Source organism: Sphingomonas sp. CL5.1, assembly GCF_013344685.1.
Classification (GTDB): Bacteria; Pseudomonadota; Alphaproteobacteria; order Sphingomonadales; family Sphingomonadaceae; genus Sphingomonas.
The window spans coordinates 2,110,656-2,220,000 of the sequence record NZ_CP050137.1; the positions used below are offsets into that span (position 1 = coordinate 2,110,656).

115 protein-coding genes and 1 tRNA gene (2 of these 116 only partly in view) are annotated in these 109,345 nt (G+C 69.0%); 69 read left to right on the plus strand and 47 right to left on the minus strand.

Going from position 1 to position 109,345, the window contains the following annotated elements; translation table 11 throughout:
• The 3 genes in view from F9288_RS10175 to F9288_RS10185 are tightly spaced (at most 3 nt apart) and all read right to left on the minus strand, a layout consistent with a single transcriptional unit that may run on beyond the window.
• Positions 1 to 206: the beginning of a hypothetical protein gene (locus tag F9288_RS10175; RefSeq protein ID WP_174836551.1), read on the minus strand. The gene continues 916 nt to the left of window position 1, outside the view; the window shows 206 of its 1,122 coding nt (coding positions 1–206); it begins with the start codon at positions 204 to 206; the stop codon falls past the left edge of the window.
• A gap of 3 nt (positions 207 to 209) precedes the next feature.
• Positions 210 to 1,748: a 2-polyprenylphenol 6-hydroxylase gene (gene ubiB, locus F9288_RS10180; RefSeq protein ID WP_174836552.1), complete on the minus strand. Its 1,539-nt coding sequence runs from the start codon at positions 1,746 to 1,748 to the stop codon at positions 210 to 212.
• Positions 1,745 to 2,476 (minus strand): class I SAM-dependent methyltransferase, encoded by a 732-nt coding sequence (locus tag F9288_RS10185; RefSeq protein WP_174836554.1) that lies wholly within the window; start codon positions 2,474 to 2,476, stop codon positions 1,745 to 1,747. The genes ubiB and F9288_RS10185 overlap by 4 nt, the downstream gene beginning before the upstream one ends.
• 49 nt (positions 2,477 to 2,525) lie before the next feature.
• Here F9288_RS10185 and mutM point away from each other — a divergent pair, with 49 nt between their 5' ends.
• The 3 genes from mutM to dnaA all read left to right on the plus strand — a co-directional run bounded on the left by mutM (position 2,526) and on the right by dnaA (position 5,469).
• Complete coding sequence (gene mutM, locus F9288_RS10190) at positions 2,526 to 3,341, plus strand: bifunctional DNA-formamidopyrimidine glycosylase/DNA-(apurinic or apyrimidinic site) lyase (protein WP_174836555.1); 816 nt, start codon at positions 2,526 to 2,528, stop codon at positions 3,339 to 3,341.
• Between the two features lie 91 nt (positions 3,342 to 3,432).
• On the plus strand, positions 3,433 to 3,696 hold the full coding sequence (rpsT, locus tag F9288_RS10195) for a 30S ribosomal protein S20 (protein ID WP_174836557.1): 264 nt from the start codon (positions 3,433 to 3,435) through the stop codon (positions 3,694 to 3,696).
• Positions 3,697 to 4,119: 423 nt separating this feature from the next.
• The gene (gene dnaA / locus F9288_RS10200; protein WP_254621157.1) at positions 4,120 to 5,469 is read left to right on the plus strand and encodes a chromosomal replication initiator protein DnaA; all 1,350 of its coding nucleotides are present in this window, start codon (positions 4,120 to 4,122) and stop codon (positions 5,467 to 5,469) included.
• 19 nt (positions 5,470 to 5,488) lie between these two features.
• Here dnaA and F9288_RS10205 read toward each other — a convergent pair whose 3' ends face one another.
• The 4 genes from F9288_RS10205 to secB form a co-directional block, all read right to left on the minus strand.
• The gene (locus F9288_RS10205) at positions 5,489 to 5,785 is read right to left on the minus strand and encodes a PspC domain-containing protein (protein WP_174836559.1); all 297 of its coding nucleotides are present in this window, start codon (positions 5,783 to 5,785) and stop codon (positions 5,489 to 5,491) included.
• Between the two features lie 322 nt (positions 5,786 to 6,107).
• On the minus strand, positions 6,108 to 7,115 hold the full coding sequence (gene trpS / locus F9288_RS10210) for a tryptophan--tRNA ligase (RefSeq protein WP_174836560.1): 1,008 nt from the start codon (positions 7,113 to 7,115) through the stop codon (positions 6,108 to 6,110).
• Positions 7,116 to 7,129: 14 nt separating this feature from the next.
• Complete coding sequence (gene murJ / locus F9288_RS10215) at positions 7,130 to 8,689, minus strand: murein biosynthesis integral membrane protein MurJ (protein WP_174836562.1); 1,560 nt, start codon at positions 8,687 to 8,689, stop codon at positions 7,130 to 7,132.
• A 24-nt stretch (positions 8,690 to 8,713) separates the two neighbouring features.
• Complete coding sequence (secB, locus tag F9288_RS10220) at positions 8,714 to 9,220, minus strand: protein-export chaperone SecB (protein ID WP_174836563.1); 507 nt, start codon at positions 9,218 to 9,220, stop codon at positions 8,714 to 8,716.
• Between the two features lie 160 nt (positions 9,221 to 9,380).
• On the opposite strand from secB, the gene F9288_RS10225 reads away from it, so the two are divergent.
• From F9288_RS10225 to F9288_RS10240, 4 genes are all read left to right on the plus strand, one after another.
• Complete coding sequence (locus F9288_RS10225; RefSeq protein ID WP_174836565.1) at positions 9,381 to 10,025, plus strand: Tim44/TimA family putative adaptor protein; 645 nt, start codon at positions 9,381 to 9,383, stop codon at positions 10,023 to 10,025.
• 11 nt (positions 10,026 to 10,036) lie between these two features.
• On the plus strand, positions 10,037 to 11,317 hold the full coding sequence (locus F9288_RS10230) for a murein transglycosylase A (protein ID WP_174836567.1): 1,281 nt from the start codon (positions 10,037 to 10,039) through the stop codon (positions 11,315 to 11,317).
• Positions 11,292 to 11,861 (plus strand): Smr/MutS family protein, encoded by a 570-nt coding sequence (locus F9288_RS10235; protein ID WP_174836568.1) that lies wholly within the window; start codon positions 11,292 to 11,294, stop codon positions 11,859 to 11,861. The genes F9288_RS10230 and F9288_RS10235 overlap by 26 nt, the downstream gene beginning before the upstream one ends.
• Before the next feature lie 71 nt (positions 11,862 to 11,932).
• Positions 11,933 to 13,639 carry a bifunctional diguanylate cyclase/phosphodiesterase gene (locus tag F9288_RS10240; protein ID WP_174836570.1) on the plus strand — a complete coding sequence of 569 codons (1,707 nt, stop codon included), beginning with the start codon at positions 11,933 to 11,935 and terminating at the stop codon, positions 13,637 to 13,639.
• Here F9288_RS10240 and dapE read toward each other — a convergent pair.
• The 8 genes from dapE to F9288_RS10280 form a co-directional block, all read right to left on the minus strand.
• A complete protein-coding gene (gene dapE / locus F9288_RS10245; RefSeq protein WP_174836572.1) occupies positions 13,617 to 14,780 on the minus strand; it encodes a succinyl-diaminopimelate desuccinylase in 1,164 nt (387 codons plus the stop codon). The two genes, F9288_RS10240 and dapE, sit on opposite strands and share 23 nt — an antisense overlap.
• Positions 14,738 to 15,406, minus strand: a complete 669-nt coding sequence (locus F9288_RS10250) for a glutathione S-transferase family protein (RefSeq protein WP_174836574.1) — start codon at positions 15,404 to 15,406, stop codon at positions 14,738 to 14,740. Before F9288_RS10250 ends, dapE begins: the two co-directional genes overlap by 43 nt.
• Positions 15,407 to 15,482: 76 nt before the next feature.
• Positions 15,483 to 16,118 (minus strand): ribosome biogenesis GTP-binding protein YihA/YsxC, encoded by a 636-nt coding sequence (gene yihA, locus F9288_RS10255; protein WP_174836576.1) that lies wholly within the window; start codon positions 16,116 to 16,118, stop codon positions 15,483 to 15,485.
• A complete protein-coding gene (gene yidC, locus F9288_RS10260; RefSeq protein WP_174836577.1) occupies positions 16,115 to 17,812 on the minus strand; it encodes a membrane protein insertase YidC in 1,698 nt (565 codons plus the stop codon). Before yidC ends, yihA begins: the two co-directional genes overlap by 4 nt.
• A gap of 27 nt (positions 17,813 to 17,839) precedes the next feature.
• Positions 17,840 to 18,052 carry a membrane protein insertion efficiency factor YidD gene (gene yidD / locus F9288_RS10265; RefSeq protein ID WP_174836579.1) on the minus strand — a complete coding sequence of 71 codons (213 nt, stop codon included), beginning with the start codon at positions 18,050 to 18,052 and terminating at the stop codon, positions 17,840 to 17,842.
• Positions 18,049 to 18,393 carry a ribonuclease P protein component gene (gene rnpA, locus F9288_RS10270; protein ID WP_302675333.1) on the minus strand — a complete coding sequence of 115 codons (345 nt, stop codon included), beginning with the start codon at positions 18,391 to 18,393 and terminating at the stop codon, positions 18,049 to 18,051. Before rnpA ends, yidD begins: the two co-directional genes overlap by 4 nt.
• Positions 18,390 to 18,524 carry a 50S ribosomal protein L34 gene (rpmH, locus tag F9288_RS10275; protein WP_028056723.1) on the minus strand — a complete coding sequence of 45 codons (135 nt, stop codon included), beginning with the start codon at positions 18,522 to 18,524 and terminating at the stop codon, positions 18,390 to 18,392. Before rpmH ends, rnpA begins: the two co-directional genes overlap by 4 nt.
• A gap of 86 nt (positions 18,525 to 18,610) precedes the next feature.
• Positions 18,611 to 18,943 carry a hypothetical protein gene (locus F9288_RS10280; RefSeq protein WP_254621159.1) on the minus strand — a complete coding sequence of 111 codons (333 nt, stop codon included), beginning with the start codon at positions 18,941 to 18,943 and terminating at the stop codon, positions 18,611 to 18,613.
• Between the two features lie 55 nt (positions 18,944 to 18,998).
• Between F9288_RS10280 and F9288_RS10285 the strand changes: the two genes are divergently transcribed.
• Together F9288_RS10285 and F9288_RS10290 are read left to right on the plus strand one after the other, a co-directional pair.
• Positions 18,999 to 20,507, plus strand: a complete 1,509-nt coding sequence (locus F9288_RS10285) for a YifB family Mg chelatase-like AAA ATPase (protein WP_174836580.1) — start codon at positions 18,999 to 19,001, stop codon at positions 20,505 to 20,507.
• 12 nt (positions 20,508 to 20,519) lie between these two features.
• Positions 20,520 to 21,002: a GNAT family N-acetyltransferase gene (locus F9288_RS10290; protein ID WP_174836581.1), complete on the plus strand. Its 483-nt coding sequence runs from the start codon at positions 20,520 to 20,522 to the stop codon at positions 21,000 to 21,002.
• Between the two features lies 1 nt (position 21,003).
• Here F9288_RS10290 and F9288_RS10295 read toward each other — a convergent pair whose 3' ends face one another.
• From F9288_RS10295 to F9288_RS10310, 4 genes are read right to left on the minus strand one after another with little or no spacing between them, the layout of a single operon-like run.
• Positions 21,004 to 21,636, minus strand: coding sequence for a L,D-transpeptidase family protein (locus F9288_RS10295; RefSeq protein ID WP_254621160.1), 633 nt, complete (start codon positions 21,634 to 21,636; stop codon positions 21,004 to 21,006).
• Between the two features lie 46 nt (positions 21,637 to 21,682).
• Positions 21,683 to 22,630: an aldo/keto reductase gene (locus tag F9288_RS10300; protein ID WP_174836585.1), complete on the minus strand. Its 948-nt coding sequence runs from the start codon at positions 22,628 to 22,630 to the stop codon at positions 21,683 to 21,685.
• Positions 22,627 to 22,809: a hypothetical protein gene (locus F9288_RS10305; protein WP_174836586.1), complete on the minus strand. Its 183-nt coding sequence runs from the start codon at positions 22,807 to 22,809 to the stop codon at positions 22,627 to 22,629. The genes F9288_RS10300 and F9288_RS10305 overlap by 4 nt, the downstream gene beginning before the upstream one ends.
• Complete coding sequence (locus F9288_RS10310) at positions 22,806 to 23,165, minus strand: hypothetical protein (RefSeq protein ID WP_174836588.1); 360 nt, start codon at positions 23,163 to 23,165, stop codon at positions 22,806 to 22,808. Before F9288_RS10310 ends, F9288_RS10305 begins: the two co-directional genes overlap by 4 nt.
• Before the next feature lie 123 nt (positions 23,166 to 23,288).
• On the opposite strand from F9288_RS10310, the gene F9288_RS10315 reads away from it, so the two are divergent.
• The 4 genes from F9288_RS10315 to metH are packed head-to-tail and all read left to right on the plus strand — an operon-like array spanning position 23,289 to position 28,953.
• Positions 23,289 to 24,248, plus strand: a complete 960-nt coding sequence (locus tag F9288_RS10315) for a metalloregulator ArsR/SmtB family transcription factor (protein WP_174836590.1) — start codon at positions 23,289 to 23,291, stop codon at positions 24,246 to 24,248.
• Positions 24,245 to 25,186, plus strand: a complete 942-nt coding sequence (gene metF, locus F9288_RS10320) for a methylenetetrahydrofolate reductase [NAD(P)H] (RefSeq protein ID WP_174836592.1) — start codon at positions 24,245 to 24,247, stop codon at positions 25,184 to 25,186. Before F9288_RS10315 ends, metF begins: the two co-directional genes overlap by 4 nt.
• A 9-nt stretch (positions 25,187 to 25,195) precedes the next feature.
• On the plus strand, positions 25,196 to 26,242 hold the full coding sequence (locus F9288_RS10325; protein ID WP_174836594.1) for a homocysteine S-methyltransferase family protein: 1,047 nt from the start codon (positions 25,196 to 25,198) through the stop codon (positions 26,240 to 26,242).
• Positions 26,243 to 26,295: 53 nt separating this feature from the next.
• On the plus strand, positions 26,296 to 28,953 hold the full coding sequence (metH, locus tag F9288_RS10330; RefSeq protein WP_174836595.1) for a methionine synthase: 2,658 nt from the start codon (positions 26,296 to 26,298) through the stop codon (positions 28,951 to 28,953).
• A gap of 9 nt (positions 28,954 to 28,962) precedes the next feature.
• On the opposite strand, the gene radC is transcribed toward metH, so the two are convergent.
• The gene (gene radC, locus F9288_RS10335; protein WP_174836597.1) at positions 28,963 to 29,658 is read right to left on the minus strand and encodes a DNA repair protein RadC; all 696 of its coding nucleotides are present in this window, start codon (positions 29,656 to 29,658) and stop codon (positions 28,963 to 28,965) included.
• A gap of 62 nt (positions 29,659 to 29,720) precedes the next feature.
• Here radC and F9288_RS10340 point away from each other — a divergent pair, with 62 nt between their 5' ends.
• The 12 genes from F9288_RS10340 to F9288_RS10395 all read left to right on the plus strand — a co-directional run bounded on the left by F9288_RS10340 (position 29,721) and on the right by F9288_RS10395 (position 39,487).
• Positions 29,721 to 32,879, plus strand: a complete 3,159-nt coding sequence (locus tag F9288_RS10340) for a YdbH domain-containing protein (protein ID WP_174836599.1) — start codon at positions 29,721 to 29,723, stop codon at positions 32,877 to 32,879.
• 59 nt (positions 32,880 to 32,938) lie between these two features.
• Entirely contained in the window at positions 32,939 to 33,100 is a 162-nt protein-coding gene (locus tag F9288_RS10345; RefSeq protein ID WP_174836600.1) for a YnbE family lipoprotein, read from the plus strand.
• A gap of 2 nt (positions 33,101 to 33,102) precedes the next feature.
• Positions 33,103 to 33,483 carry a YdbL family protein gene (locus tag F9288_RS10350; protein ID WP_174836602.1) on the plus strand — a complete coding sequence of 127 codons (381 nt, stop codon included), beginning with the start codon at positions 33,103 to 33,105 and terminating at the stop codon, positions 33,481 to 33,483.
• A gap of 199 nt (positions 33,484 to 33,682) precedes the next feature.
• Entirely contained in the window at positions 33,683 to 33,997 is a 315-nt protein-coding gene (locus F9288_RS10355) for an AtpZ/AtpI family protein (protein ID WP_174836604.1), read from the plus strand.
• 58 nt (positions 33,998 to 34,055) lie between these two features.
• Positions 34,056 to 34,814: a F0F1 ATP synthase subunit A gene (locus F9288_RS10360; protein WP_174839018.1), complete on the plus strand. Its 759-nt coding sequence runs from the start codon at positions 34,056 to 34,058 to the stop codon at positions 34,812 to 34,814.
• Between the two features lie 44 nt (positions 34,815 to 34,858).
• Entirely contained in the window at positions 34,859 to 35,086 is a 228-nt protein-coding gene (locus F9288_RS10365; protein ID WP_137785819.1) for a F0F1 ATP synthase subunit C, read from the plus strand.
• Positions 35,087 to 35,158: 72 nt separating this feature from the next.
• Positions 35,159 to 35,653 carry an ATPase gene (locus tag F9288_RS10370; RefSeq protein ID WP_174836605.1) on the plus strand — a complete coding sequence of 165 codons (495 nt, stop codon included), beginning with the start codon at positions 35,159 to 35,161 and terminating at the stop codon, positions 35,651 to 35,653.
• Positions 35,646 to 36,197: a F0F1 ATP synthase subunit B gene (locus tag F9288_RS10375; protein WP_174836607.1), complete on the plus strand. Its 552-nt coding sequence runs from the start codon at positions 35,646 to 35,648 to the stop codon at positions 36,195 to 36,197. Before F9288_RS10370 ends, F9288_RS10375 begins: the two co-directional genes overlap by 8 nt.
• A 162-nt stretch (positions 36,198 to 36,359) precedes the next feature.
• On the plus strand, positions 36,360 to 36,722 hold the full coding sequence (hisI, locus tag F9288_RS10380; protein ID WP_174836609.1) for a phosphoribosyl-AMP cyclohydrolase: 363 nt from the start codon (positions 36,360 to 36,362) through the stop codon (positions 36,720 to 36,722).
• Positions 36,719 to 37,222: a hypothetical protein gene (locus F9288_RS10385; protein ID WP_254621161.1), complete on the plus strand. Its 504-nt coding sequence runs from the start codon at positions 36,719 to 36,721 to the stop codon at positions 37,220 to 37,222. Before hisI ends, F9288_RS10385 begins: the two co-directional genes overlap by 4 nt.
• A gap of 42 nt (positions 37,223 to 37,264) precedes the next feature.
• Entirely contained in the window at positions 37,265 to 37,684 is a 420-nt protein-coding gene (locus F9288_RS10390) for a MerR family DNA-binding transcriptional regulator (protein WP_174836611.1), read from the plus strand.
• Between the two features lie 3 nt (positions 37,685 to 37,687).
• Positions 37,688 to 39,487 carry an acyl-CoA dehydrogenase C-terminal domain-containing protein gene (locus F9288_RS10395; protein ID WP_174836612.1) on the plus strand — a complete coding sequence of 600 codons (1,800 nt, stop codon included), beginning with the start codon at positions 37,688 to 37,690 and terminating at the stop codon, positions 39,485 to 39,487.
• A gap of 55 nt (positions 39,488 to 39,542) precedes the next feature.
• Here the strand turns inward: F9288_RS10395 and F9288_RS10400 are convergent, their stop codons facing one another.
• Positions 39,543 to 40,463, minus strand: a complete 921-nt coding sequence (locus F9288_RS10400) for a neutral zinc metallopeptidase (protein ID WP_174836614.1) — start codon at positions 40,461 to 40,463, stop codon at positions 39,543 to 39,545.
• A gap of 109 nt (positions 40,464 to 40,572) precedes the next feature.
• Between F9288_RS10400 and F9288_RS10405 the strand changes: the two genes are divergently transcribed.
• The 3 genes from F9288_RS10405 to F9288_RS10415 are packed head-to-tail and all read left to right on the plus strand — an operon-like array spanning position 40,573 to position 43,153.
• The gene (locus F9288_RS10405) at positions 40,573 to 41,706 is read left to right on the plus strand and encodes a patatin-like phospholipase family protein (RefSeq protein WP_174836616.1); all 1,134 of its coding nucleotides are present in this window, start codon (positions 40,573 to 40,575) and stop codon (positions 41,704 to 41,706) included.
• 8 nt (positions 41,707 to 41,714) lie between these two features.
• Positions 41,715 to 42,500 carry a 3-hydroxybutyrate dehydrogenase gene (locus F9288_RS10410; RefSeq protein ID WP_174839020.1) on the plus strand — a complete coding sequence of 262 codons (786 nt, stop codon included), beginning with the start codon at positions 41,715 to 41,717 and terminating at the stop codon, positions 42,498 to 42,500.
• Entirely contained in the window at positions 42,497 to 43,153 is a 657-nt protein-coding gene (locus tag F9288_RS10415) for a DUF4893 domain-containing protein (RefSeq protein WP_174836618.1), read from the plus strand. The genes F9288_RS10410 and F9288_RS10415 overlap by 4 nt, the downstream gene beginning before the upstream one ends.
• Before the next feature lie 13 nt (positions 43,154 to 43,166).
• Here F9288_RS10415 and trpE read toward each other — a convergent pair whose 3' ends face one another.
• Both trpE and F9288_RS10425 read right to left on the minus strand, forming a co-directional pair.
• Positions 43,167 to 44,672 (minus strand): anthranilate synthase component I, encoded by a 1,506-nt coding sequence (trpE, locus tag F9288_RS10420; protein ID WP_174836620.1) that lies wholly within the window; start codon positions 44,670 to 44,672, stop codon positions 43,167 to 43,169.
• Positions 44,656 to 46,593, minus strand: a complete 1,938-nt coding sequence (locus tag F9288_RS10425) for a peptidylprolyl isomerase (protein WP_174836622.1) — start codon at positions 46,591 to 46,593, stop codon at positions 44,656 to 44,658. The genes trpE and F9288_RS10425 overlap by 17 nt, the downstream gene beginning before the upstream one ends.
• 119 nt (positions 46,594 to 46,712) lie before the next feature.
• On the opposite strand from F9288_RS10425, the gene tpiA reads away from it, so the two are divergent.
• Both tpiA and F9288_RS10435 read left to right on the plus strand, forming a co-directional pair.
• Positions 46,713 to 47,450 (plus strand): triose-phosphate isomerase, encoded by a 738-nt coding sequence (gene tpiA / locus F9288_RS10430; RefSeq protein ID WP_174836624.1) that lies wholly within the window; start codon positions 46,713 to 46,715, stop codon positions 47,448 to 47,450.
• Positions 47,447 to 48,007, plus strand: a complete 561-nt coding sequence (locus F9288_RS10435) for a cupin domain-containing protein (protein ID WP_174836626.1) — start codon at positions 47,447 to 47,449, stop codon at positions 48,005 to 48,007. The genes tpiA and F9288_RS10435 overlap by 4 nt, the downstream gene beginning before the upstream one ends.
• Here the strand turns inward: F9288_RS10435 and F9288_RS10440 are convergent.
• Together F9288_RS10440 and F9288_RS10445 are read right to left on the minus strand one after the other, a co-directional pair.
• Complete coding sequence (locus tag F9288_RS10440; protein WP_174836628.1) at positions 48,004 to 48,312, minus strand: DUF1905 domain-containing protein; 309 nt, start codon at positions 48,310 to 48,312, stop codon at positions 48,004 to 48,006. The two genes, F9288_RS10435 and F9288_RS10440, sit on opposite strands and share 4 nt — an antisense overlap.
• Entirely contained in the window at positions 48,309 to 49,688 is a 1,380-nt protein-coding gene (locus F9288_RS10445; protein ID WP_174836630.1) for a M17 family metallopeptidase, read from the minus strand. Before F9288_RS10445 ends, F9288_RS10440 begins: the two co-directional genes overlap by 4 nt.
• Before the next feature lie 79 nt (positions 49,689 to 49,767).
• Here F9288_RS10445 and trxB point away from each other — a divergent pair, with 79 nt between their 5' ends.
• Entirely contained in the window at positions 49,768 to 50,736 is a 969-nt protein-coding gene (trxB, locus tag F9288_RS10450; protein WP_174836632.1) for a thioredoxin-disulfide reductase, read from the plus strand.
• A 62-nt stretch (positions 50,737 to 50,798) separates the two neighbouring features.
• The gene (locus tag F9288_RS10455; protein ID WP_174836633.1) at positions 50,799 to 52,337 is read left to right on the plus strand and encodes a S10 family peptidase; all 1,539 of its coding nucleotides are present in this window, start codon (positions 50,799 to 50,801) and stop codon (positions 52,335 to 52,337) included.
• On the opposite strand, the gene F9288_RS10460 is transcribed toward F9288_RS10455, so the two are convergent.
• From F9288_RS10460 to F9288_RS10470, 3 genes are read right to left on the minus strand one after another with little or no spacing between them, the layout of a single operon-like run.
• Positions 52,321 to 53,106, minus strand: coding sequence for a hydrolase 1, exosortase A system-associated (locus F9288_RS10460; protein ID WP_174836635.1), 786 nt, complete (start codon positions 53,104 to 53,106; stop codon positions 52,321 to 52,323). The two genes, F9288_RS10455 and F9288_RS10460, sit on opposite strands and share 17 nt — an antisense overlap.
• Positions 53,094 to 53,702, minus strand: a complete 609-nt coding sequence (locus F9288_RS10465; protein ID WP_174836637.1) for a hypothetical protein — start codon at positions 53,700 to 53,702, stop codon at positions 53,094 to 53,096. The genes F9288_RS10460 and F9288_RS10465 overlap by 13 nt, the downstream gene beginning before the upstream one ends.
• Before the next feature lie 47 nt (positions 53,703 to 53,749).
• Positions 53,750 to 54,022, minus strand: a complete 273-nt coding sequence (locus F9288_RS10470) for an acyl carrier protein (protein WP_174836639.1) — start codon at positions 54,020 to 54,022, stop codon at positions 53,750 to 53,752.
• A gap of 76 nt (positions 54,023 to 54,098) precedes the next feature.
• On the opposite strand from F9288_RS10470, the gene F9288_RS10475 reads away from it, so the two are divergent.
• The 12 genes from F9288_RS10475 (at position 54,099) to F9288_RS10530 (ending at position 69,138) form a co-directional block, all read left to right on the plus strand.
• Complete coding sequence (locus F9288_RS10475; RefSeq protein WP_174836641.1) at positions 54,099 to 55,589, plus strand: AMP-binding protein; 1,491 nt, start codon at positions 54,099 to 54,101, stop codon at positions 55,587 to 55,589.
• The gene (locus F9288_RS10480) at positions 55,586 to 56,815 is read left to right on the plus strand and encodes a pyridoxal-dependent decarboxylase, exosortase A system-associated (RefSeq protein WP_174836642.1); all 1,230 of its coding nucleotides are present in this window, start codon (positions 55,586 to 55,588) and stop codon (positions 56,813 to 56,815) included. The genes F9288_RS10475 and F9288_RS10480 overlap by 4 nt, the downstream gene beginning before the upstream one ends.
• 93 nt (positions 56,816 to 56,908) lie before the next feature.
• A complete protein-coding gene (locus tag F9288_RS10485) occupies positions 56,909 to 57,559 on the plus strand; it encodes an XrtA/PEP-CTERM system exopolysaccharide export protein (RefSeq protein ID WP_174836644.1) in 651 nt (216 codons plus the stop codon).
• 10 nt (positions 57,560 to 57,569) lie between these two features.
• Entirely contained in the window at positions 57,570 to 59,087 is a 1,518-nt protein-coding gene (locus F9288_RS10490) for an XrtA system polysaccharide chain length determinant (protein WP_174836645.1), read from the plus strand.
• Entirely contained in the window at positions 59,084 to 60,103 is a 1,020-nt protein-coding gene (locus tag F9288_RS10495) for an AAA family ATPase (RefSeq protein ID WP_174836647.1), read from the plus strand. Before F9288_RS10490 ends, F9288_RS10495 begins: the two co-directional genes overlap by 4 nt.
• On the plus strand, positions 60,100 to 61,701 hold the full coding sequence (locus tag F9288_RS10500; protein WP_174836649.1) for a hypothetical protein: 1,602 nt from the start codon (positions 60,100 to 60,102) through the stop codon (positions 61,699 to 61,701). The genes F9288_RS10495 and F9288_RS10500 overlap by 4 nt, the downstream gene beginning before the upstream one ends.
• Positions 61,702 to 61,737: 36 nt before the next feature.
• On the plus strand, positions 61,738 to 62,757 hold the full coding sequence (locus F9288_RS10505; protein ID WP_174836650.1) for an ExeA family protein: 1,020 nt from the start codon (positions 61,738 to 61,740) through the stop codon (positions 62,755 to 62,757).
• Between the two features lies 1 nt (position 62,758).
• Positions 62,759 to 63,589 (plus strand): XrtA system polysaccharide deacetylase, encoded by an 831-nt coding sequence (locus F9288_RS10510; RefSeq protein WP_174836652.1) that lies wholly within the window; start codon positions 62,759 to 62,761, stop codon positions 63,587 to 63,589.
• Positions 63,586 to 64,587: a FemAB family XrtA/PEP-CTERM system-associated protein gene (locus F9288_RS10515; protein WP_174836654.1), complete on the plus strand. Its 1,002-nt coding sequence runs from the start codon at positions 63,586 to 63,588 to the stop codon at positions 64,585 to 64,587. The genes F9288_RS10510 and F9288_RS10515 overlap by 4 nt, the downstream gene beginning before the upstream one ends.
• The gene (locus F9288_RS10520; RefSeq protein ID WP_174836655.1) at positions 64,584 to 65,729 is read left to right on the plus strand and encodes a TIGR03087 family PEP-CTERM/XrtA system glycosyltransferase; all 1,146 of its coding nucleotides are present in this window, start codon (positions 64,584 to 64,586) and stop codon (positions 65,727 to 65,729) included. The genes F9288_RS10515 and F9288_RS10520 overlap by 4 nt, the downstream gene beginning before the upstream one ends.
• Positions 65,726 to 67,246: an exosortase A gene (gene xrtA, locus F9288_RS10525; RefSeq protein WP_174836657.1), complete on the plus strand. Its 1,521-nt coding sequence runs from the start codon at positions 65,726 to 65,728 to the stop codon at positions 67,244 to 67,246. Before F9288_RS10520 ends, xrtA begins: the two co-directional genes overlap by 4 nt.
• A complete protein-coding gene (locus tag F9288_RS10530) occupies positions 67,246 to 69,138 on the plus strand; it encodes an XrtA/PEP-CTERM system amidotransferase (RefSeq protein WP_174836659.1) in 1,893 nt (630 codons plus the stop codon). The genes xrtA and F9288_RS10530 overlap by 1 nt, the downstream gene beginning before the upstream one ends.
• Before the next feature lie 77 nt (positions 69,139 to 69,215).
• Here the strand turns inward: F9288_RS10530 and F9288_RS10535 are convergent, their stop codons facing one another.
• Positions 69,216 to 70,295 (minus strand): deoxyhypusine synthase, encoded by a 1,080-nt coding sequence (locus F9288_RS10535; protein WP_174836661.1) that lies wholly within the window; start codon positions 70,293 to 70,295, stop codon positions 69,216 to 69,218.
• A gap of 105 nt (positions 70,296 to 70,400) precedes the next feature.
• The gene (locus F9288_RS10540) at positions 70,401 to 71,633 is read right to left on the minus strand and encodes a type III PLP-dependent enzyme (protein WP_174836663.1); all 1,233 of its coding nucleotides are present in this window, start codon (positions 71,631 to 71,633) and stop codon (positions 70,401 to 70,403) included.
• 139 nt (positions 71,634 to 71,772) lie between these two features.
• Here F9288_RS10540 and F9288_RS10545 point away from each other — a divergent pair, with 139 nt between their 5' ends.
• Positions 71,773 to 72,777, plus strand: coding sequence for a threonine/serine dehydratase (locus tag F9288_RS10545; protein WP_174836665.1), 1,005 nt, complete (start codon positions 71,773 to 71,775; stop codon positions 72,775 to 72,777).
• Here the strand turns inward: F9288_RS10545 and F9288_RS10550 are convergent.
• Positions 72,743 to 73,258 (minus strand): TlpA disulfide reductase family protein, encoded by a 516-nt coding sequence (locus F9288_RS10550; protein WP_174836667.1) that lies wholly within the window; start codon positions 73,256 to 73,258, stop codon positions 72,743 to 72,745. The genes F9288_RS10545 and F9288_RS10550 overlap by 35 nt on opposite strands.
• Positions 73,259 to 73,389: 131 nt before the next feature.
• Between F9288_RS10550 and F9288_RS10555 the strand changes: the two genes are divergently transcribed.
• Entirely contained in the window at positions 73,390 to 74,298 is a 909-nt protein-coding gene (locus F9288_RS10555) for a class I fructose-bisphosphate aldolase (protein ID WP_174836669.1), read from the plus strand.
• A gap of 5 nt (positions 74,299 to 74,303) precedes the next feature.
• Positions 74,304 to 74,987, plus strand: coding sequence for an O-methyltransferase (locus tag F9288_RS10560; protein ID WP_174836671.1), 684 nt, complete (start codon positions 74,304 to 74,306; stop codon positions 74,985 to 74,987).
• 22 nt (positions 74,988 to 75,009) lie between these two features.
• On the opposite strand, the gene F9288_RS10565 is transcribed toward F9288_RS10560, so the two are convergent.
• From F9288_RS10565 to yaaA, 5 genes are all read right to left on the minus strand, one after another.
• Entirely contained in the window at positions 75,010 to 75,363 is a 354-nt protein-coding gene (locus F9288_RS10565; RefSeq protein WP_174836673.1) for a DUF952 domain-containing protein, read from the minus strand.
• Entirely contained in the window at positions 75,360 to 78,065 is a 2,706-nt protein-coding gene (gene gyrA / locus F9288_RS10570; protein WP_174836674.1) for a DNA gyrase subunit A, read from the minus strand. The genes F9288_RS10565 and gyrA overlap by 4 nt, the downstream gene beginning before the upstream one ends.
• Positions 78,066 to 78,201: 136 nt before the next feature.
• Positions 78,202 to 78,510: a hypothetical protein gene (locus F9288_RS10575; protein WP_174836675.1), complete on the minus strand. Its 309-nt coding sequence runs from the start codon at positions 78,508 to 78,510 to the stop codon at positions 78,202 to 78,204.
• A 94-nt stretch (positions 78,511 to 78,604) separates the two neighbouring features.
• Complete coding sequence (locus F9288_RS10580; protein WP_174836677.1) at positions 78,605 to 79,261, minus strand: SDR family NAD(P)-dependent oxidoreductase; 657 nt, start codon at positions 79,259 to 79,261, stop codon at positions 78,605 to 78,607.
• On the minus strand, positions 79,258 to 80,004 hold the full coding sequence (yaaA, locus tag F9288_RS10585) for a peroxide stress protein YaaA (protein WP_174836679.1): 747 nt from the start codon (positions 80,002 to 80,004) through the stop codon (positions 79,258 to 79,260). The genes F9288_RS10580 and yaaA overlap by 4 nt, the downstream gene beginning before the upstream one ends.
• Positions 80,005 to 80,156: 152 nt before the next feature.
• Between yaaA and F9288_RS10590 the strand changes: the two genes are divergently transcribed.
• Positions 80,157 to 81,434 carry a tetratricopeptide repeat protein gene (locus tag F9288_RS10590; protein WP_174836680.1) on the plus strand — a complete coding sequence of 426 codons (1,278 nt, stop codon included), beginning with the start codon at positions 80,157 to 80,159 and terminating at the stop codon, positions 81,432 to 81,434.
• A 69-nt stretch (positions 81,435 to 81,503) separates the two neighbouring features.
• Here F9288_RS10590 and F9288_RS10595 read toward each other — a convergent pair whose 3' ends face one another.
• A complete protein-coding gene (locus tag F9288_RS10595) occupies positions 81,504 to 81,965 on the minus strand; it encodes an Lrp/AsnC family transcriptional regulator (RefSeq protein WP_302675326.1) in 462 nt (153 codons plus the stop codon).
• A 179-nt stretch (positions 81,966 to 82,144) separates the two neighbouring features.
• Between F9288_RS10595 and F9288_RS10600 the strand changes: the two genes are divergently transcribed.
• Both F9288_RS10600 and F9288_RS10605 read left to right on the plus strand, forming a co-directional pair.
• The gene (locus F9288_RS10600; protein WP_254621162.1) at positions 82,145 to 83,839 is read left to right on the plus strand and encodes a histidine kinase dimerization/phospho-acceptor domain-containing protein; all 1,695 of its coding nucleotides are present in this window, start codon (positions 82,145 to 82,147) and stop codon (positions 83,837 to 83,839) included.
• A 5-nt stretch (positions 83,840 to 83,844) separates the two neighbouring features.
• The gene (locus tag F9288_RS10605; RefSeq protein WP_254621163.1) at positions 83,845 to 84,855 is read left to right on the plus strand and encodes a WalW protein; all 1,011 of its coding nucleotides are present in this window, start codon (positions 83,845 to 83,847) and stop codon (positions 84,853 to 84,855) included.
• Positions 84,856 to 84,857: 2 nt separating this feature from the next.
• Here the strand turns inward: F9288_RS10605 and F9288_RS10610 are convergent, their stop codons facing one another.
• Positions 84,858 to 86,963 carry a penicillin acylase family protein gene (locus F9288_RS10610; protein WP_254621164.1) on the minus strand — a complete coding sequence of 702 codons (2,106 nt, stop codon included), beginning with the start codon at positions 86,961 to 86,963 and terminating at the stop codon, positions 84,858 to 84,860.
• Between the two features lie 173 nt (positions 86,964 to 87,136).
• Between F9288_RS10610 and F9288_RS10615 the strand changes: the two genes are divergently transcribed.
• Complete coding sequence (locus F9288_RS10615; protein ID WP_254621196.1) at positions 87,137 to 88,363, plus strand: amidohydrolase family protein; 1,227 nt, start codon at positions 87,137 to 87,139, stop codon at positions 88,361 to 88,363.
• 36 nt (positions 88,364 to 88,399) lie between these two features.
• Positions 88,400 to 89,356 carry a rhodanese-related sulfurtransferase gene (locus tag F9288_RS10620; protein WP_174836686.1) on the plus strand — a complete coding sequence of 319 codons (957 nt, stop codon included), beginning with the start codon at positions 88,400 to 88,402 and terminating at the stop codon, positions 89,354 to 89,356.
• A 5-nt stretch (positions 89,357 to 89,361) separates the two neighbouring features.
• On the opposite strand, the gene F9288_RS10625 is transcribed toward F9288_RS10620, so the two are convergent.
• The 3 genes from F9288_RS10625 to F9288_RS10635 form a co-directional block, all read right to left on the minus strand.
• Positions 89,362 to 89,985, minus strand: a complete 624-nt coding sequence (locus F9288_RS10625) for a cell wall hydrolase (protein WP_368076232.1) — start codon at positions 89,983 to 89,985, stop codon at positions 89,362 to 89,364.
• A gap of 167 nt (positions 89,986 to 90,152) precedes the next feature.
• Positions 90,153 to 90,229: transfer RNA gene (locus F9288_RS10630), tRNA-Pro, on the minus strand.
• 89 nt (positions 90,230 to 90,318) lie between these two features.
• On the minus strand, positions 90,319 to 91,614 hold the full coding sequence (locus tag F9288_RS10635) for an FAD-dependent oxidoreductase (protein ID WP_174836691.1): 1,296 nt from the start codon (positions 91,612 to 91,614) through the stop codon (positions 90,319 to 90,321).
• 71 nt (positions 91,615 to 91,685) lie between these two features.
• Here F9288_RS10635 and pnuC point away from each other — a divergent pair, with 71 nt between their 5' ends.
• The gene (gene pnuC / locus F9288_RS10640) at positions 91,686 to 92,270 is read left to right on the plus strand and encodes a nicotinamide riboside transporter PnuC (RefSeq protein WP_174836692.1); all 585 of its coding nucleotides are present in this window, start codon (positions 91,686 to 91,688) and stop codon (positions 92,268 to 92,270) included.
• The gene (locus F9288_RS10645; RefSeq protein ID WP_174836694.1) at positions 92,267 to 92,788 is read left to right on the plus strand and encodes an AAA family ATPase; all 522 of its coding nucleotides are present in this window, start codon (positions 92,267 to 92,269) and stop codon (positions 92,786 to 92,788) included. Before pnuC ends, F9288_RS10645 begins: the two co-directional genes overlap by 4 nt.
• A 46-nt stretch (positions 92,789 to 92,834) precedes the next feature.
• Here the strand turns inward: F9288_RS10645 and F9288_RS10650 are convergent, their stop codons facing one another.
• Complete coding sequence (locus F9288_RS10650; protein WP_174836696.1) at positions 92,835 to 93,803, minus strand: CsgG/HfaB family protein; 969 nt, start codon at positions 93,801 to 93,803, stop codon at positions 92,835 to 92,837.
• A 145-nt stretch (positions 93,804 to 93,948) separates the two neighbouring features.
• Between F9288_RS10650 and lepA the strand changes: the two genes are divergently transcribed.
• The 5 genes from lepA to F9288_RS10675 all read left to right on the plus strand — a co-directional run bounded on the left by lepA (position 93,949) and on the right by F9288_RS10675 (position 98,747).
• Positions 93,949 to 95,745: a translation elongation factor 4 gene (lepA, locus tag F9288_RS10655; RefSeq protein WP_174836697.1), complete on the plus strand. Its 1,797-nt coding sequence runs from the start codon at positions 93,949 to 93,951 to the stop codon at positions 95,743 to 95,745.
• Between the two features lie 141 nt (positions 95,746 to 95,886).
• Positions 95,887 to 96,582, plus strand: a complete 696-nt coding sequence (locus F9288_RS10660; protein ID WP_254621165.1) for a PEPxxWA-CTERM sorting domain-containing protein — start codon at positions 95,887 to 95,889, stop codon at positions 96,580 to 96,582.
• A 134-nt stretch (positions 96,583 to 96,716) separates the two neighbouring features.
• A complete protein-coding gene (gene modA / locus F9288_RS10665) occupies positions 96,717 to 97,469 on the plus strand; it encodes a molybdate ABC transporter substrate-binding protein (protein ID WP_174839024.1) in 753 nt (250 codons plus the stop codon).
• Positions 97,469 to 98,155, plus strand: coding sequence for a molybdate ABC transporter permease subunit (gene modB, locus F9288_RS10670; RefSeq protein ID WP_174836699.1), 687 nt, complete (start codon positions 97,469 to 97,471; stop codon positions 98,153 to 98,155). The genes modA and modB overlap by 1 nt, the downstream gene beginning before the upstream one ends.
• Entirely contained in the window at positions 98,145 to 98,747 is a 603-nt protein-coding gene (locus F9288_RS10675; protein ID WP_174836701.1) for an ATP-binding cassette domain-containing protein, read from the plus strand. Before modB ends, F9288_RS10675 begins: the two co-directional genes overlap by 11 nt.
• Positions 98,748 to 98,839: 92 nt before the next feature.
• Here F9288_RS10675 and rpsI read toward each other — a convergent pair whose 3' ends face one another.
• From rpsI to F9288_RS10695, 4 genes are all read right to left on the minus strand, one after another.
• Positions 98,840 to 99,388 carry a 30S ribosomal protein S9 gene (gene rpsI, locus F9288_RS10680; RefSeq protein ID WP_174836703.1) on the minus strand — a complete coding sequence of 183 codons (549 nt, stop codon included), beginning with the start codon at positions 99,386 to 99,388 and terminating at the stop codon, positions 98,840 to 98,842.
• Positions 99,388 to 99,867: a 50S ribosomal protein L13 gene (rplM, locus tag F9288_RS10685; protein ID WP_174836704.1), complete on the minus strand. Its 480-nt coding sequence runs from the start codon at positions 99,865 to 99,867 to the stop codon at positions 99,388 to 99,390. Before rplM ends, rpsI begins: the two co-directional genes overlap by 1 nt.
• A 118-nt stretch (positions 99,868 to 99,985) precedes the next feature.
• Positions 99,986 to 100,303, minus strand: coding sequence for a divalent-cation tolerance protein CutA (gene cutA / locus F9288_RS10690; RefSeq protein WP_174836705.1), 318 nt, complete (start codon positions 100,301 to 100,303; stop codon positions 99,986 to 99,988).
• On the minus strand, positions 100,300 to 101,328 hold the full coding sequence (locus F9288_RS10695) for a COX15/CtaA family protein (RefSeq protein ID WP_174836707.1): 1,029 nt from the start codon (positions 101,326 to 101,328) through the stop codon (positions 100,300 to 100,302). The genes cutA and F9288_RS10695 overlap by 4 nt, the downstream gene beginning before the upstream one ends.
• A gap of 98 nt (positions 101,329 to 101,426) precedes the next feature.
• On the opposite strand from F9288_RS10695, the gene F9288_RS10700 reads away from it, so the two are divergent.
• The 9 genes from F9288_RS10700 to F9288_RS10740 all read left to right on the plus strand — a co-directional run bounded on the left by F9288_RS10700 (position 101,427) and on the right by F9288_RS10740 (position 107,939).
• Positions 101,427 to 101,807: a MerC domain-containing protein gene (locus tag F9288_RS10700; protein WP_174836708.1), complete on the plus strand. Its 381-nt coding sequence runs from the start codon at positions 101,427 to 101,429 to the stop codon at positions 101,805 to 101,807.
• A 48-nt stretch (positions 101,808 to 101,855) separates the two neighbouring features.
• The gene (locus tag F9288_RS10705; protein WP_174836710.1) at positions 101,856 to 102,332 is read left to right on the plus strand and encodes a Fur family transcriptional regulator; all 477 of its coding nucleotides are present in this window, start codon (positions 101,856 to 101,858) and stop codon (positions 102,330 to 102,332) included.
• Between the two features lie 52 nt (positions 102,333 to 102,384).
• The gene (gene dxs, locus F9288_RS10710; RefSeq protein ID WP_174836711.1) at positions 102,385 to 104,307 is read left to right on the plus strand and encodes a 1-deoxy-D-xylulose-5-phosphate synthase; all 1,923 of its coding nucleotides are present in this window, start codon (positions 102,385 to 102,387) and stop codon (positions 104,305 to 104,307) included.
• On the plus strand, positions 104,304 to 104,447 hold the full coding sequence (locus tag F9288_RS10715; protein ID WP_174836713.1) for a hypothetical protein: 144 nt from the start codon (positions 104,304 to 104,306) through the stop codon (positions 104,445 to 104,447). Before dxs ends, F9288_RS10715 begins: the two co-directional genes overlap by 4 nt.
• A gap of 453 nt (positions 104,448 to 104,900) precedes the next feature.
• On the plus strand, positions 104,901 to 105,635 hold the full coding sequence (locus tag F9288_RS10720) for a TlyA family RNA methyltransferase (protein ID WP_174836715.1): 735 nt from the start codon (positions 104,901 to 104,903) through the stop codon (positions 105,633 to 105,635).
• Between the two features lie 112 nt (positions 105,636 to 105,747).
• Entirely contained in the window at positions 105,748 to 106,269 is a 522-nt protein-coding gene (locus F9288_RS10725) for a TspO/MBR family protein (protein WP_254621197.1), read from the plus strand.
• 23 nt (positions 106,270 to 106,292) lie between these two features.
• A complete protein-coding gene (locus F9288_RS10730; RefSeq protein ID WP_174836733.1) occupies positions 106,293 to 106,544 on the plus strand; it encodes an accessory factor UbiK family protein in 252 nt (83 codons plus the stop codon).
• Between the two features lie 91 nt (positions 106,545 to 106,635).
• Positions 106,636 to 107,148 (plus strand): YbjN domain-containing protein, encoded by a 513-nt coding sequence (locus F9288_RS10735; RefSeq protein WP_254621166.1) that lies wholly within the window; start codon positions 106,636 to 106,638, stop codon positions 107,146 to 107,148.
• Positions 107,148 to 107,939 (plus strand): pyrroline-5-carboxylate reductase, encoded by a 792-nt coding sequence (locus tag F9288_RS10740; RefSeq protein ID WP_254621167.1) that lies wholly within the window; start codon positions 107,148 to 107,150, stop codon positions 107,937 to 107,939. Before F9288_RS10735 ends, F9288_RS10740 begins: the two co-directional genes overlap by 1 nt.
• Positions 107,940 to 107,950: 11 nt before the next feature.
• Here F9288_RS10740 and F9288_RS10745 read toward each other — a convergent pair whose 3' ends face one another.
• Positions 107,951 to 108,439 (minus strand): MarR family winged helix-turn-helix transcriptional regulator, encoded by a 489-nt coding sequence (locus tag F9288_RS10745; protein ID WP_174839026.1) that lies wholly within the window; start codon positions 108,437 to 108,439, stop codon positions 107,951 to 107,953.
• A gap of 83 nt (positions 108,440 to 108,522) precedes the next feature.
• Between F9288_RS10745 and F9288_RS10750 the strand changes: the two genes are divergently transcribed.
• Positions 108,523 to 109,345, plus strand: the 5' portion of a protein-coding gene (locus tag F9288_RS10750; RefSeq protein ID WP_174839027.1) for a branched-chain amino acid aminotransferase. It continues 257 nt past the right edge of the window; only the first 823 of its 1,080 coding nucleotides appear in the window; the start codon lies at positions 108,523 to 108,525; the stop codon falls past the right edge of the window.

Sequence of the window (109,345 nt, forward strand, 5' to 3'; positions counted from 1 at the left end):
TCGTAGAGCATCCGGTCGGTCATGCCGCCCGCCGCGCCGGATTCGCCGGCGGCATCCGACGCCAGCCTAGGCCCCGGCGCATCGATCACGCTATAGCAGGCGAGCAGCAGCAGGAGCGCTGCGAGCGCCAGCACGATCCGCGCGGCGCGGTTCGACAGCCCGGCGAACCGGGTCGGTGCCGCCAGCCGGATTCCCGCCGCCGCCATGATCTAGAGCCAGAGTGCGGCCAGCGCCGCCCCGGCGCCGGCCAGCGCGGCGACCAGCGCCACCGCCGCATAGCGCCAGCCGCCGCCGATCCGCACCACCTCGATCTGGCGCAGCGGCGGGGCGGGGGGCGCGCCGCCGGGGGCGGGAAAACGCTCCTCGATGCGGCGCACGAGTTCCGGCAGACGGGCGAGGGTGCGGAAATCGGCGATCAGCCGGTCGGCCACCGCCGCTTCCGGGCCGAGCTCGGTCCTGATCCATTCCTCCACCACCGGGCCGGCGGTGTCCCACATGTTGATGTCGGGATCGAGGCTGGTCGCCACGCCCTCCACCATCACCATCGTCTTTTGCAGCAGCAGCAGGTGCGGCTGCGTCGCCATGTCGAAGTCGCGGGTGATCGAGAACAGGCCGTCGAGCATCATGCCGATCGACATCTCCTTCACCGGCAGCCCGCGCATCGGCTCGCCCACCGCGCGCAGGGCGGTGGCGAACTCGGCGACATTGTGATGCGGCGGGACGTAGCCGGCCTCGAAATGGATTTCCGCGACGCGGCGGTAATTGCCGGTGATGAGGCCGTAGAGGATTTCCGCCAGCCATATCCGCGCGCGGCGGTCGATCCGGCCCATGATGCCGAAGTCGATCGCCACGATGCGGTTGCCGGGGACGGCGAACAGATTCCCCTGGTGCATGTCCGCGTGGAAGAAGCCCTCCGCGATCGCCTGCCGCAGGAAGGCGTGGACCAATGTGCGGGCCAGCGCCGGCAGGTCATAGCCCTGCGCGACCAGCGCGGCGCGGTCGGAGAGCTTGATGCCGTCGATCCACTCGATCGTCAGCACCTTGCCGGTGGTGCGCTGCCAGTCGACCTTCGGGACGATATAGCCCGGCTCCGCCGTCATCCCCTCGGCCAACTCGGAGGCGGAGGCCGCCTCGCGCCGCAGGTCAAGCTCGCGCGCCGTCCAGCGCTTGAACGTCTCGATGACGAGGCGCGGCTGGAGCCGGGCGATCTCGCCGCCCATCGGCTCGGCCTGCGCGGCCGCCCATTCATAGGTCTCGATCGCGCGGGCGAATTCCTCCTCCACGCCGGGCCGCAGCACCTTGACCGCCACCTCGCGTCCGTCGGTCGTCACCGCGCGATGCACCTGCGCGATCGAGGCGGCGCCGACCGGCACCTCGTCGATCCGCGCGAACAGATGGTCGAGCGGACGGCCGAAGCTCGCCTGAAGCTGCGGGCGGATTTCCGCGAACGGCACCGGCGGCAGCGCGTCCTGAAGCCGCAGCAGGTCCGCCGCCGCCGCCTCGCCGACCAGATCGGGCCGGGTCGCGAGCGTCTGGCCGAGCTTGATCGCCGCCGGACCGATCGCCTGGAACGCATCGGCGTAGCGCGGCACGTCCGGCGTGCGCGCGCCGAACCGCGCGATGCGCAGCAGGCGGCGCAGGCGCGGCGGCGTGTTCGGGTCGCGCTCGATCCCGCGCAGCGCCCCGTGCCGCGCGAGGATGCGACCCCATTTCAGGAGCCGCCAGCTATGGACGATCGGGGAGGTCAAATCTTCCAGCCGCTATGGATCGCCACCAGCCCGCCGAGCAGCGGCTCGACCTTCGTCTGGACGAACCCGGCGTCGCGGATCATCCGCTCGAACGTCGGCATGTCCGGGAAGCGGCGGATCGATTCGACGAGATAGCGGTAGCTGTCGCGGTCATCCGCCAGAAGCTGGCCGATGCGCGGCACCAGATGATGCGAGTAATTGTCGTAGATTTCCTTGAATCCCGGCCATTGCGTGGTCGAGAATTCAAGGCAGAAGAATCGCCCGCCGCGCCGCAGCACGCGGTGCGCCTCGCGCAGCGCCGCCGGGATGTCGGTGACGTTGCGGATGCCGAAGGCGATCGTATAGGCGTCGAAGAAGCGGTCGGGGAAGGCCAGCGTCTCGGCGTTCGCCTCGGTCCAGACGAGGCCGTCGATGCCGCGTTCCTGCGCGCGCTTCATGCCCACTTCCAGCATCGCCGGATTGATGTCCGCCACCGTCACGCTCGCGCCGTCGCGCTGGAGGCGGAAGGCGATGTCGCCGGTGCCGCCGGCCATGTCGAGGATCTGCTCGCCCGCGCGCGGCTTCACGCGGCGGACGAAGCGGTCCTTCCACAGCCGGTGCATCCCGCCCGACATGGCGTCGTTCATCAGGTCGTAGCGGCTGGCGACGCTGGCAAAGACCCCGCCGACGCGGGCGGTCTTTTCCTCTGGCGTCACTTCCTCATAGCCGAAGGAGACGGTTTCGCTCATGGCGTGCAGCCCTAGCGGGGGCGGTGCCTTCGGGCTAGTGGGGTTGCAGATGCCCGAGCTTCCCGAAGTAGAAACCACCGTCCGCGGCCTCGCCCCGGTGCTGGAGGGCGCGTCGATCGCCGCGATCGAGACGCGCCGTGCGGACCTGCGGCGGCCGTTCCCCGAGGACCTGCGCCAGCGGATGACCGGCGCGCGCGTCACGTCGCTCGGGCGGCGGGCGAAATACGGGCTGGTCGCGACCGATCGCGGCGACACGATGATCTTCCATCTCGGCATGTCCGGGCGCTGGCGGATCGATCCGGGGGAACTGCTGCCGCACGATCATCTGCTGATCGAGACGGGGGCGGGGCGGCGCGTCGCGCTCAACGATCCGCGCCGATTCGGCTCGGTCGACCTGTGGCGCAGCGACGCGCTGGCGGGCTTCCCGGCCTTCGCGGCGCTGGGGCCGGAGCCGCTGGGGCCGGAACTGACCGCCGCTTACCTCTACCGGATGCTCGCCGGCCGCCGCGCGTCGATCAAGCTGATGCTGCTCGACCAGCGGATCGTCGCGGGGCTGGGCAACATCTACGTCTGCGAGGCGCTGCATCTCGCGCGCATCTCGCCGAAGCGCGCGGCGGGCGACGTGTCGCGCGCGAAGCTCGGGCGGCTGGTCGAGGCGATTCGCGCGGTGCTGCTCTCCGCGATCGAGGCGGGCGGATCGACGCTGCGCGATTATGCCCGACCCGATGGCGAGCTTGGCTATTTCTCGAAGCAATTCCTCGTCTACGGGCGCGAGGGGCTGCCGTGCGCATGCGGCGGCGTGGTGGAGCGTTATGCCGAGGGCGGGCGCTCGACCTTCTGGTGCCCGGCCTGTCAGCGTGGTTGACCGGGAAGGGACGGCGCGCTAAGGGCCGCGCTTCCAGGGCGAAGGGGATACCCGGCGCCCTTTTTTCATCGACCATATTTCGAGGACGACAATGGCGAACACGCCGCAAGCGAAGAAGCGCATCCGCCGCAACCAGCGCCGGGCCGAAGTCAACGGTGCCCGCGTGGGCCGTATCCGCACCTTCGTGAAGCGGGTGGAAGCCGCGCTCGCCGCCGGCGACAAGACCGCCGCAGCGGCCGCCCTCGCCGAGGCGCAGCCGGAGCTGGCGCGCGGCGTCGCGCGCGGCGTGCTGCATCGCAACACCGCCAGCCGCAAGTTCTCGCGCCTGACCAAGCGGGTTGCCGGGCTGGCCTGACGGCCGATCACGGTTACTTCGATGTTAAGCCCGCCGGCCATCCCGGCGGGCTTTTTGTCGTTGCCGGCGCTGTAACCAAAGAGTCATGGATTTCCCGCGATTCGCGATGCTCCGGGTAGTGAGTGTTTCGGAATATCCTATATATTTCAGTTAATTGTGCGATTTTCGACGCATTTGCGCGAGTCAACCGTGTTTATTTCGGGATTGTGTCAGCTCCCGCTCTTGATCGACTCACCGGCTTGTTCCTAAACCTTGCCCTGTCGCGATGGCCGCAGCCGCGCGCTCAATGATACATTCTATTCCGACCGTGGTGGGGACCACATCGGGGGACTTTTTTTGTCGGTCAGGAAAATGGCCGCGACGCCTGTGTCGCAGCCGAGGGGAGAGATGTGCGTGGTGGCAACCGGTCGAGGTTCGGAGCAGATGAGCGAAGCGGCGCGTGCCTGGGCACGCGTGCGCTCGAATCTGCGCGAATCGGCCGGGGCGCGGCTGTTCGAGCAATGGCTGAAGCCGATCGAGCTGGTCGAGAGCGGCGACGCCGATTCGATTCGCCTGACCTTGCCGTCGGCGTTCATGACCAACTGGGTCCGCAACCATTACGCCGACCGGCTGCTGCATGAATTCCGCGCGCTGCTGCCCGAGGTGCGCACCGTCGCGATCGAGACCGCGCGGGCGCTGGCCGCGCCCGAAGTGATCGCGCCCGTGGCCGCGCCCGTAGCTCCGGCCGCGCCGGCGCGCGCGGCGGGCGAGCGGCCGGTGCTCGATCCGCGCTTCACCTTCGACCGCTTCGTCGTCGACGCCTCGAACAAGGTGGCGTTCAACGCCGGCCGCGCGCTCGCCGCGCCGGGGCCGGTGCGCTTCAGCCCGCTGTTCCTCCATTCGGGCACCGGGCAGGGCAAGACCCATCTGATGCACGCGATCGCGCATGAGTTCCTCGCCGCCCGGCCGGACGCGCGGGTGATGTTCATGTCGGCCGAGCGCTTCATGTTCGATTTCGTCGCCGCGCTGCGCGCGCGCGACACCTTCGCCTTCAAGGCGCGGCTGCGCGGCTGCGACCTGCTGCTGATCGACGACCTGCAATTCATCGCCGGCAAGGATTCGACGCAGGAGGAATTCTTCCACACCGTCAATGAGATCATGGCGGCGGGCAAGCGCCTCGTGATCTCCGCCGATCGCTGCCCGCAGGCGCTCGACGGGATCGAATCGCGTATCGTCGGCCGGATGGCGATCGGGCTGGTCGCGGACATCAAGGCGCCGTCGCTCGAGCTGCGCCGCGCGATCCTCGATCGCAAGCTGGCGGACCTGCCCGACGCGCGGGTGCCGCGCGAGGTGCTCGACATGCTCGCCGGGCGCATCCGCACCAACATCCGCGAGCTGGAAGGCGCGCTCAACCGCGTCGTCGCTTATGCGCAGCTCACCGGCGACGCGGTCGACCTGGATTTCGCGATCGGCGTGCTCGGTGACGTGCTGCGCGGTGGCCAGCGCCGGGTGACGATCGACGAGATCCAGAAAGCGGTGTCGACGCATTTCGAGCTGAAGCCGATCGACCTCGTCTCCGCGCGCCGCGCGCGCGCCGTGGCCCGGCCGCGCCAGATCGCCATGTACCTGGCCAAGCGTCTCACCACGCGCTCGCTGCCGGAGATCGGCCGCAAGTTCGGCGGGCGCGATCACTCGACGGTGATCCATGCGGTGCGGCGGATCGAGGAATTGCGCGACAGCGACCACGATATCGACGGCGCCGTCCGCGCCCTGATGCACCAGCTCGAAAGCTGACGCACAGGGCAGGTGGGGATCAGGCCGCCCGCGACAGCGCGGGGGCGGGGGTGTTGTTCTGCTCGGTCGCGGCCGCGGGGGCTTCGCTGGCGCTCGCGGTGGCGCGCTTCGGCTCCGGGGCGATCAGCCGGCTGACAACCACGATCGCCGCCAGCGCGAGATAGGCCGCCGCGACGCCCTCGATGCTCCACACCAGCCCGACCGCGAGCGCGACGCGCAGGATATTCGGGTGGAAGCCGAAATCGTCGCCGAGACGGCGGCAGACACCGAAAATCTCGGGCTTCTGGGCGGCGGCGTTGGCGTCGGTGGCGGGCATCTGGGTCGGCTCCATTCGGATGGCGGAGCGGCGCTCCGCGTTATATCCGGCATTAAGCAGGAGCCATGCCAGTTTTATAAGTTATTGAAAATAATGTGTTTATTAAGGAGGGCAAAGGAGGGACGCATCGGAAGCAGGTGGCGCACGCCAATAGTTGGCGAATTTCGCGCGCGCGTTTTCCCACATCGACGGCCCGGTCTTGCGCCAGCCACCAAGCCGCGATCGCGCCGGCCGGTCCCTTGATGCCGCGCCCGCAAATCCGTGGACCCCGGCACGAGGCCGGGTGGCGGAGCGGGCCGGGTCGGCCCGCTCCGTTCGCGCTTTACGCCACCAGCCCCATCGTCTCCTGCGCCGCGCGCAGCGTCGGCGCCGCCAGCGCGCGGGCCTTTTCGGCGCCACGCGCGAGGATCGCGTTGATCGCCGCGCGGTCGGCAAGCAGGCGCTGCATCTCGTCGCGGATCGGGCCGAGCCTGGCCACCGCGAGATCGGCCAGCGCGGGCTTGAACTGGCCGAAGCCCTTGCCGGCGAACTCCGCCACCACGTCCACCGGCGTGCGGTCGGCGAGCGCGGCGAAGATCGTGACGAGGTTGCGCGCCTCGGCCCGACCCTCCAGCGCCTCCCACGTATCGGGCAGCGGCTCGGGATCGGTCTTGGCCTTGCGGAGCTTGTCGGCGATCGTCTCGTCCGAATCGATCAGCTTGATGAGCGACATCTCCGACGGGTTCGATTTCGACATCTTGGCCGAAGCGTCGCGCAGCGACATGATGCGCGGCGCTTCCTTGCTCACCAGCGGCTCGGGCAGGGTGAACAGCTCGCGCTCGTAATCCATGTTGAACTTGGCGGCGATGTCGCGCGCCAGCTCCAGATGCTGCTTCTGGTCCTCGCCGACCGGGACGTGCGTGGCGTTGTAGAGCAGCACGTCCGCCGCCATCAGCACCGGATAATCGTACAGCCCGACCGACGCGCCCTCGCGGTTCTTGCCCGCCTTGTCCTTGAACTGCGTCATGCGGTTGAGCCAGCCGACCCGCGCGACATTGTTGAGCAGCCACGCCAGCTCGCTGTGCGCCGGCACGCGCGTCTGGTTGAACAGGATCGAGCGCTCGGGATCGATCCCGGCGGCGACCAGCGTCGCGGTCATCTCGATCGTGTTGGCGTTGAGCGTGGCGGGCGCGATCCACTGCGTCAGGCCGTGGAGATCGGCGATGAAATACATCGTCTCGCCGCCGGCCGCCTGCACCTCGTCCTGCATCGCCACCCACTGCTTCACGGCGCCGAGATAATTGCCGAGGTGGAGATTGCCGGTGGGCTGGATGCCGGAAACGACGCGCATGATGTCCTTCTATCCTATCGACGGATCAGCCTTCGCGCATCGGCGAGCCGGAACGCGCCGAACAGGAAGGTCGCCGCCACGTAGACCAGCCCGCCCAATGCCACCAGCACGAACATCGCGCCCCAGCGCTCGAGGCTGGGGCCGGTGGTGTAGGGGCGGAACAGGTCGTTGGCGAAATACATCACCGCGCCCATCAGCAGCGCCGCCGCCGCCAGCCGCCACGCGCGGCGGCGGAGCTGCGCGTCGGGCATGAAATGTTCGCGGCGGCGCAGCTCGCGCCACAGCATCCACACGTTGACGGTGGAGGCGAGCGCGGTCGCCAGCGGCGGCCCCATATGGCCGAGCGGCAGGATGAAGGCGAGGTTGAGGACGAGGTTCACCGCGATCGAGATCGTCGCGAAACGCACCGGCGTCTTCGTATCCTGCCGCGCGTAATAGCCGGGGGTCAGCACCTTCACGAGGATGTAGCTCGGCAGCCCGAGCGAGAAGGCGGCGAGCGACTGCGCGGTCGCCACCGTGTCGCCGGGGTTGAACTTGCCGTGCTGGAACAGCGCCGCGACGATCGGCTCGCCGCACACGATCAGCGCGATCGTCGCGGGCAGGGTGAAGAACAGCGCCAGCTCCATGCCGCGGTTCTGCGTCTCCATCGCCGCCGCGTCCTCGCCGCGCCCGAGCTGCGAGGAGATGGTGGGGAGCAGCACCGTGCCCAGCCCGATCCCGATCAGCCCGAGCGGAAGCTGGTTCAGCCGGTCGGCGAAATAGATGTAGCTCACCGATCCCGCCGAGAGCAGGCTGGCGGCAAGCGCGGTGGAGATGACGAGGTTGATCTGCACCGCGCCCGCGCCCGCCGCCGCCGGCCAGATCAGCGACAGCAGCCGCTTCACGTCCGGGTTGAGCGTCGGCCGGCGGATGCGCAGGCGCACGCCCGCGCGGCGGCATGCCCATGCCAGCCACAGCAATTGCAGCGCGCCGGACACCGTCACCGCGATCGCCTGGTTGCGCGCGGTGAACAGCGGCTCGTGTTTGTGGAAGAACAGCAGCGCGACGATCAGCGTGAGGTTGAGCAGGATCGGCGCCGCCGCCGCGACCCAGAAGCGGTGCAGCGAATTGAGGATGCCGCCGAGCAGCGAGACGAGGCTGATGAGCAGCAGATACGGGAAGGTGATCCGCGCGAGCTGCACCGCGAAGGCGAACTGCTCCGGCGTCGCGTCATGGAAGCCGCCCGAGAGCAGCCACGTCACCGGCCACGCCGCGACCTCCATGAGCACGGTCATGCCGATCAGCACGGGCAGCAGCACCGACAGCGCGTCCTGCGCGAAGCCCACCCCGTCGTCGAGGCCGCGCCCGTCCGGGTTCGCGACCTTGTGGTTGAACATCGGGATGAACGCGGCGGAGAAGGCGCCCTCCGCGAACAGGGCGCGGAACATGTTCGGCAGGCGAAAGGCGATCAGGAAGGCGTCGGACGCGAAGCCCGCCCCGACGAATCGCGCGAACAGCGAATCGCGCACCAGCCCGAGCACGCGGCTCGCCAGCGTAAGGCCGCCGACCGAGCCGAGCGCACGGGTCAGGTTCATGGGATCAGCCGGTCGCGGGCAATGTCAGGCGTTGCCGACGGTGCCCGCTTCCTGCGCGCGCGCCTCGGCCTGCTGCAAGTAGAGGCCGTTGAAGTCGATCGGCTCCAGCAGCAGCGGCGGGAAGCCGCCGTCGCGCACGGCATCGGCCACCACGCGGCGGGCGAACGGGAACAGCAGGCGCGGCCCCTCGCCGAGCAGGAACGGCTGCACCGCGTCGAGCGGCACGTTGCGCAGCCCGAACAGCCCGGCATAGGCGAGCTCGACGAGGAAGGCGACGGTGCCGGCGCTCTCGGCGCGGATCTCCACCTTCAGCGTCACCTCATGCACCTCGTCCGCCACCTGCTGCGAGCCGATGTCGAACTGCACGTTGATCTCGGGCGCCTGCTGGCTCTGGTAGATCGCCGGGGCGTTCGGATTCTCGAACGACAGGTCCTTCACATATTGCGAGATCAGCCCGACCTGCGGCAGCGTGTCGGCGCCGTTGGGCAGCGGCTCGTTGCCGGTCGTCACGCCATTGTCCTGTTCGGCCATCTCGAATCTTTCCCCAAATGATGCGATTAAGGAGCGTCGGCGACGCCCGGAAATTGTGTTCCGCGCGCCTAGCAGGCGTATTGCGCCGATTCAACGCCGCGAAAAATTGAATCGCGGGAGCTTAACGCTTATGTTGGGCGTTCAGCGTATTGGAGGCCGGGTGTTCTATATTGTCCTTCTAGCGATGGTTGCCGGGTTCCTGGCATTGCGTCTCTACTCGGTGCTCGGCAAGCGTACCGGGCATGAGCAGCCGTTGCCCAAGCCGGCTGACGATCGCGTTCCCGCCGCCGCGCTGCCGCGCACCATCGACGTGACGCCGGAAGTGCGCGAAGCCGCCGTCCGCCCGATCGAGGGCGGGGCGGAAAGCGGCCTGCGCGCGATCGTCTCGGGCGAACCGGGCTTCGACGTGCCGCGCTTCCTCGAAGGGTCGCAGGCGGCCTATCGCATGATCCTCGAGGCATTCTGGCGCGGCGACGAGAAAGCGCTGGCCGATCTGGTCGAGCCGGACGTCGCCAATGCCTTCGGCGAATCGATCGCCGCCCGCAAGGAAGCGGGCGAGGTGCTGGAGAACCGCCTCGTCTCGATCGAGCGCGCGACGATCGTCGGCGCGTCGCTCACCGGCCGCGACGCGCGGATCACCGTGCGCTTCGACGCCGACATCGCCGCCGTCACCCGCAATGCGGACGGGCAGGTGATCGCGGGATCGACCAGCGACGCGGTCGAGACGCATGACGTCTGGACCTTCGCGCGGACGCTCAAGAGCAGCGATCCGAACTGGAAGCTCGCCGACACCGACGAAGCCTGAGGGAGCGCGGCATGATCCGTCGGGGGGGACTGGCGCTCGTCGGCGCTTTCGCTCTGTCTGTCCTGCTGTCCGCCTGCGTCGGCGGCGTCGCGCCGCCGCCGCGTCCGGGCGGCCAGTCGCCGCCGTCGCGCGGGGGCGAGGTTCCGGTGCGCCAGCCGACTCCCGCCACGCCGCTGCCGCCGGTGGCGCAGGTCACGTCGCCCGGCGCGGGCACCGCCGCGAGCGCCGGGCTGACGCGCGGGCCGGATATCGCGACGCTGCCGATCACCCCCGATAGCGCCGCGCAGGCGCTGGCCGCGTTCAGGCTGAGCTGCCCCTCGCTCGTCCGGCGCGCGGACGTTTCGGGCCTGACCAGCGGCGCGGACTGGCAACCCGCCTGCGCCGCCGCCGCCTCCACCGCGCCGGGCGATGCGCAAGGGTTCTTCACGCGCTGGTTCGAGGCGGTGCAGGTAGGCGACGGCCGCGCCTATGCCACCGGCTATTACATCCCGGAAATCGCCGGCTCGCCGAGCTATCGCGACGGCTATGCCCCGATCTATGCCCGGCCCGACGACCTGATCGACGTCGATCTCGGCCAGTTCTCCGACAGCCTGAAGGGCAGGAGCATCCGCGGCCGTGTCGACGGAACGAAGCTCGTGCCTTATTACGACCGCACCGCGATCGAGCAGGGCGTGTTGCAGGGCCGGGCGCGCATCCTCGGCTATGCGGTCGATCCGGTCGAGTTCTTCTTCCTTCAGGTGCAGGGTTCCGGGCTGGTGCGGATGCCGGACGGGCGCGTGCTGCGCATCGGCTACGATTCGCAGAACGGCCGCGATTATACCGGCATCGGCGCGCTGATGCGGCAGCGCGGGCTGCTCGGGCCGAACCAGCTTTCGATGCAGGGCATCGTCGCGTGGCTGCGCGCCAATCCCGATCAGGGCCGCGCGATCATGCGCGAGAACAAGAGCTTCGTGTTCTTCCGCGTGCTCGACGGGCCGCCGGTCGGCGCGCTCGGCCTGCCCGTCGCCGGCGGGACGACGGTGGCGGCCGATCCGCGCTTCATCCCGCTCGGCGCGCCGGTGTTCCTGTCGATGGACCGCGCCGACGCGACCGGCCTGTGGGTGGCGCAGGATACCGGCGGCGCGATCAAGGGCGCGAACCGCTTCGACACCTTCTGGGGGGCGGGCAATGATGCGCGCGCCATCGCCGGCGGGATGAGCGCGCGCGGCACCGCCTTCCTGCTGCTGCCGGTCGGCACGCTGGATCGGTTGCAGGGAGGGGCGGCCGGTGGCCGGCCGGCGTCTCGACGCTGAGGAGGCGGCGCTGTGGGCGCGGGTGAAGGCCAGCGTCCGCCCGCTTCATCCCCGTCCGCCGCGCGCGGTCGCGAAAGCGCCGCCCGAGCCTGAGCCGGCGCCGCCGCTCCCCGGCAAGCGCCGCGTGGCCACGCCGTTGCCGCGTCCGGCGACGTCCCCGCGCGTGGCGGCCACGCCGGCCGCTCCCGCCCCGGCCACGCTCGACGGCAGCTGGGACCGCAGGATCACGCGCGGGACGGTGCAGCCGGACGCGACGCTCGACCTCCACGGGCACAATCTGCGCTCGGCCCATGCCCTGCTCGACGCCGGGCTGGAGCGGTCGATCGCGCGCGGCGACCGCGTGCTGCTGCTCGTCACCGGCAAGCCCCCGCGCCCCGGGAGCGAGCGGCCGCACGCGCGCGGCGCGATCCGCGCGGCGGTGGCGGACTGGATCGCCGCCTCGCGCCATGCGCCGCACATCGCCGCGCTGCGCAACGCCCATCCGCGCCACGGTGGCAATGGCGCGATCTACGTGGTTTTCCGCCGATCCCGACCTAAACATTAACCTTTATGTGCCAGCAGTAACCTGTGCTGGCGCGATCCCCGCGCCGCCTGGGCGGAGATCGGGAAACCATAATGGCAAGGGGCGAAACGCTGAAGGACAGGGCGGTGATGTTCGCGCTGTGCGCGGGCGGCGTCGCTTTTTTCCTCGCGTTGCTCGTCACTTCCCGCGACAATTTCGGCGCCGGCTCCTATGCCAGCGCGCTCATCCCGGCGATCGTCTGCGCGACGATGTGCTGGGCCGCGACTCAGCGCGCCGTCGCCACCACCGCCGAGGCGATCGACCGCGCCGTGGACCGGCTGGCCGAAGCCGCCAATGGCGAGATCGACCCGCGCGTGCCCGACGAGATCCGCGTCGCCGTCCCGCAACTGGCGACCGCGATGGATCGGCTATTCGCTCAGCTAGCCGACAACCTGGACAGCATCCAGCGGCTTGCGCTGTTCGATCCGGTTACCGGACTCGCCAACCGCACCAATTTCCGTACCGGCGCGGAGCGGCTGTTGGCTGAAACGTCGCGCGAGATGGGGGCACTATTCTTCATTGACCTCGATCGCTTCAAGGCGGTCAACGACACGCACGGCCATGCGTGCGGCGACATGCTGCTGGCGATGGTCGCCGATCGCCTGCGCGGCGTATCGGATCGCGCGGTGGCGGAGGCGGACATCTATCCTCCGCTGATCGGCCGGCTGGCGGGCGACGAGTTCACCATGCTGTTCCCGTTGCTCGCCGATCCGCGCGATGCCGGCTGGATCGCCGCGCAGGTACTCGACGCACTTGCCGCGCCTTTCCCGCTGATGGGCGGGGAGGCTTCGATAGGCGCCTCGATCGGCATCGCGCTGCGCCCCGATCACGGCATCACGCTGCACGACCTGATGCGTTGCGCCGATGCCGCGATGTATTGCGCCAAGTCCGACGGGCGCGGGCGGTTCGAGCTGTATAGCGACGAACTGGCGGAGCAGATGGCCAGCCGCGTGCGCCTCGACGCCGAATTGCGCGATGCGCTCGATCGCGACGAATTCACTTTGGTCTTCCAGCCCGAGGTCTCGCTGTCGGACGGCAATGTCGTCGCGGCGGAGGCGCTGCTCCGCTGGCGCCATCCGCGCGATGGGCTGCGCCTGCCCGGCACCTTCATCGGCCGCGCGGAGGAAAGCGGGCTGATGGTGGAGATCGGCGACTGGGTGCTGGCGCGCATCGCGCGGACGGTCGCGCATTGGGCATCGCTCGGCTTCGCCGGAAGGCTGGCGATCAACGTCAGCGCGCGCCAGATCGATCGTGTCGATTTCTTCACCCGGCTGCGCGCGGCGATGCGCGATGCGCGCGCGCCGGCGCGGCTGCTGGAACTGGAGATCAACGAGACGGTCGCCGCCCATGCCCGCGCCGATGCCATCGCGGCGTTGGCGCAACTGCGCGAGGAGGGCGCGAAGATCGCGATCGACGGCTTCGGCACCGGGCTTTCCAGCGTCGCCCGGCTGCGGCAATTGCCGATCGACCGCATCAAGCTCGATCGCGGCCTGATCGCTGCGGTCGCGCAGGATCATGCGGCGCGGATCATCACCGGCTCGCTCGTCGGGCTGATCCACGGCCTCGGCTGCGAGGCGGTGGCGGAAGGCGTGGAGACACCCGATCAGGTCGAGCTGCTGCGCATCCTCGGCTGTGACGCGATCCAGGGCTATGGTGTCGCGCGGCCGATGGGGGAGGAGGATTTCCTTGCCTGGTCCGCCGCGCTGGCAGATCTCGAACTGGAAATCGAGCCGGAGATCAGGAGCGTGTCGCTCGGGTGATGATGTCGGCGTAGATATCGGTCAGCGTCGCCAGATCCTCGATCGCCACCGCCTCGTCCAGCTTGTGCATCGTCGCGTTGGTCAGGCCGAATTCCACCACCGGGCAGATCGCCGCGATGAAGCGAGCGTCCGATGTGCCGCCGGTCGTCGACAGCGCCGGGGTGAGGCCGGTCCGCGCGAGGATCGCCGCCGAAACCAGCGCGGAGAGCGGTCCCGGTTCGGTCAGGAACGCCTCGCCCGAGATGCGCGCCTCCACCTTCGCCTCCGGCGCGTGGGAATGGACGATCGCCTCGATCCGCCGCGCAAGGGCGGGTCCGTTCTGTTCGTCGTTGAAGCGGATCGACAGCCGCGCGGTGGCACGCGCCGGGATGACATTGGTCGCCGGATTGCCGACCGTGATGTCGGTCACCTCGATATTCGACGGCTGGAACCAGTCATTGCCGTGATCGAGCGTGATCGCGTCGATCTCCGCCAGCGCGGCGACCAGCTTGGGGATCGGATTGTCGGCGAGGTGCGGATAGGCGACATGGCCCTGCCTGCCTGGCACGTCGATCCAGATGTTGACGGAGCCGCGCCGACCGATCTTTATCATGTCGCCCAGCCGGTCGACCGACGTGGGTTCGCCGACGAGGCACATGTCCGGCTTCAGCCCGCGCGCCGCCAGCCGGTCGAGGATCGCGCGGGTGCCGTGGATCGCCGGGCCTTCCTCATCGCCGGTCAGCAGTAGGCTCACAACGCCTTGCGCGGGTGCGCGGGAGACGGCGGCGATGAAGGCGGCGATCCCGCCCTTCATGTCCACCGCGCCGCGCCCGTGGAGCAGCCCGCCGCGCACCTCCGGTGCGAACGCGCCCGAGGTCCAGCCCTCGCCGGGCGGTACCACGTCGAGATGGCCGGCGAAGGCGAAATGCGGGCCTTCCGTGCCGCGCACCGCGATCATGTTCTCGACCGGGCCGTCCGGCGCCTCGCCGACGGTGAAGCGGTCGACCGCGAAGCCGAGCGGCGCCAGCATCGCCTCCACCAGGTCGAATACGCGGCCGGTCGCCGGGGTGACGCTTTCGCAGGCGATCAGCGCTTCGGCGAGCGCCAGCGGATCGAGCGTCACGCCTTGCCCGCCGGCTGCTCGAACTTCTCGATCACCCATTCCTCTTCCTGCGCGGCGGCGATCCAGTCCTGCATGAAGGGATGGTTGAGCACCGCCTCGATATAGCCGGTGGCGAAACGCGCGACGGGCAGCGAATAGGTGACGATCCGCGTGCAGACCGGCGCGAACATGATGTCCGCCGCGCCGAATGCGCCGAACAGGAAATCGCCGTCGCCGCCGAAGCGCGCGCGCGCCTGCGCCCATAATTCCATGATGCGTGTTAGGTCCGCGACCACCTCGTCCGACGGGCGGCGCGGCGGATAGACCTGGCGGATGTTCATCCCGCATTCGCGGCGCAGCGCGGCGAAGCTGGAATGCATCTCAGCCGCCATCGATCGCGCCATCGCGCGTGCGGCATTGTCCTCCGGCCAGAATTTCTCGCGGCCGACCTTGTCGATGAGATATTCGATGATGGCGAGGCTGTCCCATACCACCACGTCATCGTCCCACAGGATCGGCACCTTGCCGGAGGAGGGGGCGAATTCGTCGCCCTCGCGGCGCTTGTCCCAATCCTGATCGTAGAGCGGGACGACCATCTCCTCGAACGGCAGGCCAGACTGGCGGCACGCCAGCCAGCCGCGCAGCGACCACGACGAATAGGCCTTGTTGCCGATGATGAGCTTCATGCGCCGCTGCCCGCCTTCATGTGATGTCGCGGACAGGCGATAGCCTATTTTTCAGCTATCGCGAGAGGAAAGGCGGTCAGCCGATCGCCTCCATCACCGCCGCGCGCAGCTCGGGGATGCCAAGGCCGCCCTCCGACGAAGTGGCGATGATATCGGGATGCGCCGCCGGGCGCTTGCGCGCTTCCTCGGCGGTGCGCTCGGTGACGGCGGCCAAGTCGGTCGCCTTCACCTTGTCCGCCTTGGTGAGGATGAGGCGGTAGCTCACCGCCGCCTTGTCCAGCATCTCCAGTATCTCGCGATCGACGTCCTTGATGCCGTGGCGGCTATCGATCAGCATCAGCGCGCGCTTGAGCTGCTGGCGGCCGCGCAGATAGTCGTTCACGAGGAAACGCCACTTCTTCACCATGTCCTTCGGCGCCTTGGCGAAGCCGTAGCCGGGCATGTCGACCAGGCGGAAGGAGAGGGGATATCCGATGTCGAAGAAGTTCAGCTCCTGCGTCCGCCCCGGCGTGACCGATGTACGGGCGAGCGCCTTGCGCCCCGTCAGCGCGTTGATGAGCGACGATTTGCCGACGTTCGACCGGCCCGCGAACGCCACTTCCGGCACGATCGCTTCGGGCAGGAAATTGAGCGCGGGGGCCGATTTCAGGAACTCGATCGGGCCGGCGAACACCTTTCGCGCGGCCTCTATCTGATCGTCGTCGAACGTCACTTCGATGTCGCCTCCAGCAGCGCCGGGTGGCGCGCGTAGAGCACGCGCTGCTGGATGATCGTGATGATGTTGGTGGTGATCCAATAGACCTGAAGGCCCACCGCGAACGGCGCCATCACGAACATCAGCACCCACGGCATCAGCGCGAACACCTGCTTCTGCGTGTCGTCCATCGGCGTCGGGTTCAGCTTGAACTGGAAGAACATGCTGATGCCCAGGATGATCGGGATCACGCCGATCGCCATGAAATGCGGCGGGGTGAAGTTGAGCAGGCCGAACAGGTTGACGGGCGTGAGCGGATCGGGCGCCGACAGATCCTTGATCCACCCGACGAACGGCTGGTGCCGCATCTCGATCGTCAGCATCAGCACCTTGTAGAGCGCGTAGAAGATCGGGATCTGGAGCAGGGTGGGCAGGCAGCCCGCCAGCGGATTGACCTTCTCCGCCTTGTAGAGCGCCATGATCTCCTGCTGCTGACGCTGCTTGTCGTCCTTGAAGCGTTCCTGGATCGCCTTCATCTTCGGCTGGATCGCGCGCATGTGCGCCATCGACGCATATTGCCGCTGCGCGATCGGGAAGACGAGCGCGCGGATCGTCAGCGTCAGGATGATGATCGCCACGCCGAAATTGCCGACCATGCGGAACAGCCAGTCGAGATAATAGAAGATCGGCTTCTCGATGATGCGGAACCAGCCCCAGTCGATCGCATAGTCGAGCTTCGTCGCGCCCTCCTTGTCGGTGTAGCGGTCGAGCAGCTTCACTTCCTTCGCGCCGGCGAAGAAGCGCGTGGTCTGGGTGATCTCGCGGCCCGGCGGCAGCACCTGCGGCGCGGCGGTGAAGTCCGCCTGATAGCTGGTGTTCGCGCCGGCGCGGAACTGGCCGTCGAAGCTGCGCGCCTGATCGGGCAGCAGCGCGGTGAGCCAGTATTTGTCGGTGAAGCCGAGCCAGCCGCCGGTCGAGGTGAACTTCTGCGGCTCCTTATCCAGATCCTTGAAGTTCGGCGCATAATTGGCGCTGCCGTTGGCGACCGACATCGGGCCGGTGTGGATCGTCCAGCTCGCCGGGTCCTTTGAAACACCGCTGCGATTGACGAGGCCATAAGCGGCCACCGGCACCGCATTGGCACCGCCATTGGCGACCGTCTGCCGGATCGAGAACATATAATCCTTGTCGACCGACAGCTCGATCTGGAAACGCTGGCCCCTGGCGTTGGCGGCGGAGAGCGTCACCGGCTTGCCCGGTGCGAGCGTGTCGGACGAGGCGGCCCAGAGCGTATCGGCGGCGGGCGGCGCGAGGCCGTCGTCGCGCCAGCCGAACGCCGCGAAATTGGCGTCGGTCGTGCCGGCGGGGGAAAGGAGGCGGATCGGCGGCGAATCCTTCGCGATCGTCTCCTTGTAATTGGTCAGCACGAGATCGTCGATCCGGGCGCCCTTCAGGTTGATCGAGCCCTGCATGGTGGGGGTTGCGATCTTCACGCGCGGCGTTTCCGCGAGCACCAGCTTGCGGTCGCGGATCGTGCCGGGTGCGTCGACGGTGGCGGCGGCCTTGCCCTCCACCACCTTGGTCTTGCCGCCCTCGATCTTCGTCACCGCCGGGTTGGCCGGGAAGAAATGGCTCACCAGCCACTGCCCGCCGAACAGGATCAGCACGGCCAGCACCGCGAACAGCACGAAATTCTTGTTGTCTTCGCTCACGTCAGATCCTGTCTCTGGCGATTCGGGTCAGGGCACGGGGTCATAGCCATGCCCGCCCCACGGATGGCAGCGCGCGATGCGTTTGGCCGCGAGCCAGCTTCCACGCGCAGCCCCATAGCGGCGAAGCGCCTCGATTGCATAGGCGGAACACGAAGGTTGATAGCGGCAGGTGGGCGGCAGCACCACCGACGGGCCGATCTGCCACGCGCGGACGAGCAGCACGAGCAGCCGCGCGATCATCGCCGCTTCGCCTTGGCCAGCGCCTTCGCCAGCTCGTCGCGCAGCGTGGCATAGGGGCGCTCGACACCGGTTTGACGGCCGATCAGCACATGGTCCGCGCCGTTGATCCCCTCGGCCGGCATCAGCTCGCGGGCAAGCGCGCGGAAGCGGCGCTTCATGCGGTTGCGCACCACCGCGTTGCCGATCTTCTTCGTCACGGTGAAGCCGACGCGGATCGTCTCGTCGCCGTCCTCGCGCGGGCGGACAAGCAAGACAAAGCCGGGCATCGGCACGCGACGCCCGGCGTTGGCAGCCAGAAATTCCGATCGCCTGGTCAGCCGCGAGAGCGGCCGCCGGTTCAGGCCGACAGCTTCTTGCGGCCCCGCGCGCGACGCGCCCGGATCACCGCGCGACCGCCCACCGTCGCCATCCGCGCACGGAAGCCGTGACGGCGTGCCCGCACCAGGTTGCTCGGCTGAAAGGTCCGCTTCATCGCTCATTCCCGAATCTGAAAAACTAAAGGCCGTCACGCAGGGACGGCCCGAACGGTGCGGCGCATAGGCCAATGCCCGCACCAAGTCAACGTGATCGCGCCCGTTGCTCTGCGCGCCTGCGGGCGTGGCGGCGCAGGGCGCTCGGCCGGCGCATCGTGCGATCGACCAGATGCCCGGTGCGCGGCCAGCGTCGCTTCAGCCGCGCCCAGCGCACCTGCGCCCAGCGCGAGTTGCGCAGGATCAGGATCATGCCGCCAGCGAACAGGAAGATGCCGCCCGGCCCCGGCAACGGTCCCAGCAACGCGGCCCCGACCAGCAGCAGCGCGCCGAGCGTGAGCTGGATGATCCGCGAGACGGGATGGCGCTGGGACATGGGGGGCATTTGGGGCAGGTCGATCCGGTTCGCAAGGCGGTTCAAGAGAGGTTTCCGTTCGTGACGAATCCGGTATGAACGCTTTGTTACCGGGGGAAAAATGGCAGCAATAGTCGCGACGGTCGCGTATATCGGGCTGGAGGCGCGCGGGGTGGAGGTGCAGGTGCAGCTCATTCCCGGCCTTCCCGCGTTCAATCTCGTCGGGCTGGCCGACAAGGCGGTGGGCGAAAGCCGCGAGCGCGTGAGGGGCGCGATCGCCGCGATGGGGCTGGCGCTGCCGCCCAAGCGGATCGCGGTGAACCTGTCGCCAGCCGATCTGCCCAAGGAAGGATCGCATTTCGATCTGCCGATCGCGCTCGGGCTGCTCGCGGCGATGGGCGTGGTCGACGCGGAGTCGCTGGCCGATTACGTGATCGTCGGCGAACTGACGCTCGACGGGCGGCTGGCGTCGTCGTCTGGCGTGTTGCTCGCCGCGCTCCATGCGGCGGAGACGGGGAGGGGGCTGATCTGCCCCGCCGCGCAGGGGCCGGAAGCGGCGTGGAGCGGCTCGATCGAGGTGGTCGCCGCGCCGGACCTGATATCGCTCATCAACCATCTGAAGGGCCAGCAATTGCTCGCCGCCCCCGCACCCGGCGAGGTGGACGAGGCGCGGGCCGGACCCGATCTGCGGCAGGTGAAGGGGCAGGAGGTCGCCAAGCGCGCGCTGGAGATCGCGGCGGCTGGCGGGCACAACCTGCTGTTCGTCGGGCCGCCGGGGGCGGGCAAGTCGCTGATGGCTGCGTGCCTGCCGGGCATCCTCCCGCCGCTCGACGCCGCCGAGGCGCTGGAGGTGAGCATGGTGCAGTCGGTCGCCGGCACGCTGTCCGGCGGCCAGCTCACCCGCGCCCGCCCGTTCCGCAGCCCGCATCACAGCGCCTCGATGGCGGCGCTGACCGGCGGCGGGCTGCGCGTGAAGCCGGGGGAGGTGAGCCTCGCGCATCTCGGCGTGCTGTTCCTCGACGAATTGCCCGAGTTCCAGCGCGCGGTGCTCGATTCGCTGCGCCAGCCGCTCGAATCGGGGGTGGTGAGCGTCGCGCGCGCCAATGCGCATGTCACCTTTCCCGCGCGGGTGCAGCTTGTCGCGGCGATGAACCCGTGCCGCTGCGGGCATCTCGGCGACGCGAGCCTCGCCTGCGCCCGCGCCCCGAAATGCGCGGCGGATTATCAGGCCAAGGTTTCCGGCCCGCTGCTCGACCGCATCGACCTGCATGTCGAGGTGCAGGCGCTGTCCGCCGCCGATCTGGTGATGCCGCCGCCCGCCGAAGGCTCCGCAGAGGTGGCCGCGCGGGTCGCGACGGCGCGGGCGGTGCAAGCCGGGCGCTATCGCGACGTGGCGGCGCGCACCAATGCCGAAGCCGACGGCGTGGTGCTGGAACAGGTTGCGACGCCTGACGAGGCGGGCCGCGCCTTGCTGGCGCAGGCGGCGGAAGCGTTGCGGCTTTCCGCGCGCGGCTATACCCGCGTGCTGCGCGTCGCGCGGACCATCGCCGATCTCGCCGGCGCGGAAGCGGTCGGCCGGGCGCATGTCGCGGAGGCGCTGAGCTATCGGCGGCAGGCGCCGCGAAACTGAGAGACGATTGCGATGCTGATCCGCCCCGCCACCGCCGCCGATGCGCCCGCCATCTGGCCGATCATCGGCCCCACGATCCGCGCGGGCGAGACCTATGCGCTCGATCCGGCGATGAGCGAGGCGGAGGCACTGGCCTATTGGCTGGGCGCGGACAAGGAGACGTTCGTGGCGGAGGAGGATGGCGCGATCCTCGGCACTTATTATCTGCGCGCCAACCAGGCGGGCGGCGGGGCGCATGTCGCCAATTGCGGCTATATGACCGCCGCGGCCGCCGTCGGGCGCGGGGCGGCGCGGGCGATGTGCCGCCATTCGCTCGATCATGCCCGCGCGCGCGGGTTTCGCGCGATGCAGTTCAATTTCGTCGTCAGCACCAACGAGCGCGCGGTGAAGCTGTGGGAATCCGAGGGCTTCGCGATCGTCGGGCGGCTGCCGGCGGCGTTCGCGCACCCGGCGCGCGGGCTGGTCGACGCGCTGGTGATGTTCCGCGCGCTCTAGGTCAGGCCGCCGTCACCGGCTGGCCGACGCTCAGTTTCTCGCCGTGCGTCACGATCACCGTGTCGCCCAGCTTCACCGCGTCGAACAGCTTCTTCGCGAACGGTTCGGGCACGCCGATGCAACCGTGGGTCATATAGCCGTCGCGCACGTTGCTGGCGTGGATCGAGATGCCGTCGTTGGTCAGTCGCAGCATGTATGGCATCGGCGCATCATAGATGTTCGAGACGTGATGCGCGTCCTTCTGCGTGATCGGATAGACGCCGGTCGGGGTGGGTTTGGCGTCCGCGCCGTAGAGGACGGCGGCGGTGCCGATCTCATAGCCGTCGCGGAAGATGCTGAGCACCTGCGCCGCGAGATCGACGGTGATGACGATCCGCCCCGCCTTGGGCGCGCCGTTTTCGTCCCAGTGGAAGTCGCCCATCCGCATCGCGCCCTTGATCGGGAGGACGTGCCGGATCGTATAGGCGCCCGGATCGGGAGTCGCCGCCGCCACCTGCGCCAGAGGCTTCGTCACCGGCGGCACCGCGCGAGAGACGAGGATATGACGCGGCGTCGGCCGGGTCGCCGCGACGGTCACCGACCCCGCGGCGCAGACCGCCGCCACGCCCAGCGCGATATAGGAGGGATGGATCATTCCCGACGCCATAGCGGGAAAGGCGTTGCCATTCCGCTACCGCGCGTCACGCTCCCGCGTCGGTGAGGCGCGCGAGCTGGTCAGGGGTGAGCGTGAGCGTCGTCGCCGGCATCAGCTCGGCGAGTTGCTCCACGCTGGTGGCGCTGGCGATCGGGGCGGTGACGCCCGGTTGCGCCATCAGCCACGCCAGCGCGATCTGCGCCAGCGTCGCGCCGCTTTCCGCCGACACCGCGTCGAGCGCGTCCAGCACCTTGCGGCCCTTGCCCTCCAGCAACTCCCCCAGCCGCCCGCCGCGCACGCTTTTGCCGAGATCGTCGCGTGAGCGGTACTTGCCGGTCAGGAAGCCCGACGCCAGCCCGTAATAAGGCACGACGCCGATATTGTGGTCGATGCAATAATCCTGAAGCTCGCCTTCGAATTTGTGGCGGCTGACGAGATTATATTCCGGCTCTAGGACATGGTAACGCGGCAGCCCGGCGGCCTCCGCCGCCTCGTTCGCGCTCTTGAGCCGTGCGGCGTGGAAGTTCGACGCGCCCAGCACGCGCACCTTGCCGGCGTCGACCAGCTTGCCGAACGCCTCCAGCGCGGCTTCCTGCGTGGTCGCCTCGTCGTCCTGATGCGCGAAATACAGGTCGATGCGATCGGTGCCCAGTCGCTTCAGCGAAGCCTCGCACGCCGCCGCGATTCGCGCCGGCGCCAGCTTCTCGCCGCCTTCGCCCGGCAACATGCCGACCTTGGTGGCGATCAGCACCTTGTCGCGCTTGCCGCCGGCGCGCAGCCATTCGCCGATCACGCTTTCGGATTCGCCGCCCTTATGCCCCGGCACCCAGGCGGAATAGACGTCGGCGGTGTCGATCATCGTGCCGCCGGCATCGACGAAGGCGTCGAGCAGCGCGAAGCTGGTCGCGCGGTCCGCCGTCCAGCCGAACACGTTGCCGCCGAATACCAGCGGCGTGATCTCCAGATCGGTGGCGCCGAGCCGTCGCTTGGTCATTGTCCGTCCTCATCGTTCCCGGCGACCACCGCCGCGCTGACGCTGTTGGCATCGAGCATCGCGGCGGCGTCATTCAACTGCCGTTCCTCGTCGGCGCTCACCGCGCCCGGCGCGGCCGGCTGCGAGGAGCAGGCGGCGAGGAGCGCCAGCGCGATCCCCGCCGCGAGTCTCCCGATCAATTCCTGTCGATCGCGTTGCCGGCATCCTTCAGCGCGTTGCCGGTGGCGTCGCGCGCCTTGTCGGCGCCGTTCCTGATCGCGTCGCCGGCCTTGTCGAGATGCTCGTCGAGCTTCTTGTCGGCCTTGTCCGCGCCGCTCTTCATCTTGTCGCCGGCATTGTCCAGCGCCGCGCCCGCGCTGTCCAGCGCCTGATCGGTCGCGGCCTGCACATCGTCCACCGCGTTGCGGGTGGTGGCGGAAACGTCCGCGCCGATCGCATTGGCTGCTTCCGCGCTCTGATCCTGCGCGTTCTTGCTGCACGCGCCGAGGCTCGCGGCGGCGGCGAGCGCGAGGAGGGTGGTGGCGATACGCTTCATCTCGTCATTCCCTATTCCCGGTAATGGGGCGCACAACGTGGCCCAGCCGCCTTTGCTCCGCAAGCATTGCTCGACGGATAGCGCGTTGACCTCATATAAAGATATCTTTATATCTTCATCTCCATGATCGATGCGCTCGAAATATTCCGTGCCCTCGCCGATTCGTCGCGGCTGCGCATCCTGCGCCTGCTGCGCACGATGGAGCTTTCCGTGGGTGAACTGGCGCAGGTGCTGGGGCAGAGCCAGCCGCGCGTCTCCCGCCATGTGAAGATCCTGTGCGACGCCGGACTGGCCGAGCGACGCAAGGAAGGAAGCTGGGTGTTCGTCGCGCTCGGCCCGGCGGAGGCGGTGGCGCCGGTCGCGGCGGCGCTCGACGGCTGGGAGGCGGCGGCGCCGGACCGGCAGGCGGCGGCCGACGTGGCGCGGCTGGCGGCGGTGCGCGCCGATCGCGCCGCCTCGGCGGCGGCGTGGTTCGAGGCCAATGCCGGGCAGTGGGATGCGATCCGCTCGCTCCATGTCGCCGAGGAGCAGGTGGAGGCGGCGATGCTCGCCGCGCTGGGCGACGCGCCGGTCGGGCGGCTGATCGACATCGGCACCGGTACCGGGCGGATGATCGAATTGTTCGCGCCGCGCGCCGACACCGCGCTGGGCATCGACCGCAGCTCGGAGATGTTGCGCCTCGCCCGCGCCAAGCTGGGCGAGCAGGGACTGGCGAATGTCGAGCTGCGGCAGGCCGACCTCTACGCCCTGCCGATGGGCGACGGCGAGGCGGACGTGGCGATCATCCATCACGTCCTCCATTTCGCGCAACAGCCGGGCGCGGCGATCGTCGAGGCGGCGCGGGTGCTCGCGCCCGGCGGCCGGCTGCTGATCGCGGACTTCGCGCCGCACGACCGCGAGGAATTGCGCGCGCAGGACGCGCACACCCGGCTCGGCTTCTCCGACGCGCAGATCGAGCGCTGGTTTGCCGCCGCCGGGCTGACGCTGGCGAAGGTGGAGACGCTGGCGGGGGGAGAACTGACGGTGAAATTGTGGCTCGGCGTCCGGCAGGGCGCGGCGCTCAGAGAGGTGAAGGCGGCATGACCCTGTCATTCAATCAGCTTGAGGAGGCGCGCCGCGCGCTCGACGCGCCGCTCTATGCCGACGTGGCGGGCGATATCGACGTAAGCTTTGAATTCTTCCCCCCCAAGACGGAGAAGATGGAGGAGACGCTCTGGCACTCGATCGGCACGCTCGCGCCGCTCGCGCCGCGTTTCGTTTCGGTCACTTATGGTGCGGGCGGATCGACCCGCGAGCGCACCCACGCCACCGTCGCCCGCATCGCGCGCGAGACGGCGATCCCGGCCGCCGCGCACCTCACCTGCGTCGAGGCGACGCGCGAGGAGATCGACGCGGTGGCGCGCGAATATTGGGCGGCGGGCGTGCGCCATATCGTCGCGCTGCGTGGCGATCCGCCGGTGCAGGGCGCGCGTTATCAGGCGCATCCGGGCGGCTATGAGAATGCCGCCGCCCTGGTCGAGGGGCTGCGGCGGCTGCATCCGTTCGAGCTGTCGGTCGCGGCCTATCCGGAGAGCCATCCGGATTCGGCCGACGCCGCCGCCGATCTCGATAACCTCAAGCGCAAGATCGACGCCGGGGCGACCCGCGCGATCACGCAATTCTTCTTCGAGCCGGAGACGTTCTTCCGCTTCCGCGATCGCGCCGCGGCGGCGGGAATCGCGGCGGAGGTGGTGCCGGGGATCATGCCCGTCTCCAATTTCGCCGCCGTCCAGCGGATGAGCGCGATGTGCGGCACCGCCGTGCCGCCGTGGATGGGGCGGCTGTTCGAGGGACTGGACGACCTGCCCGACGCGCGCCAGCTCGTCGCGGCGACGCTGACGGCGGAGCTGTGCCGCAAGCTCTATGCCGGGGGGGTGAAGCAGTTCCACTTCTACACGCTGAACCGCGCCGAACTCTCCTTCGCGATCTGCCATCTGCTTGGCCTGCGCGCGAAGATCGGTGCGCAAGCCGCTGCGGCGTAAGGATTTGTCATGAGTGTTCGTGAGCGTTTCAATGCCGAGGCTGCCAGGCGCATCCTGATCACCGACGGCGCGTTCGGCACCGAAATCCAGAACTGGAAGCTCGCCGAGGCGGATTATGCCGGGTCGCTCGGCCTGTCGCGTGACCAGAAGGGCAACAACGACATCCTCGCGCTCACGAAGCCGGAGGTGCCGGAATCGATCCACCGCGCCTATTTCGAGGCGGGGGCGGATATCGCGGAGACCAACACCTTCTCCGCCAACCGCATCAGCCAGGCCGATTACGGCGCCGAGCATCTGGTGCGCGAGATCAACGTCGAGAGCGCCAGGATGGCGCGCCGCGTCGCCGACGAATATCAGGCGAAGGACGGCCGTCCGCGCTTCGTCGCCGGGGCGATCGGGCCGACCAACAAGACGCTGTCGCTCAGCCCGGACGTTAACGACCCCGGCTATCGTGAGATCGACTTCGATTATCTGAAAGACGTCTATCGCGAGCAGATCGACGCCTTGGTCGACGGCGGCGTGGATTTCGTCCTGATCGAGACGGTGTTCGACACGCTGAACGCCAAGGCCGGCATCATGGCCGCGATCGAGGCGGGGGAGGCGCTGGGCCGCGACCTGCCGATCATGCTGTCGATGACGCTGACCGATCTTTCGGGGCGCAACCTCTCCGGCCACACGGTCGAGGCTTTCTGGCATGCGGTGCGCCATGCGAAGCCGATCACGATCGGCCTCAACTGCTCGTTCGGCGCGGAGCAATTGCGCCCGCACGTCAAGGCGCTGAGCGAGATCGCCGACACGCTCATCATGGTCTATCCCAACGCCGGCCTGCCCAACGAGCTTGGCGCCTATGACGAGGCGCCGCCCACCACCGCCGCCCTCGTCGGCGAATGGGCCGAGGCGGGGCAGGTCAATGTGCTCGGCGGCTGCTGCGGTTCCACGCCAGCGCATATCAAGGCGATCGCCGACGCGGTGCGGGGCCTGCCGCCGCGCGCGCTGCCGACCCCGCCGGTGCGGACGCGCCTCGCCGGGCTGGAGCCGTTCACGATGGCGGGCTGACCCATCCGCCGCCGCGACACGCCCCAGCCAAAACGGAATCGAATCGACCGCTCATGACCGCCACCGCATCCTCCACCTTCTTCGTCAACGTCGGCGAGCGCACCAATGTCACCGGATCGGCGGCGTTCAAGAAGCTCATCATGGCGGGCGACTATGCCCGTGCGGTGGAGGTCGCGCGCCAGCAGGTCGAGAATGGCGCGCAGGTCATCGACGTCAACATGGACGAAGGCCTGCTCGACGCGGTCGAGGCGATGACCACCTTCCTCAAGCTGATCGCCGCAGAGCCGGATATCGCGCGCGTGCCGATCATGATCGACAGTTCCAAATGGGAGGTGATCGAGGCCGGGCTGAAATGCGTCTCCGGCAAGCCGATCGTCAATTCGATCAGCATGAAGGAGGGCGAGGAATCCTTCCTGCATTATGCGCGCAAATGCATGGCCTATGGCGCGGCGGTGGTCGTCATGGCGTTCGACGAGACCGGGCAGGCCGACACGCAGGCGCGCAAGATCGAGATCTGCGAGCGGGCCTACAAGCTGCTGACCGGGATCGGTTTCCCGCCCGAGGACATCATCTTCGATCCCAACGTGTTCGCGGTGGCGACCGGGATCGAGGAGCATAACAATTACGGCGTCGATTTCATCGAGGCGACGCGCGAGATCAAGCGGCGCTGCCCGCACGTCCATATCTCGGGCGGCCTGTCGAACCTCAGTTTCTCGTTTCGCGGCAACGAGCCGGTGCGGCGCGCGATGCACTCGGTGTTCCTCTATCACGCCATCCCCGCCGGCATGGACATGGCGATCGTCAACGCCGGGCAGCTCGACGTTTACGACACGATAGACCCCGAACTTCGCACCGCGTGCGAGGATGTGGTGCTCAACCGCGATCCAGAGGCGGGCGAGCGGCTGGTCGCGCTGGCGGAGAAATTCCGGGGCACCGATGCGGCGGCGGAAAGGGCGGCGGAGGAATGGCGCGGCTGGCCGGTCGGCAAGCGGCTGGAGCACGCCCTGGTCAAGGGCATCGACGCTTATATCGTCGAGGATACCGAGGAGGCGCGCCTGTCGCTCCCGCGCCCGATCGAGGTGATCGAGGGGCCGCTGATGGACGGCATGAACGTCGTCGGCGACCTGTTCGGCGCCGGCAAGATGTTCCTGCCGCAGGTGGTGAAATCCGCCCGCGTGATGAAGAAGGCCGTCGCCCACCTGCTCCCGTTCATCGAGGCGGAGAAGGAGGAAGGCGCCAAGGCCAAGGGCCGGATCGTCATGGCGACCGTGAAGGGCGACGTTCACGATATCGGCAAGAACATCGTCGGCGTGGTGCTCCAGTGCAACGGCTTCGAGGTGGTGGACCTCGGTGTGATGGTGCCGTGGTCGACTATCCTCCAGGCGGCGAACGAGAATGACGCCGACATGATCGGCCTGTCCGGCCTCATCACCCCCAGCCTCGACGAGATGGTGACGGTGGGCGAGGAGATGGAGCGCGCCGGCATGACGATGCCGCTGCTGATCGGCGGCGCGACCACCTCCAAGGTCCATACCGCGCTGCGCATCGCGCCGGCCTATTCCGGGCCGGTCGTCCATGTGCTCGATGCGAGCCGCGCGGTTGGCGTCGCGACCACGCTGGTCAGCGACACGCAGCGCGACGATTATGTGACGAAGGTGGCGGAGGAATATGCCGCCGTCCGCCGCGCGCGCGAGGGCAAGGGACAGAACGAGCTGCTGCCGCTGGAGAAGGCGCGCGCCAACGGCTTCAAGGCGGACATGGCGCTGAAGCCGCCGGCGCCGCTCCAGCCCGGCGTCCACGTCTTCCGCGACTGGGATTTGAGCGACCTGCGCGACTATATCGACTGGACGCCGTTCTTCCGCGCGTGGGAGCTGGCCGGGGTGTTCCCCGCCATTCTCGACGATGCGATCGTGGGAGAGAGCGCACGCTCGCTCTACGACGATGCGCAGAAGATGCTCGATCGCATCATCTCGGAAAAATGGCTGACGGCGCGGGCGGTCGCGGGGCTGTGGTCGTGCGCGCGGCACGGCGACGACGTGATCGTGGACCTAAAGAGCGATTTCAACGCCGAGGAACTGAAGGGACTCGATCTGCTCAATCTGGTCGAGGGGACGGATGTGGTGCGCCTGCCGTTCCTGCGCCAGCAGATCGTCAAGCGCGAGGGGCGGCCGAACATGTGCCTCGCGGATTTCGTCGACCCGAAGGGCGACTGGATCGGCGGCTTCGCGGTGTCGATCCACGGCATCGAGCCGCACCTCGCCCGCTTCAAGGCGGCGATCGACGATTATTCCGATATCCTGCTGAAGGCGCTGGCGGACCGGTTCGCCGAAGCGCTGGCGGAGGCGATGCACCGGCACGTCCGCACGACCTTGTGGGGCTACGCCCCCGACGAGCAGCTCGACAATGAGGCGCTGATCCGCGAGCAATATCGCGGCATCCGCCCGGCGCCGGGCTATCCCGCCTGCCCGGAACACAGCCTCAAGACGCAATTGTTCGAGATGCTGGGCGCGCATCAGGCGACAGGCATCTCGCTGACCGAGAGCTTCGCGATGCTGCCGACGGCGGCGGTCTCCGGCTTCTATTTCGGACATCCGCAGGCCGAATATTTCGGCGTCGCGCGGATCGGCGAGGATCAGGTGGCGGATTACGCCGCGCGGCGCGGGGTTGACCTCGACCGCGCGAAACGGCTGCTGCGGCCGAATCTGGATTGAGGAGGGGGACTAGATCAGCCCTTTCGAGCGCAGGCTGACATGGCCCTGCGCGCCGATCACGATATGGTCGTGGACGGCGATGCCCAGCCCCTTCGCCGCATTGGCGATCGCACGGGTGATGTCGATGTCCGCGCGGCTTGGCGAGGGATCGCCCGAAGGATGGTTGTGCACGAGGATGATCGCCGCCGAGCCGAGGTCGATCGCGCGGCGGATCACCTCGCGGACATGGACGGGCGCCTGGTCGATCGAGCCTTCGCTCATCACCTCGTCGCGGATCAGCATGTTGCGCGTGTTGAGGTGGAGCACGCGGAAACGCTCGACGACGTGATGCGCCATGTCGGCGTGGAGATAGTCGAGCAGCGCCTGCCAGTTGGCCAGCACGGGGCGCGCCGCGACCTCGCCGTGGAGCAGGCGGAGCGCGGCGGCGTGCGCGATCTTGATCGCGGCGGCGGATGTCTCGCCCATGCCCGGCACGCGCGTCAGCGCCGCCGCGTCGGCGGTCAACAGCCCGCCGATCCCGCCGAACTCGCGCAGCAGCGCCTTGGCAAGCGGCTTGGTGTCGCGGCGGGGGATGGCGAGGGTGAGAAGATATTCGATCAGCTCGTGATCCAGCAGCGCGTCGCCCCCGCCGCGCGCCAGCAGCCGCTGGCGCAATCGCGCGCGATGGCCGGCGGCATCGGGGGAAGGTGGGTCGCCATCGGCCATCGCTGCGAAGCGTAAGGCGGCGTGCGGCTCCATGCAATTGCGCGCGCGTTATGTCGGTGGCTATGAATCGAACTCCGAACGAATGGAAAGGGTTGCGCGTAGCGGTGGAGGAGGAAGGTGAAACGCCGCGTCCTCGCCGCCGGGGGAGGCGCATCGGGGTCGCGCTCGGCGCGACCGCCGTCGCGGCGCTCGGCGCCCTGTGGCTGGAGCGGGTGCCGATCGCGACCGGCTTCATCGATCGCGAGCTGGGCCGCAGCGGGGTCGCCGCGCGCTATCGGATCGCCGATCTCGGGCTGGGGCGGCAGCGGCTGACGAATGTGGTGATCGGCGACCCGGCCGATCCCGATCTCGTCGCCGACTGGGTGGAGACGCGGATCGATCTCGGCGTGACCGGCCCCTATCTCGCCGCCGTACGCGCCGGCCATGTCCGCGCGCGGGCGCGGTTGGTGAACGGCAGGCTCTCGCTCGGCGCGATCGACCGGCTGCTGCCGAGCAGCGGGCCAAAGACCGCGACGTTCACGCTGCCGGCGCTCGATCTGGCGCTGGAGGACGGGCGGGTGCGGCTGGAGACGCCTTACGGCATCGTGGCCGCGAAGATCACCGGAGAGGGCTTTCTCGACAGAGGGTTCAGCGGAACGATTGCCGCGCTGAGCGAGAAGATGACGGTGGCGGGCTGCACGCTTGGCCGCCCCACGGCCTTCCTCAAGATCACGATCGGGCGCGCCGGGCCGCAACTCACCGGGCCGGTGCGCGTGGCGGAGGCGCGCTGCGGCGATGCCGTGGCGAGAGACGCGCGCGTCAACCTCGACATGCTGCTCGGGCCTTCGCTCGATCACTGGTCGGGGCGTGCCGCGCTTGCCGCCGGCGCGGTCGGCGGCGGCGGCGCGCGGGCGGCCGACGTGGGTGGGACGATCGACTTCGCCGGTGATGAGCGCCGGACCGAGGGACAGGCGGATATCGCCGGCGGCGTGTTCGCGCTGCCGGGCGCGGCGGGTGAGCGGATCGGCTTTCGCGGCAGATGGCGGCTGATCGAGGGCAGGCCGATCGTCGCCGGAACGATGCGCGCGGGGGGCGTGACGCTCGACCAGCGACTGCGTGAGCGCGTCGCCGGCGGCGCGGCGGCGGCGGCAGGCACGCCGCTCGGCCCGATCGCGCGCGGGCTGGCGGCGGCGGCGGATCGCGCCGCACGCCGCTTCGACGTGACGGCGCAGGCGGGCGTCACGAATGGCGGTCTCCTCGCCCTCTCCAGCCTGACCGCCGACGCGGCGAGCGGCGCGCGCCTGAAGCTCGGCGAGGGGAGCGGCATCTCGCTCGGCGATCCCGCCGGTCCGCGTATCGACGGCACCGCGTCCCTCTCCGGCGGTGGTTTCCCCGCGACGCGGATCACGGTGCGGCAGCGTGCCGCCGGTGCCCCGATCGTCGGCACGGCCGCGATCGCCCCCTATGAAGCCGGCGGCGCGCGGCTGGCGCTGTCGCCGGTGACGTTCGCGCGGACCGCGCGTGGGGCGATCACGCTCCGCACGACGGCGGCATTGTCCGGCCCGCTCGGCGACGGGCGGGTGGAGAATCTGCGCGTGCCGCTGGTCGCGACGATCGGCGCGGAAGGCGTGACGCTGAATCCTGGCTGCACGCCGCTGGCCTTCGATCGGCTCGCGGCCGGCGGCCTTGCGCTGCATCCGGCGCGGCTGACCTTGTGCCCGACCGGCGCGGCGCTGTTCCGTGCGACCGGCAAGGAGATCGATTATGGTGCGCGAATCGCCACCCCGCGCCTTGAAGGGGCGATCGGCGCCAGCCCCCTGACGCTCGCCGCCGATACGCTGATCGCGCGACGCGAAGGCTTTATCGCGACCGGCATGAAGGCCCGGATCGGGCAGGTCGGGCAGCAGACGCGCCTCGATTTCGCGACGCTCGACGGTGGCTTCCGCGCTGGCGGCCTCTCCGGCGCCTTCTCCGGCGGCGCGGGGCGGATCGGCGCGGTCCCGCTACTGCTCGGCGAGGCGGCCGGCCGCTGGCGGTTCGCCGGCACGGCGCTCGACGTCAACGGTGGACTGACGGTGAGCGACGCAGCGCCCGCTCCGCGCTTCCGCCCGCTCGTCGGGAGCGATGTGACGTTGCGGCTCGCCGCCGGGGTCATCACCGCCGGCGGCGTGCTGCGCGAGCCGAAGAAGGGGGTGAAGGTCGCGGATGTCACGATCCGCCACGCGCTTGGCAGCGGCGCGGGCGAGGCGCGACTCGCCGTGCCGGGCATTACCTTCGGCAAGGAGTTCCAGCCGGACGAGCTGACCCCGCTCACCTTCGGCGTGATCGCCGACGTGAATGGCACGGTGAGCGGCGAGGGCGATATCCGCTGGGGCGCGGCGGGCGTCACTTCCACCGGCACCTTCCGCACCGCCGGGACGAACCTCGCCGCCGCCTTCGGCCCCGTCACCGGGCTGAAGGGCGAGATCCGCTTCACCGACCTGCTCGCGCTGGAAAGCGCGCCGGGGCAGGTGGCGACGGTCGCCTCGATCAACCCCGGCGTGCCGGTGAATGAAGGGCGCATCGCCTATCAGACGCTCGCCGGCACCCGTATCCGCATCGAGGGCGCGCGCTGGCCGTTCGCCGGCGGGGAACTGACGCTCGATCCCTCGCTGCTCGATTTCTCGGTGCCCGAGGCCCACCGGCTCACCTTCCGCGTGAAGGGAGCGGAGGCGGCGCAGTTCCTCCAGCAATTCGATTTCAAGAACCTCGACGCGACCGGCACGTTCGATGGCGTGCTGCCGATCGCCTTCGACCAGTCCGGCGGGCGGATCGAAGGGGGGCATCTGGTGGTGCGCGAGGGCGGCGGAAGCATCGCCTATGTCGGGGAACTGACCGAGAAGGACCTCGGCACCTGGGGCAATATCGCGTTCCAGGCGCTGAAATCCTTGCGCTACAGGAGCCTCGACATCGTGATGAACGGCCCGCTGGCCGGGGAGATGGTGACGGAGGTGCGCTTCGCCGGCGTGTCGCAGGGTGCGGGCGCGAAATCGAACTTCCTCGTGCGCCGGCTCCAGAAGCTGCCGTTCGTGTTCAACGTCCGCATCAAGGCGCCCTTCCGCGGGCTGCTCGATTCGGTCGCTTCCTTCTACGATCCCAGCCGGCTGATCGAACGCAACCTGCCGACCCTGCTGGAGGAGCAGCAGAAGCGCGGCAAGCCGCCCGCGCCCGTTCAGCCCACCGTAAGCGAGAAGATGCCATGAGGACGATGGAATTGACGAAGTACGAAAGGCGCGCGACCCTAGGCACGATGCGACGAGCGATGATGATCCTGCTTGCGGGCGGCACGGCGGCGTGCGTCAACGTCACCGCGCCCGACAAGCCGATCGTCATCAATCTCAACATCAACGTGACGCAGGAAGTGGTATATCGCCTCGACAGCGACGCGAAATCGCTGATCAAGCAGAATCCGGGGATTTTCTGACCATGACGAACAGGGCTTTGCTGATGGTTGCCGGCGCGGTGGCTCTCGCCGGCCTTTCCGCCACCGCCTTCGCGCAGCGCGATCCGGCCTATGCCGCCGCGCGCGCCGAGGGGAAGGTGGGCGAGCAGCCGGATGGCTATCTCGGCATCGTCGGCGCCGCGACGCCGGAGCTCCGCGCTTTGGTCAACTCGATCAACATCCAGCGCAAGGCGGCCTATACGCAGAAGGCGCAGGCGGCCGGCGCGACGGTGGAGCAGATGGCCTTCACCTCCGGCTGCAACCTGATCCTCCAATTGTCGCCGGGCGAGAAATACAAGACGCCAGGCGGCATGTGGGAGACGCGCGGGGCCGGCGCGCCGCAACGCGATTCGCGCTGCATCTGATTCGAGGCGGCGCTCGTTTTCCCGCGTCGTCATTCCGCCGCGCGAGCGGGTGACGGTCGCAGGCGCCTTCCCCTGCTTCGACCATTACGGAAGGGTGACCAAGTGTTGACACCCCCGGACCCCCCGGCTAACCGGTCCCGGCCTTGGCGGGCTCGCCTTTCGGCCTGACAGCGCCTGTCCGTCGCACGGGAGAGCGCGAATGGCCGAAAACGAGTCCGGACCGGAAACCCTCGGCGAAGATGCGCGCCTCAAGTCGCTCGATGAGCGGCTGCGGGCGGCGCGGAACGACGAAGCGCTTCGGGCAGGCGCGGGCAAGGCGGCGGACGATGCGGGGTATCGCCTCGGCAATCGCGTGCTCGCGGAGCTTGTGGGGGGAATGGCGGGCGGCGCCCTGATCGGTTGGGTGATCGATCGGTTCGCCGGCACTTCTCCCTGGGCACTGTTGGTGATGCTCGCCCTCGGGACGATCGTCGCCTTCAGGAACATCATTCGGATTTCACAGCGCCCGAAGTGACTTCGGGCGCTTTGTTCAAGGATTGAGCGAAGTGGCAGCCGGCGGCAAGATCGATCCGATGCACCAGTTCCTGGTGGAACCGCTGTTCGGAACCCAGAACTGGTCGATCGCGGGCTACAACGTGGCCTTCACCAACTCGGCCGCGTGGATGTGCGTGGCGACGATCGCGCTGATCGCCTTCATGACGATGGGCACGCGCGGCGCGCTGATCCCCGGTCGCGGGCAGGTGATGGTGGAAGGCTTCGTCCGCTTCGTCGACAACATGCTGTCGGCAAACGTCGGGCCGGAGGGGAAGCGCTACGTCCCCTATATCTTCTCGCTGTTCATGTTCATCCTGTTCGCCAACGTCCTCGGCCTGTTGCCGCTCGGGCTGTTCGGCATCCATCCGTTCACCTTCACCAGCCATTTCACGATCACCGGCGTGCTGGCGATCATGAGCTTTTCGATCGTGCTGATCGTCGGCTTCTGGCGGCACGGTTTTCACTTCTTCAGCCTGTTCGTGCCGCACGGCACGCCGGTGTGGCTGCTGCCGCTGATCCCGCTGATCGAGTTCGTCTCGTTCATGGTGCGCCCGTTTAGCCTCGGCCTGCGACTGTTCGTCGCGATGACGGCGGGGCACGTGCTGCTCAAGGTGCTGGCGGGTTTCATCATCAATTCCGGCACCGCCGGGATCGCGCCGGGCCTGTTCGTCGGCGTCCCCTCGTTCATCCTGATGGTCGGCATCTCCGCGCTCGAGCTGCTGGTGGCCGGTATCCAGGCCTATGTCTTTGCGCTGCTGACCTCGCTGTATCTCAACGACGCGGTCAACCTGCACTGAGTTTTTCCAAGCGTTCCAACCCTTTCAACACTGGAGTTAAAATTATGGATCCCGCAGCCGCCAAGCTCATCGGTGCCGGTCTCGCCGCGATCGGCGCCGGCATGGCCGCCATCGGCGTCGGCAATGTGTTCGGCTCGTTCCTCGAGGGCGCGCTGCGCAATCCGGGCGCGGCCGACGGCCAGCAGGGCCGCCTGTTCATCGGCTTCGCCGCCGCCGAGCTTCTCGGCCTGCTGTCGTTCGTCGTCGCGATGATCCTGATCTTCGTCGCGTAACGAACCTCGCAGCTTTTCCTTGGGCGGCCCGGTGCGCGCGTAGGCGCGCCGGTCCGCCGAGGCAGGACGAACATGCCACAGATATCCCAGCTCGCCGCCACTTATGCGTCGCAGATCTTCTGGCTGCTGCTGACGTTCGGCATCGTCTTCTTCATCGTGGGTCGCGGGATGCTGCCCAGGGTGCAGAAGACGATCGATTCGCGCGACAGGTCGATCGCCGACGATCTCGCCGCCGCCAGCCGTGCGCGCGACGAAGCCGACAAGGCGGAGGAAGCGTGGCGCCAACGCGACCATGCCAATCGCGAGAAGGCGCAGGCGCTTGTCGCCGAGGCGCGCGCCCGCGCCGCCAAGGCGACCGAGGCGACGCTCCACGCCGCCAACGAGGAGCAGGTCGCGAAGATCGCCGCCGGCGAGGCGGAGGTCCGCGCGGCCACCACCCGTGCGCTAGACGAGATCGAGGCGGTGGCCGCCGAGGCCGCGCAGGATATCGTCGCCCGCGTCTCCGGTGCTAGCGTGACGGTGGACGAGGCGAGGGGGGCCGTGAAGGCGGCGATGGCGAATGGCTGATCTGGTTCTTCTCTCCGCTGCCGCCGAGGGCGCGGAGCATGCCGCCGATCCGGCGCTGTTCGGTGTGCTGAACGGCACCGTCTGGGTCTCGATCGCGATGGCCGCGTTCCTCGCGATCGTGATCTGGAAGGGCGGCATCCGCGCCGTCACCGGGATGCTCGATCGCCAGATCGCCGACATCCGCAAGCAGCTCGACGATGCGAAGCAACTTCGCGCCGAGGCGGAGGCGCTGCGCGACGAATATACGCGCAAGATCGCCGACGCCGAAAAGAACGCCGCCGAAATGGCGACGCAGGCGGAGCATGAGGCCGAGGCGGTCGTCGCGCAGGCCAGGCTCGACGCCGCCGAACTGGTGCAGCGCCGCGCCCGGATGGCGCAGGACAAGATCGCCGCTGCCGAGCGCGCCGCGATTGCCGAGGTTCGCGCCAGGACCGCTGACGCTGCGGCGAAAGCGGCGGCTGCACTGATCGCCGAGCGCCACGGCAAGGACGCGGACAAGGCGCTGATCGACCGCACCATCGCCGGGCTGAGCCGTCCGCACTGAGCGTTCTCCCGAACGACTGACTCGAACGGGGCGGCCTGCGGGTCGCCCCGTTTCGTTTGGGGCCGGGAGGTGGCCGGGGTGCCGAGGCCCGGTGACGGACGAAGGTGTCCGCTATCACCGACCAGTTGTCGCGATCGCGATTGCCCCGCTAGACCGGCGCATATGAGCGACCCACGCGAATCGGGCCTTGCCCTCGATCCGAAATATGATGCCAACGGACTCGTCACGGCGGTCGTCACCGATCGCGTCGGTGGCGGGGTGCTGATGGTCGCGCATATGAACGCCGAGGCGCTGGCGGCGACGCTCGCCAGCGGCGAGGCGACCTTCTGGTCGCGCAGCCGAGGACGGCTGTGGAAGAAGGGCGAGACCTCCGGCAACGTGTTGCGCGTCGCGGAAATCCGGATCGATTGCGATCAGGACGCTTTGTGGCTGATCGCCGATCCCGCCGGCCCGGCCTGCCACACCGGCGCGCCGAGTTGCTTCTATCGCCGCATCGCCGATGGCGCGTTGGAGCGCGTCGATTGAGGCGAGCCGTGCTCGTCGCGTCGCTGGGCGTGCTGCTGGCGGGATGCGGACGGGCAGCGCATGAGCCGGAGATCGATCGCAACGGCGCCGGCGCGCGGCTCGAACGTGCGGCGATTTCAGCGGGTGTGGTGGCCGATCCCGCGCTGCTCGATCCGATTGGCGCTTACGGCAAGGAAAACGACCGCGCCTGCATCGTCCGTGCCGGCAAGGATTATCGCATCGGCGCGAGCGTGGATTATGGCGACGGGCACGGCTGCCTTGCGCGCGGTTCCGCGAAGGGGGCGGGCAAGCTCGCCGTCACGCTGGGCGAGGGATGCCGCTTCGACGCGCGGTTCGACGGGCGCCGGCTAACCTTCCCGCCGGTGCTGCCCGCTGGATGCGATGGTTTCTGCACCGGCCGGGCCTCACTCACCGCCCTGTCGGTCGAATGGCTGAGCGGCGCGGAATCCGAGGCGGCGGCGCTGCGCGGGACCGATGGGAAGCCGCTGTGCGGCGAATGATCGCAAGTTGACGTTCACGTAAGGGTGAGCTAACTTCCCGGCATGTCGAGCGTCTCCGCCTACGCCCCGATACCGTCGCTGCCCGATCGCACCAGCTTCACGATCACCGATCTCGCCGCCGAGTTCGACGTCACGCCGCGCGCGCTGCGTTTTTACGAGGACGAGGGGTTGATCGCGCCGGAGCGGCGCGGCACCGCGCGCATCTATTCGCATCGCGATCGCGCGCGGCTGGCGTGGATATTGCGCGGCAAGCGCGTCGGCTTCAGCCTCGCGGAGATCCGCGAGATGATCGACCTCTACGACATCGACGACGGCCGCCACACCCAGCGCGCCGTCACCATCGAGCGTTGCCGCGCGCGCATCGCCACGCTGGAAGCGCAGAAGAAGGACATCGACGCCGCGATCGACGAACTGGGCGAATTCGTCGCCTTGCTCGAAACCGGCGCAACCAGGGAAGCCTGAACAATGCCGCAATATACGCCCCCCGTGCGCGATACGCGCTTCGTGCTCGACCATGTCGTCAGGCTCGGCAATTATGCGAACCTCCCGCCCTTCGCCCCCGCGACGCCGGACATGGTGGACGCGGTGCTGGAGGAAGGCGGCCGCTTCGTCGCCGAGGTGCTGTTCCCGATCAACCAGTCGGGCGATCTGGAGGGCTGCACGCGCCATCCGGATGGCAGCGTGACGACGCCGAAGGGGGTCAAGGAAGCCTATGCGAAGTTCGTCGAATCCGGCTGGGGCACGCTTTCCGCGCCGGAGGAGTTCGGCGGGCAGAACATGCCGCATGTCGTCTCGACGGCGTTTCAGGAATATATGATCTCCTCGAACATGGCCTTCGCCATGTATCCGGGGCTGGCGCATGGCGCGATCGCGGCGCTGATGGTGAAAGGCTCGCCCGAGCAGCAGCGCACCTATCTGCCGAAGATGGTGTCCGGCCAGTGGGGCGGCACGATGAACCTGACGGAGCCGCAATGCGGCACCGACCTCGGCCTCATAAAGACCAAGGCAGAGCCGCAGGCCGACGGATCGTACAACGTCACCGGCACCAAGATCTTCATCTCGGCCGGCGAGCACGACCTGACCGAGAACATCATCCATCTCGTGCTCGCCAAGACGCCGGGCGCGCCGGACAGCTCCAAGGGCATCTCGCTGTTCGTGGTGCCGAAGTTCCTCGTCAATGCGGACGGCTCGCTCGGCGAGCGCAACGCGGTGTCGTGCGGCTCGATCGAGCACAAGATGGGCATCCACGCCAACGCCACCTGCGTGATGAACTATGACGGCGCGAAGGGCTGGCTGGTCGGCGAGGAGATGAAGGGCCTCGCCGCGATGTTCATCATGATGAACGCGGCGCGGCTCGGCGTCGGCTTGCAGGGCCTCGCGGTGGGCGAGACGGCCTATCAGAACGCGGTCGTCTATGCCGGCGACCGGCGGCAGGGCCGCGCGCTGACCGGCCCGGCCGAGCCGAACGAGAAGGCGGACCCCTTGTTCGTCCACCCGGACGTGCGGCGGATGCTGATGCACGGCAAGGCGTGGACCGAGGGGCTGCGCGCGCTGTGCCTGTGGGGCGGGCTGCTGGTCGATCTGGAGCATGGCGCGGCGACCGAGGAGGAGCGCCAGTCGGCCGCCGACCTGATCGGGCTGCTCACCCCGGTCATCAAGGGCGTCGGCACCGACAAGGGCTATGAGATCGCCACCAATGCGCAGCAGGTCTATGGAGGCCACGGCTACATCCAGGAATGGGGGATGGAGCAATATGTCCGCGATGCGCGGATCGCGATGATCTACGAAGGCACCAACGGCGTGCAGGCGATGGATCTCGTCGGCCGCAAGCTGGCGATGAACGGCGGTCGCGCGGTGCAGGCGTTCTTCGCGCTGGTGGCGGGCGAATGCGCGGCGGCGAAGGGCGATGCCGCGACCGCCGATCTCGCGACGCGGCTGGAGAAGGCGCTGGGCGAGATGCAGGCCGCGACGATGTGGTTCATGGGCAACATGGCCAACCCGAACAATATCGGCGCGGGCGCGGTGCCCTATATGCACCTCACCGGGCTGGTCGCGGTCGGGCTGATGTGGCTGCGCATGGCGAAGGCAGCGGTTGATCTGAAGGCGGCGGGGGAGGGCGATGCGGCGTTCCTCGACGCCAAGCTCGTCACCGCGCGCTTCTTCGCCGAGCGGATGCTGCCCGACGCCGGCTCGCTGCGGCGGCAGATCGAGGGCGGGGCGGATGCCGTGATGGCGATCCCGCCGGAGATGTTCCGGGCCGGGTGAAAAGCGAACGAGAGACTCCCCCTTTCTTTCAGGGAGGGGAGTTGAAAGTGCGCGCTCAGATCGCCCCAGAGAACGTATCGCACTGCGCCGGGTCGCCGCTGTCCAGCCCGCGCTTCAGCCACGCCTGCCGCTGCGCCGAGGTGCCGTGGGTGAAGCTGTCGGGCACGACGCGGCCCTGCGCTTCCTTTTGCAGCGTGTCGTCGCCGATCGCCTGCGCGGCGGTCATGCCCTCCTGCACGTCGCCCGGATCGAGCCGGTCGCGGTTCTGCGCGGCCCACACGCCGGCATAGCAATCCGCCTGCAACTCCAGCCGCACCGACAGATGGTTGCCCTCCACCTCGCTTGACCGCGCCTGCTGGCGCTGCACCTGCTCCGAGGTGCCGAGCAGGTTCTGGATGTGATGGCCGAATTCGTGCGCGATCACGTAATCCTGCGCGAAATCGCCGGCGGCGTGGAAGCGATCCTGCAACTCGCGGAAGAAGCTGGTGTCGAGGTAGATGCCCTGATCGGTCGGGCAATAGAACGGCCCCATCGCCGATTGCGCCGCGCCGCAGCCGGACTGGCCCATGCCGGAATAGAAGACGAGCTTCGGCTGCTGGAACCGCTCGCCCGAGCGGGAGAAGATCGCCGCCCAGGTCTTGTCCGCCGAGCTGAACGCATTGCAGGCGGAGCGGCTCGATGCGTCGACCGAGCAGGCCGCCGTCGCGCCGCCCGCGCCGGGCGGCGGGCGCTGGCCGGTCTGCACCTGCGGCGTGTTGCCGGTCCCGCCGCCGAGCATCGACCCGAGGTTGCCCAGCCCGCCGAACACCGCCAGCAGCAGGAGCACGACGACGATGCCGCCGCAACCGAAGCGGCTGCCGATCAGCGGCAGCAGCCCCAGCAGCATCCCGCCACCGCCGCCAAAGCCGCCGCCGCCGAAGCTCTGGCCGCGCTGATCCTCGACATTGATGTCCGGGTCGAAATCGTCGAGCCGCATCGCGCTATCCCCTGCCGCCGTGCATCACGCGTACCTGAATGCGCGAAGCGAGCGGGCGGTTGCAAGGGGCGAACTTGATCGCGGGCCTCCACCCGTGCAGGAACGGCGCATGGCAGATGTAGAACCCCGCCGCCGCCGCTCCCGCGCGCTGCCGTTGCCCGATACGGTGGCGCTGGTGCTGCAAGGCGGCGGCGCGCTCGGCAGCTATCAGGCCGGCGTGATCGAGGCGCTTAGCGCCGCCGCGATCGAGCCGGACTGGGTGGCCGGAATCTCAATCGGCGCGATCAACGCCGCGATCGTCGCGGGCAACCCGCCGGAGCGGCGTGTCGAGCGGCTGCGGCAATTCTGGAACCAGGCGACGAGCTGGCTGCCCAGCTTCCCGATCCTGCCCGACGACATGGTGCGCGAGTTCGTCCACGAATGGTCGGCCGGCTTCGTCGCGATGGCGGGGGTGCCGGGCTTCTTCGGCCCGCGCTTCATCCCGCCGTTCATGGCCGTGCCGGGGACGCCGGGGGCGCTGAGCTTCTACGATTCGACGCCGCTGCGCGACACGCTCGACGAGATGGTCGACTGGGATCTGCTCAACGACGGGCCGGTCCGGCTTTCGGTGGGCGCGGTCGATGTCGAGAGCGGCAATTTCCGCTATTTCGACACGCATGACGAGCGGATCGACGCGCGGCACGTGATGGCGTCCGGCGCGCTGCCGCCGGGCCTGCCGCCGGTCGAGATCGACGGGCGCTGGTATTGGGACGGCGGGCTGGTCTCCAATACCCCGCTCCAGCATGTGCTCGACAACCAGCGCGCGGAAATGATCGTCTTCCAGGTCGATCTGTTCTCCGCCGCCGACGAACGGCCGCGCACGATCATGGATGTGCTGGCGCGCGCCAAGGAGATCGCCTTCTCCAGCCGCACTCGGCAGGTGACCGACCAGATGATGCGCCTTCGGAAGGAGCGCGAACTGGTGCGCCGCGTGCTCGCCAAGCTGCCGCCGGAACTCGCCGCCGATCGCGAGGTCGAGACGCTGTCGGCGATGGCGGCGGAACAGCCGGTCAGCCTCGTCCACCTCATCTACCGCGCCAATGCGTGGGAGGGCGGCGCGCGCGACTTCGAATTTTCCACCCGCACGATGCGCGAGCATTGGGCGGCGGGCCGCGAGGCGGTGGAGGCCACGATGGCCAATGCCGAGCTGGTCGCGGAGAATATCCTCACCGGCCGCACCGCGGCCTTCGACCTGGCGAGATAGGAGTGACCATGTTTCTCAAGGGCAAGAGCGCGATCGTCACCGGTTCGACCTCCGGCATCGGCCTCGCGCTCGCCAAGGCGCTGGCGGCCGAAGGCGCGGCGGTGGTGATCAACGGCTTCGGCGATGCCGATGCGATCGAGAAGGAACGCGCCGGGCTGGCGGCGCTGAGCGGCGCGCAGGCGCTGTACGATGCGGCCGACATGACGAAGCCCGATGAGATCGAGGCCATGGTCCGCCGCGCGCATGATGAGCTTGGCGGGCCGGATATCATCATCAACAACGCCGGCATCCAGCATGTCGCGCCGGTCGACCAGTTTCCGATCGACAAATGGAACGCGATCATCGCGATCAACCTGACCAGCGCGTTCCACATGATGCGCGCCGCGGTGCCGTTCATGCGCGCGAAGAAATGGGGGCGGATCATCTCCACCGCCTCGGCGCACAGCAAGGTCGCCAGCCCCAACAAGTCGGCTTATGTCGCCGCCAAGCACGGCATCGACGGGCTGACCCAGACGGTGGCGCTGGAGACCGCTACCGACGGCATCACCGTCAATTGCATCTCGCCCGGCTATGTCTGGACGCCGCTGGTCGAGAACCAGATCCCGGACACGATGAAGGCGCGTGGGCTGACGCGCGAGCAGGTGATGAACGACGTGCTGCTCGCCGCCCAGCCGACCAAGCAGTTCGTCACGCCAGAGCAGGTCGCGGCGTTTGCGGTGTTCCTTTGCCGCGACGAGGCGGCGCAGGTCACCGGCGCGAACCTCTCGATCGACGGCGGCTGGACGGCGGCGTGAGCCTGTTGTTCGGTCTTGCCGCGCTGGCGGCGTGTCAGGCCGCCGCGCCCGACGCGGCCGCCGCCGTGGTACCCGAACATGCGGCCTCCGAGCGCGCCGACACCTGCGGCGGCGCGGAGGTGGCGTGGCGCCGCGCGGCGACGCAGAACGATCGCGTGCGGCTGCGCAACTGGCGTACCTCATGGCTGGACGCGGTGGCGAAAGCCAAGAGCGACGGCGGGGCGGAGGCGATCGCGCGGGACGATGCGCTCTACGATCCCGATCGCGCGCTCGATCATCCGATCCCGCCCGCCGGCGATTATCGCTGCCGGATCGTCAAGCTCGGCGCGAAGCGGGCGGTGAACAAGGATTTCGTGGAGCTGCCGGCGAGCGCCTGCACCGTGGGGCGCAACGGCGACGAGACGTGGTTCACGATCAACGAGGGAAAGCAGCGCCCGATCGGCCGCTTCTTCGCCGGCCCGCCGGGGCGCGGCGTGTTCCTCGGCACGCTGGAGCTGGGCGACGAGCGCCTTCCGCTCGAATATGGGCTGGATGCGCGGCGCGACATGATCGCCTATCTCGATCGCGTAGGTGACGCGCGGTGGCGGCTGATCGTGCCGCAGCCGCATTTCGACTCGATCGCCGAGCTGGTGGAGATCGTCCCGGCGCGCTGACGGGCGGAAGGACTTATTGCCCGAAGTCCGCCGCGCTGGCCTGCGCGATCGCCTCGCGCGCGGCGGCGACGAGCGCGCTGGCCTTGGCCTCGCATTCGCGCTGCTCATAGGCCGGGTCCGAATCCGCGACGATGCCCGCGCCGGCCTGCATGTGGATCGTCCCGTCCTTCACCACGGCGGTGCGCAGCACGATGCACGAATCCATCGACCCGTCCGGCGAGAAATAGCCGACGCCACCGGCATAGGCGCCGCGCTTCTCCTGCTCCAGTTCGGCGATGATCTGGCAGGCGCGTACCTTGGGCGCGCCGCTGACCGTGCCGGCCGGAAAGCCGGCGAGCAGCGCGTCGATCGCGTCGTGCGACGGATCGAGCCGGCCGACCACGTTCGACACGATGTGCATCACATGGCTGTAGAATTCGACCATATAGCTGTCGGTCACCGTGACGCTGCCCGCCGTCGCGACGCGGCCGACGTCGTTGCGGCCGAGATCGAGCAGCATCAGATGCTCGGCGCGCTCCTTGGGATCGGCAAGCAGGCTGGCGCGGTTCGCCTCGTCCTCGCTGGCGGTCCTGCCGCGCGGGCGGGTGCCGGCGATCGGGCGGATCGTCACCTCGCCGTCGCGCGCGCGGACGAGGATTTCCGGGCTGGAGCCGATCAGCGCGAATCCCGGCAGATCGAGGTGATAGAGGAACGGCGACGGGTTGATCCGCCGGAGCGCGCGGTAAAGCTCGAACGGCGGCAGCGCGAAGGGCGCGGTGAAGCGCTGCGCCAGCACGACCTGGAAGATGTCGCCGGCCGCGATATATTCCTTCGCCCGCGCGACCATCTCGCCATAGCGGCCGGGCGCGAGCACGGGCGTGAGCGCCACTTCCGCCGGTTCGCCCGTCACGCGCGGCGGCAGGCCGGCGGTGGCGAGGCGCGCCTCGACCGCATCGAGCCGCTCCTCCGCCTCGGCGACGATCGCGGCGGCGCCGCGCGCCGCGTCCGGCCAGACGGGCGCGACGAGGAACAGCGCATCGGCCAGCCGGTCGAACACCAGGATCACCGTCGGCCGCACGAACATCATGTCGGGCAGCCCGAGCGGATCGGCTTCCGGCACGGCGAGGTTTTCCGCCAGCGCGATCGTCTCATAGCCGAAATAGCCGACGAGGCAGGCGAGCGCTCGCGGCAGCTCCGCCGGCACATCGGCGCGGCAATCCGCGACCAGCCGGCGCAGCGCCGCCAGCGTCGGCTCGGGGCAGGGGGCGAAAGCGTCGCGGTCGGTCAGCCAGTGGCGGTTGATCGCGGCGCTGTCGCCCCGCGCGCGGAACACGAGATCGGGCGCGAGGCCGATCAGGCTGTGCTGCCCGCGCACCGACCCGCCCTCGACCGATTCGAGCAGGAAGTCGCCGCGCCCCGGCTCGATCAGCTTGAGCGCGGCGGCGACCGGCGTCTCGGTATCGGCGACGCGCCGCCGCCACACCAGCGCGGGGCGCCCGGTCGCGAGCGCGCCTTCGGCTGGATTACTGATTGCCCGCATCCTTGCCCGACAGGTCGGCCTTGATCCGGGCGATCTCGGCGGCGTTGCGCACTACTTTCAGCTCCGCCTTCACGGCATTGGTGAACTGCTCGGCATATTCGCGGCCGACCAGGCTGCCGATCTGCTGGCGAGTGGAGGCGATGAGCTGCGGCGTCTTGGCCGCGTCTCCGCCGACGATCGTGTCGACCTTGACGATCATCCAGCCGGCATTGTTCGGTGCCTCCAGCAGCCGCGCGCTGCCGCCCGGCAGGCTGAACATCAGCGCCAGCGCAGGGTCGACACCCTGCCGCGAGGCGATCTGCCCGCGCATCCCGTCGATCGGGCGCACCGCCGCGCCGCTCACGCCCGCCAGCGCCTGCGTCAGCGGCGTGCCCTTCTGCACCTTGGCGAGCGCCGCCGCGGCCACCTGACGCGCCGCCTTGCGCGCGCGATCGGCGGCGAAATCCTTCGCCACCGTCTCGCGCACCTTGTCGAGCGGGCGCGGCGCGGCGTGGACCACGCGATCGAGCGCGACCAGCGCGAAGCTGCCGTCAGGCCCGAGCTGCACCATCGTCGGCGAATCGCCCTCTTCCGCTGCGAAGCCGGCCTTGACGATCTCGGCCAGCGCGGGATCGGGCCTGGCGGCGGGGTCGTCGGGGTTGAGGCCGGTGGCGGTGAGCGCGGGAGTGGTCGCGGCCGTCAGCTTGTTGTCCGCCACCAGCTCGCTGAAATTGGCGTTGTCGGCGATGGCGTCGTCCAGTTTGTCGTGGACCTTGCTCAGCGCCTCGACCAGCTTCTGCTGCGTCAGCACCTTGACGATCTCGTCACGCGCTTCGGCGAGCGACTTGGCGGGCACCTGCTCGATCGAATCGATCCTGGCGACGACGAAGCCGATCCCGCCCTTGACCGGGCCGATCATCGCGCCCTTCGCGGCGCCGAACGCGGCGTCGGCGGCGGCGGCGGAGGTCTGCGCGGCATAGGCCGATTTCTCGATCCCGCTGATCGTGCGCGGCTCCAGCCCGGCGGCGCGCGCGGCCTCGGCGATCGAGCCGGCTTTCGCCTTGGCGGCGAGCGCCTCGGCGGCCTTCTGGTCGAGCACGACGACCTGCGTCAGCGAACGCTTTTCCTTCGCGGCATAGCGGGCGCGGTTGTTGTTATAGGCCTGCGCGATCTCCGCGTCGCTCGGCTGCGCCTGCGCCTTCATCATTTCGGCGGTGACGCGGGCGTAGCGGATCACGCGGCGCTCCGGCACGGTATAATTGGCGACGTTGCGCTTGTAGAAATCCTGCACCTCGGCGTCGGTCGGCGCGGGGCCGGCGGCCATCGCGGCGGCGGGGATCAGCGCGACCTGACCGGTGCGCCGCTCGAGCAGCAGCGAGGCATAGGGCAGCGCGATCGATTCCGGGAGCTGCGCCGCGCCGACCGTCGAGGCGAGCAGGAAGCGCGCCATCGTGGTCTGCGCGATCTCCCCCTGCACCTGCTTGTCGGTCATGTGGCGCTGCTGGAGGATGCGCTCATAGGCGGCCTGATCGAACTTGCCGGTCGGGCCGATCAGCGCGGGGATGCTCTGCAACTCGCTGCCGACCAGCGCGCGGCTGACGGCCATACCCTGATCCTGCCCGAACTTCTCCAGCGCGATGCCGGTGATGAGCTGGTCCAGCACCCCCTCCACGCCGCCGTTGGCGACGAAGGTCGGCATGTCGACGCCGGGGTTCTGCTGGTGGATCTCGTTGAGCTGGTCGCCGACGCGCTGCTTGAGCTGCGCCTCGCCGATCGTGACATTGCCGATCCGCGCGACGGTGGTCTTGGTCATGCCGCCGCTGCCGGCGCTCAGCCCGGTCACGTCGCCGGCCGCGAAGGCGAGCGCGATCATGCCCAGGGTGACGAAGGTGATGACCAGCCCGATCTTTGAATTGGTGATCCGCCGGAAGAAACCGAGCATGCGCGTTGAAATCCGTGAAGTTGCAGCTTGCGGCTTTAGGGACGCGGCACGGTGGCATCAAGCGCCGAGCGCGGCTATCGACCGATCATCCGTGATTGTGGTTGCGCAAGGGGAGGGACATGCGTCGTAAGCTGGTTGCCGGGAACTGGAAGATGAACGGGTCGCTGGCGAGCCTCGTCGAGCTCGACGGGATCGGCGCGGCGCTCGATCCGCGCGTCGACGTGGCGATCGCGGTGCCCGCCACGCTGATCGCGCCGGCGGCGGCGCGCGCCTCCTTCCCGATCGGGGCGGAGGACGTCCATGCGGCGGACAGCGGCGCGCATACCGGCTGCATCTCCGCGCCGATGGCGAAGGAGGCGGGCGCGACCTTCTCGATCGTCGGCCATTCCGAGCGGCGGCAGGGCCAGTGCGAAAGCGACGCGGACGTGAAGGCCAAGGCGGAGGCGCTGCGCCGCAACGGCATGCAGGCCATCCTGTGCGTCGGCGAGACGCTGGAGGAGCGCGAAAGCGGCCGTGCCGGGGCGGTGGTGACGGGGCAGGTCCGCGCCTCCCTGCCGGAAGGGGCGGACGGCGCATGGCTCGCCATCGCCTATGAGCCGATCTGGGCGATCGGCACCGGGCGCACCGCGACGGTGGCGGATGTCGAGGCGATGCATGGCGCGATCCGCGCGACCCTGGCCGAACTGCTCGGCGCGGACGGCGGCGCGGGCGTGCGGCTGCTCTACGGCGGATCGGTGACGGCGGACAATGCGGCATCGCTGCTCCACGCGCGCGACGTGGACGGCGCGCTGGTCGGCGGCGCGAGCCTGACGGCGGCGAAGTTCGCGCCGATCATCGCGGCGGGGGCGGGGGCATGACGCTCGCGCCGCTGCCGCGGGTCCGCCGCGTGCTCACCGCGATCGACGCGGAGGGGCGCTCGCATATCGCGGCGGACGGCCCCAGCCCGGCGGGCTTCGCGCTGCCCGGCTCGCCGTTCCGCAGCGACAATATCTGGCATACCGCCGCCGCGCCGGCGCCGGTCGAGGCGCCCGATACGATCACCGCGCACAAGGGCGTGCTGCCTCCGCCGGGCGGCACGGTGCTGCGCGTGATCGACTTCCCGCCGCAGGCCGGATCGCGCGCGGAACAGGCGGCGCTGGCGGCGCAGGTCTTCGCCTTGCTCTACCCGGATGCCGACCATCACGCCGGCAGCGAGCGCAGCGCGGGGATGCACACCACCGACACGGTGGATTATGCAATCGTGCTGGCCGGCGAGATCTGGGCGGTGATGGACCGCGACGAGACGCTGCTCAAGGCCGGCGACATATTGATCCAGCGCGGCACCGCCCATTCGTGGGAGAATCGCGGCGTGGCGATGGCGCGCGTCGCCTTCGTGCTGATCGATGGCACGCGTGGGGGCATGAGCCGCCGCTAGGGGCCGGATATCCCGATCACTATCGCGATCGTGTCGCCGATGGCGATGTCGGCCTGCGCCCGCACCGCCTTCTTGAGCGGCACCATGTAAGTGTCGCCGCGCGGAAACAGGGAGGTGGTGAAACGGACGCCGTTCGCCTCCGCCGCCACCGGCACGCATCCCCAGCCGTAGCTCGCGATGCGCGCCGCCTCGCGGATCGCGGCGACATGGCGCTCGGGCACCGCCGCGAAGATGAAGGGAGCCGGCCCGCGCCAGTGGATCACCGCCGCGTCGAAGCCGATCTCCAGCAGCGGGCGGCCGCTCATGCGTAGCGCGCCTTGAGCACCTCCCACGCCGCGCGCAGGCCGAGCGCGTCGCCGCCCTTCGGCCGGCCCGCCTTGGCCGCCGGCCGCCACGCGAAGGTGTCGACATGCGCCCAGGGGATCGTCGCGGGGACGAAGCGGCGCAGGAACAGGGCGGCGGTGACCGCGCCGGCGAAGCCGCCTTCGGGCGAGTTCACCATGTCCGCCACGTCGGACTTGAGCATCTCGTCATAGCCGTCCCACAGCGGCATCCGCCACAGCGGGTCGCTCACGCGCTCCGCCGCCGACAGGAACTCCGCCGCGAGCGCATCGTCATTGGCGAACAGCGGCGGCAGGTCCGGCCCCAGCGCCACGCGCGCCGCGCCGGTGAGGGTGGCGAAGTCGAGGATCAGCGCCGGCTCCGCCTCCACCGCTTTTGCAAGCGCGTCGCCGAGGATCAGGCGGCCTTCGGCGTCGGTGTTGGTGTTCTCCACCGTCAGCCCTTTTCGCGTCCTGAGCACGTCGCCGGGGCGGAAGGCGTTGCCGGCAATGGCATTCTCCACCGCCGGCACGAGCAGATGCAGCCGCACCTTGAGCTGCGCGCCCATCACCAGCCCGGCCAGCGCCAGCATGTGCGCCGCGCCGCCCATGTCCTTCTTCATCAGCCGCATGCCGGCGGCGGGCTTGATGTCGAGGCCACCCGAATCGAAGCACACGCCCTTGCCGACCAGGGCGACGCGCGGGTGTGCGGGATCGCCCCATTCCAGCTCGATCAGGCGCGGCGCGCGCTCCTTCGACGCCGCCTGCCCGACCGCATGGATCATCGGACAGCCGGTGGCGAGCGCGTCGCCGCGCGTCACCGTCAGCGTGCCGCCGTGCTTCTTCGCCAGCCCCTCCGCGATCTCCTCCAGCTCCGCCGGGCCGAGATCGGACGCGCCGGTGTTGACCAGATCGCGCACCAGCGCGGTCGCCTCCGCGACGCGCAGCGCTTCCTCGATCCGCGCCGGCTCGCCCGAGAGCAGCACGCGCGGCTCTGCGGGGTCGGCGCGGTAACGCTCGAAGCGATATTGGCCGAGCAGCCAGCCCAGCATTGCCGCCCCCGGCTCGCCCGAGGCGAGGCGATAGGTCCCCTCGGGCAGCGACGCGCCGAGCGAGGCGATCCGCCACGGCGAGCTTTCCGGCTCGGGGCAGACGAGCAGGTACGACCATTCCTCCGCCGCCTCGCCGGGCAGCACCGCGCGCTCGCCCGGCTTGCCCGCCACGCGCCCGGCGGCCACCGCCGTGCGCACGCGCGGCGGCTGGCCGGCGAGCCAGTCGGCGAAGGCATCGGGGTGGACGACATGGATCGCGCGCGCCGGCTGGCCGCGATCGGGCTGGAGCATCGGGGTAAAGTCCGTCATGTCGCCACCAAAGCAGGACTTGCCCGGCCGCGCAACGCGAGCGGTTTGCAAGCGCGAATGCACAATCTACATCACGGGCATGACCACGCACACCACCCGCATGCTGATTCTCGGTTCCGGCCCCGCCGGCCTTTCCGCCGCCATCTACGGCGCGCGCGCCGGGATGCAGCCGATCGTCGTGCAGGGCATCCAGCCCGGCGGCCAGCTCACCATCACCACCGATGTCGAGAACTATCCCGGTTTCGCGGACGTGATTCAGGGCCCGTGGCTGATGGAGCAGATGCAGAAACAGGCCGAGCATGTCGGCACGCGGCTGATGTGGGACACGATCGTCGAGGTCGATCTGTCGCAGCGCCCGTTCCGGCTGACCGGCGACGGCGGCGACATCTATGAGGGCGAGGTGCTGGTGATCGCTACCGGCGCGCAGGCCAGGTGGCTCGGCATCGACAGCGAGGAGCCGATGAAGGGCAAGGGCGTCAGCGCCTGCGCCACCTGCGACGGCTTCTTCTATCGCGGCAAGAAGGTGGCGGTGATCGGCGGTGGCAACACGGCGGTGGAGGAGGCGCTCTACCTCACCAATCATTCCGACGACGTGACGCTGATCCACCGCCGCGATTCGCTGCGCGCGGAGAAGATCCTGCAGGAGCGGCTGTTCGCGCATCCCGACATCAAGGTGCTGTGGAACAAGGAGGTGCGCGAGTTCGTCGACGGCGGTGGCACCGCCGGCCTCGTCGCGCTCGACCTGCGCGATACCGTGACGGGCGAGGCGTCGCGGCTCGACGTGCAGGGCGGCTTCGTCGCGATCGGTCACCATCCGGCGACCGAATTGTTTCGCGGGCATCTGGAGCTGGACGCGGACGGCTATGTCGCGGTCCAGCCCGGCTCGACGCGCACCAGCGTCCCCGGCGTGTTCGCCTGCGGCGACGTGATGGACAAGGTCTATCGCCAGGCGGTGACGGCGGCGGGCACCGGCTGCATGGCCGCGCTGGATGCCGAGCGGTTCCTCGCGGAAGCGGACTTCGAGAAGCTCGCCGAAGCCGCCGAGTAGGGTTGCGCCCGCCCCGGTCGTGGCGCAAACCTCGCGTCACGCAACCGTAACCGGGGGAAATAATGAAGTTTCGTATCGCGCTCGCGCTGTCGGCGGCGAGTATCGTGCTGGCCGCGCCCGGCTTCGCGCAGGACAGGAAGGCCGAGGACGCAAAGACGACAGACAGGGCACCGGCGGAAAAGAGCGGCGATCCGGCGATCCCGCCGCCGGTCGTCTCCGTCACGCATCACAGCGGCACGTTCGGCGGGGTGAAGATCGCCTATCGCGCCATCGCCGGCGAAACCTATCTCAAGGACAAGGACGGCAAGCCGCTCGCCGCGATCACCTCGTACAGCTATATCAAGGAGGGGCCGACCGATCCCAACCGGCCGGTGACCTTCCTGTGGAACGGCGGCCCCGGCTCCGGCTCGCTGTGGCTCCAGATGGGCGCGTTCGGGCCGAAGCGCGTCGTGCTGCCCGACGCGAAGGACGACGGCGCGCCGCCCTATCGCATCATCGACAACAACGCCTCGCTGCTGGATGTGACCGATCTCGTGTTCATCGATCCGGTCGGCACCGGCTTCAGCCGCGCGCTCGGCAAGACCGATCCCAAGGACTATTGGGGTGTCACCAAGGACGCCAAGTCGATGGCGCGCTTCATCCGCCTGTGGCTCGACGCCAACGGCCGCTGGAACGCGCCCAAGTTCATCGGCGGCGAAAGCTATGGCACGACGCGCTCGGCGGCGGTCATCAACGAGCTTGAGGGCAGCTATACCGACGTCGCGGTCAACGGCATCATCCTGATCTCCTCGATCATGGATTTCAGCCAGGCGGCCGACGCGCCGGGCAACGAGCTCGGCTATGTCACCAACCTGCCGTCGATGGCCGCGACCGCCTGGTATCATGACAAGGTGCCGAACAAGCCGGCGACGGTGGAGGAGTTCGTCGCCCAGGCGCGCGCCTTCGCGATCGGGCCTTATGCGTCGGCGCTGCTCAAGGGCAACAATCTCTCCGCCGAGGAACGCGCGCAGATCCTGCCGCAGCTTTCGCGCTTCACGGGCGTGTCGCAGACCTACCTCCAGAATGCCGACCTCAGGCTCTCGCCGGGCCGCTTCTACAAGGAGCTGCTGCGCGATCGCGGGCTGACGATCGGGCGGCTCGACACGCGCTATACCGGCAAGGATTACGACAATGCCGGCGAGGAGCCGGACAACGACCCCAGCTTCTACGGCATCGACGGATCTTACACCGCCGCGATGAACCAATGGGTGCGCGAGGGGCTGAAATATTCGCCGGAGCTGGTCTATTCCTCGATCGGCGCGGTGACGAGCTGGGACTGGGCGCTCGGCGGAGAGCGCGGCGGCGAGACCTATGTCAATGTCGCGCCCTATATCGGCCGCGCGCTACGCGAGAACAGCGGGCTGCGCGTTTTCGAGGGGCAGGGCTATTACGACTTCGCCACCCCATTCTTCGGCGCGGAATATGCCTTCTCGCGCACCGGCATGCCGACCGACGGGCGGATCGAATGGCATTATTATCACGCCGGGCACATGATGTATGTGCACGAGGAGGATTTGCAGAAACTTTCCAACGATATCCGGACGTTCATTCGCAAGCGGTGACAAGATCGCGGATCGCCGCCGCCAGCGCGGCGGCGTCCGCCTCGCGCGCGAAACTGTGCGAGTTGGTGGCGATCGTGACCGTTCGCGGCGCGATCCCCGCCCGGTTCGCGGCATCGGCACAAGCGATCGCGGTCGCGTCGCCTGCCGCGAGGATGACGGTGGCGTCGGCGCCCCAACCGGCGATCGCGGCCAGCGCCTCGGCCGCGAGCGGTTCGGCGGTCGGCGGCTTGCGGACGATGCGCGCCAAGCCCCGGATCAGCTTGCCGGGCGAGATGCCGCCGCCAAGCGCCCGCCGCCACGTCGCGGGATCGCGCAGCCGGGCGGCATAATGCGCGCGGATCGCGGCGGGCGGGGGAAGCTCGTCGACCGGCTCCACCACCCAGGGATTGGCGAGCAGCACGCGCGCGATCCCCGCGTCGCGACCGTGGAGCGCAAGCGTCGTCGCGGCGTCGCAATTGCCGAACGCGACCAGTCGAGCGACCTGCGGCGCTTCTGCCCGGAACGCCTCGCACGCCGCGAGCAGGTCGGCGCGCGCCGCGCGGAAGCCGCGATTGACGCCGCCCGAATCGCCGACACCCCGGCGGTCGTAGCGGAATACCGGCACGCCCTCCGCCGCCAGTTCCGCCGCCAGCAGCGCCATGCCGCGATGCGCGCCGGCACGGATCTCGTTCCCGCCTGAGACGATCAGCAACCCCGTCGACCCCGCGCCCTCGTCGAGCGAGCCGATCAGCGTCTCGCCCGCGCAGGGGAAGGCGATCAGCCGGCGCATGTCGCGATCCATGCCGCGAGGTCTTCCGCCACTGCCTCCTGCAAGGCCGGATCGACCCCCGGCTCGCTGGCGCGCCACAGCGGGCGGCCGGGCAGGCGGATCGCCGCCTCGCGCGGGTCGCCGTCCAGCCGCGCGATTCGCAACGCGCCTGCTTCCAGCGGCTCGGCGGCGTCGAGTTCGTCGAGCAGCGCGGGGGACAAGCGGTTGCCGGCATAGTCCGCGCCGCCGCCGAGCTGGCGGATGCGTTCAAGCTCGCGATATTGCGCCGCGCCGGTCAGCGGGGCCAGCCGCCAGCGCCCGGCCAGCGCGGCCTCGCCATCGACCAGCGCGCCGCCGCGCCACGCCATCGCGAACACCGGCCCGGCGAGTGTCCCCGCCGCCGCCGCAAACGATTCTCGCCAGTCGCCCAGCGACGCCTGCGCGGTCGGGACGAGGCTTTCGCCGGTGCCGGGCAGGTCGGGCAGCGCCCCGCCGATCCCGCGCGCCGCCAGCCGCCGCAGCACGTCCACCACCGCCGCGCGGGTGCGGTTGGCTTCCTCGAACAAGGGGAGCGCGGCGATGACGGTGGGGCCGTGATCCGGCCCGAAGCGCGGCATCGCCTCGCGGCCGCCGCGCCATTCGTAATGAGAGAGGCGCGGGGCGCTCAGGCCGCCACCTTGTCCGCCGCGAAACGGGCGAGCGCGCCGAACGTTTCGAGCATGTCGCCATCGACTTCGTCGTCGTCGATCGTGATGCCCAGCCGGTCCTCCAGCTCGGTCAGCATGCCCGCGACCGCCATCGAATCGAGTTCGGGCAACGCCCCGAACAATGGCGTATCCGCTTCGAAGGCCGCGACCTGCGCCTCCGGCAGCCCCAACGCATCACGCAGCACCGCGCGCACCGCCTGCTCGATATCGTTCACGCTTCGCCGCTCCATGCACGATCCCTTGCCGTTGCGAGCGCCGTTAAGCCGGGGGGATGAAATCCGCAACGGCTTCGGTCATGGAGGGATCATGGTGCCGCTCGACCCCGTTCCGCAACCGATCGACCGCGTCCTTGCCGGGGAGGACGATGCGCCCGCGCTGATCGAACGCGCGGCGACGCTCAGCTACGCGCAAGTGGAGCAGGCGGTGGCGCGGCTCGCGGGGTGGCTCGCCGGCTTCGGCTTCGCGCCGGGCGATCGCGTGGCGAGCTGGCTGCCCAAGACGCGCGAGGCGTGCCTGATGCCGCTCGCCGCGCCGCGCGCCGGCCTCGTCCATGTGCCGGTCAACCCTTTGCTCAAGCGCGCGCAGGTGGCGCATATCATGGCCGACAGCGGTGCGCGGCTGCTGCTCACGCACGGCCCGCGCGCCGCGACGCTGGAGCCGGGCGACCTGCCGGGCGACGCGCGGATCGAGGTCGCGGCGGGCGAGGGGGATGCCCTGCCGCGCGCCGCCGGCGATCCCGATGCGCTGGCGGCGATCCTCTACACGTCCGGCTCGACGGGGCGACCGAAGGGCGTGATGCTGAGCCACGCGAACCTGTGGCTCGGTGCCAATTCCGTCGCGCATTATCTTGAGATCGCGGCTGAAGATCGCGTGCTGGCCGTGCTGCCGCTGAGCTTCGATTACGGCCAGAGCCAGCTTCTCTCGACCTGGGCGGCGGGCGCGGCGGTGGCGCCGCTCGACTATCTCACCGCGCGCGACGTGGTGAAGGCGGTGGAGCGGGTCGGCGCGACGACGCTGGCCGGGGTGCCGCCGCTGTGGGTGCAGCTCGTCGAGGCGGAATGGCCGCCCGAGACGGCCGCGCGGCTGCGGCGGCTGACCAATTCCGGCGGCGCGCTGACGCCCCGGCTGGTGCGCGCGCTGCGCCAGACGTTCCCGGCCGCGCGTCTCTATCCGATGTACGGGCTGACCGAGGCGTTCCGCTCGACCTTCCTAGATCCGGCGCTGGTCGATTCGCATCCCGAATCGATCGGCCGCGCGATCCCCCATGCCGAGGTGATGGTCGTCCGCGCCGACGGCACGCGCGCGGCGGCGGGGGAGCCGGGCGAACTGGTCCATGCCGGGCCGCTCGTCGCGCAGGGCTATTGGCGGGACGCGGAGCGGACGGCGCAGCGTTTCCGCCCAGCGCCGGCCTTCTCGCGCTATGGCGGGACGGCGGTATGGTCCGGCGATACGGTGGCGGCCGATGCGGACGGGCTGCTGCGCTTCGTGGGTCGCGACGACGAGATGATAAAGAGCGCCGGCAACCGCATCAGCCCGGCCGAGCTGGAGGAAGCGGCGGTTTCCGGCGGCGAGGCGGCGGAGGCGGTCGCGGTCGGCGTGCCCGACGCGCGGCTCGGGCAGGCGATCGTGCTGGTGCTGCGTGGCGACGCTGCCCGGGAGCCGGGCTTGCGCGAGCGGCTCAGGCGCGACCTGCCCAATTTCATGCAACCGGCCCGGATCGAGTGGCGCGACGACCTGCCGCGCAACCCCAACGGAAAGCTCGATCGTGCCCGCATCCGCGCGGAGGTGACGCCATGAAACCGATGGGGCCGATCCCGCCCGAATTCGCCGGCCAGCGCGGCGCGCTGATGATCGGGGAGCGCACCGCGCAGGATTGGGTGGCGGAGGCCGGTTCGCCGTGCTTCGTCTATGACCCTGCGATCGTCGCGGCCCGCGTCGCGCGGTTCCGCGCGGCCCTGCCGGGGATCGACCTGCACTATGCGATGAAGGCCAATCCGCACCCGACGCTGCTCGCCGCGATCGCGCCGCTGGTCGACGGGATCGACGTCGCCTCCGCCGGCGAGCTGGCGATCGCGCGCGCGGAGATGCCGGCCGCGCGGATCAGCTTCGCCGGCCCCGGCAAGCGCGACGCGGAATTGCAGGCGGCGATCGCGGCGGGGGCGACGCTCAACGCCGAATCGACCGGCGAGGTGCGGCGCGCGCTGGCGATCGGCGAGAGGTTGGGCCGGCAGCCGCGCCTCGCGGTGCGGGTCAATCCCGATCTGGAGCTGAAGGGATCGGGGATGAAGATGGGCGGCCGCCCGTCGCCCTTCGGCATCGACGCGGAGCGCGCCGCCGATGCCGTGCGACTGATCCGCGACGGCGCGGCGGACTGGCGCGGCTTCCATATCTTCGCCGGCTCGCAGGCGCTCGATCCACAGGCGATCATCGAGACGCAGACGGCGACCGTCGCGCTCGCCGCGCGGCTGGCGGAGGAGGCGGGCGCGCCGCCGCCGCTCGTCAACCTCGGCGGCGGGTTCGGCGTGCCTTATTTCTCGGGCGACGTCGCGGTGGATGTCGAGCGGATCGGCGCGGCGCTGGCCGAAACGCTGGCGGCGCGCCCGGCGATCCTTGCCGGCGCGGGCTTCGCGATCGAGCTGGGGCGCTGGCTGGTGGCGGAGGCGGGCGTGTACCTGACCCGCGTCGTCGACCGGAAGGAAAGCCGGGGCGAGACCTTCCTCGTCGTCGATGGCGGGCTGCATCACCAGCTCGCCGCGAGCGGCAATTTCGGCACGGTGGTGCGGCGCAACTATCCGGTCGCGGTGGCGCACCGCATGGGCGAGGAAGCGGGGCTGGAGGAGGTTTCGGTCGTCGGCTGCCTCTGCACCCCGCTCGACCGGCTGGCCGACCGCGTCGCGCTGCCGCGCGCGGAGCCGGGTGACGTCATCGCGATCTTCCTCGCCGGCGCCTATGGCCTCACCGCCAGCCCGACGGCGTTCCTGGGGCATCCCGCCCCCGTCGAATGCGTCGCAGGTCTTTCCTAACGCTATCTTCACCTCTTTGCCCGATAGCCGGATGCAAGCGCCTCCGTCGGGGAAGACGTCACCCGTGACGCCGGACGCGCGAAGGAGATCGGTATGCGTTTCGGCAATGGTTCCCGTGGCCTGGCGATGATGGCATTGGCGTCGTTGCCGATGGCCGCCTGCGCGCGGGAAAAGGCGCGCCCGGCGGCGACGCTGCCGTCCGCCGCTTTCGTCGCCAAGGCGGAGCAGCCGGGCGAGGAATATGTCATCGGCCCGCTCGATTCGCTCCAGATCTTCGTGTGGCGCAACCCGGAGCTGTCGGCGAAGGTGCAGGTCCGCCCCGACGGCCGCATCACCACGCCGCTGGTCAACGACATGCCGGCGGTGGGCAAGACGCCCGCGAAGCTCGCGGAGGACATGAAGGCGGCACTGGCCGAATATATCAAGGACCCGATCGTCTCCGTGATCGTGGAGAATTTCTCCGGCACCTACAGCCAGCAGGTGCGCATCGTCGGGGCGACGGAGAAGCCGGCCTCGCTGCCCTATCGCGCGAACATGACGCTGCTCGACGCGATGATCGCGGTCGGCGGCCTGTCGCAATATGCCGCCGGCAACCGCGCCCGCCTGATCCGCTACGACCGCGCGACCGGCAAGCAGCACGAATATCGGCTCAAGATCAATCGCCTGCTCAAGAGCGGCGATCCTTCCGCCAACGTGAAGCTCGAACCGGGCGACGTCATCATCATCCCCGAAAGCATGTTCTGAGGGAGCGCGCGTGTCGGGATTGTTTGAAGAGATACGGATCGCCGGCCACATGATGTGGACCCGCCGCTGGCTCGCGCTGGCGGTGGCGTGGGGGATCTGCATCCTCGGCTGGCTGTTCGTCAGCCAGATACCCAGCCGCTACGAAAGCCATGCGCGCGTCTTCGTGCAGATGCGGCAGGTGCTGCCGGGCGGCCCGAACGGTGGCGGGCTGGGCGATCAGGCGCGCGATATCGACACGGTGCGCCAGACGCTGACCTCGGCGGTCAACCTCGAGAAGGTGGTGCGCGGCACCGATCTGGCGCAGCAGGCGACGACCGACCGCGCCGTCACCGATCGCGCCGCCAGCCTCCAGAACGCGATCAAGATCACCGCGCAGCAGGACAATCTGTTCGAGATCGTCACCACCGCCTCCACGCCGCGCCTCGCGCGCCAGATCACGCAGAAGCTGATCGACCTGTTCGTCGAGCAGAACCTGTCCGACGATCGCAGCCAGAGCACGCAGACGCTGCAATTCCTCGATTCGCAGCTCCAGTCGCTCGGCGCCAAATTGCAGGACGCGGAGGCGAAGCGCGCCGATTTCCAGAATCATTATCTCGGCTCGCTGCCCGGCACCGGATCGGTCAGCGACCGGATCGGCGCGGCGCGCGCGCAGATGGGGCAGGTGGACAGCGACCTTGCCGCCGCGCAGGCCAATCTCTCGGCGTTGAGCGGGCAGATGGCGGGCACGCCGCGCAATATCCCCGGCGCCGGCCCCGCGCCGGGCATCGGCCCCGCCCGCGCGCGGCTGGCGGCGATCCAGGGCCAGCTCGCCGATGCGCGCGCGCGCGGCTATACCGACAACCACCCCGACGTGGTGGCGCTGAAGGCGCAACTCGCGCAGGCGCAGGCCGATGCGCGCAACGAACCGGCATCGAGCGGGGCGGCATCGGCGGACAATCCCGCCTTCCTGTCGCTCCAGTCGATGCGCGCCGACCGGCAGGCGGCCGTCACCGCGCTGCTGGTGCGCAAGCGACAGCTCCAGTCCGACCTCGACGCGCTCAACGCCAAGCTGGCGCAGGACCCGGCGGTCGCCGCCGAGCAGGGCGGGATCGATCGCAATTACGGCGTGCTCAAGGACCAGTACGACCAGCTTCTCGCCCAGCGCCAGCAGGTCGCGCTGCACAGCCAGGCGCAGACGCAGACCGATGCGGTGAAGTTCAGCGTGATCGATCCGCCGACCAGCCCGCGCACCCCGACCGCGCCGAACCGTCCGCTGCTGCTGACCGGGGTGCTGGCGGCGGGGCTGATCGGCGGGCTGGGCGCGGCCTTCGCGCTGGGACAGGTGCAGGCCACCTTCCCGACGGCGCAGCGGCTGGAGAAGGCGTCCGGCATGGCGGTGATCGGCTCGATCGGCGAAATGGTGACGCGCGCGCAGGCCGAGGATCGCGTGAAGAAGCTCAAATGGCTGGCCGGCGGCACCGCCGCGCTGCTGGGGAGCTATATCGTCCTGCTCGGTGTCGAGATGCTCCAGCGGGGGATGGCGGCATGAGCAGTCCGTCCGTCCCTCGCGACGAATCGCTGATCGAGCGCGCCGCGCAGATCTACGATTTCGACGCGCAATTCCGTGTGCGCCGTGCCGCGCCGATCGTCACGCGGCCGGAACATGCGGTCGCGCCCGCCCACACCTTCCTCGACGACGCGCCGCCCGCGCCGCCGGGTGCCGAAACCATGTCGCCCGAAGCGGCGGCGACGCTGGCCGCCATCCCGCTCGAGCTGCGCGATTTCACCGTGCAGCCGGAGGAGGCGGATAGCTGGGCCGCGCCGTCCGGCCTCGCGCACATCGATCGCGTGATGCTGGCGGAGAAGGGGATGCTGGTGCCCGGCGCGCCGATCGGGGCGCTGGCCGAGGAGTTCCGGCTGGTGAAGCGGCAGCTGCTGCTCAACGCCCGCGCGATCGCCGCCGCCACGCCGGAGCGCCGCGCGCGCACGATCCTCGTCGGCTCGGGCAAGCCGGGCGAGGGCAAGACCTATTGCGCGATCAACCTCGCGATCAGCCTTGCCGCCGAGCGGGATATCGAGGTGCTGCTGGTGGATGCCGATTTCGCCAAGCCCGATATCATGCCGTCGCTGGGGCTGGGCGAATCGACCGGACTGCTCGACATCCTGAGCGACCATTCGCTCGATCCCGAGGCGTTCGTGCTCAAGACCGACGTGCCCCAGCTTTCGCTGTTGCCGTCCGGCGCGCGCACCCATGCCGATACCGAGCTGCTCGCCAGCGCGCGCACCGCGCAGGTGCTCGACCGGCTGCTCGCGGCCGATCCGCGCCGCATCATCATATTCGATTCGCCACCCGCGCTCGCCGCCTCGCCCGCCTCGGTGCTGGCGCTGCTCGTCGCGCAGGTGATGCTCGTGGTACGCGCCGACCGCACGACCGAAAGCGACGTGCGCGAGGCGGTGGGGCTGCTCGACGGGTGCGAGCATATCAGCCTGGTGCTCAATGCGACCTCCTATGAGCCGCATTACGGGCGCTTCGGCAGCTATTACGGACAGGGAGAGCGCGGGTGAGACGACCGCTTCTCGCGGCCGCGCTGGGCGCGGCGATGACGGCGCCGCCGGCGCTGGCCGACACGCGCTATATCGCGCCCTATGTCGAACTGGGGCAGGCGGTCGGCGCGGACCTTACCAACGACGATGTCGTGACGTGGACGCAGGTTGCGGTCGGCGTCGATGCCGGCGTGTCGAACGGCCGTGCCGAGGGGCAGATCAGCGCGCGCTACGAGCGCCGCATCCCGTGGGGCGGCAACCTGACCGACGTGGACATGCTCTCCGGCCTCGCGCGCGGGTCGGTCAGGCTCTCGCCGGCCTTCTCGATCGACGCGGGCGCGCTGGCGTCCCGCTCGCGCATCGATATCCGCGGCGCGGCGCCGGGGCTGTTCAGCGACGATTCGGCGAATGTCTCGAACGTCTATTCGCTCTATGTCGCGCCGCAACTGGCGACCAATGTCGGGCCAGCGCAGGTCACGGCGGCCTATCGTTTCGGCTACACGCGCGTCGACGCCCCCGATTTCACCGGCATCGCGCCGGGCGCGCCGCGCCTCGATTATTTCGACGACGAGACGAGCCATCTCGCGATGGCCTCGATCGGCGTCGGCGCGGGGCGGATCGCGCCCTTCGGCATCACGCTGAGCGGCGCGCTGGAGCGCGATTTCGCCAGCCAGCTTTCACAGCGCTACGAGGGGGAGTTCGCCCGGCTCGACGTGGTGCAGCCGGTGAGCCGCACCGTCGCGCTGCGCGGCGGCATCGGCTATGAGAAGATCGAGGCGACGCAGCGCGACGCCTTGTTCGACGTGAACGGCAATCCGGTGCTGGACGGCAACGGGCGTTTCGTCACCGATCCCGCCTCGCCGCGCCGCATCGCCTATCACACCGACGGCCTGATCTATGACGCGGGCGTGATCTGGCGCCCGTCGCCCCGGCTGGAGCTGCAGGCGAGCGCCGGCTATCGCTACGGCGGCGCGACCTATTTCGGATCGCTTTCGTGGCGCTTGTCGCCGGACAGCGCGGTGCGCGCGGTGGTCTATGACGGCGTCACCACCTTCGGCCGCCAGCTTCGCGATGGCCTCGCGACGCTGCCGACCAGCTTCCAGACGCAAGGCGACGGCTTCGGCCAGCAATTCACCGGCTGCGTCTTCGCGTCGCAACCGGCGACCGGCGGCGCGGGCGGATGCCTCAACAGCGCGTTCCAGTCGGTCAGCACCGCCGTCTATCGCACGCGCGGCGTGGACGTGATCTACACCCGGACGGAGGGGCGGACACGGATCGGCCTCGGCGCGGGCTATGCCAACCGCCGGCTGTTCTCGCCGCCCAGCGCGCCGGGCATCACCGTGTTCGGCACCAACGACGAAAGCTATTACGCGCAGATCTTCTACGCCCGCGCGCTGAGCCGGGTGTCGGAGGTGGATGCCAACCTGTTCATGAACTATTATGACGCCGACCTGCCGGGGATGCGGGGCGTGCTCGGCGCGGGGCTTACGGGCGCGTACCAATATCGCTTCGGCCGGATCGGCACGATCGCGTCGCTCGGCCTCTACACCTACGACCAGCGCGGCTACAACAGCCAATGGTCGGCGCAGGGGCTGCTCGGGGCGAGGTACACGTTCTGATGGCGGCGCGGCACGGAAAACAGGGAACATCGCGAGATGTATGAGGATCATTTCGGATTGCGCGAGCGCCCGTTCCAGCTCACGCCCGACCCGAAATACTGGTTCGACAGCGCCACGCACCGGAAGGCGATGGCCTATCTGGGCTATGGACTGGCGCAGGGCGAGGGCTTCATCGTCATCACCGGCGATATCGGCGCGGGCAAGACGACGCTGGTCGGGCATCTCACCTCGCGGATCGACCCGGCGAACCTCAACGTCATCTCGCTCGTCTCCAGCGCGATCGTGGCGGACGACCTGCTCAGGATCGTCGCGACTGGGCTGGGCGTCGCCGACGCGCCGCGCAACAAGGCCGAACTGCTCACCGTGATCGAGCGCGGGCTGAACGCCGTCGCGCGCACCGGGCGGCGGACGCTGCTGATCGTCGACGAGGCGCAGGCACTGGACATCTCCGCCGTCGAGGAACTGCGGATGCTGTCCAATTTCCAGGCCGGCGGGCGCGCGCTGCTCCAGATATTCCTGCTCGGCCAGCCGGAGTTCCGCGAGCGGCTGCACGGATCGCAGGCGCTCGAGCAGCTCCGCCAGCGCGTCATCGCGATCCACCACCTCGATCCGATGGGCGAGGACGAGATCGCCGAATATGTCGGCCACCGGCTCCAGGTCGCCGGCTGGCAGGGCAGCCCCGATTTCGCGGAGGACGCCTTTCCGCTGCTCCACCGCATCACCGGCGGCGTGCCGCGCCGGGTGAACCAGCTCATGGGCCGGGTGATGCTGCACGCCGCGATCGTCGGCGCGACGCTGATCGACGCCGCGCTGATCGGCGAAGTGCAGGCCGATGCCGCGCGCGATCTGCCGACCGCGTCGCCCACCGTCGCTGCTCCCGCCGTCACGGGCGAGGATGCCGCCGCGCTCGCGCAACGCATCGCCGCGCTGGAGGCGCGGATTGAGGAGCAGGACGCCGCGCTGCGTCGCGTGCTGACCCTGCTGGTCGACTGGGTGGAGAATGAGGTCGGCCCGCCCGCCTCGCGGCTGGAGGCGGTGCGCGGCGCCGCTGCGTGAGATGAGCGTCGTCAACGGCCTGTCGGTCGATATCGAGGAATGGTTCCAGGTCGGCGCGTTCGAAAAGACGATCGCGCGCGGCGACTGGGAAAGCCTCGAATCGCGCGTCGAGCGCAATACCGGCATGGTGCTGGACCTGTTCGCCGAAGCGGGGGTGAAGGGCACCTTCTTCACGCTTGGCTGGGTCGCCGCGCGGCATCCCGCGCTGGTCCGCCGCATCGTGGCGGAGGGGCATGAGATCGCCAGCCACGGCTGGGACCATGCCCGCGTCTTCACGATGGACGCCGCCGCCTTCCGCGACGACCTGCGCCGCGCGCGCGCCGTGCTGGAGGATGCCGGCGGCGTCGCCGTCACCGGCTATCGCGCGCCGAGCTTCTCGATCGACGCGCGCACGCCCTGGGCGCATCGCGTGCTGGCGGAGGAAGGCTATGCCTATTCCTCCAGCGTCGCGCCGATCGCGCACGACCATTATGGCTGGCGCGACAGCCCGCGCTACGCATGGCGGCCGCTGGCCGACGCCCCGCTGATCGAGTTGCCGGTGACGGTGGCCGAGATCGCCGGGCGGCGGCTGGCGACGGGGGGCGGTTTCTTCCGCATGCTGCCCGCCGCACTGACCGATTTCGCGGTGCGACAGGTGAACGACGCGGGGCAGCCGGCGATCTTCTATTTCCATCCGTGGGAGGTCGACCCCGGCCAGCCGCGTGTCGTCGACGCGCCGCTGCGCTCGAAGCTGAGGCACTATAGCCGGCTCGGCGCGATGGCGGGCAAGCTGGGCGGGCTGGTCCGGCGGCATGACTGGGGGCGGATCGACGCGATCACGGCGGCGCGATGACAGCGACGGTGCGCGAGGCGGAGCCGGCGGACCACGCGGCGATCACGGCGTTCGTTCGCGCGCAACCCGATGCGACGCCCTTCCACCTTCCCGCATGGAGCCGCGCGGTGGAGCGTGGGTGCGGCCAGCGCGCGCGTTATCTCGCTGCGGAGCGCGGTGGCGCGATCGTCGGCGTGCTGCCGCTGACCGAGATGCGCTCGCCGTTGTTCGGCAATGCGCTTGTCTCCGCCGGGTTCGCGGTCGATGGCGGCGTGCTGGGCGAGGAAAGCGAGGCGCTGGTCGCCGCTGCGCAAGCGTTCGGCCTGCCCTCGATCGAGCTGCGCGGCGGACCGGCGCCGGCCGGATGGGTGGTGGACGACACGACCTATCTCGGCTTCGTCCGCCCGCTCGCCGCCGATGACGAGGCGGAGCTGAAGGCGATCCCGCGCAAGCAGCGTGCCGAGGTGCGCAAGGCGCTGGCGGACGATCTGGAGGTCGCGACCGGCGGCGCGGAATGCGGGGCCGAGCATTACGCCGTCTATGCCGAATCGGTCCGCAATCTCGGCACCCCGGTATTCCCCCGCGCCTTGTTCCGCGCGGTGCTGGAGACGATGGACGCCGATGTGCTGACCGTTCGCCACAAGGGCCGCGCGGTGGCGAGCGTGCTCAGCCTCTATTTCAATGGCGCCGTCTATCCCTATTGGGGCGGCGGCACGGCGGCGGCGCGCGAATTGCGCGCCAACGACCGGATGTATTTCGCGCTGATGGCGCACGCCCGCGCGAGGGGCTGCGCGCATTTCGACTTCGGCCGGTCTAAGGCCGGGACGGGCGCGGCGGCGTTCAAGAAGAACTGGGGGTTCGAGGGGCGGCCGCTCGCTTACGCGCGGTGGAGCGAGGGCGCGGCGCGCGAGGTCAATCCGCTCAACCCGAAATATGCGCTGATGGTGCGGACGTGGCGGCGGCTGCCGTTGCCGGTCGCCAATCTGATCGGCCCTTGGATCAGCCGGGGGCTGGGGTGAGCGAGATATTGTTCATCGCGCATCGCGTGCCCTTCCCGCCGGATCGGGGGGACAAGATCCGCGGCTTTCATGTGCTGCGTCATCTCACGTGCCGGGCGCGGGTGCATCTGGTCGCCTTCGCCGACGATCCGCGCGATCTGGTTCCGGCGCCGGAATATCGCGCGTTGGTCGACGAATGCGTGATCATGCCGCGCGCCAAGTCCCGCGCCCGCGCGGCGATCGAGGCGCTGGCGACCGCGCAGCCGGTATCGCTCACCGCCTTCGCGCATCGCGACGTGGAGCGCGCGGTGCGCGACATCCTCGCGCGGCGGCCGATCGACGCGATCTACGTCTTTTCGGGGCAGATGGCGCAATACCTCCCGGTCGCCGGGCCGCGCGCGATCATGGATTTCGTCGATCTCGATTCGGCGAAATTCGCCGCTTACGCCGGGGACGCGCACGGTTTCACCCGCCATATGATGCGCCGTGAGGCGCGCCTGCTCGCCGCATTCGAGCGCGAGGTAGCCGGGCGCGTCGACGCCAGCCTGTTCGTGAGCGGGGCGGAGGCGGCACTGCTCCCCGGCAGCATCGCGATCGAGAACGGCATCGACACCCACTATTACGATCCCGCCGCGCGCCATGTGCCGGTGGTGGGGCAGGGGCCGCTGATCGTCTTCACCGGGCAGATGGATTACCGGCCGAACATCGACGCCGTGACATGGTTCGCGCGCGACATATTGCCGCGCATCCCCGGCGCGCGCTTCGCGATCGTCGGCCGCGCGCCCGCGCCCGAGGTGCGCGCGCTGGCGGGCGAGCGGGTGATCGTCACCGGCGAGGTGGCGGACGTGCGCGGCTGGCTGGCGGCGGCGAGCGTGGTGGTCGCGCCGCTCAAGCTCGCGCGCGGCGTGCAGAACAAGGTGCTGGAGGCGATGGCGATGGCCCGCCCGGTTGTCGCCTCGCAAGCGGCGGCGGAGGGGATCGACCATGACGGCACGATCCGCGTCGCGCCGGATGCCGATGGCTTCGTCGCGGCGGTGGCGGCGCTGCTCGCCGATCCGGCGGCGGCGCGGGCGCTCGGCGCGGCGGCGCGGGCGCGGGTGACCGCGCGCTACGACTGGGCGGCGGCGCTCGCCCCGCTCGACGGCCTGCTCGGGCTGGCATGACGCTCGCGATCGCCGATCCTGTCGCGATGCCGGCGGCGGCGCGGGATTGGCGGCGCTCGCTGATCGTGCTCGCGCTGGTCGCGGCGCTGATCCTCGCCGCTTTCCATGACGATCTGATCCATCTCGTCTCGATCTGGTGGACCAGCACCACCTTCGGTCACTGCCTGTTCATCCCGCCGGTGATCGCATGGCTGGTGTGGACCAGGCGGCGCGAGCTTGCCGCGCTGGAGCCGGCGGCGTGGTGGCCGGGCCTTGCGATCGTCGCGGCGGGCGGTTTCGGCTGGCTGCTCGGCGATGCGGGCGGCGTGGCGTTCGCGCGGCAGTTCGGGCTGGTGATGATGCTTCAGGGCGCGGTGGTGACCTTGCTCGGCGCGAATGTCGCGCGCGGGCTACTGTTCCCGCTCTGCTACGCCGTGTTCCTCGTGCCGTTCGGCGAGATGCTGGAGCCGCCGTTGCAGCGCGTGACGGTGGCGATCACCCTGCCGCTGCTCCACCTGTGCGGCGTGCCGGCCGAGGTGGATGGCGTGCTGATCCACGCCGGCCGCTATTATTTCGAGGTGGCGGAGGCGTGCTCGGGCGCGAAATTCGTCATCGCGATGCTGGCCTATGGCGTGCTGGTCGCCAATGTCTGCTTCACGTCTTGGCGGCGGCGCGCGGTTTTCCTCGCCGTCAGCATCGTCGTGCCGGTGATCGCCAACGGCATCCGCGCCTTCGGGACGATCTACGCCGCGCACCTCACATCGGTGGAGCGGGCCACCGGGTTCGACCATATCGTCTATGGCTGGCTGTTCTTCGGCCTCGTCATGGCGCTGGTGATGGCGATCGGCTGGCGTTGGTTCGATCGCGCGCCGGACGATCCGGCGTTCGATCCGGTGACGCTGGCGCGGCCGGTCCGGCACCGCCTCGCGCTTCTCCCGGCGGCGGCGCTGGTGCTGGCGACCGCCGGGCTGTTCGCCGGCTGGAGCGCGGCGATCGCCGCGCGCACCGCCACGCTGCCCGATCGGATCGCGCTGCCGGACGTGCCGGGCTGGCAACGTGCGCCGCTCAGCCGACGCGCGCCGTGGCAACCCTATTACCCCGGCGCCGATCATTATCTGTTCGGCCGCTACATGGATGCGGACGGGACGGCGGTGGACATGGCCGTCGCCGTCTTCGCCAGCCAGCGCGAGGGGAAGAAGCTGGCCGCCTTCGGCACCGGCGTATTGCGCGAGAACGACGTGTGGGTGCGCGTCGCCGACGAGCCGGGCATCGCGGGCGGCAGCGCGATGCGAATCACCGCGCCGGGGCCGGTGGAGCGGATCGTGGCGTCATGGTATCGCGCTGGCGGAATCGTCACCGGGGAAGATGCCATCGTGAAGCTCGCCACGCTCAAGGCCCGGATGGTGGGCGGCGATCAGGCGGCGGTGGCGATCCATCTTTCGGCGGAAGGGCCGCGCGCGCGCGCAGCGATCGAGCGCTTCCTCGCCGCGTTGGGGCCGATCGACGGCGTGGCGGACCGCGTGACGGCGACACGCTGATGTGCGGGATCGCCGGGCTCTACTATCCGGGCACGCCCAAGCCGGTCGATCCTGCGCGCGTCCGCGTCATGGCCGACGCGATGGCGCATCGCGGGCCGGACGGCTCTGGCGTGTGGACCGCGCCGGGCGTCGGCCTGGGGCATCGCCGGCTCTCGATCATCGACGTGGCAGGCTCGCCGCAACCGATGGCGAGCGCGGACGGCGCGCTGACCATCGTCTTCAACGGCGAGATCTATAATTACCGCGAACTGCGCCGGGAGCTTGCCGCGCGCGGCTGGGCGTTCCGCAGCGACGGCGATACCGAGGTGCTGCTCGCCGGCTGGGCGGCGTGGGGCCCGGCGATGCTCGACCGGCTGGTCGGCATGTTCGCCTTTGCGATTCACGACGCGCGGGCCAATGCGCTATTCCTCACCCGCGACCGGCTGGGGGTGAAGCCGCTTTATTATGTCGAGCTGGCCGATGGCGCGCTCGCCTTCGCCTCCGAGCTGAAGGGGCTGCTCGCCCATCCGCTGCTCCGGCGGGTGCCGGACGTGCGCGCGGTCGAGGATTATCTGGCGTTCGGCTATGTCCCCGATGATGCCTGCATCGTCTCCGGGGTGAGGAAGCTGCCGGCGGGCCATTTCATGCTGGTCGAGCGCGGCAAGTCGCTGCCCGCGCCGCGCCGCTGGTGGGACATCTCCTTCGCCGATCGCGCAGGCGGCAATGTCGCCGCGCTGGAGGAGGAATTGCTTGCGCACATGCGGGAGGGGGTCCGCTCGCGCATGGTGGCGGACGTGCCGCTGGGCGCGTTCCTGTCGGGCGGGGTGGACAGTTCCTCGGTGGTCGCGCTGATGGCGGAGGCGTCGCCGCAGGCGGTGAAGACCTGCACGATCGGCTTCGACGTCGCCGATTTCGACGAGCGCGCTCATGCCGCCACCGTCGCCGCGCGCTTCGCGACCGACCATCGCGAGCGGGTGGTGGACGCGAGCGACTTCGGCCTGATCGACACGCTGACCCATGCCTTCGACGAGCCGTTCGCGGACGCCTCCGCGCTCGCCACCTGGCAGGTTTGCGCGCTGGCGCGGGAGCAGGTGACGGTCGCGCTGTCGGGCGATGGAGCGGACGAGGCGCTGGCGGGCTATCGCCGCTATCGCTTCCACGCGGCGGAGGAGCGCGTGCGCAGCCTGCTTCCCGCCGGGCTGCGCGCCGGCCTGTTCGGGACGCTCGGGCGCTTCTACCCCAAGGCGGACTGGGCGCCCCGGCCTTTGCGCGCGCGGACCACCCTGCTCGAACTCGCGGCCGATGGCGGCGAGGCCTATGCCCGCGCGGTGGGGGTGACGACGCCCGATCTGCGCCGCGCCCTGTTCACCGACGCGGCGCGACGCGCGCTGAACGGGCATCGCGCAGAGGACCGCTATGTCGCGGCGATGCGCGACGCGCCGGCGCGCGACGGGCTGGATCGCGCGCAATATGCCGACATGAAGATCTGGCTCCCCGGCGATATCCTCACCAAGAGCGACCGCACCAGCATGGCGGTGAGCCTCGAGGTGCGCGAGCCGCTGCTCGATCACCGGCTGGTGGAATTCGCCGCGCGCCTGCCGGCGGCGATGCGGCTCAGGCATGGCGAGGGCAAGTGGCTGATGAAGAAGGCGATGGAGCGCTATCTGCCGCGCGACATCCTCTACCGGCCGAAGATGGGCTTCGTCACGCCGGTCGGCGCATGGTTCCGCGGCCCGCTGGCGGATCGCGCGGCGGCGCTGGCGACGTCGCGGGTGCTGGCCGACACCGGCTGGTTCGACCTCGATCGCCTCGCCCGGCTCGCCGAGGCGCACCGCGCCGGCCGTGAGGAACACGGCCGGACCCTGTGGCAGTTCGTGATGCTGGAACGGAGCCTGGCGCGGGTGTTCGGGTAGGGCGGCGAGCGCGGCCAATGGCCGCGCCGGCCGGCCATTCGCGGTCTCGCGGCCAGCTTGCGCTGGTCGCGTGCCGCTCAGGCGAACAGCTTCGCCCAGCGGCGCTCGGGCCGATCCTTCCACAGGCCGCGATGATAGGCATCCGACGCCAGCAGCGGCATGACCGAGCCGGCCTCGGCGAACACCATCTGCTCGATGCCGGTGTTGACCTTGCCCCAGCTCGCCGCCTCCTGAAGCGTCGAGGATGAGCAGGCGCCGTCGCGCACGTCGGCGACGGTGATCTGCACGGCGTATTTATGCACCTCGACATCCTCGTGGCCGAGGATCTCGGCGCAGACCACCGTGTCCTGGATGAAGTTCTTCGGCACGCCGCCGCCGATCATCAGCAGGCCCGTGGTGCCGGCCTGAATCTTGATCTCGGTCAGCTCGCGGAAATCGGCCACCGCGTCGATCATCAGATAGGGTTTGCCCTCCTTCGCGCGATCGACCTGATGCTTCACCAGCCCGAAGCCCGCCGACGAATCGACGAACGCCGGGCAGAAGATCGGCACGTCATGCTCATAGGCGAGCTTGACGAGGCTGTTCTCCTTCTTGCCGTGCTCCGAAAGGTAGCGGCCCATCTCGCGGATGAAAGCGCGGCTGGAATAGGCGCGCGGCTCCAACTCGTTGGCGATCTTGTTGATCGTGAAGTCGCAGTCCTGAAGCTGCTCCTCGTCGATATAGGTGTCGTAGATGCGGTCGATGTAGAGCGAACGCAGCGTGTCGTCGTCGGGGATTTCCTGCGCCTGATAGTGTTTGTGGCCGAGGCCCTCGAAGAAATCCATGTCGACGATCGTCGCGCCGGTGGCGACCACCACGTCGACCATCCTGTTGCGGATCAGCTCCGCATAGAGGTCCATGCAGCCGCCCGCCGAGGTGGAGCCGGCGATCACCAGGCAGACGGTGCAATCCTTGTCCGCCAGCATCTGGTTGTAGATCTTCGTCGCGCGGCCGAGATCGCGGCTGGTGAAGCTCATGTCCGCCATTGCATCGACGATCGGGCGCGCGTCGAAGCTTTTGATGTCGATATGCTTCACCTGCTTCGACAGCAGTTCGGCCTTGCGCGTGTCGTTGATCGGCGCGTGGGCGGCGGCGGTCTTGTTGAGCGTGTCGGTCATGGGAAACTCCCGCATGCGATGCCGTCGTCATTGAAGGGGACGCGGAAACCCCAAGGGCGACGGCGCGCGAAGCGCACCGTCGCCCGAAACCCTGTCCTGCGGACGTTACAGCGTTACGACGTTGTTCGCGACCTCTGGCTCCACGACGGTGTAGAGCGAGACCATCGGCTCATCGGTCGCGACGATCGTCTCGTCCGAGCCGAAGCCGTTGAAGGCGGTGCGCATCGCCGCGCCATAGGCGCCGAGCATGCCGATCTCGATATAATCCCCCGCCTGCACGTCCGCCGGCAACAGGAACGGCCCGACCATGTGATCAAGGTCGTCGCAGGTCGGGCCGTAGAAGGAGAAGGGGTGATCGCGCACGGTCGATTCCGGCTCGCGCAGCAACGCGACCGGGAAGCGCCAGCCGATATGCGCCGCGTCGAACAACGCGCCATAAGCGCCGTCGTTGATATACAGTTCGTTCCCGCGACGCTTCTCGACGCGCACCACCAGCGAGCTGTATTCGGCGCAGAGCGCACGGCCCGGCTCCGCCCACAGCTCGGCCGAATAGCTGACCGGCAGGCTTTCGAACGCGCGATGGATCGTCTCGAAATAGCGCTCCAGCGGCGGCGGCTCCATCCCCGGATAGGAGGAGGGGAAGCCCCCGCCGACATCGATCACGTCCACCGTCACCGCCGCATCGACGATCGCGTGGCGCACGCGCTCCATCGCCTCGGCATAGGCTTCCGGCGTCATCGCCTGGCTGCCGACATGGAAGCAGATGCCGAGCGCGTCCGCCGCCTGGCGGGTCGCCATCAGCAACGCCTTCGCCTCATGCGCGGCGACGCCGAACTTGGCGGCGAGGCTGAGCTTGGAATGCTCCGACGACACGCGCAGCCGCACGCAGAGCGTCAGATCGTCCGCGCCCTTCGTCGCGCGAGTGATCTTGTCCAGCTCCTCGAGGCTGTCGAGGCTGAACACGCGCACGCCGTGCGTGAAATAGGCCTCGGCGATCGCCTCCTCGGCCTTCACCGGATGCATGAAGCACAGGGTGGCGCCGGGCGCGGTCCGCGCGACCAGCCGCACCTCGGCGATCGAGGCGACGTCGAAATGGGTGATGCCATTCTCGAACAGCGTCGCGATCAGCTCGGGGCTGGGGTTCGCCTTCACCGCATACATCGAGCGGCCCGGAAACTTCTCCGAAAAGAAGCGGGCGGCCCGCGCGGCTGCGTGCGGACGAACAAGCGTCACCGGCTGGACCGGCTTCTGCTTCGCAATGTCAATGGCTCCGCCGACAGTGTTGGCGGGAACGATCGAGGGGGCAGCTAGCCCCAGCGCGCTATGATGCTGGTGCAACTCAAGGGACCTCCAATTGCCTTTCGGCGTCGAGCGAAAAAAGCTGCCTTGCGGTTGGAAGTCCCATGGGGCAGCGGATGGGCGAGTTAGGGTCGCCGGACCCGAATGTAAAGTGGATTCCAATGACGCAGGATCGATCGTGACAATTGTACGACAGCCAACCCGCGCCGGCGTGCGCGACGCCGCGGCGAAGGTGGCGGCGATCCTGCCGCCGACGCCGCTTTTCGTCCATGAAATCAATCATGTGCCGATCGCCTTCAAGGCCGAGTCGCTGCAGCCGATGGGGGCGTTCAAGATTCGCGGCGCATGGCATCGGCTGACCGCGCTGGACGCGGAGGCGCGGGCGCGTGGCGTGGTCGCTTTCTCCTCCGGCAATCATGCGCAGGGAATCGCCTGGGCGGCGAAACGGCTGGGCATCGCCGCGACCATCGTGATGCCGGCCGACGCGCCACGCGCCAAGCGCGAATCGACGCTGGCGCTGGGCGCGGAGGTGGTCGATTACGACCGCGCGACCGAAAGCCGCGAGACGATCGCCGGGCGACTCGCCCGCGCGCGCGGCGCGACACTGGTGCCGAGCTTCGACGATCCGTGGGTGATCGAGGGCCAGGGCAGCGCCGCGATCGAGGCGGCGCGGCAGATGGAGGAGGCGGGCCTCGGCGCGCCGGTCCATGCGGTCGTGCCGTGCGGTGGCGGGGGGCTTGCCGCCGGGATCGCGCTCGCGCTGCCCGACGCGCGGATCACGATCGTCGAGCCGGAGGGCTGGGACGACATGACGCGCAGCCTGGAGGCGAGCTGGATCGAGCCGGTCGGCCCCAATCCTCCGCCGACCGCCTGCGACGCGCTCCAGACCAGAGAGGTATCGCCGCTCACCTTCGAGGTGCTGGCGCGGCGCGATGCGAAGGGCGTGGCGGTCAGCGAGGAGGAGGTGGCGGCGGCGCAGCGCTGGGCGGCGGAGCATCTGAGGCTGGTGGTGGAGCCGGGCGGCGCGGTGGCGCTCGCGGCGGTGCTGGCGGGCAAGGCCCCGGCGGAAGCGGGGATGCTGGTGATCCTGTCCGGCGGCAACGTCGATCTTGATGCCTATGCCCGCGCGCTGGCGGGCGCGGGGGGGCTCATAACGGCGGATGCTCGTTCAGAAGCGGTATGAGCACGGCGTTGAGCGTATCGAGGTCCAGCGCGCCAGCGCTCGCGTATCGCACTACGCCGGCGCGATCGATCACGTAATTGGTCGGCACGCCGCCCATCACCGCATACGGCCCCTTCACCCGGCGCACCGCCGGAATGGCGAGCTTCTCGAACAGCGGCTTGAGCTTGTAGAGCGGCACCGAATCCTCGGTGGTCACCGCGAACACGAGCAGGCCGTGCTTCCGGGTGACCTGATAGAAAGCGTTCAGCGTCGGCAGTTCGGTGCGGCATGGCACGCACCATGTCGCCCAGAAATTGAGCACGACGACATTGCCGCGCAGTTCCGACAGCCTGACCTTGTCGCCGGCGAATAGCGTCAGCTCGAAATCGGGCGCCGGCTCGCCGACGCGCGGCGCCTTCTCCGCCAGCGCCAGCGGGGCGGGCGTGGCAAGCGCCGCGCCGGCCAGCGCCAGCAATACCATTGACGCTCGGCGCATCCTCATTCTTCCCCGGTTCCCTGCGCGAGAAGGAAGCCCGCTCGCCTCGTCGCGGTCAATACCAATCCCTACTGGCGCCGCGCGGCCCCCCCGGCTAACAGGCTCTGGAATATGTTGGTTGCACTCAGGGGTAAGCGATGACGCCGACGGTCAAGGCCATTCTCGACAAGTATGAATCCGATTCGCCCGCCACCAAGGCGAATCTCGCCCGCATCCTGATGCAGGGCAAGCTGGGCGGCACGGGCAAGCTGATCATCCTGCCGGTCGACCAGGGCTTCGAGCATGGCCCGGCGCGCAGCTTCGCGGTCAACCCGCCGGCCTATGACCCGCATTATCATTACCAGCTCGCGATCGACGCCGGCCTGTCGGCCTATGCCGCGCCGCTCGGCATGCTGGAGGCGGGGGCGGAGACGTTCGCCGGCCAGATCCCGACGATCCTGAAGTGCAACAGCTCCAATAGCTGGGCGACCAGCATCGACCAGGCGGTGACGGCGGGCGTGGACGATGCGCTGCGGCTGGGCTGCGCCGCGATCGGCTTCACCATCTATCCCGGCTCGGACCATGTGTTCGAGCAGATGGAGGAATTGCGCGAGCTTTCGGCGCAGGCCAAGTCGGTCGGCCTCGCCACGGTCGTGTGGTCCTATCCGCGCGGCGGCAAGCTCTCCAAGGAGGGCGAACTGGCGCTCGACGTCGGCGCCTATGCCGCGCACATGGCGGCGCTGCTCGGCGCGCATATCATCAAGGTGAAGCTGCCGACCGACCATATCGAGCAGGCCGACGCGAAGAAGGCCTATGAGGGCGGCGACTGGTCCACGCAGGCCAAGCGTGTCGCGCACGTCGTGCAGTGCAGCTTCGCGGGGCGGCGGATCGTGGTGTTCTCCGGCGGTGCGGCGAAGGGCGCGGACGCGGTCTATCAGGACGCGCGCGACATCCGTGATGGCGGCGGCAACGGCTCGATCATCGGCCGCAATACCTTCCAGCGCGAGCGCGGCGAGGCGCTGGCGATGCTCGACAAGCTCGTCCGCATCTACAAGGGCGAGGAGTAAGCCCGATGGTCGAGCGCACCCAGCCGCAGGACGCGCGCTGGGCGGCGGTCGACCGTTACATCGGCGAAAAGCTGCTCGGCGCGGATGAGGCGCCGGGCGCGACGCTCGCCGCCAACGCGGCGGGCGGCCTGCCGGATATCGACGTCTCTCCGCCGCAGGGGAAATTGCTCCAGCTTCTCGCGCTGATCCGTGGCGCGCGGCGCGTGCTGGAGGTGGGGACGCTCGGCGGCTATTCGACCTTGTGGCTGGCGCGCGCGGTGGGCGAGGGCGGCCGCGTCGTGACGCTGGAGATCGATCCGCATCATGCCGAGGTGGCGCGCGCCAATCTCGCGGCGGCGGGGGTCGGCGATCGCGTCGAGGTCATCACCGGCCCGGCGCTCGAATCGATCGCGCGGCTGGAGGGGCCGTTCGACCTCGCCTTCATCGACGCCGACAAGGAGAACAACGTCGCCTATGTGCGCGCGGCGATCCGCCTGTCGCGGCCAGGCACGGTGATCGTGGTCGACAATGTGATCCGCGAGGGCGGGGTGCTCGACGCCGCCAGCACCGATCCGCGCATTCGGGGCACGCGGGCGCTGTTCGATTATGTTTCGAGCGAGCCGCGCCTCACCGCGACGGCGATCCAGACGGTCGGGGAGAAGAAGTGGGACGGCTTCCTGCTCGCGGTGGTGGACGCGGGCGAAGGATAGGTTTCGTCGGTCGGGCGGATATTTATCCCGCCACCGGCAGCTTCACCGTGCCGTCCGACTCGCGCTCCAGCGGGCCGTAGGCGATCACCGTTTCCAGCAGCAGCGGTTCGTAGAGATGCGGGAAATCCTGCCCGCCGCGCGACTTCTCCCATTTCAGCGACGCGCCGAACGAGGTGAGGTCCACCGCCGCGACGTGCAGGTCGTCCTGCCCGGCGAAATGCCTGTCCACCGTTTCGGTGAGCTGGCCGGAGGTGGAGAGATGGATGTAGCCGTCCGCCACGTCCACCGGCGCGCCCGCGAAACGACCGTCGCGTTCCAGCGCCGCCATCTGGTCGGCGGTCAGCACCTTGTACGCGACGGACGGGCGGGCGGTCATTCCGTCTCGCCCGTCGCTTCGGTTTCCGGCGTTTCGCCTTCCTCCTCGCTTTCCTCGATCCGCGCGGCGGAGACGACATGCTCGTCGTTCGCCACGTTGAACAGCCGCACGCCTGCCGATCCGCGCCCGATCACGCGCAGGTCGCCCAATGGGATGCGGATCATCTTGGCCTGATCGGTGACGAGCATGAGCTGCTGCGCCTTGGTCGCCGGGAAGCTGGCGACGACGAGACCGTTACGGGCGATATTGTCGATATTGGTGATGCCCTGGCCACCACGGCCGGTGCGGCGATATTCATAGGCCGACGACATCTTGCCATAGCCGTTGGCGCACACCGTCAGGATGAACTGCTCGTGTTCCGCCAGATGGGCGAAGCGTTCGTCGTCCATCGCGCGCGGCGCGCGTTCCGAATCCTCGCCCTTCCACGGCGCGTGGCGGAGATAATCCTCGCGCTCGTCCTGATCGCGCACGCCGACCTTGTGGAGGATCGAGAGCGAGATCACCTCGTCGCCCTTCGCGAGCTTCATGCCGCGCACGCCGGTGGAGTTGCGGCTCTGGAACTCGCGCACGTCGTTGCCGGGGAAGCGGATCGCCTTGCCGTGGCGGGTGGCGAGCAGCACGTCGTCCTCCTCGTCGAGCAGCGCGACACCGATCAAGCGGTCGTCCTCATCCTCGCCCTCGAACTTCATGGCGATCTTGCCGTTCGAGGGAACGTTGGTGAAGGCGTCCATGCTGTTGCGGCGCACGTTGCCCCTGGCGGTGGCGAACATGACGTGGAGCTTGCCCCATTCCGCCTCGTCTTCCGGCAGCGGCAGGACGGTGGAGATCGTCTCCCCCTCGGCCAGTGGCAGCAGGTTGACCATCGGCCGCCCGCGTGTCGCCGGCCCGCCCTCCGGCAGCCTCCACACCTTGTAGCGATAGACCTTGCCGAGCGTGGAGAAGAACAGCACCGGCGTGTGGGTGGAGGTGACGAACAGCTCCGTCACCACATCCTCGTCCTTGGTCGCCATGCCGCTGCGGCCCTTGCCGCCGCGCGCCTGCGCCCGGAACGCTTCCAGCGGGGTCCGCTTGATATAGCCCTGCATGGTCACGGTGACGACCATGTCCTCGCGCTCGATCAGGTCCTCGTCCTCGATCCCGTCGGCGGCGGCGGCGATCTCCGTCCGGCGCGGGGTGGCGAACAGGGCGCGCACCTCGGCGAACTCCTCGCGCATCACCGCATAGAGCTTCACGCGGTTGGCGAGGATCTCCAGCAGCTCCGCGATCGAGGCGGCGAGCTGCTCCAGCTCCGCGCCGATCTCGTCGCGGCCGAGTGCGGTCAGGCGATGCAGCCGCAGGTCGAGGATCGCGCGGACCTGGATCTCGCTCAGGCGATAGGTGTCGCCGGTCACCTCGGCGTCCATCGCCTCGACCAGCCGGATATAGGGCGCGATCTCCGCGATTGGCCATTCGCGCGCGAGCAGCGCCGCGCGCGCCTCCGCCGGGCTGGGGGAGCCGCGGATGATCCGCACCACCTCGTCGAGGTTGGTGACGGCGATAACGAGGCCGAGCAATATGTGCGCCCGATCCCGCGCTTTCGCCAGTTCGAACTTGGCGCGGCGGGTGATCACCTGCTCGCGGAACTGGACGAACGCCTGGATGATGTCGCGCAGGCCCAGCATCTCCGGCCGCCCGCCACGGATCGCGAGCATGTTGGCTGGAAAGCTCGATTGCGCGGGCGTGTGCCTCCAGAGCTGGTTCAGCACCACCTCCGGCGTCGCGTCGCGCTTAAGGTCGATGACGATGCGCACGCCCTCGCGGTTCGATTCGTCGCGGATGTCGCTGACGCCCTCGATGCGCTTGTCCTTGGCGGCCTCGGCGATCTTCTCGACCAGCGCGTTCTTACCCTGCTGGAAGGGGATTTCGGTGAGGACGATCGAGCGCCGGTCGCCGCGCCCTTCCTCGACCACATGGCGCGAACGCACCATGATCGATCCGCGCCCGGTGGCATAGGCGGAGCGCGCGCCCGCGCGGCCGAGGATGATCGCGCCGGTCGGGAAATCCGGCCCCGGCACGATCTCCATCAGTTCTTCCGTGGTGATCGCGCCATTGTCGAGATAGGCGAGGCAGGCGTCGATCACTTCGCCGAGATTGTGCGGCGGGATATTGGTCGCCATGCCGACCGCGATGCCGCCCGCGCCGTTAACGAGCAGGTTCGGGAAGCGCGCGGGCAGCACCTGCGGCTCGCTTTCGGAGCCGTCATAGTTCGGCTGGAAATCGACCGTATCCTTGTCGAGGTCGCCCAGCAGGTAATCCGCGATCTTGGCGAGGCGCGCCTCGGTGTAACGCATCGCGGCGGGCGGATCGGGGTCCATCGAGCCGAAATTGCCCTGGCCGTCGATCAGCGGCGCGCGCATCGACCAGTCCTGCGTCATGCGCGCGAGGGCGTCGTAGATCGCGGTGTCGCCGTGCGGGTGATATTTACCGATCACGTCGCCGACGATGCGGGCCGACTTGCGATACGGCCGGTTCCACGCGAATCCGCTCTCGTTCGCGGAGAACAGGATGCGGCGATGCACCGGCTTCAGCCCGTCGCGCACGTCCGGCAGCGCGCGGGCGACGATCACGCTCATCGCGTAATCGAGATAGCTCGTCTTCATCTCCTCGACGATGGAGATGGGGGCAATGTCCGAAGGGTCGGCGAGGAGAATCTCGTCGGTCAAGAATCAGCGCTTTCGGGTTGTGTCGTTTCGATGACGAACCCTAGCCGACCGCGAAAGCGCTGACCACCCCCGCGCCCGCGTATGCGCGCGTGGGGGTGGCGTGGCGACCCCGAAGGCTCGGGGGATCAGATGAGGATTATTTGCACGCCTTCTTGTTGGCGTTGCCCGTCTTCGAGCAATTGTAGGTGATGGTCTTGCCGGTCGAGGTCTTGGTGGTGACCATGCGGCCGGCTGGCGTGGTGGTCGCCTTGCGCGCGACATGCGTCGTCCTGGCGACGGTGGCCCTGGCGGTGGTCGCCGCCGGCTTCGTGACGGTGGTGGTCTTGGTCGCGACGGTGGTCTTGGCGGCGGTGGTCGCCTTCGCGGCCGGGGCCTGCGCATAGGCCATCCCGCCCGAAGCGAGCGCGGCGGCGGAAATGGCGGCGAGGATCGCGGACTTCATCATTGCATCACTCCGTTTCGTGCGACGTCTGTCGGCGTCGGAGCCTGTAATGCACGAGAAAGAATCGCTGCGGCGTGACGCGAAGATTAAATATCCGTCAGGGAGCGATTTCCGTCCCGTCCCAAGAGAACAGCCGTCCGCTGTCCTTCGGCGCGAGACCGTCGATGACGTCGAGCAACTGCACGGCGGCACGGTCGGCGGCGAGGATGTCGCGGCCGGATTGCAGGTAAGGGCGCGACAGCCGCGTATCGACCGTGCCGGGATGCAGCGCGACGACGATGCCGCGATCGTTGCGCCGCCGGTCCTCGATCGCCAGCGTGCGGACGAGCTGGTTGAGCGCCGCCTTGGATGCGCGATAGCCGTGCCAGCCGCCCAGCCGGTTGTCCGAAATGCTGCCGACCCGCGCGGACAATATCGCGAGGATGCTGCGCCCCGCCCTGGGCATGACCGGCAGGAAATGCTTCGCGACCAGCGCCGGGCCGATTGCGTTGACGGTATATTGCCGCGCGAGCCACGCCGGATCGAGATCGCCCGGCGCCTTTTCCGGGCCGCGCCCGTCCTCGTGCAGAATGCCGGTCGCGACGATCACCAGTTCCGGCGAACCGGCGCGTGCGGCCGCCGCGGCGATCGTCACCTCGTCGGTCACGTCGATTTCGGGGCGCGAGAGGCGGAGGACGATCTCTCCTTCCTCCTCCAGCGCGTCGGCCAGCGCGCCGCCGATCCCGCCGGATGCGCCGATGACGACCGCGCTCATCGCCGGCGGAAGGTCCAGCTGTCGCGCTCGCTCGCAGCGGCGTCGAAGGCGTAGCCGTCGCTGTCGAACCCGCGCATCGCGTCCGCGTCCGCGATGCGATGCTCGACCAGCCAGCGGGCCATCATGCCGCGCGCCTTCTTCGCGTGGAAGCTGATGAAGCGGTCGTTCGCCTCGCGGAAATCGACATTGATGACGCGGATGCCGTCCGGCAACAGCCCGTCCACCGCCGCCCAATATTCCTGGCTGGCGAGGTTGAGCAGCACCGCCGATCCCTCCGCCGCGATATCGCCCGCCAGCGCGTCGGCGATGCGCCTGCCCCACCAGTCGGTCAGCTTCTTGCGACGCGGCGACCAGCGCGTGCCCATCTCCAGCCGATAGGGGCGCATCCGGTCGAGCGGTCGCAGCAGGCCGTATAGCCCGGACAGCATCCTGAGATGATCCTGCGCGAAGTCGATCGCCGCCTCGTCCAGCGTCGCGGCTTCCAGCCCGGTATAGACGTCGCCGGCGAAGGCGCGGATCGCCGGCCGCTCGGGCAGCGTTTCAAAGGCGCGGAAGCGCTCCGCATTCAGCGTGGCGAGCTTGTCCGAGATGTGCATCAGTTCGCCGAGCCGCCTGCGCGACATCCTCGCCGCCGCCTTCGCCAGCGTCGCCGCCTCCCCCGCGAAACGCGGCGCGGTGGTCGCCATTGCGGGCAGGGGCGTTGCATAGTCCAGCGTCTTGGCGGGGGAAATCACGGCGATCATGGCGCCAGCGCCTATCGGGGGAACCGAAGGCGTTCAATCCATGTTCAGCGGATTGACGTCAGGGAACACCGGGTTTCTTGAACCTGCAGGGGCAGGAAGGTAGAGCGGCGCGGAGGCGCCCGCGCGCCTTCCAGAACGGAGAGAATAACGCGATGAAAAGCATCTACCGGGCCGCGATCGCCGCCGCCCTCCTTTCCGGCGCAGGCGGCATCGCGCTCGTGACGCCGGCCGCCGCCAAGGAAAAGAAGGCGGAGGAATCCAAGACGCCGCCGCTGAAGCTCAGCAAGGACGTCCAGCCGCTCGCCGCCAAGGCGCAGGCCGCGATCCAGGCGAAGGACTACGCCACCGCCGCGCCGCTGGTGCAGCAGGTCTCCGCCGCCGCCAAGACCGATGACGACAAATATATCGCCTCCGTGTTCGAGCTCCAGCTCGCGGTCGGCCAGTCACCCAGCGGGCAGATCGACGACAACAAGATCAAGGGCCCGCTCGACGCGCTGATCGCCAACCCGCGCACGCCGCAGGCCGATCAGGCGCGCTTCAACTATCAGCGCGGCATCATCGCCGCCAACGCCAAGCAGCCGCAGGAGGCGATCGCCTTCTTCCAGCGCGCGCAGCAACTCGGCTACAGCGATCCCAACCTTCCGCTCCAGATGGTGAAGATCAAGATGGAGAGCGGCGACATCGCCGGCGGCTCCGCCGATCTCCAGAAGGCGATCGACGCGCAGATCGCCGCCGGCCAGAAACCGGACGAGCAGCTCTATCGCTATGCCATGGCCAAGACGCTGCAGAAGCGCCTGATCCCGGATTCGATCGGCTGGATGAAGCGCTATATCACCGCTTATCCGAGCGCGAAGAACTGGCGCGACATCGTGTTCGTCTATGGCATCCAGCAGGGCAGCGCCGTGACGCTCGACAAGGCGCAGAAGGTCGACCTGTTCCGCCTGCTCCGCCGCGAGAAGGCGCTGGCAGACCAGTTCGATTACGAGATCTACGCGCAATATGCGATCGATCTCGGCCTGCCGAACGAGGGCAAGTCGGTGATCGACGAAGGCCGCGCGGCGGGCAAGCTGCCGGCGGATTCGGTCACGGCGAACGATCTCTATCGCGTCGCCAAGCAGTCGATCGCGAACGAAGGCTCGCTCGATCCGCTCGACGCCAAGTCGAAGGCCGCCGCCAACGGCAAGCTCGCCGCCGGCACCGCCGACGCGCATCTCGGCGCGGGAAATTACGCCAAGGCGATCGAGCTTTATAAGGTCGCGCTGCAGAAGGGCGGCGTGGACGCCGATGCGGTCAACACCCACCTCGGCATCGCGCTCGCCAATTCCGGCGATACCGCCGGCGCCAAGGCGGCGTTCGAAGCGGTGAAGGGCGCGCCGCGCGCCGACATCGCCTCCTTCTGGCTCACGGCGCTGTCCACCCCGGCGGCCTGACCGACGCGACGGGCGAAAACGAAAGGGCGGCCGTCGCGCCGCCCTTTTTGTTGCCCGCCGCCGCGAACCTCAGTCGACGATCGGCACGCCCGAGGCGGACTTGGCGCTGCGGATCGTCAGCGAGGATTTGACGCTGGCGACGTTCGGCGCGGTGGTGAGGTGGGTCGTCAGGAAGCGCTGGAAGCTCTCCAGATCGGTGGCGACGATCTTCAGCACGAAATCGATCTCGCCGTTCAGCATATGGCATTCGCGCACCTCGGGCAGCGCGGCGACATGCGCCTCGAACGCGGCGAGGTCGGCTTCCGCCTGGCTCCTGAGGCTGACCATCGCGAACACGGTGATCGGGAAACCCAGTTGCGCGGGATCGCAATCAGCGTGGTAGCCGCGGATCACCCCGGCCTGCTCCAGCGCGCGGACCCGCCGCAGGCATGGCGGCGCGGTGAGGCCGACGCGATCGGCGAGCTCGACGTTGGTCATCCGCCCGTCTTCCTGAAGATAAGCCAGTATCTGCCTGTCGATCCGATCGAGCACGTCATTCTCCGCCTGTCGCCACGCACGTTCATGGCGATTTGGTTGAGGTATCCATAGGAATATTGCGCGCAAACGCAATTGTCCCACATTGCGACGTGCCAAAATCTACTGTTTCGCGAAGACGGGATGAGGATTAATCAGGCGATCCCCGGCGACGGAAAAGTCGCCCGCCGGCAAGGATGACAGCGGTGCGATTCGACGACAGCCTGAAGACCGTTCTCGCCGCGGACGCCTCCACGCCGTTCGGCGCGCAGGCGGCTTTCCGGCAGATCGCGGACCTTCTCGCGCGCGGGCGAATCGAGGAAAGCGGCGAGGTGCTCGATCACCTGCGCGGCTTGCGCGGGCGCGTCCCGGTGGCGGTGCGCGCCGCCACCGCGCGCGCGCTGGCGCTGGCGACTCCCTCGGCCGGGCTGGTCGCGATCTTCGCGGAGGACGAGCCGGCGGTGGCCGCGCCCGTGTTGCGCGCGGCGCGGCTCGGCGATGCCGAATGGCGCTCCCTGCTCCCCGCGCTCGGCCCCACCGGGCGCGCCGTGCTGCGTCATCGCGACGATCTCGGCGCCGATGTGGGCCGCGCGCTGGAGAGCTTCGGCGCGACGGATTTCGCGCTCGGCTATGACGGCGCGGAGATCGCGACGCCGGAGGTCGAGCCGACCGTTGCGGAGGCGCCGTCGCCCGTCGTCGCGCTGGTCTCCGATCCGGTCGCCGATGTGCTCGACGACGAGCCTGCTGCGGCGCCCGGCGGCGGCTTCGAGATCGCGGCGCTGGTCGATCGCATCGCGGCGTTCCGCCAGCAGCATCGCGAGCAGCCGCTGGCGAGCCGCGAGGAGGCGGATGAGGACCGCGCGATCGACCGTTTCAGCTTCGAAACCGATTCGACCGGGGTGATCCGCTGGATCGACGCGGCGCCGCGCGCGGCGGTGATCGGGATCGGCTTCCTGCTCCCTGGCGCGGATGGCCAGCCGCAGGTCGACGGCGTGGCGAGCGGGGCGTTCCGCCACCGCACCGCATTCCGCGACGCGCGGCTCAGCATCGGCGGGCGATCTGCGCTGGCCGGCGACTGGCGCATTTCCGGCGTGCCAATGTTCGATCCCGCGACCGGCCGCTTCATCGGCTTCCGGGGCGGCGCGCGGCGCCCGCGCGTCGACGAGGGCGCGATCGGGCGCGGCACCGAATCGGGCGGCGTCGAGGGATTGCGGCGGCTGGTGCATGAATTGCGCACGCCGACCAATGCGATCGCCGGTTTCTCCGAACTGATCGAGACGGCGATGCTCGGCCCCGTGCCGGAAGTCTATCGCCAGCGTGCGGCGACGATCCGGGGCCATGCCGGCGATCTCGTCGCGGCGATCGAGGATCTGGAGCTGGCCGCGCGGATCGAGGGTGACGCGCTGGACCTGCGCGAGGACAATGTGGCGCTTGCCCCGCTGCTGTCGCGCACGCTGGACGATCTCGCACCGCTGGTGCGGCTGCGCGGCTGCGCGATCGACCTTGCGCCGGTGTCGCCGGATATCGCGCTCGCGTGCGACGCGCGGATCGCGGAGCGGCTGATCGGCCGGCTGGTCGCCGCGCTCGTCGCCAGCGCCGCGCAAGACGAGAAGCTGGCGATCGCCGCGCGCGCGGAGGAGACGGTGGTGGCGATCGACATCACCCGCCCGCGCGCGCTCGCCGCCGTGCCGGAGGCGACGCTGCTGACGCTCGACGCCGAGCGTGAGGTGGAGATGCCGGGCGCGCCGCTGCTCGGCACCGGCTTCGCGATCCGGCTGGCGCGCAACCTGGCGACCGAATTGCGCGGCGCGCTGGTGATTGGGGCGGAGCGCTTGACTCTCCGCCTGCCGACGGGCCTGATCGGCGACATGGGGCAGGCATCGACGAACTGACGACGGTGACGGCGCCCGCGATCGTCCCGCAACGCTGGCGCGTGCCGCCGCCCGATGCCGCAGCATTGGTGCGCTGGCCGGCGGATTTCGGCCCGCGCTACACGATTTTCGTCGATACCGAGGAAGAGTTCGACTGGTCCGCGCCATTTGCGCGCGCGGCGCGGGATGTGACCGCGCTGGCCGCCTTGCCCGGGGCGCATCGCCGCCTGTCGGACGGGGGGGCGGCGCTCACCTTCTTCATCGATCACCCGGTCGCCGCCGATCCGGCCGCAGTCGACCTGCTGCGCGCGGTGGTCGCCGCCGATCTGCGCGCCGCGATCGGTGCGCAGCTTCATCCCTGGGTCAACCCGCCGTTCGAGGAGCCGCTGTCACCGGCTGCTTCCTTCGCCGGCAACCTGCCGTCCGCGCTGCTGGAGGCGAAGCTCGTCGCGCTGACCGACACGATCGCGGCGAGGTTCGGCGCGCGGCCGATCGCGTTCCGCGCCGGCCGCTACGGCGTATCGCCGGAGATGCTCGCGCTGCTGGCGCGGCACGGCTATCGCCTCGACAGCTCGATGCGTCCCGGCTTCGACTATCGCGCGCAGGGTGGGCCGGATTTCACCTTATTGGGCGGCGCGGCATGGCGCGAGGCCGGGCTGGTCGAATTGCCGCTCTCGACCGTCTTCACCGGCGCGCTGCGCCGCCACGGCGCGCGGCTCCACGCCCGGCTCGGTGCGATCCCGCGCGCGCTCGGGATCTGCGCCCGCGCGCGCCTGCTCTCGCGCGTGCCGTTGACGCCGGAGGGCGTGCCCGTCGCGGAGGCGCTGGAGGCGATCGCGGTTGCGCTGGGGGAGGGGGCGGAGGTGCTCAACTTCGCCTTCCACTCGCCATCGCTGGTGCCTGGCAATACGCCTTATGTCCGCGATGCCGCCGATCTCGCGCTCTTCTGGCGCTGGTGGGATCGCGTGCTGGGAGAGCTCGCCCGGCGCGGCGTCGGGCCGGCATCGCTCGCCGATCTGCTCGCCGCCGCCGGGTGAGGTCAGCGCCGCTCGCCGGGGCGGTATTGCCGCTCGACATGCCCCTTCAATTCGTCGGGATGGAAATAGACCGGGCGTAGCTGCCCGTCGGCATAACGCTGGATCTGGTCCGCGAAATGCGGCGATCTGGGATCGCCGCTTTGGCCGCCGGCCATCACCGCCGTCGCCTTCACGCGCGGGCCGAACTCGACGATCGCGACGAAGCTGTTGCCGCTGGTGCCGTAATAACGCTTCGTCCCCGGCCACGGCTTCGCCCCGAACGAGGCGAGGCTGCCCCATTGCGCGGAGGTGAAGGGAACCGCGATCGACGGCGCGCTATCGTCGAAATGCGAATTGATCGCGTCATCGAGCCGCTGGAAACGGTTGATCTCGCGCCATTTGATCCGCCAGCCGCCGAAATCGCCGGTCAGCCGCGCCACCGCCGCCGCCAGCGCATCGAGCCGCACGTCGGGCGAAACCTTCATTGCGATATAATCGGGAACGTTCATCCGCTCGACCTGCGCGAAGCTGCCGACTTCGCGCCACAGGTGATCGCCCCAGAACACCGCGAGGCTGGTCGCGGTGGAATCATAGCCCCAGCGATAGTCCCAGCCGCGCAGCAGCGCGATTGGCCCGGCAAGGCGCGCGCGGCGCGGATCGGCGGCGGGGAGCGCATCCCATGCCGCGACCAGTTGCGGGATCAGCTTCGCGAAGGCGGGGAGGTAGCTGTCGAACGCCGCGTCGCGCAGCTTCGCCGCCGTCCAGCCGCTCTTGCCGGTTAGCAGCAGGTCGGCATGGGCGCCGCGCGCATTGCCGCCGGTCTGGTCCATGTAGCGCGGGAAATCCGCTACCTTCGGGCTGTCCGCCCCGGCCGCGCTCCACGGCCAGTCGTTGGTGTTCTTCACCCAGCCGGTGCCGGGATTGAGCACGTTGGGCAAGGAAGGGAGCGCGTGCAGCCCCTTCCAGTCGGTCGCGGGATCGCTGCCGTCCACCGAGCGGGTGTAGTCGAAGCGATTGTCGCGCAGCGGCATGAACTGCGGCATCAGGAAGGCGATCTCGCCCTTGCTGTCCGCGAACAATGTGTCGTTGGAGGAATTGGCCTTGCGCTCGGCGATCCGCATGAAGCTCGCGAGATCGGTCGCTTTCGTGCGCAGGTAGCTCTGCTCAAGCGCCGGCACCGGTTTCCACATCAACGCGGTGGCGATCCACCGCCCGCCGCGCGTGGCGACGATCGGGCCGTGATGGGTGCGCCAGATGGTGAAGCCGCGCTCGCCGATCGAGCCGTCCGCGCGGCGGTAGCGCAGCGTCACCCGCTCGCTTTTCACCGCGCGGCTGGCGGCGCCATAGGCATAGACGTAGCCGTCCCCCGCCTTGCGCACCTTCTCCGCGAACTCGTCGACATTATCGACGGTGGAGGAGGTGTGCATCCACCCCGCTTTTGCGTTGAAGCCCTGATAGATGAAGAACTGGCCCCAGGTGCTCGCGCCATAGGCGTCCAGCCCGGCGTCGCTCGTCATCTGCGCTTCGGAGCGGAAATAGAAGCTGGTGTGCGGGTTGATGAGCAGCAGCGCATGGCCGTTCGCGGTGACCTTCGGCGCGATGGCGATGCCGTTCGATCCCGAAGGCTCGCGCGGCACGCTGCCGTTCTCCTCCGGCGTCGGCGGGGTCGGGTCGCCGTAGAAGGTTTTCAGTTCGCTGAGCGAGACCCGTTCGATATCGCCGCCGATGCTGCCTTCGGTGAAGGACAGCGCCATCCACGGCTCGAACCGGGTGAGCACCTTCGGGCGGACTTGCGGGTGCGTCGCGAGATAATAGTTCAGCCCGTCGGCCCAGGCGTCCATCAGCGCGCGCAGCCACGCCGGGCTGGCGGCATAGTCGCGCTTCAGCGCCGCCGGATCGACCCACAGCCGCTGGCGCAGATCGGCCCAGATCGCCTCCTCGCCATCGGCCTCCGCGCTGCGGCCGAGCGCGGTGAGATAATTCGCCTCGACGCGCGGGAAATCGTCCTCCGCCTGCGCGTAGATCATGCCGAACACCGCGTCGGCGTCGCTCTCGCCGTGGATGTGCGGGATGCCCCAGTCGTCGCGCGTGATCGTCACCCGCGCCGCTTCGGCCCGCCAGCGCGCCATGTCCGCGTCCACGGGAGTGGTGGCGGCGGTCAGCGAGAGCAGAAGCGGGGCTAGGAGCAGGGGACGAAGGCTTATATCCATGCGCGAACGGGTAACGAAATAACGGGGGAAAGACCATGCGCCTGATCGCGCTGATGATGGCGGCGCTGCTCGGATCGGCCGGCGCGAACGCGATGGCCGAAGGCTCCGGCGCGGCGGTGCTCATCAAGCCCGATGCGGTGTTCGATCCGGTCGACGGCAAGCGCCATCCCGGCTGGCAGGTGCTGGTGCGGGGGGAGACGATCGTCGCGGTCGGCCCCGATCTCGCCGCGCCGGCGGATGCCGAGGTGCTGGCGCTGCCCGGCGACACGCTGATGCCGGGGATGATCGAGGGGCACGGCCATCTGTTCCTCCATCCCTATAACCAGACGAGCTGGGACGATCAGGTGCTGCACGAGCCGCTGGCGCTGCGCACCGCGCGCGCCGTGGCGCAGGCGCGCGCGACCCTGCTCGCCGGCTTCACCAGTGAGCGCGATCTCGGCACGGAGGGCGCCGGCTATGCCGATGTCGGGCTTAAGCAGGCGATCGAGCAGGGGATCGTGCCCGGCCCCCGGCTGTCGGTGGCGACGAAGGCGATCGTCGCGCTCGGCGCTTACGGGCCGAAGGGGTTCGAGCCGGGCGTCGCGATCCCGCAGGGCGCGGCGGAAGCCTCCGGGGCGGATCAGGTCGTGGCGGAGGTGCGGCGGCAGATCGCGGCGGGCGCGGATTGGGTGAAGCTCTATGCCGATTATCGCTGGCGGCCCGGCGAGGACAGCCGCGCGACGCTGAGCGCGGAGGAGATCAGGGCGGCGGTCGCGGCGGCGCATGACGCCGGGCGGCCGGTGGCGATCCATGCCGCGACCGCCGAGGGGATGCGCCGCTCGATCGCCGCCGGGGTCGATACGATCGAGCACGGCTATGGCGGCACGCCGGAGATCTTCGCCGCGATGGCGGCGAAGGGCATCGCTTATTGCCCGACGCTCGCCGCCTCGGATTCGGTCGCGCGCTATCGCGGCTGGAACGGGGCCGAGCCGGCGCCGGCCAGCGTGAAGCTCGCCCGCGAGGCGTTCCGGCTCGCGCTCAGGGCGGGCGTGCGCATGTGCATGGGCGGCGATGTCGGCGTGTTCGCGCATGGCGAGAATGCGCGCGAGATGGAGCTGATGGTGGCGGGCGGCATGACCCCGGCGCAGGTGCTGACCGCCGCCACCTGGGGCAATGCGCGCTGGTTCGGGCTGGACGCGAAGCTGGGCGCGGTGAAGCCGGGGATGTTGGCCGATCTGGTCGCGGTGCATGGCGATCCGACGGCGGATATCGGCGCGGTGCGGCGGATCGGGCTGGTGATGAAGGGCGGGGTGGTGGTCGCCGGCCCGGCACGACAGTAGCGGAATCGGGGCGGGGCCTTTATGGCTCCGCCCGCCATGCCAGCAGCAGACCACAATTCCCGCGACCTGCCGATCTGTGTCGCGGCGCTCTATCGCTTCACGCCGTTCGAGGATTGCGTGGCGATCCGGGGGCCGCTGCTCGATCTCTGCCGGTCGCTCGACGTGGCGGGCACGCTGCTGCTCGCGCGCGAAGGGATCAACGGCACGATCGCCGGCGGCGACGCGGCGATCGCGGCGGTGCTGCGGCACATCCGCGCGCTGCCGGGATGCGCCGGGCTGGAGCCGAAAGTCTCGCGCGCGGCGGCGCTGCCGTTCCATCGCATGAAGGTGCGCATCAAGCGCGAGATCGTGACGATGGGCCAGCCGGACATCGACCCGCTCGGCGACGTCGGCCAATATGTCGCGCCCGAGGCGTGGAACGAGTTGATCGCCGCGCCGGACACGATCGTGATCGACACGCGCAACGATTATGAAGTGGCGGTCGGCACCTTCCGCGGCGCGGTCGATCCGCGCACGCCGACCTTCCGCGACTTTCCCGCATGGTTCCGCGCGCAGCGCGACGCCTTGCTCGGCGATGGCGCGGCGCCAAAGGTCGCGATGTTCTGCACCGGCGGCATCCGCTGCGAGAAGGCCACCGCCTTCCTGAAGGCGGAAGGGGTGGACGAGGTCTATCACCTCGAGGGCGGCATCCTGAAATATCTCGAAACCGTGCCGGCGGCGGAGAGCCTGTGGGAAGGCGAATGCTTCGTGTTCGACGAGCGCGTGACGGTGGTCCACGGTCTGGAAACCGGCAGCCATGCGCTGTGCCGTGGCTGTCGCCGTCCGGTGAGTTCGGCGGATCGCGCCTCGTCGGGCTATGTCGAGGGCGTGAGCTGTCCCGCCTGCCATGCCGAGCGCAGCGACAGCCAGCGCGCCGGCTATGCCGAGCGGATGCGCCAGACCCGCTTCGCCGAGGCGCGCGGCGAGCCGCATGTCGGCGCGAGGATGGGCTGACCCGGCTATCGCTGGCGCGGGCGGTAGAAGATGTGGCTCTCGACCTGCGCGATCTTGTCCAGCGAGCCGATCCAATAGGGCACGATCCAGTCGGTATGGTAATGGGTCGCGGTGCCGACCGGGCGGAAGACATAGCCGGATAGCGCGCGCTGCGCGGCCCGGCGCGCGGCGGCCCAGCCGGCACGTTCGGGGCGGCGCGTCCGCGAGCCGTCGCAGGTGAAGGAGAACTGGCAGCCGGTCGGCCGCGCCGCGCCCTGATAGACCACGCCGCAGACCGTCCCGGGATAGCCGCCAAGCCGGACGCGGTTGAGCACCACCTGCATCACGGCGCGCTGCCCGCGCCGGTCACCGCCCGCCTCGTACAGCGCGGCGGTGGCGAGGCATCGCACCGCCTGCTCACGCGCGGCGGGGCCGCCATGGAAATGGAACGGCTTCGCCGGCGTCGGCGTGTCGGTGACGAACGGGATCGCGGCATTGGCGGCGCGCGCCTCATCCATCGTCAGCTTCTTCGGCGCGGGCTTGTCGGGCCGGCTCGCCGTGGCGAACCACAGGATGAGGACGAATAATGCGAAACCGCCCGGAATCAGGAAGTCGATGAGCGGCGTGGCCTGCCGTTTCCTTCGCCCCACGACCCGTCGTCGTACCTGCTTCCGCCGCGTCATGCCGCGCGGATATCGTCTGAAGCGGTGGCGGGCCAGCCCCGCTCGGCGGCGATTGTCTCCGCGGCATGACACAGCGGGAACCGGCTCCTGCCCGTTTGCCGGAAAGGCGGCTGTCCCCTGATCTGATGCTGGAATGGTCGGGGAGAGAGGATTCGAACCTCCGGCCCCTGCCTCCCGAAGGCAGTGCTCTACCAGGCTGAGCTACTCCCCGACGGAGTACCGGTCGTCGGCCGTTTCTCGGGGGCCTACCGGTCGCTGGAGGCGCGCCTATAGCCAGCGGCTTCGTGGCGCGCAAGCGGTCTATTTGCGCGCCGCGAGCATCGCATCGAGCGAGGTGAATTTTTCGCGCGGCGCGCCGTCGCGCGCGTTGGCGATCTCGGCCTGCTCGATGCCCTGCCAGTCGCGAAAGGTGACGACATCCACCCCCCGCGCCGAGAATAGATCGTCCAGCCCGGCGCGGCCTTTCTTTGCGCTGTCGGCGGCGGTGTCCGCGCCGATCCGCTCGGCGATCAGGAAACCGTCAGGCCGATTGGTGCCGATCGTCCCGGTCGGCCCGCGCCGCGCCCAGCCGACCGCATAGAGACCGGGCGCGATCCGCCCCTCGTCATTGGCGAAGCGCCCGAGCTTCGCGTCATAGGGCACACCCTCGATCGGCGGGGTGCGATAGCCGATGCAGCTCACCACCAGACCGGCGGGAATGGCATAGGTCTCCCCGGTGCCCGTCGCGCGGCCGCTATCGTCGAGGCGGGTGCGCTCGACGATCACCCGCTCGACCTTGCCGTCGCCCTCGATCGCGACCGGCATGGCGAAGAAATCGAAATGAATCGAGACCGGCGCGGCAGGCGCGTTTCCCGCGAAGGCGCGCAGATGGCCGACCGACTTGCGCAGCCCGGGATCGAGTGCCGCGTCGGCATCTGCCGGGGGAAGGTCGGCGGGATCGACCAGCGGGGTGGCGCGGCTGAGATGACCCAGCTCGCCCAGTTCCTTCGGGGTCATCGCGATCTCGTGCGGGCCGCGCCGGGCCAGTATGGTGATGTCGCGGATGCCGTGCGGTTCCAGCGCGGCGAGCGCATGGCCGACGATATCCGAGCCGGCGAACTCCTCGCCCGTCTTGGCGAGGATGCGCGCCACGTCGAGCGCGACGTTGCCCGCGCCGACGATCACCGCACCGGGGCCGCCCAGCGGCGGATCGAGGCGCGCGAAATCGGGATGGCCATTATACCAGCCGACGAACGCCGCCGATCCGATCACGCCGGGAAGATCGTCGCCGGGGATGCCGAGCGGGCGATCGTGCGGCGCGCCGGTCGCCAGCACCACCGCGTCATAGAGGTCGAGCAGCTCGGGGATCGACACGTCCTGCCCCACCGTCACATTGCCGACGAAGCGGACATTGTCGCTGAGCGCGGTCGCCTCATACCGCTTCGACACGGCCTTGATCGACTGGTGATCGGGCGCGACGCCGGTGCGGATCAGGCCATAGGGCACCGGCAGGCGATCGATGATGTCGACGCGCACGCCTTCTCCGAACGCCTTCTGGCAGGCCTCGGCGGTGTAATAGCCCGCAGGCCCCGAACCGATCACGGCGACGTGGCGCATATGGCGTCTCTCCTTGCTGTACCGGATGCTAACCGCTTGGCGAGTGAGGGCAAGCCGCTTATCGCGGAGCGATGTCGATGCTCGAAACGGTCGCGACGGTGCTGGGGGTGGCGTGCGTCGCGTTGGCGGCGCGGCGCAGCGTGTGGACGTTTCCGGCCGGGATCGGCTCGGTCGTGCTGATCGGCTTCGTCGTGTTCGAGGCGCGGCTTTACAGCGATGCGCTGCTCCAGTGCTTCTTCGTCGCCGCCAATGCTTATGGCTGGGTCAACTGGCTGCATTCGCGCGAGCGTAGCGGGGAAGTGGTGGTCGAGCGGATGAGCGGCGCGGCGCGGATCGCCTGGGCGACCGGCTGCCTCGCCGCGACGCTTGCCTGGGGGGCGGCGATGCACCGTTTCACCAATGCCTCCTATCCGTGGTGGGATGCCGCGATCGCCATCGCCAGCGTCGCCGGGCAATTGTTGATGGCGCGGCGGCGGATCGAGAATTGGGTGATCTGGATCGTCGTGGACCTCGCCTCGGTGCCATTGTATCTGGCGAAGGGCTTGTATCTATTTGCGGGGCTTTACGTGATCTATCTGGCGCTGGCCTGCTGGGGCCTGTTCGACTGGCGCCGCGCCGGGAATCGCGCCACCGCGACCGTGCCGCTGCCCGCATGACGCTGCGCACGGTCTGCCTGCACGGCCCGGAAAGCACGGGCAAGTCGACCACCACCGCGCGGCTCGCGCGGGAGTTCGGCACGCCGGTGGTGGCGGAGTTCGGGCGCACCTATTGCGAGCGCTACGGCATCGATCTCACCATGTCCGATCTGGTGATGATCGCGCATACGCAGGATCTTCAGGTCCGCGCGGCGTGCGACAAGGGGCGGTTCCCGGTGATCGTCGACACCGATGCGCTGATGAGCGCGGTGTGGGCGGACATGATGTTCGGCCGCCGCGACCCGTGGTTCGCGCGGTGGGACAATCCCGCCGACCTCTATCTGCTGTTCGATATCGACCTGCCGTGGATCGAGGACGGCACGCGCATGTTCGGCAGCGCGGCGGATCGCCAGCGTTTCTTCGATCTGTCGAAGGCGGAGCTGGACCGGCGCGGGGTGCGCTGGGAGATGATCAGCGGATCAGGCGAGGCGCGCTACGAGGCGGTGCTCGCCGCGATCGGCATGGCGCAGGCGGCATAGCTCCAGAGCGTCGCCCGATCATTGCCGGGCAACGCTCCGAAAGACTTTACTTCGACGGCGCCAGCCTGGTGTTGAGCACCCAGCCGACATTGTCGTTCTCGTCGGCGACTTCCCACCACAGGCCGTTCTTGTTGCCGGTGGGATAGACGATCGCGCCCGCCGGCAGCGTGCGGATCGTCTTGGCCGAGGCGAGTGCGCTGGCGTGCATCGCCACCGGGCCTTGCGCCGTATAGGTCTTGGTCGGCGAGGCTTCCGCAGTGCCCTGCTGGCCGGGCTGGACGAGACCCAGCTCGTTGACCATCTTCGAATAGGCCTGGATGAACGACAGCGTCACGATCCGGCCGATATCGGTATTGTCGTAGCCGCCGCCGACCGCCGCGATGCCGCCGCCGAAGAAGCCGGACCCGCCGCCGGCGCCGAATGTCAGGTTGTTCTTCGCGGCATAGCCCTCGGCGGTCGCGATCGTCTCGGTGGTGCGGACGTTGGTGATCGAGAGGACGGTGTTCGCCTCCATCTTCTTGCTGCGCAGCCCGCCCGCGAGCGCGCCGAAGCGGCCGCCGATCAGCCCGCCGATCGCGCCCACGCCGCCGCCGCCGGAGACATTGGAATTGGCGCCCTGGATTTCTGCGACCAGCACGTAATCGGCCGCCTTGATCTGGCCCTGGCCGACGTTCGAGCGGCGCTGGAGGCCGAGATCGGAGCCGATGTTGCGCTCGAGCTGCGCCGCCTGCAGGCCGCTGCCGCGATCGACGAGGTTGAAGCAGCCCGAACGCTGCACCAGCACCTTCAGCAGCTTGGAGGGCGCGGCGAGGCTGTATTGCGTCCACGGGCGCGGATCGTCGCCGTCGACGATCGAGATCGTGCCGAGCTTGCGCGAGCAATGCGGCACGTCGTTCGCGGTCTGCTCCTGCAGGCGCTGGCCGGCGGATTCCTTGGCGAGCTTCTGCGCGTCGGCCGATGACGCAAGCAATGCGATCGCCGAACCGGCGGCAATCAAGGCGAACTTACCCAACATTTTCAACTCCCCCGAAGGCGCCATTCCCACGGCGCGGCCAGAACGATGCGGCCCGTAATGTTCCCATCGGCTTAACACCACCCGAAACGAGTCGCCAGCGTCACCTTTGACGCCCGTCGCTACCCCGCCTAGAGGCGCATCCGTTATGACCACGCCGCTCGACCGCATCCGCAATTTCTCGATCATCGCGCATATCGATCATGGCAAGTCCACGCTGGCGGACCGGCTGATCCAGCGCACCGGCGGCCTATCCGACCGCGAGATGTCCGCGCAGGTGCTCGACAACATGGAGATCGAGAAGGAGCGCGGCATCACCATCAAGGCGCAGACCGTGCGGCTTGAGTGGAAAGGCCATGTCCTCAACCTGATGGACACGCCGGGGCACGTCGATTTCGCCTATGAGGTGTCGCGCAGCCTCGCCGCGTGCGAGGGCGCGCTGCTGGTGGTGGACGCGGCGCAGGGCGTGGAGGCGCAGACGCTCGCCAACGTCTATCAGTCGATCGAGCACGACCATGAGATCGTGCCGGTCATCAACAAGATCGACCTGCCCGCCGCCGAGCCGGAGAAGGTCCGGCATGAGATCGAGGACATCATCGGCCTCGACGCCTCGAACGCGATCCTCGCTTCCGCCAAGTCCGGCATCGGCATCGACGAGATCCTCGATGCGGTGGTCGAGCGCATCCCCGCGCCGAAGGGCGATCCGAACGCGCCCTTGAAGGCGATGCTGGTCGATAGCTGGTATGACCCGTATCTTGGCGTCGTCATCCTCGTGCGCGTCGTGGACGGCGTGCTGCGCAAGGGCCAGCAGGTGACGTTCATGCAGGCCGGGACGCAGCATCTAGTCGATCGCGTCGGCTGCTTCCGCCCGAAGATCGAGCAACTCACCGATCTCGGGCCGGGCGAGATCGGCTTTATCACCGCGCAGATCAAGGATGTGGCGCAGGCCCGCGTCGGCGACACGCTGACCGATGCGAAGCGCCCGGCGGCGCAGGCGCTGCCCGGTTTCAAGGAAGTGCAGCCGGTGGTGTTCTGCGGGCTGTTCCCGGTCGACGCCAACGATTTCGAGAAGCTGCGCGAATCGATCAGCAAGCTGCGGCTCAATGACGCCTCGTTCAGCTTCGAGATGGAGACCTCCGCCGCGCTCGGCTTCGGCTTCCGCTGCGGCTTCCTCGGTCTGCTGCATCTGGAGATCATCCAGGAGCGGCTGACGCGCGAATACGACCTCGATCTCATCACCACCGCGCCGAGCGTGGTCTATCAGATCGAGCTGACCCATGGCGGCGGCCATATCGAGCTGCACAACCCCGCCGACATGCCCGATCCGAACAAGATCGAGACGATCGCCGAGCCGTGGATCGAGGCGACGATCTACGTGCCCGACGAATATCTCGGTTCGATCCTGAAGCTCTGTCAGGACCGGCGCGGCATCCAGAAGAACCTCACCTATGTCGGCGGCCGCGCGCAGGTGACATATGAACTGCCGCTCAACGAGGTGGTGTTCGACTTCTACGACCGGCTGAAATCGATCAGCCGCGGCTATGCCAGCTTCGACTATCACCAGATCGGTTATCGCGAGGGCGATCTCGTCAAGATGTCGCTGCTGGTCAACAACGAGCCGGTCGATGCGCTTTCGATGATTGTCCATCGCGGATCGGCCGAGACGCGCGGGCGCGGCATGTGCGAGCGGCTCAAGGACCTGATCCCGCGCCACCTGTTCAAGATCCCGATCCAGGCGGCGATCGGCGGCAAGGTGATCGCGCGGGAGACGATCGCCGCGCTGCGCAAGGACGTCACCGCCAAATGCTATGGCGGCGATATCACGCGCAAGCGCAAGTTACTGGAAAAGCAGAAGGAAGGCAAGAAGCGGATGCGCGAATACGGCTCCGTGCAGATTCCGCAGGAAGCCTTCATCGCCGCGCTGCGCATGGGCGACGAGGGGTGAGAGTGATGCGCGGGCGCTGACTGTTGTGTCTCATTTCGGGACGACGAGCTTGGATTCCGCCCGCCGATTTATCTCCGTTGATCCCTGCCTTTCCGGTTAATTTTGCGCTAAGATCGACAAAAGCCAGACTCGGAGGATGAAATGGTCAAGGGGATGATGGTCGCCGGCGTGGCGCTTGTAGCCGCCGTGACGATCGGTGGCGCGGCCTCTGCGGCCACGACGGTCAATTGGGCCGATCTCACCAGCACCGACAACAGCACCTATGCCAACGGGACGATCACCGTAGGGTCGGACACCGTCGGCGTTTCGATCAATGGCACCGGCTTCGCCACGGCCCAGGTCAACGGCGCGGGCACCAATTACTGGACCCAGGGCACCCCGGCGCCCTATACCGGCGGCTCGGTCGCCAACGCGCCGGGAACCACCGATATCGTCGAGTTCAACCAGGGCGGGACGAAGACGATCACCTTCAGCAAGGCCGTCACCGATCCCTATCTCGCGCTGGTGAGCTGGAACGGCAATACGTTCACCACCAGCGACCCCTTCACCGTGATCAGCGAGGGCTGCGGCTATTGGGGCTGCGGGACTTTCGCGAACGTCACGTCGACCGGCTTCACCGGGAACGGCGAGCTTCACGGCATCGTCCAGTTCACCGGCACTTTCACCAGCATCAGCTTCACCGACACGACCGAGAACTGGCACGGCTTGACGGTCGGCATCGCTGGCATCGCCGGGAGCGTGCCGGAACCGGCGACCTGGGCGATGATGATCGCCGGCTTTGGTCTGGTCGGTGCCACCATGCGCCGTCGCGCGAAGCGGCCGCTCGCCGCCGCCTGATCGGATTTCGGAGGGGACCACGGCCGGGAAGCAAAGCCTGCTTTCCGGCCGTTCGCGCGTCCGGATGACGCGGTGCGCCGGGAAATCGTCGGATTGCGGTTGTGCCTGCGGTGACGGGATGCGATCGGTTGGTGATGCGCCGCCTGATCGCCCTTGCCGCCCTGTTTCTCGCCGCGTTCGTCTTGCCGGCGGCGGCGCAGGACCGGGGGCCGCTGGTGCTCGCCGCGGCCTCGCTACAGGAATCGATGAACGCTGCCGCCGATGAATGGGCGCGCGCCGGCCATGCGCGGCCGACGGTCTCCTTTGCCGCTTCCTCCGCGCTGGCGCGGCAGGTGCTGGCCGGCGCGGCCGCCGACCTGTTCGTTTCGGCGGACGAGGAATGGATGGATGCGCTAGCGGCGAAGGGGCTGCTTGCGAAGGGTACGCGCGCAGATCTGGTCGGCAACCGGCTGGTGGTGGTCGAGCCGGCGCGCGGACGCACCCGGCTGACCGTGGGCTCGCTGGGAACCATGTTGGCGCGGGGACCCGTTGCGATGGCTGATCCCGCCGCCGTGCCGGCCGGGAAATACGGGCAAGTGGCGCTGGAGAGGCTCGGCGCATGGGCGGCGGTCGCGCCGCATGTCGTGCGCGCCGAGAATGTCCGCGCGGCGCTGGCGCTGGTGGAGCGCGGCGTGGCCCCGTTCGGCATCGTATATGCGACCGACGCACATGCTTCGGCGAAAGTGCGGGTCGCCGGCGTCTTTCCGGCGTCGAGCCATCCGCCGATCCGCTATCCTGTCGCGCGGCTCGCCGCGTCGCTCAATCCGGCGGCGGAGAGCTTCCGCCGCTTCTTGTTGAGCGCGCGGGGCAGGGCGATCTTCGCGCGCTTCGGTTTCACGCGGCCCTGATGGCGGAAAGTGTCTGGCCGATCGTCCGCCTCTCGCTGCTGGTCGGCGGGGCAGGGACATTGGCGGTGCTCCCGGTCGCTTTCGTGCTCGCCTATGTCCTCGCGCGCGGGCGGTTCCCCGGGCGGACGCTGCTCGACGCGCTGATCCATCTGCCGCTGGTCGTGCCGCCGGTGGTGACGGGCTGGGTGCTGCTGCTGGCCTTCGCCCCGAGCGGGCCGCTGGGCGAGCCGCTCCAGCGCTGGTTCGGCGTCACCTTGCTGTTCCGCTGGACGGGCGCGGCGGTGGCGGCGGCGGTGATGGCGCTGCCGCTGGCGGTGCGCGCGATCCGGCTGTCGCTGGAGGCGGTCGACCGGCGGCTGGAGAATGCCGCGCGCACCCTGGGGGCGGGGCGCTGGCGCACGTTCCGCACGGTGACGCTGCCGCTGTGCTGGCCTGGTGTGCTGGCCGGCGCGACATTGGCTTTCGCCCGCGCGCTGGGTGAGTTCGGCGCGACGATCACCTTCGTCTCGAACGTGCCCGGCGAAACGGAGACGCTGCCGCTCGCGATCTATGCCGCGCTCCAGCGGCCGGACGGCGACGCGATCGTGTGGCGGCTGGCGGCGATCTCGGTTGCGATCAGTCTTGTCGCGCTGTTGGCATCGGAATGGCTCGCGCGACGGGCGGGGCGGGGCGTGCATGTCCTTTGACGTGGACGTGACGCTGCGGCGCGGCGAGGCGATGGTCGGCGTGACGTTCGCGGCGGAGGAGCGCGCGGTGGCGCTGGTCGGGGCATCCGGCGTGGGCAAGACCAGCGTGCTCGATATGATCGCCGGCCTGCTGCGGTCCGATCGCGGTCATGTCCGCGTCAACGGCCGCCTGTTGCTTGATCGCGTGGCGCGGGTGGAGGTGCCGCCACATCGCCGGCGCGCGGGCTATGTGTTTCAGGACACGCGGCTGTTTCCGCATCTCGATGTGCGACGCAACCTGCTTTACGGCGCGAGGGACGAGGCGCGGTTGGCGGCGATCGCGGAGTCGCTCGACATCGCGCATCTGCTCGATCGCTGGCCACGCGCGCTGTCCGGTGGAGAGGCGCGTCGCGTCGCGATCGGGCGGGCATTGCTGTCCGGGCCGGATTTCCTGCTGCTCGACGAGCCGCTGTCCTCGCTCGATCCGGCGCGGCGCGAGGAGGCGATGCGACTGATCGAGCGTGTCCGCGACGAAACCGGGCTGCCGCTGTTGCTCGTCACGCACGACGAGGCGGAGGCGGAGCGACTGTGCGCGCGGATCGTCAGGATGTAACCCGCAACGAAAAAGGCGGCCCGTCGCCGGACCGCCTCAATCTTCCGTGGCAAATCTTCGGATCGCTTGTCGCAATCCGAAGCCGCCGCGCCTTAACGCTTCGAGAACTGGAAGCTGCGACGCGCCTTGGCGCGACCGTACTTCTTGCGCTCGACCGCGCGGCTGTCGCGGGTGAGGAAGCCGGCGGCCTTCACCGGCGAACGCAGCGCCGGCTCATAGCGGGTCAGCGCCTGGCTGATGCCATGCTTCACCGCGCCGGCCTGGCCGGACAGGCCGCCGCCCTTGACGGTGCAGACCACGTCATACTGGCCTTCGCGCTCGGTGATGCCGAACACCTGGTTGATGACGAGGCGCAGCGTCGGGCGCGCGAAATAGATTTCCTGATCGCGGCCGTTGATCGTGATCTTGCCCGAACCGGGCTTCAGCCACACGCGCGCGACCGCATCCTTGCGGCGGCCGGTAGCATAGGCGCGGCCCTGCTTGTCGAGCTCCTGCGCGCGCAGCGGCGCACGCTGGACCGGCTCGTCGATCTGGCCGGCGAGATACGCCTCGGCCTTGTCTTCGGCCGTGTCGGCGGCGGCTTCGCCCTGCTGCTTCAGCGCGGCGCCGAGATCGGCGAGGGACTGGCGATTGTCGGACATTATGCGCCCACCTTGTTCTTGCGGTTCATCGCCGCGATGTCGAGCGGCTCGGGGTTCTGCGCGGCGTGCGGATGTTCGCTGCCGGCGAAGATGCGCAGGTTGCGCATCTGCTGGCGGCCGAGCGGGCCGCGCGGGATCATGCGCTCGACGGCCTTCTCGAGCACACGCTCGGGGAAGCGGCCTTCCAGCACCTTGGCGGCGGTGACGCCCTTGATGCCGCCGGCATAGCCGGTGTGCTTGTAATAGATCTTGTCCGCCAGCTTGTTGCCGGTGAAGCGGATCTTGTCGGCGTTGATGACGATGACATTGTCACCGCAATCGACATGCGGGGTGAAGCTCGGCTTGTGCTTGCCGCGCAGGACATTGGCGATCACCACCGCCGCGCGACCGACCACCAGGCCATCGGCATCGACGATGTGCCACTTCTTCTCCACCTCGTGCGGCTTGGCCGACTTGGTGGTCTTCATCAGCGCCTTCATGGCTGTTCGACCTCATCAAAACGAAAGGACGCCGTGCCCGTAAGGCACAGCGCCGACGCGCGGCTAATGCGGCAGGGCGCGCGGGAAGTCAAGATTTCCGCGCGATCCGTGACGGGTATTATTTTACCGCCTCGGTTGAAGCCGTAATCCACTCGGCCAGCTCGGGCGCGGTTTCGGCGGGCCAATGCTCGATCGCGGGAAGCGCATAGGGATGGAGTGCGGCGATTCGGGCCATTGCCGCGGGGGCATAGGTGGACATGGTCTTGAGTTGCATCACCACCTCGTCCGCCTCCTCGATCACGCCTTCCCAGCGATAGATCGAGCGGCACGGGCCGATGATATTGGCGCAGGCGATCAGATGTTCCTCAAGCAATGTCCGCGCGATCGCCTCCGCAGCCGCCCGGTCGGGGCAGGTGAACTGGACGATCGCGATCACCGCCGCCGCATGCCGATCGCATGCGCCGCCGCGACCGAGGCGATCAGCAGCAGCGCGGCGTTCGCCTGATGCGCGACCGCGATGCCGATCTGCACACCACTGAGCAAGGTGGCGATGCCGAGCGAGACCTGAAGCACGACGAGCAGCACCACGACCGTCCCGGTCGGTCGCCCGGCGCGCAGCGCGAGCCAGAACAGCCCGCCGGCGGCGACGAAGGCCAGCCAGCGATGAATGAACTGCACGACGATCGGGTTGTCGACCGCGTTGCTCAGCGCCGGGGTCAGCATCGGCACGTCGGCGGGGAACAGCGAATCGCCCATTAGCGGCCAACTCGCGAAGGCATAGCCGGCGTCCAGCCCGGCGGTGAAGGCGCCATACATGATCTGCGCGGCGAGGAGCAGCAGCGCGAGCAGAGCGAATGGCCGCAGTCGCGCGGGCCGCGCGAGCGGATCGTGGGCCAGCGCGCCGAGGTCGAGCGCCGTCCATGCGATCGTCGCGAGGATCAGCAGCGCGGTGAGCAGATGCACCGCCAGCCGGATATGGCTGACATCTGTGCGGACCGACAGGCCGGAACTGACCATCCACCAGCCGATCGCGCCCTGCAGCCCGCCGAGCGCAAGAATCGCGCTCAGCCGCCAGCCATAGCCGCGCGGCACGCGGCGCTTCACCGCGAACCAGACGAGCGGCAGCGCGAAGGCGAGGCCGATGAGCCGCCCGAGCACGCGATGGATATATTCCCAGAAATATATCGCCTTGAACCCGGCGAGCGTCATGCCGCGGTTGAGTTGCTGATATTCGGGGATCTTCTGGTAATTGGCGAACTCCGCCTGCCATTGCGCCTGATTGAGCGGGGGGATGACGCCGCTGATCGGCTTCCACTGCGTGATCGACAGGCCGGATTCGGTGAGGCGGGTGATCCCGCCGACGACGACCATCGCGACGATCAGCGCGGCGACGCACCAAAGCCAGCGCGCGAGCGTCGCCGGGCGAGCGGTGGAGACATATCCCGGAGTGGGGTGCAACATGGCTCCGGCCCTAGCCCACCCCATACACACTGCCAAGCGGAGCGATTTTATCAATGTGATATTGTAACATGACGCGGGAGGCGCTAAATGGCTCGCGAATGGGAAACACGACTCGCCTTGGCCGCTTCGCGCTGCTCGACCGGCTTGCGATCATGCTATCGGGTCTGTGCGTCGTGCATTGCCTGGCGAGCGCGGTATTGGTGGCGATGCTTTCCACCGTCGGCGGGATGCTCGGCAACCCGATCTTCCACGAGGTCGGGCTGACGCTGGCGATCGGGCTGGGCGGGATCGCGCTGGTGCGCGGCGTGATGCATCACGGCTATCTGATGCCGCTGGCGATGGGGTCGCTGGGGCTGGGCATCATGATGGGCGCGCTGTCGCTGCCGCACGATGGCGGCCATGCCGAGGCGTTGTGGACGGTGATCGGCGTCGGCATCCTCGCTTTCGGGCACGACTTGAATCGGCGCGCGGAAAACTGACGCGCGCGGCGGGTTGTCCCGCGCGGCGGGCGAGCCTATTTTCGGATCATGCCCGGCCATGCCCATCATCACCATGAGCCGCGCGGCGAGGATCTGGTCCGTGCCGCGCAGCATACGCTGGAAAGTTCCGGCGAGCAGTGGACCGCGATGCGCGCCAGCGTGTTCGATGCGCTCGCCGGCTTCGACAAGCCCGCATCCGCCTACGATATCGCCGATGCGGTGTCGAAGCGCGAGGGGCGGCGGATCGCGGCCAACAGTATCTATCGCATCCTCGACCTGTTCGTCGGCGCGAACCTCGCGCGGCGGGTGGAGAGCGCCAACGCTTATGTCGCCAACGCGCATCCGGATTGCCGGCACGACTGCATCTTCCTCGTCTGCGATTCGTGCGGGCAGACGACGCACCTCGATGACGACCAACTCACCCGCGCGGTGCGCCGGGCGGCGGAAGGCGCGGGTTTCTCGCCGGAGCGCCCCGTGATCGAGGTGCGGGGCATCTGCGCGGCATGTGCGCGGGCAGCGGGTTGATCCACCGGCCGCTGCAATCGACACCGGTTTTCGCGTAGGTTAGGAACGCCGGATGACAGACTTTCCCGAGACGCCATTGCTGGACACGGTTGGGACGCCTGAGGCGTTGCGTGGTTTGCCGGTGGATCGTTTGCGTCAGGTGGCGGACGAGTTGCGGGCGGAGGTGATTTCGGCGGTGGGCCAGACGGGGGGGCATCTCGGGTCTGGTCTGGGCGTGGTCGAGCTGACGACGGCGATCCATTATGTGTTCGACACGCCGCGCGACCGGCTGGTGTGGGATGTCGGGCACCAATGCTATCCGCACAAGATCCTGACCGGGCGGCGCGACCGGATCCGCACGCTTCGGCAGGGCGGGGGGTTGTCGGGGTTCACGAAGCGGAGCGAGAGCGAGTACGACCCGTTCGGGGCGGCGCATTCGTCGACCTCGATCTCGGCGGCATTGGGGTTCGCGATCGCGAACAAGCTCAGCGGCGCGCCGGGCAAGGCGATCGCGGTGATCGGCGACGGGGCGATGTCGGCGGGCATGGCCTATGAGGCGATGAACAACGCGGAAGCCGCCGGCAACCGGCTGGTGGTGATCCTCAACGACAACGACATGTCGATCGCGCCGCCGGTGGGGGGCTTGTCGGCATATCTGTCGCGGATCGCCTCGAGCCGGGAGTTCCTGTCGCTGCGCGAGGTGATGAAGCGGATCGCGCGGCGCTTGCCGCGTCCGTTCCACAATGCCGCGCGCAAGACCGACGAGTTCGCGCGCGGCATGACGATGGGCGGGACGCTGTTCGAGGAGCTGGGCTTCTATTACGTCGGGCCGATCGACGGGCATAACCTCGATCATCTGATCCCGGTGCTGGAGAATGTCCGCGACGCGGAAGAAGGGCCGATCCTCGTCCATGTCGTGACCAAGAAGGGCAAGGGCTATGCCCCGGCGGAGGCGGCGGCGGACAAGTATCACGGGGTGCAGAAGTTCGACGTGATTACCGGGGCGCAGGCCAAGGCGCCGCCGGGGCCGCCGGCCTACCAGAACGTGTTCGGCGAGGCGCTGGCGGACGAGGCGGACAAGGACCCGCGCATTGTGGCGATCACAGCCGCCATGCCGTCGGGCACCGGGGTGGACCGGTTCGCGAAGCGCCACCCTACCCGTGCGTTCGACGTCGGCATCGCCGAGCAGCATGCGGTGACCTTCGCGGCGGGGCTGGCGGCGCAGGGGATGCGGCCGTTCTGCGCGATCTACTCGACCTTCCTGCAGCGCGCCTATGACCAGGTGGTGCATGACGTGGCGATCCAGAACCTGCCGGTGCGGTTCGCGATCGACCGCGCGGGGCTGGTGGGAGCGGACGGGGCGACCCATGCCGGGAGCTTCGACATCACCTATCTCGCCTCGCTGCCGAACTTCGTGGTGATGGCCGCCGCCGACGAGGCGGAACTGGTGCATATGGTGCACACCTGCGTGGCGCATGACACGGGGCCGATCGCGGTGCGCTATCCGCGCGGCAACGGCACGGGGGTGGCGCTGCCGGCGGTCCCGCAGGTGCTGGAGATCGGCAAGGGCCGGGTGGTGCGCGAGGGCAAGACGGTGGCGATCCTGTCGCTGGGTACGCGGCTGGCGGAAGCGTTGAAGGCGGCGGACGCGCTGGAGGCGAAGGGGCTGTCGACCACGGTGGCGGACCTGCGGTTCGCCAAGCCGCTGGACGAGGCGCTGATCCGTCGGCTGTTGTCGACGCACGAGGTGGCGGTGACGATCGAGGAGGGGTCGATCGGGGGGCTCGGCGCGCATGTGCTGACGCTGGCGTCGGACGCCGGGCTGATCGATGCCGGCCTCAAGCTCAGGACCATGCGCCTGCCCGACCGCTTCCAGGACCACGACAAACCGGACACACAATATGCCGACGCCGGACTCGATGCACAGCATATCGTCAATACCGTGCTCAAAACACTGCGGTGGAATGACGCCGGGAAGCTCGGCGCGACGGCATGAGCGGCTGGACCAGGGTGATTCTCGCGACGGTGCTGATGATCGTCGCGCTGGGTTGCTTCAACCTCTCGCTATGGCGCAGGCTGCGTGCGGCGCGGGAACGCGCGGCGGCGGAAACGGACGATCCTTCCGGCCAGACCTGATCTGATCGGAACCTCACGTCCCCGGAAGATGATGGGGGCCGGCGATGCTCTGTCGTGTCAGGATTCCCGCGCCTCGCCGTGCGGGCCGCTTGCGCCTCGACCACGCGGGCCATTGGCAGGGGCCGCCCGCGCTCGATCGAGATACACAAGTCATCGCTGTTTGCCGTGACGAGCGAGGGGAGGAGAGCGAGTGCGCAGCATCGTCGCGAAGCCGGCGATTTCGGACGCCTGAGCGTCGTCCATCATGCGGTCGCGATGCAGACGAGAATGGCCGCACGGCGAGCACTTCTCGCCGCGTGGGCGAGGCCGTGGACCGCCGCTCTAGGGGACGGCCAGCCCACGACCTCGCCTGCGAACATATTTCCACTAAATTGATAGGCAATATACCGTGATCGCCACAGCGTCCGGCCGAAGGTGGCTTGCGACGAGCCGCACGAGGCGCGATAGCGGGGCATGGCAAAGGTGCGTGCGGATCAATTGCTCGTGGATCGCGGACTGGCCGAATCGCGCACGCGCGCGCAGGCGCTGATCATGGCTGGGCTGGTGTTCACCGCCGATCGCAAGGTGGAGAAGCCGGGGCAGCAGCTCGTTCCCGATGTCGCGCTGGATGTGCGCGGGCGCGATCATCCCTGGGCGTCGCGCGGCGGGATCAAGCTGGCACACGGCCTCGACCATTTCGGCTGGAACGTGACCGGCGCGGTGGCGATCGACGTGGGATCGTCCACCGGCGGCTTTACCGACGTATTGCTCACCAGAGGCGCGGCGCGCGTCTATGCGGTGGACAGTGGCACCAATCAGCTTGCGTGGAAGCTCAGGCAAGACCCGCGCGTCATCGTCCACGAACAGACCAGCGCGCGCATCCTCACCGCCGCGCATGTACCCGAGCCGGTGGACCTCATCGTCTGCGACGCGAGCTTCATTTCGCTGGCGAAGGTGCTGGACGTGCCGCTCGGCTTCGCGGCGCCCGGCGCGCGCGCGCTCGCGCTGATCAAACCGCAGTTCGAGGCCGGGCGCGACGAGGTGGGGAAGGGCGGCGTCGTACGCGATTCCGCGATCCACGCGCGCGTCTGCGACGAAGTGGCGGCGTGGTTTGGCGGGCGTGGCTGGCATGTTGTCGGAATCGAGCGCAGCCCGATCACCGGGCCGGAAGGCAATGTCGAATTCCTGATCGCCGCCGTCCGGGAATGATCCACCTCCACTTGCGATAAATGGTTTACGCCGCCCTCCGCGCACGGCACGTTATCCGGGCCGAAAACAGGGAGGCGATGTGGGAGGATTGGCGTCGAGGGCGCAGTTGCGCCTGTCATTTCTGCGATGGGCGGTGGTTACCGTCCCGTTGATACTTCTGCTCGGTTTCCTTTCCGGCCGCAGCGTGCCGGTTGGGTCGCAGAGCATATGGTATCAGGGACTGGTCAAACCGTCGTTCACGCCGCCGGACTGGGTGTTCCCCGTCGCCTGGAGCTTGCTCTATCTTATGATCGGGCTGGCGCTGGCGATGATCCTTCACGCGCGGGGAGCACGGGGGCGAGGGCTGGCCATTGCCTTGTTCGTTGTCCAGCTCGTGCTTAACCTCGCCTGGACGCCGCTGTTCTTCGGCGCGCATCATATCTGGGGCGCGCTCACGGACCTCGTCGCGCTGCTATTGGTCGCGATCGTCACGACGCTGCTGTTCGCCCGCATCCGCAGGATGGCGGCGTGGCTGATGCTGCCCTATCTGCTGTGGATCACCTTTGCCGGCGTGCTCACGTTGCGCATCGGTGAGTTGAATCCCGGTGCGGAAACACTTGTGCCGGGCGCGCATACATCCCAGGTAATCGGCTGAGTTCCAGCCGGAAGGTTATGTTGATGCAGTCCGAAAACCGGATGTTCGATGATTTCGTGAAGTTCGTGAACGGCGCGGCGGGCACGTTCGCCGGGATGGGGCGCGAGGCGCAGGCCGGCGCCCGTGAACGTGCGCGGGAGTGGATCGGCGGACTGGATTTCGTCAGCCGCGACGAGTTCGAGGCCGTCAAGGCGATGGCTGTCGCCGCACGCGACGAGGCGGACGCGCTGAAGGCGCGGCTCGACAAGCTGGAGGCGGCAAAGGCCAAGGGCTGATAGAGCGCCCGGCCAGACAACCCACAATTTTAGCGCGACCCGGCCGTCGCGGGCTTTGCGTCCGCGGCGGCCTTCGTGCGATAGGGACGCGATGATGCTTGACGAAGCCGAAGACGATCATGAGGCGGCCGCGCCGCTCGACATGCTGGAGCGCTATTACACGGCGCACGGCTGGCCATGCGAACGCCATGACGATGAGATCAGCGCCACGGTAAAGGGAAGCTGGACCGAATATGAGGTGCGTGCCCTGTGGCGCGAGGAGGACAGCGTCCTGCAATTCCTCTGCTTTCCGGACGTCAAGGTAGCCGAGGAGCGCCGTGCGGCGATCCACGAGGCGCTCACTCTGGTCAACGAGCAATTGTGGGTCGGCCATTTCGAGCTTTGGTCGTCGAGCGGAATCCTGCTCTATCGCCACGCGATGGTGATCGACGGCGATGAGGACGGCGAGCGGATCATGTCGCTCGGCGCGACCGAACTGCTGGTCGAGACGGCGATCGACGAATGCGAGCGTTTCTATCCGGTGTTTCAGTTCGTGCTATGGGGCGGCAAGACCCCGCGCGAGGCGATCGCGGCGGCGCTGATCGAGACGCAGGGCGAAGCCTGATGCGACTCTGGTTGATCGGGTGCGGCAACATGGCCGGCGCGATGCTCGCGCGCTGGATCGACAGCGGCACGGTGCGGGCGGGCGACGTGCATGTCGTCAATCGCAAGGATCGCGCGCTGCCCGCCGGCGTCCATCAGGCGCGCGAGCTGCCGGCGGAGGGGGCGCCCGATGTCGTCGTGCTCGGGGTCAAGCCGCAACAGCTTGCCGATGCCGCCGCGCGCTATGCCGCGCGGCTGCGCGAGGCGCCGATCCTGCTTTCGATTCTCGCTGGCGTGGACGAGGCGGTGCTGTCGCGGGCCTTCCCCGGGCCGACACCGGTGCCGGTGATGCCCAACCTGCCGGTCGCGCTGGGGCAGGGGGTATGCGTGGTCAACGCGCCTTCGGCTTCCGCCGCGACGCGGGCGACCGTGGATGCGCTGCTCGCGCCGCTGGGCGAGGTGATGTGGGCGCGGGGGGCGGAATATGCGGCGGCCTCCACGCTCTCCGGGTGCGGTCCGGCCTATCTGTTCCGCTTCATCGACGCGCTGGCGAAGGCGGCCACGGCGCTGGGGTTGGGCGAGGCGGATGCCGCGCGGCTTGCGCTCGCCACGGTGCGCGGCGCGGCGTCACTGGCGGAGGCGGACGGCCGCTCGCCCGCCGTGCTTGCCGATGCGGTGGCCAGCCCCGGCGGGATGACGCGCGCCGGATTGAACGTGCTTGACGAGGACGGCGCGCTCGATCGACTGGTCCGCGCAACGCTTGCCGCCGCCGCCGCGCGTGGGGAGGAGATGGCGGCAGCCGCGCGCGGCTGACCGCATGGATTTCAGCGGCGCAGCGCCTCGACGCGCGCACGCTCGTCTTCCGGGATCAGTCCTTCCAGCACCGCCCAGAAGCCGGTCACCGCTTCCTGTCCGGCCTTGGAATAGGCGCCCGACAATTTCTCGCGCAGCGCCTCGTAGAGATCCCCTTCGAGCGCCCGGCCGGCGTCGGTCAGCCGCAGCAGCCGCTGGCGACGGTCGCGCTCGCCGGGGCGACTTTCCACCAGCCCGCGCTCGGCCAGATCGTTGAGCACGCGGCCGAGCGATTGTTTGGTGATCGCCAGCAGCGTCAGCAGGTCGCTCACCGCCATGTCCGGGCGGCGGGCGATGAAATAGAGCGCCCGATGGTGCGCCCGTCCCAGTCCCTGCCGCGCCAGCCCGCGATCGATCGCGCGGGTGACGTGGCTATTGCCGAAATAGAGCAGTTCCAGCCCGCGGCGGATTTCCGGTTCGCGCAGGAAGAGCGGGGAGGCGGATTGGATCGAGGCGGCCATGTTGACCGGCATTGCCATCGGGCCTACCCGATCGCAACCGTCAAACCGCGCCTTTCCGCGCACCGTATCGACAGGAGGTTACCCTGGACTTCGCGTTCGAGCCGAGCCCCAATCCCGTGCCTGCCAACGAGCGTGCCGCGCGGCTCGTCGACCCGGTGTTCGGTCGTGTTCATACCGATCACATGGCGATCCTGCGCTGGTCGCAGGACAAAGGCTGGCATGACGCGAAGGTGACGGCGCGCGTGGCGTTGACGGTCGATCCCGCGACCGCCGTATTGCATTACGCGCAGGAGATTTTCGAGGGGCTGAAGGCCTATCGCATGGAGGACGGCTCGGCGGCGCTGTTCCGCCCGGACGCCAACGCGCGCCGCTTCCGCGATTCCGCGCGCCGCATGGCGATGCCGGAACTGCCCGACGAGTTGTTCCTCGCCTCGGTCGAGGCGCTCGTCCGCGCCGATCGCGATTGGATACCGACGAGCGAAGGCGGCTCGCTCTATCTCCGCCCGTTCATGATCGCCAGCGAGGCATTCCTCGGTGTGAAGCCATCGTCGGAATATCTCTATATCGTCCTCGCCTCCTCGGTCGGCTCCTATTGGAAGGGGGGGGTGAAGCCCGTCTCTTTGTGGGTGAGCCACGAATATACACGCGCTGCGCCAGGCGGCACGGGGGCGGCCAAGTGCGGCGGCAATTACGCCACCAGCCTCGTCGCGCAGGCCGAGGCGACGCGGCGCGGTTGCGACCAGGTGGTGTTCCTCGACGCGGCCGAGCGCCGCTGGATCGAAGAACTGGGTGGCATGAACATCTTCTTCGTGTTCGACGACGGCTCGATCCTCACTCCGCCGCTGACCGGCACGATCCTGCCCGGCATCACCCGCGATTCGATCCTCACGCTGGCCCGCGACCAGG

What these genes read in the sequence shown, in the direction of transcription:
- xrtA (WP_174836657.1), top strand. Translation starts at nt 65,726, where the DNA reads ATGACGCTCGCGATCGCCGATCCTGTCGCGATGCCGGCGGCGGCGCGG.
- F9288_RS10185 (WP_174836554.1), bottom strand. Translation starts at nt 2,476, where the DNA reads ATGAGCGAAACCGTCTCCTTCGGCTATGAGGAAGTGACGCCAGAGGAA.
- F9288_RS10530 (WP_174836659.1), top strand. Translation starts at nt 67,246, where the DNA reads ATGTGCGGGATCGCCGGGCTCTACTATCCGGGCACGCCCAAGCCGGTC.
- F9288_RS10510 (WP_174836652.1), top strand. Translation starts at nt 62,759, where the DNA reads ATGAGCGTCGTCAACGGCCTGTCGGTCGATATCGAGGAATGGTTCCAG.
- rpsT (WP_174836557.1), top strand. Translation starts at nt 3,433, where the DNA reads ATGGCGAACACGCCGCAAGCGAAGAAGCGCATCCGCCGCAACCAGCGC.
- F9288_RS10565 (WP_174836673.1), bottom strand. Translation starts at nt 75,363, where the DNA reads ATGACCGCCCGCCCGTCCGTCGCGTACAAGGTGCTGACCGCCGACCAG.
- F9288_RS10435 (WP_174836626.1), top strand. Translation starts at nt 47,447, where the DNA reads ATGACGCTCGCGCCGCTGCCGCGGGTCCGCCGCGTGCTCACCGCGATC.
- F9288_RS10325 (WP_174836594.1), top strand. Translation starts at nt 25,196, where the DNA reads ATGAGTGTTCGTGAGCGTTTCAATGCCGAGGCTGCCAGGCGCATCCTG.
- F9288_RS10740 (WP_254621167.1), top strand. Translation starts at nt 107,148, where the DNA reads ATGCGACTCTGGTTGATCGGGTGCGGCAACATGGCCGGCGCGATGCTC.
- F9288_RS10405 (WP_174836616.1), top strand. Translation starts at nt 40,573, where the DNA reads ATGGCAGATGTAGAACCCCGCCGCCGCCGCTCCCGCGCGCTGCCGTTG.
- F9288_RS10390 (WP_174836611.1), top strand. Translation starts at nt 37,265, where the DNA reads ATGTCGAGCGTCTCCGCCTACGCCCCGATACCGTCGCTGCCCGATCGC.
- F9288_RS10290 (WP_174836581.1), top strand. Translation starts at nt 20,520, where the DNA reads ATGCTGATCCGCCCCGCCACCGCCGCCGATGCGCCCGCCATCTGGCCG.
- modA (WP_174839024.1), top strand. Translation starts at nt 96,717, where the DNA reads ATGCGCCGCCTGATCGCCCTTGCCGCCCTGTTTCTCGCCGCGTTCGTC.
- F9288_RS10340 (WP_174836599.1), top strand. Translation starts at nt 29,721, where the DNA reads ATGAATCGAACTCCGAACGAATGGAAAGGGTTGCGCGTAGCGGTGGAG.
- rpmH (WP_028056723.1), bottom strand. Translation starts at nt 18,524, where the DNA reads ATGAAGCGGACCTTTCAGCCGAGCAACCTGGTGCGGGCACGCCGTCAC.
- F9288_RS10705 (WP_174836710.1), top strand. Translation starts at nt 101,856, where the DNA reads ATGCCCGGCCATGCCCATCATCACCATGAGCCGCGCGGCGAGGATCTG.
- F9288_RS10205 (WP_174836559.1), bottom strand. Translation starts at nt 5,785, where the DNA reads ATGCCCGCCACCGACGCCAACGCCGCCGCCCAGAAGCCCGAGATTTTC.
- metF (WP_174836592.1), top strand. Translation starts at nt 24,245, where the DNA reads ATGACCCTGTCATTCAATCAGCTTGAGGAGGCGCGCCGCGCGCTCGAC.
- rpsI (WP_174836703.1), bottom strand. Translation starts at nt 99,388, where the DNA reads ATGTCCGACAATCGCCAGTCCCTCGCCGATCTCGGCGCCGCGCTGAAG.
- trpE (WP_174836620.1), bottom strand. Translation starts at nt 44,672, where the DNA reads ATGCGGGCAATCAGTAATCCAGCCGAAGGCGCGCTCGCGACCGGGCGC.
- F9288_RS10515 (WP_174836654.1), top strand. Translation starts at nt 63,586, where the DNA reads ATGACAGCGACGGTGCGCGAGGCGGAGCCGGCGGACCACGCGGCGATC.
- lepA (WP_174836697.1), top strand. Translation starts at nt 93,949, where the DNA reads ATGACCACGCCGCTCGACCGCATCCGCAATTTCTCGATCATCGCGCAT.
- F9288_RS10475 (WP_174836641.1), top strand. Translation starts at nt 54,099, where the DNA reads ATGGTGCCGCTCGACCCCGTTCCGCAACCGATCGACCGCGTCCTTGCC.
- F9288_RS10350 (WP_174836602.1), top strand. Translation starts at nt 33,103, where the DNA reads ATGACGAACAGGGCTTTGCTGATGGTTGCCGGCGCGGTGGCTCTCGCC.
- F9288_RS10730 (WP_174836733.1), top strand. Translation starts at nt 106,293, where the DNA reads ATGCAGTCCGAAAACCGGATGTTCGATGATTTCGTGAAGTTCGTGAAC.
- F9288_RS10345 (WP_174836600.1), top strand. Translation starts at nt 32,939, where the DNA reads ATGATGATCCTGCTTGCGGGCGGCACGGCGGCGTGCGTCAACGTCACC.
- dapE (WP_174836572.1), bottom strand. Translation starts at nt 14,780, where the DNA reads ATGGGTGATCGAGAAGTTCGAGCAGCCGGCGGGCAAGGCGTGACGCTC.
- F9288_RS10410 (WP_174839020.1), top strand. Translation starts at nt 41,715, where the DNA reads ATGTTTCTCAAGGGCAAGAGCGCGATCGTCACCGGTTCGACCTCCGGC.
- F9288_RS10355 (WP_174836604.1), top strand. Translation starts at nt 33,683, where the DNA reads ATGGCCGAAAACGAGTCCGGACCGGAAACCCTCGGCGAAGATGCGCGC.
- modB (WP_174836699.1), top strand. Translation starts at nt 97,469, where the DNA reads ATGGCGGAAAGTGTCTGGCCGATCGTCCGCCTCTCGCTGCTGGTCGGC.
- F9288_RS10615 (WP_254621196.1), top strand. Translation starts at nt 87,137, where the DNA reads ATGGCCGAAGGCTCCGGCGCGGCGGTGCTCATCAAGCCCGATGCGGTG.
- F9288_RS10395 (WP_174836612.1), top strand. Translation starts at nt 37,688, where the DNA reads ATGCCGCAATATACGCCCCCCGTGCGCGATACGCGCTTCGTGCTCGAC.
- F9288_RS10575 (WP_174836675.1), bottom strand. Translation starts at nt 78,510, where the DNA reads ATGATGAAGTCCGCGATCCTCGCCGCCATTTCCGCCGCCGCGCTCGCT.
- rplM (WP_174836704.1), bottom strand. Translation starts at nt 99,867, where the DNA reads ATGAAGGCGCTGATGAAGACCACCAAGTCGGCCAAGCCGCACGAGGTG.
- F9288_RS10460 (WP_174836635.1), bottom strand. Translation starts at nt 53,106, where the DNA reads ATGCGCCGGCTGATCGCCTTCCCCTGCGCGGGCGAGACGCTGATCGGC.
- F9288_RS10425 (WP_174836622.1), bottom strand. Translation starts at nt 46,593, where the DNA reads ATGCTCGGTTTCTTCCGGCGGATCACCAATTCAAAGATCGGGCTGGTC.
- radC (WP_174836597.1), bottom strand. Translation starts at nt 29,658, where the DNA reads ATGGCCGATGGCGACCCACCTTCCCCCGATGCCGCCGGCCATCGCGCG.
- F9288_RS10650 (WP_174836696.1), bottom strand. Translation starts at nt 93,803, where the DNA reads ATGTTGGGTAAGTTCGCCTTGATTGCCGCCGGTTCGGCGATCGCATTG.
- murJ (WP_174836562.1), bottom strand. Translation starts at nt 8,689, where the DNA reads ATGAACCTGACCCGTGCGCTCGGCTCGGTCGGCGGCCTTACGCTGGCG.
- F9288_RS10535 (WP_174836661.1), bottom strand. Translation starts at nt 70,295, where the DNA reads ATGACCGACACGCTCAACAAGACCGCCGCCGCCCACGCGCCGATCAAC.
- F9288_RS10285 (WP_174836580.1), top strand. Translation starts at nt 18,999, where the DNA reads ATGGCAGCAATAGTCGCGACGGTCGCGTATATCGGGCTGGAGGCGCGC.
- F9288_RS10560 (WP_174836671.1), top strand. Translation starts at nt 74,304, where the DNA reads ATGGTCGAGCGCACCCAGCCGCAGGACGCGCGCTGGGCGGCGGTCGAC.
- yidD (WP_174836579.1), bottom strand. Translation starts at nt 18,052, where the DNA reads ATGATCGCGCGGCTGCTCGTGCTGCTCGTCCGCGCGTGGCAGATCGGC.
- F9288_RS10230 (WP_174836567.1), top strand. Translation starts at nt 10,037, where the DNA reads ATGATCCGTCGGGGGGGACTGGCGCTCGTCGGCGCTTTCGCTCTGTCT.
- F9288_RS10360 (WP_174839018.1), top strand. Translation starts at nt 34,056, where the DNA reads ATGCACCAGTTCCTGGTGGAACCGCTGTTCGGAACCCAGAACTGGTCG.
- mutM (WP_174836555.1), top strand. Translation starts at nt 2,526, where the DNA reads ATGCCCGAGCTTCCCGAAGTAGAAACCACCGTCCGCGGCCTCGCCCCG.
- trxB (WP_174836632.1), top strand. Translation starts at nt 49,768, where the DNA reads ATGACCACGCACACCACCCGCATGCTGATTCTCGGTTCCGGCCCCGCC.
- tpiA (WP_174836624.1), top strand. Translation starts at nt 46,713, where the DNA reads ATGCGTCGTAAGCTGGTTGCCGGGAACTGGAAGATGAACGGGTCGCTG.
- F9288_RS10735 (WP_254621166.1), top strand. Translation starts at nt 106,636, where the DNA reads ATGATGCTTGACGAAGCCGAAGACGATCATGAGGCGGCCGCGCCGCTC.
- F9288_RS10610 (WP_254621164.1), bottom strand. Translation starts at nt 86,963, where the DNA reads ATGGCGCGCTGGCGGGCCGAAGCGGCGCGGGTGACGATCACGCGCGAC.
- F9288_RS10295 (WP_254621160.1), bottom strand. Translation starts at nt 21,636, where the DNA reads ATGATCCATCCCTCCTATATCGCGCTGGGCGTGGCGGCGGTCTGCGCC.
- F9288_RS10310 (WP_174836588.1), bottom strand. Translation starts at nt 23,165, where the DNA reads ATGAAGCGTATCGCCACCACCCTCCTCGCGCTCGCCGCCGCCGCGAGC.
- metH (WP_174836595.1), top strand. Translation starts at nt 26,296, where the DNA reads ATGACCGCCACCGCATCCTCCACCTTCTTCGTCAACGTCGGCGAGCGC.
- F9288_RS10550 (WP_174836667.1), bottom strand. Translation starts at nt 73,258, where the DNA reads ATGAGGATGCGCCGAGCGTCAATGGTATTGCTGGCGCTGGCCGGCGCG.
- F9288_RS10485 (WP_174836644.1), top strand. Translation starts at nt 56,909, where the DNA reads ATGCGTTTCGGCAATGGTTCCCGTGGCCTGGCGATGATGGCATTGGCG.
- F9288_RS10720 (WP_174836715.1), top strand. Translation starts at nt 104,901, where the DNA reads ATGGCAAAGGTGCGTGCGGATCAATTGCTCGTGGATCGCGGACTGGCC.
- F9288_RS10620 (WP_174836686.1), top strand. Translation starts at nt 88,400, where the DNA reads ATGCCAGCAGCAGACCACAATTCCCGCGACCTGCCGATCTGTGTCGCG.
- yaaA (WP_174836679.1), bottom strand. Translation starts at nt 80,004, where the DNA reads ATGATCGCCGTGATTTCCCCCGCCAAGACGCTGGACTATGCAACGCCC.
- F9288_RS10635 (WP_174836691.1), bottom strand. Translation starts at nt 91,614, where the DNA reads ATGCGCCACGTCGCCGTGATCGGTTCGGGGCCTGCGGGCTATTACACC.
- F9288_RS10700 (WP_174836708.1), top strand. Translation starts at nt 101,427, where the DNA reads ATGGGAAACACGACTCGCCTTGGCCGCTTCGCGCTGCTCGACCGGCTT.
- F9288_RS10675 (WP_174836701.1), top strand. Translation starts at nt 98,145, where the DNA reads ATGTCCTTTGACGTGGACGTGACGCTGCGGCGCGGCGAGGCGATGGTC.
- F9288_RS10600 (WP_254621162.1), top strand. Translation starts at nt 82,145, where the DNA reads ATGACAGCGGTGCGATTCGACGACAGCCTGAAGACCGTTCTCGCCGCG.
- F9288_RS10250 (WP_174836574.1), bottom strand. Translation starts at nt 15,406, where the DNA reads ATGAAGCTCATCATCGGCAACAAGGCCTATTCGTCGTGGTCGCTGCGC.
- F9288_RS10660 (WP_254621165.1), top strand. Translation starts at nt 95,887, where the DNA reads ATGGTCAAGGGGATGATGGTCGCCGGCGTGGCGCTTGTAGCCGCCGTG.
- dxs (WP_174836711.1), top strand. Translation starts at nt 102,385, where the DNA reads ATGACAGACTTTCCCGAGACGCCATTGCTGGACACGGTTGGGACGCCT.
- F9288_RS10240 (WP_174836570.1), top strand. Translation starts at nt 11,933, where the DNA reads ATGGCAAGGGGCGAAACGCTGAAGGACAGGGCGGTGATGTTCGCGCTG.
- F9288_RS10455 (WP_174836633.1), top strand. Translation starts at nt 50,799, where the DNA reads ATGAAGTTTCGTATCGCGCTCGCGCTGTCGGCGGCGAGTATCGTGCTG.
- F9288_RS10445 (WP_174836630.1), bottom strand. Translation starts at nt 49,688, where the DNA reads ATGACGGACTTTACCCCGATGCTCCAGCCCGATCGCGGCCAGCCGGCG.
- F9288_RS10470 (WP_174836639.1), bottom strand. Translation starts at nt 54,022, where the DNA reads ATGGAGCGGCGAAGCGTGAACGATATCGAGCAGGCGGTGCGCGCGGTG.
- F9288_RS10645 (WP_174836694.1), top strand. Translation starts at nt 92,267, where the DNA reads ATGACGCTGCGCACGGTCTGCCTGCACGGCCCGGAAAGCACGGGCAAG.
- trpS (WP_174836560.1), bottom strand. Translation starts at nt 7,115, where the DNA reads ATGCGCGTCGTTTCCGGCATCCAGCCCACCGGCAATCTCCACCTCGGC.
- F9288_RS10590 (WP_174836680.1), top strand. Translation starts at nt 80,157, where the DNA reads ATGAAAAGCATCTACCGGGCCGCGATCGCCGCCGCCCTCCTTTCCGGC.
- F9288_RS10465 (WP_174836637.1), bottom strand. Translation starts at nt 53,702, where the DNA reads ATGCCGCGCTTCGGGCCGGATCACGGCCCCACCGTCATCGCCGCGCTC.
- F9288_RS10495 (WP_174836647.1), top strand. Translation starts at nt 59,084, where the DNA reads ATGAGCAGTCCGTCCGTCCCTCGCGACGAATCGCTGATCGAGCGCGCC.
- F9288_RS10315 (WP_174836590.1), top strand. Translation starts at nt 23,289, where the DNA reads ATGATCGATGCGCTCGAAATATTCCGTGCCCTCGCCGATTCGTCGCGG.
- F9288_RS10745 (WP_174839026.1), bottom strand. Translation starts at nt 108,439, where the DNA reads ATGGCCGCCTCGATCCAATCCGCCTCCCCGCTCTTCCTGCGCGAACCG.
- F9288_RS10715 (WP_174836713.1), top strand. Translation starts at nt 104,304, where the DNA reads ATGAGCGGCTGGACCAGGGTGATTCTCGCGACGGTGCTGATGATCGTC.
- F9288_RS10375 (WP_174836607.1), top strand. Translation starts at nt 35,646, where the DNA reads ATGGCTGATCTGGTTCTTCTCTCCGCTGCCGCCGAGGGCGCGGAGCAT.
- pnuC (WP_174836692.1), top strand. Translation starts at nt 91,686, where the DNA reads ATGTCGATGCTCGAAACGGTCGCGACGGTGCTGGGGGTGGCGTGCGTC.
- hisI (WP_174836609.1), top strand. Translation starts at nt 36,360, where the DNA reads ATGAGCGACCCACGCGAATCGGGCCTTGCCCTCGATCCGAAATATGAT.
- F9288_RS10440 (WP_174836628.1), bottom strand. Translation starts at nt 48,312, where the DNA reads ATGAGCGGCCGCCCGCTGCTGGAGATCGGCTTCGACGCGGCGGTGATC.
- dnaA (WP_254621157.1), top strand. Translation starts at nt 4,120, where the DNA reads ATGAGCGAAGCGGCGCGTGCCTGGGCACGCGTGCGCTCGAATCTGCGC.
- F9288_RS10695 (WP_174836707.1), bottom strand. Translation starts at nt 101,328, where the DNA reads ATGTTGCACCCCACTCCGGGATATGTCTCCACCGCTCGCCCGGCGACG.
- F9288_RS10480 (WP_174836642.1), top strand. Translation starts at nt 55,586, where the DNA reads ATGAAACCGATGGGGCCGATCCCGCCCGAATTCGCCGGCCAGCGCGGC.
- F9288_RS10505 (WP_174836650.1), top strand. Translation starts at nt 61,738, where the DNA reads ATGTATGAGGATCATTTCGGATTGCGCGAGCGCCCGTTCCAGCTCACG.
- F9288_RS10580 (WP_174836677.1), bottom strand. Translation starts at nt 79,261, where the DNA reads ATGAGCGCGGTCGTCATCGGCGCATCCGGCGGGATCGGCGGCGCGCTG.
- F9288_RS10400 (WP_174836614.1), bottom strand. Translation starts at nt 40,463, where the DNA reads ATGCGGCTCGACGATTTCGACCCGGACATCAATGTCGAGGATCAGCGC.
- F9288_RS10365 (WP_137785819.1), top strand. Translation starts at nt 34,859, where the DNA reads ATGGATCCCGCAGCCGCCAAGCTCATCGGTGCCGGTCTCGCCGCGATC.
- F9288_RS10300 (WP_174836585.1), bottom strand. Translation starts at nt 22,630, where the DNA reads ATGACCAAGCGACGGCTCGGCGCCACCGATCTGGAGATCACGCCGCTG.
- secB (WP_174836563.1), bottom strand. Translation starts at nt 9,220, where the DNA reads ATGGCCGAACAGGACAATGGCGTGACGACCGGCAACGAGCCGCTGCCC.
- F9288_RS10555 (WP_174836669.1), top strand. Translation starts at nt 73,390, where the DNA reads ATGACGCCGACGGTCAAGGCCATTCTCGACAAGTATGAATCCGATTCG.
- F9288_RS10370 (WP_174836605.1), top strand. Translation starts at nt 35,159, where the DNA reads ATGCCACAGATATCCCAGCTCGCCGCCACTTATGCGTCGCAGATCTTC.